This window comes from Geothrix sp., assembly GCF_049292215.1.
In the GTDB taxonomy this organism is placed as follows: domain Bacteria; phylum Acidobacteriota; class Holophagae; order Holophagales; family Holophagaceae; genus Geothrix.
In genome coordinates this window covers 1-115,343 of the sequence record NZ_JBATQW010000069.1, presented here as the reverse complement: position 1 = coordinate 115,343, position 115,343 = coordinate 1, and the positions used below count along the sequence as shown (strand labels likewise).

Below are 115,343 nucleotides of genomic sequence, written 5' to 3'. Positions count from 1 at the left end.
ACCTACGACCCTTCCCGGCGATCCGCTCCATGGAGGTGCAGGCGCCCGAGAGCTGGCGGGCCGCCATCCAGAGCGCGGTGGCCACTACGCTAAAGGTGGGGGAGCCCTTCAACCCGCAGGTGTTCGGCCGGATGATGGGCCACCTGGTCTACCGCTTCCTCATGGAAGGCGGGCCCCTCGTGGATGCCCGGGGTTCCATGTTCGAGCCTCAGACCGGGCACCTCCTGATCAGCATCGACGAACCTTTCATCACCAAGGTCGAGGCCCGCTCACCCGCCGGTCAGCCGGTGGAGGAAGTCCAGCTCCTGCGGCTGCTCGGCGAGCTGAAGGGGCGTCCCTTCCGCCCGACGGATCTGCAGAAGCGCGTGGCCCTGGCGGAGCACCGGCTCCACCTCGCGGAGCTGCGCTACCAGCTTCGGCCGAACGGTCTGGGGGGCACGGCCATCACCCTCATCCCCGTGCCCCAGCAGCGGGAGCGGCTGGACCTGTCCCTGGGCTACGAAACCACCCTGGGTGGTCAGGTGGGCCTGGCCTACCGGGCCGTGGACCTCGGTTTCAGGGGCACGGAGCTGCAGCTGAGTGCGGCCCGGAACCGGCTGCAGGAGCGGGCCACGCTGACCCTCGGCAGCCCCTTCGGTTTCTCGCCCGGCACTGGTGTCGAGGTGGTGGCGGACTACTGGCAGCAGCGGCTGGAGATGCCCCTGCCGTGGGTGGGGCCGGAGCTTCCGGGCGATGGACTGGGGGCCCGGATCAGCGCCTCCGATCTGATGCTCAAGACCTTTTTCCGCTTCAGCAACCTGGGCACCGGCAAGGTCAGCCTCGATCTCGGTCGCCGTAACGCCGCCTTCCGGGAGGACGGTCTGCGCCGCACCCAGAGCCAGGACACGGCTTTCCTCTCCGGCGAATGGGACAACTTCGACCGGCACACCATGCCGCGAGACGGCCTCCTGCTGCGGGCGCGGTTCGGCACGGGGCAGGCCCGCGCGGGCGAACTGCCTGCCGCCACCTTCCAGCAGAGCTACTTCCGGGCCCGGGGCCTCACCTCCCTTGGCGAGCACGTGGGCCTCGACCTGGACACGGAGTGGGGCCAGGGGCGCCGGCTGCCCATGGACCGGTGGTGGGTGCTGGGGGGACCCTCCTTCGTCATCGGCTCCCGCTCCCTGGGCTTCATGGCACCCCATTTCGCGGCGGTGCGCGTCGGCCTGCCCCTGAGACTCTACCTGGGCCTGGGCCTCACGGTGGAGCTGACGCCCCGCTTCGACCTGGCCTGGGTGGCCCCGGATGCCTCGGCCCTGCTCAAGCCCGAGGTCGATTACCGGGCGCAGGGCACGGGGTTGCTGCTGCGCACGACCCTGTCTAATTTCTACGTGGAGCTTTCCTACGGCTTCCTGAAGGTCCGCACCCCCCAGGACGGCGGCCGGGCCGTGGGCAGCTTCAATGTCCTGATCGGCACCCAGCCCTTCGACCTCTGGAAGCGGCATTGATGCTGTCCGGGGGTTCTCCGCTGCGCGCACACCCCCGGGCCTCGCTTTGATGCACTCCGGGAAGGCCCGCGCTCGACCTAGCGCCTCAGCCTTTAGGCAGTGAGCGGTCTGTGGTGGTAGGGCCTGTGACCCGATCCACAAGGGTTTCATCCGGGGGCGCCTGATACCCTGGAGCGTTGGTTTTCAACGCTCTTTGCCGAGGCCGCCATGCGCTACCTGCCCTCTTCCCCTGTCGAGGATCGTGCCCTCCTGGACACCATCGGCGTCCCGGACGCCGAGGCGCTGCTGGTGGGCATTCCGGAGCCGCTGCGCCTGGGGCGGGAGCTGGACCTGCCCACCCAGGGCTCCGAGCAGGAGGTGGCCTGGCAGATGATGGGCCTGGCCAACAAGAACATGCGCTTCTGCGCGCAGTTCCTGGGCGCTGGGGCCTACGACCACTTCGTGCCCTCGGCCATCGACGCCATGATCAGCCGCCAGGAGTGGTTCACGGCCTACACGCCCTACCAGCCCGAGATCAGCCAGGGCACCCTGCAGCACATCTTCGAGTACCAGACGCTCATCTGTGACCTGACCGGCCTCGAAGTCACCAATGCCAGCCTCTACGACGGCGGCACGGCCTGCGTGGAGGCAGCCCTCATGGCCGTGCGCGTGGCGAAGAAGCGCCACACGGTGCTGATCAGCCGTGGCCTGCACCCCATGTACCGCGACGTGCTCAAGACCAACTTCGACCCGCACGAGGACCTGCACCTGGTGGAAGTCGGATTGAAGGATGGCGTCACTGACCTGGCCGACCTGCAGGCGAAGCTGAATGGCGATGTGGCCGCGGTGATGGTGGGCTACCCCAACTTCCTGGGCGCGGTGGAGGACCTCTCGGCTCTGGCCGGTCCCGTCCACGCCGCCGGCGCCCTGCTGATCAGCGTCACACAGGAGGCCTTCGCCTTCGGCTGGTTCGAGGCCCCCGGCAACGTGGGTGCCGACATGGCCTGCGGCGAGGCGATGTCGCTGGGCAACAAGCCCAACTTCGGGGGACCCTTCCTGGGCTTCCTGGCCGTTAAGGACGCCCACAAGCGCGAGATCCCCGGCCGCGTGGTGGGCCAGACCAAGGACCTGAACGGCGAAACCGGCTACGTGCTGACCCTCACCGCCCGCGAGCAGCACATCCGCCGCGACAAGGCCACCAGCAACATCTGCTCGAACCAGGGCCTCGTGGCCCTGCGCGCCAACATCTTCATGCACCTAGCCGGGCCCGAAGGGCTCAAGGGCCTCGCCGAGCAGAACGCCGCCAAGGCCCAGTATCTGCGCCAGCGCCTGCTGGAGCTGCCGGACATGGAGCCGATGTTCGACCAGCCCTTCTTCAACGAGTTCGTGCTGCGCTACACCGGCGACTACGCGGCCCTGCAGGAGGCCTGCCTGAAGGAGAGCCTGCTGCCGGGCCTGGACCTGGGCCGCTTCTATCCCGAATACGCGGGCTGCATCCTCTGGTGCGCCACGGAACTCCACACCCGCCAGATGATCGAGAGCCTCGTCGAGATCCTGGCCCGCGTCCCTGCCACGGTTTGAGGAGAGAGCCATGTTCCTTCGTCAGCGCGAACCCCTCTCCTTCGAACGCTCCGTCCCCGGCAAGCGGGGCATGGACCTGCCCAGGCTCGATGTGCCCAGGGCCCAGGACACCCGCCCCGCCCACCTGAAGCGCGGCGGCTTCGCCGCCCTGCCCGAGCTGAGCGAAGTGGAGGTCATCCGCCACTTCACCCGCCTCTCCAAGTGGAACTACGGCGTGGATGACGGCATGTATCCGCTGGGCAGCTGCACCATGAAGCACAACCCGCGGCTGAATGAAAAGGTCGCCGGGCTGCCGGGCTTCACAGACAGCCACCCCATGGCGCCGGATGCCCTCGTCCAGGGCAACCTGGAGCTCCTCTACACCCTGCAGGAGTGGCTGAAGGAGATCACGGGTCTGCCAGGCGTCACCCTGCAGCCCAGCGCCGGCGCCGCCGGCGAGCTCACGGGCGTCATGCTCATTCGGGCCTACCACGTGGCCAAGGGCGCCAAGCGCCGGGTGATCCTCATCCCGGACAGCGGTCACGGCACCAACCCTGCCACCGCGGCCATGGCGGGCTACGATGTGGTGGAGCTGCCGTCCGGTCCCGATGGCACCATCAGCTTCGACGACGTGACCGATCCCGTGAACGGCAAGGTGCGCAAGGGCCTGAGAACCCTTGTGAGCGAGCTGGGCAGCGAGATCGCCGGCGCCATGATCACCAACCCCAACACCATCGGTGTCTTCGAGTACCGCTTCAAGGAGGTCAGCGACCTCCTGCACAGCGTGGATGCCCTGGTCTACATGGACGGCGCCAACATGAACGCGCTGGTCGGCGTGGCGCGGCCCGGCGACTTTGGCGTGGACGTCATGCATCTGAACCTCCACAAGACCATGTCCACGCCCCACGGCGGCGGCGGCCCCGGCGCGGGTCCTGTCTGCTGCGGTGCGAACCTCCTGCCCTTCCTGCCCGTGCCTGTGGTGGTCAGGGAGACCGTGAAGGTGGGCGAGGGCGAAGTGCCGAAGCACAGCTACCGTATGGATTGGGACCAGCCCCAGAGCATCGGCAAGGTCCACACCTTCTACGGCAACTTCGGCATCCTGGTGCGGGCCCTCACCTACTGCCTGAGCCACGGCTCCGACGGCCTGAAGGCCGCGACCCTGCGGGCCATCGTCAACGCCAACTACATCCGCACGCGGCTGAAGGGCGCCTACGCCCTGCACATCGACTCGCCCACCCTGCACGAGGTGGTCTTCAGCGACACCATCCAGGCCAAGCACGACGTGCACACGCTGGACATTGCCAAGCGCCTCATCGACCACGGCTACCACCCGCCCACGATCTACTTCCCGCTGATCGTGCCGGGTGCGCTCATGATCGAGCCCACGGAAAGCGAGGGCAAGGACGAGCTGGACGCTTTCTGCGACACCATGCTCGCCATTGCCAAGGAGGCCGAGGAGAACCCCGACGCCCTGCACCAGGCCCCGACCCTCGCGCCCCTGCGCCGTATGGACGAGACCACTGCCGCGCGCAAGCCGGTGCTGCGGTGGGTCAAAGCCTAGTCCCACCTCGAGCAGAAAAGCGGGCTTGACGGCCCGCTTTTCTGCGTCATGGAATGGCATGCTGGTGCAGGAGATCCTTCAATGCCCATCTGGCGGCGATTCCGGGAACGCATGGCGATGGCGCGCTTCGGTGCGCATGAGGCCTCAGGCTCTCTCGGGGATCTGGGCACCTTCCTCCCGCTGGTACTGGGCATGGCACGGCAGAACGGGCTCGACCTGGGTACGGCGCTCTTCTTCGCGGGCCTGCTGAACCTGCTGACGGGCCTGGCCTTCGCGATCCCCATGGCGGTGCAGCCCATGAAGGCCATCGCGGCGGTGGCCCTGACGCAGGGCCTCACGGTGCCGCAGATCCTCGCCGCAGGCATGATTGTGAGCGCCGTGGTGCTGGTGCTGGGCTGGTTGGGCTGGGCGGACCGCCTGGGCCGCCTGATCCCGGATTCCGTCGTGCGCGGCATGCAGCTGGGCCTGGGCCTGTCCCTCGCCCTGAAGGGGCTGCAGATGGCCGGGGCCCCTGGCCCGGAGCGCTGGTGGCTGGCCCTGCCGGCGGCCCTCTTCGGCTGGTGGTTCATCGGTTCGCGACGCGTCCCCGTGGCCCTGGTGATCTTCGCCGGTGGTGCCGCGCTGGCCCTGTTCAAGTCCCCCGATGCGTTCCACAGCCTCCGGATCGGCTTCCACCTCCCTCACTGGATATCCATCCCTCCGCATGACTGGTGGGTGGCCTTCACCAAGGCGGCGTTGCCCCAGATTCCCCTGACCCTGCTCAACTCCGTGGTGGCCGTATGCGCCCTGGCGCGGGACCTGCACCCGGACCGGGCGCCCTCGGAGAAGAAGGTGGCCATCAGTGTGGGGGCCATGAACCTGCTAACGGGCTGGTTCGGGGGCATGCCCATGTGCCACGGCGCCGGGGGGCTTGCCGGGCAGGAGGCCTTCGGAGCGCGCACGCAGGGCTCCATCCTCATGCTCGGGGCCGCCAAGCTGCTCGTGGCGGTGCTGTTCGGCTCCAGCCTCATGGCCCTGGCCCTGGCCTTTCCGCAGACGCTCCTGGGCGTGATGCTGGTCTTCAGCGGCATCTCCCTGGCGGAGGCCTCGCGGAAGGCCTCGGACTTCGGCATCCTGCTCCTCACGGCGGCGGGATGCATCGCCCTGGGCTACCTTGTGGGCGTCCTGCTGGGCACGGCCGCCGCTCTGCTGACGGCCCGCCGCGAAGCCTGACCTCCAGAGGCATTCCTGCTCCCCCACCATCCTGTCCGAAGTCACAATAGAACGTTTTCTGGAGCTGCCATGCGCCTCACCCCAGCCCTGATCCTCAGTGTGCCCCTGGTGGCCCAGATGGCGGCCCCGGTGCAGGACCGGGCCGACCGCTTCCTGAAGCTGGTGAACGCCGGCTACCAGTCGCTCACCTACGTGGCCCAGCAGGCCATCTGGAAGGCGGCTTCCGATGTGAAGCCGGAGCACGACGCCGCGGCGGAGTGGGCGGGGAAGGCCTATGCCGCCTTTAATGGCAACCCTGCGGTCATCACCGAGGCCCGGGAGCTGCTGCAGCACCGCAAGGAGCTGAAGGAGGTCACTGTCCGTCAGCTGGAGCGCGTGCTGCTGAACGCCGCCGAAGGGCCCATGACGAAGCCGGAGCTGGTGGCGGCGCGGGTGGCCGCGGAGACGGCCCAGACCAGCACCCTGAACGGCTTCGTCTGGAAGCTGGACGGCAAGCCGATCTCGGCAAACCAGATCGACACGATCCTGGCCAAGAGCGACAACCTGGCCGAACGGCGCAAGGTGTGGGAGGTGTCCAAGGAGAACGGTCCGGCCCTGAAGGAGGGCCTGCTGAAGCTGCGCGACCTCCGCAACGGCTGCGCCCAGGCCCTGGGCTATCCCGACTACTTCACCCTCCAGGTGGCCAAGTACGACCTGAGCGCCGACGAGATGATGGCCTTCAACCGGAAGTTCCTGGCGGAGCTGAGGCCCCTCTACCTGCAGTTGCACACCTGGGTGAAGTACGAGATGGCCAGGAAGTATGGCCAGCCCGTGCCCAAGGCCATCCCCGCCCACTGGATCAACAACCGCTGGAGCCAGAACTGGACCGGCTTCGTGACGGCCGTGGACTTCGATCCCCACTTCAAGGGCTGGCAGCCCGAGCGAATCGTGAAGACCGCGGAGGCCTTCTACACAGGGCTGGGCTTCGATCCGCTGCCCGCCTCGTTCTGGGTGAAGTCCGACCTCTATCCCGTGAAGCCCGGTGAGACGCGGAAGAAGAACAGCCACGCCTTCTGCAACCACCTGGACCTGGAGAGCGACATCCGCAGCCTCATGAGCGTGGAGGCCAACAGCCAGTGGTTCGAGACCGCCCACCACGAGCTGGGTCACGGCTACTACTTCATGTGCTACACCAACCCCAATGTGCCGCCGCTCCTGCGCGATGGCGCCAATCCCAGCTTCCACGAGGGCATCGGCGAGCTCGTGGCCCTGGCCACCCGGCAGATTCCCTACCTGAAGGCCGCCGGAGTCCTGCCCGCCGACTACAAGGTGGACCAGATGCAGGTGCTCCTGAACGACGCCCTGGAGACGGCCATTCCCTTCATGTTCTGGGCCTGTGGCACCATGCCCGAGTGGGAGGCCGACTTCTACGCCAAGGGCATGCCCGCCGGCGAGCTGAACTCGCGCTGGTGGAAGCGGGTGCACGACCTCCAGGGCGTGGAGCCCCCCAGCCCCCGCGGCGAGCAGTTCTGCGACCCCGCCACCAAGACCCACATCAACGACAACCCTGCCTACTACTACAGCTACGGCTGGGCCACGGTCTTCAAGTTCCAGCTGCACGACCACATCGCCCGCAAGATCCTCCACCAGGATCCCCGCGCCACCAACTACGCCGGCCACAAGGAGGTGGGCGCCTTCCTCAAGACCATCCTCGCCAAGGGGGCCACCGAAGACTGGCGCAAGGTGCTGAGGGACGCCACGGGCGAAGACCTCTCCACGCGGGCCATGATGGACTACTTCAAACCCCTGATGACCTGGCTGGAGCAGCAGAATCAGGGCCGCCAGATCGGCTGGGATTGAGCATGGAAGACGGGATCCACCAGGCCCGGGTCATCAAGGCCCTCACGAAGGACCGGCACATCCGCCTGTCTTCGCTGGATGCCAGTCCCCTCTGGGATGGCGTCCGCCGGGGCCACCCACACCTGGATCCCGAGGCCTGCGCCTGCCTCACGGAGCTGCTGTCTGCCACGGCCCTGCTCCAGGGCCGCACGGTCTTCGAGGAGCGCCTCCAGCTGCTGGTCAAGGGCTCGGGCCGCGCCAGGGCCGTGGTGGCGGACTGCTGGCCCGACGGCACCATCCGCGGCGTGCTGGACCTGGGCGATGCGAAGGCCGAGCGCTGGATTCAGGCGCCGGGGGTGCTGCAGGTGATGCGCTCCAATCCCGCGGGCGCGCCCTACATCGGTAACCTGGAGCTGGTGGAGGGCGGCATCCAGGTGCAGGTGGAGCACTACCTCCAGAACTCCGAGCAGATCCAGGCGAGCCTCACCCTCTGGTGCGATTCGAGTACCGGCGAGGCCGGCGGCCTGCTGGTGGAGCTGCTGCCGGACTGCCCCCCGGCCCGCGTCGCGCGGCTGGTGCAGGCCATCGAGGGCCTCGAGGTGGTGCCCCACTGGGAGCGCACGCCGGAGTTCCTGGCCTCCTGGGTCTCCCAGGGCGAGGGCACCGAGGAACTGGCCGCCATGGACCTCACCTACCGCTGCCGCTGCACCCGCGAGACCCTGCTGGAGACCCTGCGCGGGTTCTCTGCGGCGCAGAAGGCGGACCTCTTCCACGACGAGAGCCCACTGGAGGTCCGCTGCGACTACTGCGGCAGGCTGTACCCCATCACCCGCGGCGACCTGCTGCCGGGGCAGGCCTGATGGCCGTGCGGGTGGCCATCGCCGACCGCGGTCGCCCGCTGGGCTCGCCACTCTCGGTGTGGCTGAACTTCCGCGTGGTGCCCTTCCTTGTGGCCGGGCTGACCAAGCTCTGGTCCTACACCCTGCGGGTGCGGCGCGAGGGCTTCGGAGCGGTGGAGGATGTGGTTGTGCGGGACGAACGGTTCATCCTCAGCTTCTGGCACCGGCGCCTCTTCATGATGCCGCTGGCCTATCCCTTCCAGCGGAAGGGACGGGGCGTGGCCATCCTCTCCAGCGACAGCAAGGATGGCGAGCGCAGCGCCGCCACCTGGCGCTGGTTTGGCATCCACGCCGTGCGCGGCACCGCCAGCGACGATGGCGCCAAGGCCCTGGTGCGCATGATCCAGGCCGTGAAGCAGGGGTGGGACTTCGGCATCACGCCGGACGGCCCCCGGGGGCCGCTCATGACGCTGAAGCCCGGCACCATCGCCCTGGCCCGCAAGACCGGCGCCTGGATCATTCCCGTCACTCTGGCCTATGACCGGTGCTTCGAGCTGAAGACCTGGGACCGCATGGTGATCCCCTACCCGTTTGCGACCTGTTTGATCAAGTACGGCACGCCGTACAAGGTGCCGCCGAAGGCAGAGGATGGCGCTGAAGGCATGCGCCTTCAGCGAGATATGGATGAACTGGAAGCGTGGGCCGAGGGGATCAACCATGCCTGAGCTCGCCGTCGTCTCCCTCTCGGGCGGCATGGACAGCTGCGTCACCGCTGCCATCGCCAAGGACCAGGGCTACGAGCTGGCCCTCCTGCATGCGGACTACGGCCAGCGCACTCAAGAGCGCGAAAAGCAGGCCTTTCGCGATATCGCGGACTTCTACGGCGTGCCGGACCACCGCCGCCTCGTCATCGGCTTCGACACCCTGAAGGCCATCGGCGGCTCGGCCCTCACGGACGACCGCATCGCCCTGCCCGAGGGTGATCCCGAGCGGGCCGGCGTGCCCGTGAGCTACGTGCCCTTCCGCAACGCGCACCTGCTGGCCACCTGCGTGAGCTGGGCCGAGGTGCTGGGCGCCCGGGCCATCTTCGTGGGTTTCGTGGAGGAGGACAGCAGCGGCTACCCGGACTGCCGCGAGGCCTTCCTCAAGAGCTTCGAGCAGACCGCCAACCTGGGCACCAGGCCCGAGACCCAGCTCGCCTTCCACGCCCCGCTCATCCACTTCCGCAAGGCCGAGATCGTCCTCAAGGGCCGGGAGCTGGGGGCGCCGCTACACCTCAGCTGGTCCTGCTACCAGGGCGAGTTGGAAGCCTGCGGCCACTGCGACTCCTGCCACCTGCGGCTCCGCGGCTTCAGAGAGGCGGGCTTCGCCGATCCCATCCCCTACGCCTACCTTCCGCCCGGCCTCGCCCCGCGTTAGCGTGGCACTGCCCCCCATGACCGAGCCGCCCATGTCCACCACCGCCGAAACCCCCTCTACCAAGCCCCTGGCCTTCGTGCCAGAGACGCGTTTCGGCGTGTGGTTTCTGTCCACCGACGTCTGGCGGATTCATGTCATGGGCGTGGCCCTGGACAGCCTCCAGGCCCTGGCGCCGGACCTGCCCACCGGCGGCACCATCCTGGACATCGGCACCGGCCTGGGGCACTCCCTGGGGGCCCTGGCAACGCGGTTCCAGCCAGAGTGCATCCACGCCCTGGATCCCGACCCGGCGTTTCCCGCCAAGGCTCAGGCCAGCCTCGCAGCCTGCCCCGTACCAGTGACCGTCCACCGCACTCACGCCGAGGCCATGGATCTGCCGGATGCCTCTGTGGACCTGGTCTTCTGCCACCAGTCTCTGCATCACATCGTGGGCCAGGAGCGGGCCCTCGCGGAGATGTTCCGGGTCCTGAAGCCCGGCGGACACCTGCTGCTGGCGGAGTCCACCCGGCGCTACATCCGCAGCTGGATCATCCGCCCCCTCTTCCGCCATCCCATGCACGTGCAACGCACCGCCCCCCAGTACCTGGACATGCTCCGTAGGGCGGGCTTCGAGGTGCGGCCCGACCGCGTCCAGACGCCCTACCTCTGGTGGAGCCGCTGGGACCTCGGCGCCCTCGAGTGGTTCGGGATGAAGGTGCCCACGGAGCGGGAGGAGACCCTGCTCAACACGGTGGTGCGCAAGCCCTGAGGGGGTACCCTGGACGGGGCCCTCCCGCTTCGGCCCCTCACCTGGATCCACCATGCCCACCAAGAAGAGCCCCAAGGCCTCCCTGCCCAACCCCCTGCCCAAGTTCGTGGTGACACGGCCCACGGGCCATCTCGATACCTTCGAAAGCCCCCGGCCGGGACGCCCCTTCACCATCACGTTCGAGACCGAGGAGTTCACCTGCCTCTGCCCCCTGACGGGTCAGCCGGACTTCGCCAAGCTGCGCATCCTCTACCAGCCCGACCAGCTCTGCGTGGAATCGAAGTCGCTCAAGCTCTACCTCTGGAGCTTCCGCGACCAGGGCGCCTTCCATGAGGCCGTCACCAACCAGATCCTCGACGACCTGGTGAAGGCCCTCCAGCCCCAGTGGATGCGCGTCGAGGGCGACTTCCTCATCCGCGGCGGCATCCGGACCCTGGTCGTGGCCGAACACGGGAAGAAGCATTAGCCACCGATGAAACCTGTCGGAATCAAGCCAGAAGGCAAAAGATCTGGAAGCCACCGATGAACACCGATGAACACCGATCAACTGCTGATAAGAAAAGAGAGAGGGCCCCTAGGCTCCCAGAGAGCTGGTTCCTGCGGGTTGGGCCAAGCCTGTACCAAGCCAATCCTGTCCTTTTCGGTGTTCATCGGTGTTCCTCGGTGGTTCAAGTGGAAGCTTGTTCCTCGTGAAAGCGGTCATCGCCCTCGGCTCGAACCTCGGCGATCGCCGAGCGCACCTGGACTCCGGCTTGGTGGCCCTGCGCACGCTGGGTACGGTGGTGCCCTCGCCCCTGGTGATGGAGACGCCGGATGAATCCGGTCGCGGTCCCGCCTACCTCAACACGGTGGCGATCCTGGTGGTGGGGGAACCCGATCCCTGCCGCTTGCTGGAATCCCTGTTGCGTCTGGAACTGGTGGCGGGCCGAGACCGCAACGCGGGTAGGAACGCGCCCCGCACCCTGGACCTGGATCTCATCACCACGGATGGCCCGCCGGGCCGCTGGACCTGGGACGCGCCGGAGGACCTGGGCGTGCTGGGCCCCACGCTGAGCCTGGAACTGCCGCACCCCCGCGCCTTCAGCCGCCCCTTTGTGCTGGAACCCTGGCGGGCGCTGTCCGACCCGGGTGCCTGCGGCGGAGTGATTCCGCAGGGTTGAGGCAGGGTTGTGAAGCGAAGGGCGACCGAAAAATGCCCTTCGCCTTGCGAAATTTGGCTATATCAACCCCCACCCCGCCGCCACATTCTGGACCCGCGCCTCGCATGGGCAGGGGCCGAGGAGCCTCTGTGGGTTTGCGAACATCGATCCACCCCATTGCTCCCGGTTACCCTGGCTCTCGCCCGGTGCGGGCGAGGGTGCGTCACCTGGTCTGGTTCATGACGCTCCTTGCGTGGGTTGCCACTGGCCTCGCCTGCGGAGGCGGCAACAAAGATGTCACCTCATCCGCCACGGCGCCCGCCATCACCAGCCAGCCCGCCAGTCAGACCGTGGACCTGGGGCTGCCTGCGACCTTCACCGTTGTCGCCACAGGCTCGGCCCCGCTCCACTACCAGTGGAGGAAGGGCGCCACGGCCGTGGGTTCAGATGCTCCCACCTTGACCCTCCCTGCAGTCCTGACCACGGATGCCGGGACCTACTCCGTGACCGTGTCGAATGCGGCGGGCAGCCTCGTCAGTGACGCCGCCTCCCTCGGCATCCATCCCGCGAACGTGAATCTGGCCCTGGGCCGGCCCGCCACCGCCAGTTCCACCGAAAACGCTGCTCTCCCGGCCTCCCTGGCCGTGGACGGCCTGCCCGGTACCCGCTGGTCCTCCGCCTTCACGGGCGCAGAGTGGATCGCCATCGACCTGGGCTCGTTACGAACCTTCAACCGCGTGATCCTGCGCTGGGAGGCCGCCTATGGGAGGAGCTACCACCTCGAAGCCTCCACGGACGGCTCGGCTTGGACCACGGTCTTCACCCAGGCCAGTGGCCTCGGTGGCGTGGAGGACCTCAGCTTCACCCGTACGGCGGCCCGTTACATTCGGATGCGCGGCACGAGCCGGGGGACGGCCTACGGGTATTCGCTCTTCGAGTTCGAGGTCTACCACGCCGTCCCCTGCACCCTCACGGCCACCGCCGGGGCCCATGGCAGCGTCAGCCCCTCGGGGGCCGTGTCCGTCCTTCCCGGCGGCAGCCAGACCTTCACCATCACCGCCGACAGCGGCTACACCGTGGACACCGTCACGGTGGACGGCATCAGTCTCGGGGCGGTTCCCGCCTACACCTTCGCCCATGTGCAGGGTGACCACACCCTGAGCGCGACCTTCAGAGTGCCGGCGGTGTTCAATGTCACGGCCAGTGCGGGTCCCAATGGCACCATCAGCCCCGCCGGCGTGGTGCCCGTCACCCAGGGCGCCAGTCAGACCTTCACTCTGTCCCCGGCCAGCGGCTTCGCCATCACCGGCGTCACGGTGGATGGCGTGAGCGTCGGCGCGGTGGGCAGCTACACCTTCACCAATGTCCAGGCCCCCCACAGCATCAGCGCCACCTTCGGCACCACCGGCGGCCTGGTCTGGAGCGACGAGTTCACGGGCCCCGACATCGACCCATCCAAGTGGGCCTTCGACCTGGGCAACGGCCCCACCAATCCCGGTCCCCTCTACGGCTGGGGCAACGGCGAGTGGGAGTACTACACCAGCTCCAAGGACAACGCCGCCATCGAGAATGGTGCCCTGGTCATCACGGCCCGCCGCCAGGACTGGGGTGGCTGGCCCTTTACCTCCGCCCGTCTGGTGACCCGCGGCAAGTACAGCTTCAACCAGGGCCGCTTCGTGGCACGCATCAAGATGCCGGAGGGCAACCGGATGTGGCCCGCCTTCTGGCTCCTGGGGGACCGGATGGAGGCCTGGCCCATGTGCGGCGAGATCGACATCGCCGAGATGTTCTGCGGCGCCGTGGGGCGAGGGGACAATGCGGTCTTCGCCACGGCCCACTGGTGGGACGAGAGCTCCTCCCAGCACCTCATGAACGGGGTGACCTATGCCAACCCCACCAAGCTTTCCGCAGACTTCCATGACTACGAGCTGGTCTGGGACGAGCAGTATCTGCGGGGGAAGATCGACGGGGTCGAGTACTGGACCATGGACATCTCTGGTCCCAGCACATCTGAGCTGAAGCAGCACGGCTTCTACATCATCCTCAACCTCGCCGTGGGCTCGCCGGGCTTCGGCATGACCTCGCCCAGCCAGGTGGACGGCCCCATGCCGCAGAAGATGGTCGTGGACTACGTCCGCGTCTACTCGACTCCCGGCTCGACGGTGGAGGACAAGGCGGCCTCTCAGCCCCACGGGACCCTGGGCATCCTGGCGGATGGCACGCCATGCGATGTCTCCATTGATCCCACCACGGGCATGGCCCTCAACCTGTGGAACAACCTCACGACCGTGACGGGAACCCCCAGCGCCGGCGCCACGAGCCTCGCCGTGAGGACCAACGACACCTCCTGGTTCGGGTGCGGCTATGCCGTGACGAGGCGTCGCAACCTGCTCAACTACGCCGGCGGCTACCTGAACTTCTCCCTCAAGACCACCTCCAGCGACGCCTTCAAGGTGGGGCTCAACGGAGGCAACGACGGCGATGCCTGGGTGAGCTTCATCAAGGGGTCGGATCCCTATGGGTTTGTTCGCGACGGCCAGTGGCACCGGGTGGCCATCCCCATGACCCGGTTCGGGAATGCGGACTTCACGGACGTGCGGCAGTTCTTCATGGTCGCCAGCGATGACACCAACGGCCTGCTTGTCACCCCGGGTCAGGTCTACGAGTTCGACGAAATCTACTGGTCCGAGAATGCCCCCGAGAACCTCAGGCGCCCGGTGGGCAGCCGCTTCGGCATCTACACCGACCGGGTCTGCGATGCGGGCTCCTTCAACCCAGCCACCGAGGGTGGTCTGTTGCTCTGGAACAAGGCGAATGGGACCTTGACTCCGGGCACTCCTTTCGAAGGGACCACCGGCCAGGCCTTCACCGCCCCGACTGCCCAGTGGTACGGCCTGGGCTTCACCCCCACGAAGCTCCACGACCTGAGCGCCTTCGCCAAGGGGCACCTCCACATCGCCCTGAAGGTCCCCGCCAGTGTCACCTCGGACTTCAAGCTCGGCCTCAAGAGCCCCGGGGGCACGGCGGTGCGCGAGTCCTGGATCAAGTTCAAGAACGGGGCGGACCCCTATGGCCTGGTGAGGGACGGGCAGTACCACGAGCTTCTGATCCCTGCCGCGGACTTCGTCAACTCCGATCTCAGCGCCGTCGCCATCCTCTTCATGATCGCCGGGGACGGCCCGGCCACCCTTGAGTTCGATGACGTGTATTGGACGGTGGACTGAGGTCAGGTCACGTCAGGGCTTCGTCCACTTCTCGCACCAGCCCAGCACGGTCTCGTACCAGAGCTTGCTGTTCTGGGGCTTGGCGACGAAGTGGGCCTCGTCGGGGAAGTAGAGCAGCTGGCTGGGGACGCCGCGCACCTGGAGGGTGTTGTAGAGCTGGAAGGCCTCGGTGACGGGCACGCGGTAGTCCAGCTCGCCGTGGATGACGAGCATGGGCTTGGTCATCTTCGCGATGGCGCTGCTGGGGCTCTGGGCCTGCCAGCGGGCCTTGGTATCGGCGCTCTCCCAGGGCCAGCCCTTGAACTCCCAGTGGGGGAACCACAGCTCCTCGGTGCCCAACTGCATGGACTCGGTGTTGAAGATGCTGGCGTGGGTCACGAGGGCCGCAAAACGCTCGGCATGGTGACCGGCAATCCAGTTCACGGCGTAGCCGCCGTAGCTGCCCCCGGCGGCAATGACGCGCTTGGGATCGGCGTTGGGAAACTGCTTGAGGACGGCGTCCAGGGTCTTCATGAGGTCGGTCATGACGGCGCCGTTCCAGTCACCGCTGATGGCATCACAGTAGGCCTGCCCGAAGCCTGTGGAGCCGCGGGGATTGGGCAGCACGGTGAGGAAGCCGCGGCTGGCCCAGGCCTGGGCGTTCCACCGGGGATGCCAGGCATCGGCCCAGGCGCCCTGGGGGCCGCCGTGGATGACGAAGGCCACCGGGTAGGTCTTGGCGGGGTCGTAGCCCACGGGCTTGACGATGAAGGCGTGGGTCTTGGTGGCCTTGCCCTCCACGGGAACGGTGTCCACCCAGAGATCCTCGCCCTTGTTGAGGCCCAGCTCCGTGGCCAAGGCCTCGTTGTGCTTCGAGGCGCGAACGACCTTGCCGGTCTTCAGATCCAGGGTGAAGAGATCCGGCGGCGTGGTGAGGCTGGTGGACGTCACCACCGCCTGGTCCTTGGCCAGGGCAAAGCCCTCGATGTGCAGGTCGGTACTGAGACGCTGGACGGTCTTGCCATCCCAGCGGAAGAGGTCCGTGTGGCCCTGCCGCTCGGAAGTGCCCACGAGGTCGCCCTCCTGCCACTGGTAGTCGCCGAAGCTCTGGTCGAAGTCGGCCGTGGTGCGCACGACCTTGCCGGTGGCGCGGTCCATGACCCAGAGCTCCCACTTGTCGGCCTCGAAGCCCTCCCGACGCTGGGCGCGCCAGGCCAGGTGCTTCCCGTCCGGCGAGTAGCGGGGCGAGTTGTCCATGGCCGGGTTGTCCGTCAGCTTTCGCGCCGGTCCGCCGGTGAGCGCCACTTCGTAGATCTCGCCATTGGTGGTGGTGGCCTTGGGCTGGTCCGGGTGGGATTCGAAGGCCAGGGCCCGGCTGTCCGGCGCCCAGGCGTAGCCATCCCCGGCGGAGACACCGGCATAGTTGGGCACGTCCGTGGTGAAGCCCGCGGTGAGGTCCCGCGGCGCGGCGCTGCCATCGGCGGGCACCACGAAGAGGTGGCTCACCTGCTTCGCATCCTTCCACGCGTTCCAGTGGCGGTAGGTGAGGGTGGTGTAGAGGCGGCCCGAGACCTTGGAGGCCTCCTTGGCCTTCAGGTAGGCGGCGTTCTCGGCCTCGTTGCCGCTGGGGACGGTGGTGCTGAGGAAGGCGATCCACTTGCCATCGGGACTCCAGGTCTGGCCCTCGGCGCCGCCGCTGAGCTTGGTGAGCTGGTGCTTCTCCCGGGTGCCGAGGTCCACGATCCAGACCTGGCCGCCGGACTGGTAGGCGAGCTTCTTCCCGTCGGGGCTGAAGCGGGGCCGGGTCTGGCTGCCGCCGCCCAGGTCCAGCTCCTTCGCTACGGTGCCATCAGCTTTGAACCAGAGGCGGTTCACGGTCTTGTTGGCGGCGAAGTCGACGGTGCCCACCTGGTAGGCCAGGGCGCCGGCGGCGCTCAACTGGGGATCGGCGACCTTCTTCACCTTGAAGAGGTCGTCCACCTGCAGTGGGCGTGAGGCAAGCAGGGTTACGGAGGCCGTGAGGAGGAGGGCGGTGCGCATGGAATCTCCCGTCAGTATTCCGACTGCAGGTACCGGGCGATGACCATCCGCTGGATCTCGCTGGTGCCCTCGCCGATGGTGCAGAGCTTCACATCCCGGTAGTACTTCTCCACCGGGTAGTCCTTGATGTAGCCGTAGCCGCCGAGGATCTGCACGGCCTGGTCGGCGACGCGGCAGGCCACCTCGGAGCTGTAGAGCTTGGCCATGCTGGCGGCCTTGGCGTAGGGCAGGCCCGCGTCCTTGAGGCCCGCGGCGCGGTAGATGAGCAGGCGGGCGGCCTCGATCTCGGTGCCCATGTCCGCCAGCTTGAACTGGATGCCCTGGTGGTCGGCCAGGGGCCTGCCGAAGGTGTGGCGGATCTTGCTGTAGCGAACGGCCTCCTCGAAGGCGCCCTGCGCCATGCCCAGGCCCAGCGCGCCGATGCTGATGCGGCCACCGTCGAGGGTCTTCATGGCCTGCTTGAAGCCCACACCGTCGTCGCCCAGCAGGTTGGCCTCGGGGACTTTGACATCCTCCATGATCAGCTCGGAGGTGTCGCTGGCGCGGAGGCCCAGCTTGTTCTCCTGCTTACCGGCCCGGAAGCCGTTCATGCCCTTCTCCAGCACGAACGCGCTGATGCCGTCGGCGCTGCTGTGCCCGGGCTGGGGCGGACGGGTGCGGGCCATGACCACGAAGAGGTCGCCCACGGTGCCGTGGGTGATGAAGGTCTTGGTGCCGTTCAGGACGTAGTGGGAGCCCTCCTTCTTGGCCGTGGTGCGGAGTGAGCCCGCATCGCTGCCGGAGCCGGGCTCGGTGAGCCCCCAGGCGCCGATGGCCCTGCCGCTGGCCAGGGGCACCAGGTAGGCCTGCTTCTGGCGCTCGTCGCCCATGCTGTAGATGTGGTTGCTGCAGAGGCTGTTGTGGGCCGCCACGGTGATGCCGACGCTGCCATCCACGCGGGAGAGCTCCTCGACCACCACGGCGTATTCCAGGTAGCCCATGCCGGCACCGCCGTACTGCTCGGGGAAGATGACGCCCATCATGCCCATCGCGCCCAGCTGCTTCACCACGTCCAAGGGGAAGGTCTTGGCCTCGTCCCAGGCCATGACATGGGGGCGGATTTCCTTCTCGGCGAACTTGCGGACCTCCTGGCGCAGGGCTTCGACGTGCTCAGGCAGCGTGACGTCCATGGGGACCTCGGATCAGCGGAGGGTGGCGACCGTGGTGGGCTTGGCGCGCTGGAGCAGCTGCTTCTTCTGCAGCAGCGCCTCGGCCTCCGGCATCACGTCCAGGGCCTTGAGGATGACGGGATCCTTCTCGCACTGGATCTTGAAGCCCGCCTCGATGCCGAAGGCCACGTTCTGCAGCTCGATGGAAATCTGCTCCTGCATGGTGGCGAGGTTGGCGTCCCAGTCCTTGTCGCCCACCGTCAGCTTCTGCTCCAGGGCCCAGGCGCGGAACCGAGCCATGACCACGTCATCGGCGTGCTGGCCGGGTTTGACGCCGAAGTGCTCCTTCTCGTGGACCGCGAAGCGGAAGAAGGCCTGGTGGCGGAAGCGCAGGTCCACCATGAACTCGTTGAAGCGGAGGGTGGGCATGGGGTAGTCGGGGTTGATGCCGCCGCCCCCGTAAACAGTCCGGCCGAGGTCCGTCTTGAAGGCCGGGCCCTGGGGCTTGGCGTCCTTCTCGTCCTCCGGGTTGTAGTAGTCGTCCAGGCCGTGGGTGTAGTCCCGCTGGATGCTTCGTCCCGAGGGGGTGTAGTAGCGGGCGGTGGTGAGGGCGAGTCCCCGTGAGCGGCTGATGGTCAGCACGCTCTGGACCAGGCCCTTGCCCCAGCTGGTCTGGCCCACGACCAAGCCGCGGTCATGATCCTGCACGGCACCGGTGACGATCTCGCTGGCGCTGGCCGAGCCGCGGTTGATGAGGATGACCAAGGGGAAGGGGTCCAGCTGGGCGCCCTTGCTGCTGCGGGTCTGGTTCTCCTCGCGCCCGTCGCGACCCTTCTGGCTGACGATGAGCTGATCGGGTCCCAGCAGTTGCCGGCAGATGCCGATGGCCGCATCCAGCACGCCGCCGCCGTTGCCCCGCAGGTCGAGGATGAGCTGCTTCATCCCCTGCTTCTTCAGGGTGGCCACGGCCCGCTCGAACTCGTCGGCCGTGGTCTCGCCGAAGTCCTTGATGAGGATGAAGCCCGTGGTGGGGTTCAGCATGAAGCTGTAGTAGACGCTGTTGGTGGGCACCTCGGCCCGGGGGATGGAGAAGCGCAGGAACTCGGCGATGCCCGAACGGTGGACGGCGAGCTCCACGATGGTGCCCTTCTCGCCCCGCAGCTTCTGGAGGGCGGCGTTGGAGGTCATGCCCTCGGTGCTGGTGCCGTCGATCTCCTTGATGATGTCGCCGGAGCGCACGCCCAGGCGCTCGGCCGGGCCACCCTTCATGGGGCTGATGATGGCGATGCCCTGGTCGTGCTGCTGGATGATGGCGCCGATGCCGAAGAAGGAGCCCTTCTGCTCCTCGCGCAGCAGGCGGAACTCGCTCTCGTCCATGTAGTTGGAATGGGGATCCAGGGTGTTCAGCATGCCCTGGATGGTGGCGTGGGTCAGCTGCCGGGGCGCGGGGGGCTCGGGACTCTGCTTCTGGACCAGGTCCATGATCTCGGTGAGGGTGTCCAGGCTGCGCTGGCGGGCGGTCTCGCCGCTGGAGCGGGCGAGGAGGGGGCCGGCCACGGCGATGGTGGCGGTCAGGACCAGCCACATCCAGTTGCGCTTGATGAAACGGGCCATGAGGCTCCCGGGGAAACAACCTCCAGGATACGCCCGGGCCGTTCCGGGAGCGAATGGCGGTTTGTTCAGAAGCCCTGGAGGATCCGTGTCGCGATGGACATCATGCGTTCCCGACTGGCCCGGGTAGCCAGGATGATGCTCTCGAGCTGCCGGTAGCCGAGCTCAAGGTCGTCATTCATTACCAGGTAGTCGTAGGCGGGGAACTGCTCCAGTTCGTGGCGGGCGTGCTTGAGCCGGATGGCGATCTGCTCGTCCGAGTCCTTGCCTCGGCTGCGCAGGCGCTGCTCCAGGCTGGCGGCCGAGGGGGGCAGGATGAAGATCATCCGTGCATCGGGAATGGCCTCGCGCAGGTTCCGGGCGCCGGTGGTCTCGATGTCCAGCAGCACATCCCGGCCCGTGGCCAGGGTCTGCTGGAGCCAGTCCCGGCCCGTGCCGTAGCGGTGGCCGTAGACCTGCACCCACTCCACGAAGCCGTCCTCGCGGACAATGGCGTCGAAGCGGGCCTCGTCGATGAAGAAGTAGTCGCGGCCGTCCACCTCGCCGGGACGGGGTTTCCGCGTGGTGAAGGAGATGGAGAAGACGAGGTCCGGTAGCGAGGCGACCAGGCGCTGGGCGAGGGTGGACTTGCCCGCGCCCGACGGCGCGGAGACCACGAACACATTTCCCGGATGCTGGATCAAGGGCCCCTCCTCCCCCACTTTAACGGATTGGGCCCTGGCGGCGCCGCTTCCCGGGCGTAGCATGGGCGCCTGGAGGTCTTCATGCGCGCTCAGGTCCTCGCCCTCGGATGCATCCTGGCCCTTTCCGCCCAGGAAAGCCCCTTCCCCAAGCCCACCGCCCACCATCTGGCCATGAAGGACATGGTCGGGACCTGGACCGCCGTGGCCCGGATGTACATGGAACCCGGGAAGCCGCCCATGGTGTCCAAGGGGACCGAGGTGAACACCCTGGTGGCGGGTGGGCTCTGGCTCAAGACCGAGCTGAAGGCCGAGATGATGGGCCAGGTCTTCGAAGGCCACGGCCTGTTCGGCTACGATGCCCGCCAGAAGGCCCACGTGGGGAGCTGGGTGGACAGCTCAGACACCTGGATGGCCGTGACCAAGGGGACCTGCTCGCAGGACTGTCGGGAGCAGACGCTCTTCTTCGACGGCTATGACGAAGCCGGCCGGCTCACGACCCACAAAGAGGTCCACGTCCAGGTGGACCGGGACCACCGCACCATGACGATGTTCGTGAAGGCGAAGGACGGCACCTTCAAGAAGGTCATGGACATGGAGTACGTCCGGGCCAAGTAGCCGTCCTACAGGGGTTCCTCAGGATCCTGCTCCGGAGGGGGCGGGGGCACCCGCTTGAAGATCGCCGAGGCGCTGCGCCGCCCGTCCATGACGATGTGGACCGGGGCTTCGAGGGTGGTGTGGACCAGGCAGCCCGAACGCCAGGTCTCGGGCTGCTGGCGGAGCCAGTCCCAGTCGAGGACGCTGGCGCCCCGGGGGTAGGGCACCGTGAAGTAACCGATGTTCAAGGAGGTCACGTTGTGGAAGAAGTGCGAACCCAGCGAGGCGTCCGCCTGGAAGTTCTCCATGGCGTACTCCACGATCACCTGGGCGCAGGAGATCATGGACCACTGGATGGGGATGCCCAGGTGCTGATCGTTGCTGCCCCAGCGGCCGGGGCCCAGCAGCACGTACTTTCCGCCTCCGGTCCGGAACCGGTCGTTGAGGCGCTCGATCTCCGCCGCCAGAGCGGGTGTCTCGAACTTGTCGAAGCCGTCTGGATCCACCCAGACGATGTCGCGCAGGCCCTCGACCACCCCGTTGCCCACGCACCGTTCCGAGAACAGGAAGAGCCCGGAGGGATCGAGGGTCTCGGGGTCCAGGTTCACTTCGGCCGAGTCCATGAGCTGGTGCTTGATCTGCAGGAGGGTGAAGGTGGGCTTGCCGTTGACGGGGTCCTTGTCGAGGTTGACGGCAAACTCGAGCTCGACCGGGGTCTCCATGGCGTCGCGGATCACCTCCAGCAGGTGCTGGAGGATCCTGGGCAGGGGGAACTGGTCGTACTTGAGGATGTTCCGGAAGTTCACGACCCTGGGCCCCGGGTGGTCGAGACCATCCCGGATCCGGTCGTCATTCCAGTCCCAGACCGACGCGCAGTGCTGGAGGGCGCCATCCTTCTCGGCCTCGGCGATGTCCAGGCTGAGCAGGGTGGCGTCCTCGCCGCTGTAGAGGTCGATGGCCGTGCGGCTCATGTCGAGGGCGTAGAAGTGCTTCTGGGTGGTGCGGAACTGCTCCTTGGGGGGCAGCATGTCCATCTCGGGATAGGGAGGCGAGAACCGGTAGGCCTTGTCACCCTCCACGACATACTTCCCCAGGCCCACGGCGAGGTTAGCGATGCCGTCCTGGGGTTGGGTGTAGGCCACGGGGTAGTAGTTGAAGGACTGGGCCACCCCTGAGATGTGGGGGTAGAAGCGGTCCCCGAAGCGGCGCCCGGAGACCTCCTGGATGAGGATGGCCATCTGCTCCTCCTCGATCTTGTAGTCGATGGCCTGGAAGTACGAGCGCGCCGCCTTGGTGTAGACCGAGGCATAGACCAGCTTGATGGCTTCGGCCAGCTGGGCCTCCCGGACGCCGGGGTCCGGGTCGTTGTTGGGCAGGAAGAAGGTGTTGTAGAGCCCGGCGAAGGGATGCGAGAGGCTGTCCTCAAGCAGGCCCGAGGAGCGCACGGCCACGGGCCCTCGGGCGTGGTTCGCCAGGAAGATGCGCAGCTTGGCCATCAATTCGGGCGACAGGGAACCCGTGAGGAAGCGGCGCTTGATGAGGTCGTCGTCCACGTCGTTCTGCAGCATCTGGCGCAGGCCATGGCGGCTGATGAAGGAGGTGAACTCCTCGGTCCCGATGATGGCGGAGCGGGGAATTCGGATGTTGGCCTCGGGCACGAGGCCGCCCAGGTCCATGCGGGCCAGGAGGGAGTGGATGAAGGCCACGCCGCGCCCCTTGCCGCCCATGGAGCCCGGTGCAAGGCGCAGGATGTTCGGCTCGTCCTTCGGCGTGGACTCCGTCAGGGGAACGACCTTGCCGAGGGTCTTCATGCGCTGGACGTAGTCGCCGACGTTGATGAGGAAGGCGCGCATCTCCTCCGGGTCCCGGTAGTCGGAGATGCGGAACTTCCCCAACACCTTGGCCACCTGCACCTCCCCGCGGGCCATGATCCAGGCGGAGAAGTGGTTCCGCGAGGCGTGGTAGACCAGGGACTCGACGGGTACGGTGCGCAGCTTGGCCTGGAGGTCTTCCATGTTGACGGCCCGGACGAGCTCCTGGCCCTGCTCGTTGCGGAAGATGAAGTCGCCGAAGCCCAGGCTTTCGTGGAAGAAGGCCGAGAGCTCGGCGCCGAGCGTGTACGAGTTCTTGTTGAGGAAGCCACTCTGGATGGCCGTGGCCCAGGATTCCTTGAAGGGGTCCGAGGATTGCAGCAGGGTGGGCAGGTAGGGGTTCCGGTCCTTCACCGCCTTGATGAGCTTGATGCCGGCCTCCCGGTCCAGCAGCCCGTCCTTGGGATACTTCCGGTCGGTGATGACGCAGAGCAGGAAGTCCTGGTACCGCTCTGCGAGGGCAATGGCCTCCTCATAAGTGGTCGCCAGGATGACCTTGGGCCGGACCCGCATGGAGAGGGTGCGGGTCATGCCGTCCACGTTCTGGTCCTTGGCGAGCCGCGTGACCTGCTTCAGGATCTCGCTGTAGAGGATGGGCAGGTACCGCGAGTAGTAGCGGATGCTGTCCTCCACCAGCAGGATCACGCGGGTGAGCCCCACCGCCGTATCGTTCTCGAGGTTGGCCCGGTCCTCCATGTACTTGACCATGGCCATGAAGATCTCGGAGTTGCCGTTCCACACGAAGATCTGGTCGTAGTTCCGCTGCAGCTCCTGGCGGCGCCGGTCGAGGGCACCCACTTCCACGTTGTCGTTGAGCAGGAGGTAGATGGGCGTGCGGGGTGAGGCCTTCTTCAGGGCCTTCGACAGCTCCACGTGGCCGCCCTGGCCCAGCCGGCTCATGACGATGATCATGTCGAAATGGCGGTTGGAGCACTTCTCCAGGGCCTCTTCCATGGTGGAGACGTTGGTCACCCGGGGCGGATTGCTCATGTTGAGCTGGTAGTAGCCCTCGAACAGGATCTCCGTGAGCAGGCCGTCCTGTTCCAGCGTAAACGCATCGAAGGCCGGGGCCACCAGCAGGATCTCCCGGGCCCGGAGCGGCATCAGGTCGTGGAAGATCTCCTTGTCCGATGCGTACTTGCGGAAGATCTCATTGAACTCACTGCTGATCATCGGTGCCCCAGGTTCCAGGAAGTGTACCGGTCTGCACAGAAAAGGGGGCCGCGAGCGGCCCCCTTTTCTGTGACTGCGAATGGCTGGTGCTTACACGAGCCCCTGGTCGATCATCGAGTCGGCGACCTTGAGGAAGCCGGCGATGTTCGCGCCGTTCACGTAGTTGCCGGGGGTGCCGAAGCGGCCCGCGGCGTCCACGCAGGACTTGTGGATGTTGATCATGATCTGGTGCAGGCGGGCATCCACTTCCTCGGCGGTCCAGCCCAGGCGCATGGAGTTCTGGCTCATCTCGAGGCCCGAGGTGGCCACACCGCCGGCGTTGGAGGCCTTGCCGGGGGCGAACAGGATCTTGTCCGTGTTGGCCTGGAAGAACTCGACGGCCTCCAGGGTGCTGGGCATGTTGGCGCCTTCGACCACGGCCAGGCAGCCGTTGGCCAGCAGGGTCTTGGCCTCGTCCAGGTTCAGCTCGTTCTGGATGGCGCAGGGCAGGGCCACGTCCACCTTCTGCTCCCAGGGGCGCTTGCCCGCGTGGAACTGGGCGGTCTTGAACTTGGCGGCGTAGGGGGCCACGGACATGCGGTCGATGCGGAGCATCTCTTCCATGTAGGCGATCTTTTCGCCGCTGATGCCGTCGGCGTCGTAGATGTAGCCGTCAGGACCGGAGATGGTGACGACCTTGGCACCCAGCTGGGTGGCCTTGGTGACCGCGCCCCAGGCAACGTTGCCGAAGCCGGACACCGCGACCTTCTTGCCCTGCATGGTCTCGCCCTTGGTCTTCAGCATCTCTTCAGCGAAGTAGACCACGCCGTAGCCGGTGGCCTCGGGGCGCACGAGGCTGCCGCCCCAGTACTGGCCCTTGCCGGTGAGCACGCCGGTGAACTCATTGGCGAGCTTCTTGTACATGCCGAACATGTAGCCCACTTCGCGGCCGCCCACGCCGATGTCGCCCGCGGGCACGTCGGTGTTGGGCCCGATGTGGCGGAAGAGCTCCATCATGAAGGACTGGCAGAAGCGCATGACCTCGGCATCGGACTTGCCGTTGGGGTCGAAGTTGGAGCCGCCCTTGCCGCCGCCCATGGGCAGGCCGGTGAGGCTGTTCTTGAAGATCTGCTCGAAGCCCAGGAACTTCAGCGTGTCGAGGGTGACGTTGGGGTGGAAGCGGATGCCGCCCTTGTAGGGCCCGATGGCGCTGTTGAACTGCACGCGCCAGCCTGGATTGATGCGGATGATGCCCTTGTCGTCCACCCAGGGCACCCGGAAGCCGATGGCGCGCTCGGGCTCCACGAGCCGCTCGAGGATGGCGTTCTTCTTGTACTTCGGTTCCTTCTCGAGGACCGGCGCCAGGGAGTGCAGGATCTCGGTGGCCGCCTGGATGAAGAGGCTCTCCCAGGGAGCCTTCTTCTTGAGGCCCTCTAGGACTTCGTTGACGTACTGGCTCATGGTTCCTCCAGGAAGGAAGGTGTTGAGAAAGAAGGGCACGTGCCCGGGGTGGTGATCAGAAGGGGGTGTCCCGCAGGGCCCGTCCCGAGGCTGCGATGACGTGTTCCAGGGTCAGAAACAGGACGACATGACTCTAGCCTCAGGAAGGGCGGGCGGCGAGGCCAAGGAATCAAGAGGTGATGGGGAGCACTAAAAAGGGGACAATTGGGGCTCTTTTCCGACCACCGATTGACGGAATGTCAAGCAACCCGAACCTGCGCCAAGGACTCGCCGCGGGCACCACCGCCAAGGAGGGAACCCCTTTTGGGGCGTCAGGCCTGGCTTTTGCGCGTGGCGGCCCCGGGGACCTTCGCCGTGCCCACCAGGCGGTAGAGGCGGGGCAGGTGGGTGAGCGTCCGGGATTCCGGGGCCAGCCCCCGCCAGGGCGTGGCCCTGGCGTCCCTGGCCAGCACCACGGCGATCGTCTTCTTCACTTCGACCACGAGGATCTGGTGCTGCTCGAAGCGGGGATCCCGCATGGCCCAGACCTGGCCGGGAAGGACCCTGCGTGATTCCGCGGGGAGTCCCTTCCAGGTGGCGAGCTCCCGCGCCTCGCGCTGCTGGGCTAGTTCGGCCAGGCGCTCCTGCTGGGCCGCCCGCTTGGCCTTCCGCCCCTCCTGGGCCTGCAAGGCCTCGTCATGCAGCTTCTGTTGCGCCTGCCGATGCTGCTCCCGGAAGGGCTCCTCGGCCCACTTCTGAGCGGCCCCCGGCGTCCGGAACGGGCCCTTGATGCCCTCGACCCCCTGCCGGGAGGCCCACCAGCCCTTCTTGCCCTTCCAGTAGGCGGCCTTGCGGCCCCACTGGAAGATGTCGGCCCCGGCCTGGATCCACTGCGCCGCAAAGGGTGCTTTCGCCATGGCCTGCTCCTCCGTGTCCGTATCCACGGCCATTGTCTGCCGTTTCAGGAGAAGGGTCGATACCGCGGGACTGGTGGCCCCACGCTGGACAGCCCCGGAAGGATTGCTCCGGCCTAGGCTGGCAGGCCCAGGCAGACGTCAAGGCGACGAACCTCGCCTGTGCGCTGGAAGATGGTCTCGCTGGTGACGGCATCCAGGGACAGGCCTCTGAGGAAGTCCACGGCTCCTGCCGTCCGGATAATCCGGATGCTGGGAGCGCCCATCCGGTGGACCACCACGGGAACCTGGCAGAAGGTGAAGGCGAAGGATCCTGGCTCCAGGTCCAGGTGGTCGGGCTCCCCCTCGACATCCAGGAAGGAGAATCTGGCCTGCTCTCTCAGGAACTCACCATGGGGCACGAGCCAGGGCAGGAACGCGATGCGCCCCTGCGAGAGTTGGACCCCCATCTCGCCCAGGCGGCTGAGGATGTCCTCCTTGACCTGCCCCGTCATGCCCGGCTGCTGGGCGCCGGCAAACCCGGTGGTGTGGGAGTAGGGATCAATGGGGATCGCCCCGTGTAGGGCGGGGGGCTTGTGCACGCCGAGACCGGCGCGGATCGCCCGGTAATGCGCCTCGAGGCGGTTGCCGACTTCAGGGGCACCCCCGGCGGTGCGCTGCTTCGTCTCGTCCACGGCCAGGAGCAGCTTCGACACCATGTGCCAGTAGATGCAGCCCAGGCCTTCGTACTTGTAGAACGTGCCGGAGCGCCCCGTGAAGGACTGGTGGTCGAAGACCTGCTCGTAGAGTGCGAGCAGGCTGGATTCTTCCGCTTCCACTAGGCCGCGGAGGTCACCGAGCTTCAGGCCGTCGAGGGCTTCGCGGAGGTGGCCGGCATTGCGGAAGGCGGCGTTGAAGTGGACCTGCCCTTCGACATCACGGGTCACCAGGCGCTCGTCCCCGGCGGCCAGGAGGGCCGTCAGCAGGGGCGACGCATTGACGGACGGGTCCGGGAGGATGTTCTTCTCCAGGAAGTGGGGCAGTGGCCGGTCCGGGTAGAGGAGGTAGCTCGCCTGGTCGGCGCGGTAGAGCGCGCTCGATTGCAGGCCATCCAGGAGCGCCGCGGACTGTTCCCCCGAGAGGACGCCGGAGCTGAGCACGGCCACCTGGCCTTCGAGCATCTCGTAGAGCGGACGAACCGCGATCCCGTCCCCGACGACCTTCATCACGTGGTACGAGTGGTAGAGCCCATCGGGCCGCTGATTCTGCCGGATGGCGTGGTCGATGTGCTGCAGCGCCACCTCCAGGAAGCCGAGGAGGCGGTCCACTGGCACCTGGACCCTGGCTCCCGAGAACCCCCCGCCATAGACCTCGGTCCGGTAGGCCGTACCGGCCTGGCCCAGAGCATCCAGGACCTGTTTCCGTTCCTGGTCCGAGGTGGCCTCGCCGAATTTCGGCGGATGAGCGGCCAGGGCGCGATCCACGCCCTCCAGGAACCTGGAGAGCTCCTCTGCCAGCTCGAGCCTTCCCCCGGGCGCCTCCGGCAGGAGCTCCATGCAGAAGGCCAGATACCGCCGAAGGTAGTAGAGCGTCACCATGGACACGCCGTAGCCCACCAGGGCGTTGTTGGCGTCGTTCCACTCCGGTCGCTGGGTGTTCATCCAGATGCCAGCTTCCGGGACATAGTTCGCCAGCTTGGAGAGGGCCACCAGCAGGAGCTTCTCGCCGAGGCTGGCCCGGACCGGTCCGTGGGCGCCCGGAACGGCGAGCCCATCCGCGCCCAGGGTCTGCGCCCGTTTCAAGGCCTCCTCGTGGGCCGCCTCATCGAAGGCGATGGTGTCGTGCGGGTTGGCCAGCATGTCTGGGTAGGGCTTGATGCGGTAGGGGACATCGGCATAGGTGAAGATCTGCCGATCCAGCAGACCCCTCAGCAACCGCGGGTCGAAGCGGCGGGAGGCCTCCAGCAGCTTGAGCAGGTAGATCACCTGGTGGTCGCCCCAGTAGCCGATGAAGGACCAGGGATCCTGGGGATCGCTCACCTCCCAGTCGAAGCCGACCCGCATCAAGCGGTAGGGGTTGTGCCCATCCACCGTCGAGCAGTCGGCGAACTTGAAGATCATGCTCTCCAGGAAGCCGGGGAATGCATGGCCCAGGGCCTCCCAGTTCTGGAAGATGTCGCGCCAGTTGCCCTCGTAGTTGAGGATCTTCCCGCCCTGCTCATCCCTGACTTCGATCGAGAAGCTGTTCCAGGGCCGGCTGGGATCCCCATGCCGGCGGCTGAAGGTGAGGGGCAGGTATTCCTTGGTCAGACGCTCGAGGTCCAGGTCGCCCATGGCGGTCACGCGGTCGATCAGGTCGCGGTGCTGCAGGTGGTCCGGCAACTGCGCCAGGAACGGCGCATGTCGCAGCGCCACCGCCTTATTCGATTGGGCCAGGAAGGACGCCAGATCGCTCCGGGAGATGCGGTAGCCGTCGTCGGGAACGCCCCCCCGCAGCAGGTTGAACAGGGTGTTCGAGAAATGCCGCTGGGCGTTCAGCGGGTCCCCTGTGAGCTGCAGTCCGTCGGAGCTGGCCACGATCCGCTGCAGGTTGCGGGTGCCCCTCGCCACGTCCTCCAGGAGCTCGGCCTTCAGGCTGGATTCGGACTCCAGGCGGTGCTTCAGGGCGACGACCGCTGTGGCGTCTTGGTTGAGCTCGGCCACGATGAGCCAGTCCTTCTGCTCGCCGCCGCCCAGGGAGAAGCCCGAATGCAGGAGGTAGGCGCCCCGTTGCCCGCGGATGTCGCCCTCCTCGCGGAGGGCGGCTCCCAGCCGGAAGGCCTTGAGCTGGGTGGTGGAGAGCAGGCGCTGGGCAGCTTCCAGCCCGGTGGACCAGACCAGGTTGACCCGCAGCGCTTCACTCGGCTCGGGCTTGTCCACGGGCACTGAGCTCAGGCGGAACAGGGCGAGACCCGAAGGCTTGAGCAGCTCGGTGCGCTTGTACCCGTCGACGAGGGTGCTGAACTCCACCTGGAAGCGCCGCTCGACGCCCGCAGGCAGGACGTTCTGGACGCCATCGACGAGCTGGACCTGGACCTTCTCCTGCCCCTGGTTGGTGAGCAGGGCCCGCCGGACGAACCCGAAGCGTTCGCTGTTCATCCAGGCATAGCGGAAGGTCAGGCCCAGGTCGTGGTTGATCTCCTCGAACAGGATCTTGTTGCCATAGACGCTCTTGTACAGGCTGCGAGTGACCTGGTACAGGCCCTCGAGGCGCTGGCTGAAGGGCTCCCAGAGGGAGGTCCGCTCCCCGGAGCTGATGCGGAGGAGGGTCAGGCTGCCGGTCTGATCCTGGCTGTCGTGGATCCGGTCGTCGGTGTAGTACGGGAAGAGCGCGTGCTCCGCATCCTTCCGCCCGGCGGTGAGGGCACCATTGCTCGAGATGAAGAGCCAGTGGTCCGAGTCGCTCACCAGGCTCATGAAGAAGGGCGCCATCGCATCGTGGTTGGTGATGCGGTAGTAGGACTCGCCCTCGAATTCCACAATGGAACCCTCGACCGCCAAGCCGGGGTTCTTCAGGATTGCATCCGCTACATGGGTGGCTGGCATACGCTCATCTCTCCGGGAATCCATCAGGCCTCGCTTGCGGCCCCTTTTTTGCGGCTGGCCAGGTCCTTCTCGATCTGGACCATCTTCTGGTCATCCAGGGGGTAGGCCTTCATGAGGACGGCGGCCACGACCAGCATCAGGGCGGGGATGAGGCTCATGGAGAGCCGGATGCCCAGCAATGACGTGGCGGACTGCTCCTGGTTGGCGAGGTACCCGAAGCCGGTCAGGAGCAGGCCCGTCACCCAGGCGCCCAAGGCGAGCCCGATCTTCATGCCGAAGACCGCGGACGCGAACACCAGCCCCGTGTTCCTTCGACCCAGGCGCCACTCGGCGTCATCAGCCGTGTCGGCGAACATGGCCCAGACCAGGGGTGAGTTGAACCCGATGATGAAGCTGGCCAGGATCTGGAGCGCGAACATGAGCCCGATGTCCGTGGGCTTGGCCAGCCAGAAGCCGCCGATGATGAGGCCACCGATCCCGATGGCCGCGATGAAGAGAGTCTTCTTGTCGAAGTGTTTCGCGATGGTGGGCGTGATGACCACCGCCGCCAGGAAGGCGAGGGCGTTGGCCACCAGGAAGGGGCCGAGGAGGTCGTTGCGCTGGACGTAGTACTTGAAGTAATAGGCCGAGACTGAGCCCCGGAGGACGAAGGACATGATCATGATGATCAACACCCCGAGCATCACCACGAAGGCGCGGCTGGTGAGCATGCTCTTCAGGTCCTCCTTGAAGTCCGGATTCTGATCCTCGGGCGGGGTGACCCGCTCGCGCGTTGTCGCGAAGCAGAGGATCAGAAGGATGACCGCGAACGCGCCGTACAGGACCATGGTCATCTGCCACCCCTTGGCCGGGTCGGAGGGCAGGGTGAGAAAGTCCCGGGACAGGAACCAGCGCACCCATTCGATGGGGTGCGCCAGGAAGCTGTGCTGGGCGCGCAGGGCCGACGACATCCCGAACCACTGGGCCAGGCTGGGCGTGCAGTACTGGACCAGGACCGCCACGGAGAAGGCCCCGACGAACCGGAAGGAGGCCAGGGAGGTGCGCTCCTTGGAGTTGGGCGTCATCACCCCGAGCAGGGCGCTGTAGGGGATGTTCACGGCCGTGTAGAGCAGCATCAGGAGGCAGTAGGTCACATAGGCATAGAGAAGCTTGCCGCCGGGGCCGAGGTTGGGCGTCGTGAAGGTGAGGACGCCGGCCCCGGCCAGAGGGACGGCGAACCAGAGCACGTAGGGGCGGAAGTGACCCCAGCGGGTCTTGGTGCGGTCCGCGATGGTTCCCATGATCGGGTCGGCCACGGCGTCCATGACCCGGGTCACCAGCATCATGGTGCCGACGGCTCCGGCAGAGATGCCGAACACGTCCGTGTAGAAGAAGATGATGAAGAACTCGAAGGTCTTCCAGTAGAAGTTGGAGGCCGCATCGCCCAGGGAGTAGCCCACCTTCTCCCCGAAGGACAGACGGCCTTCTTCGAGCTCCGCGGCTGCGGGGACGGGATTGCCTTCGGCTGCGCTCACGGGAACCCCCACATCAGGTCATGGACAAGGAGATGGACCACCGCACGGTCTCACCGGGTGGAACCACGCGGTACTGGTGCCATGACTCCATGGCCTCCAGCAGGGAATCCGGGGCGCCCGTGCAGGGCTCCAGGGCGAGGTGATGGAAGCCGCCGTGGCCGCGGTTGATCCAGAGCCCCAGGAAGGGCACGTCGGCTGCGTCCCAGCGGAGCTCCAGCCGGTCGCCGGTCTGCTCGTTCCGGATGGCGCCGCGGCCGATCTCCAGGGGGCCGGCGAAGCCCTTCACGCAGCCCCCGGGCATGCCGGGGACCTCGCCGGCGTCCAGCCTCAGGCCGGGGAAGGGTTCCGGGTAGGCCCAGACATCGCCACGGGCGATGGCGGTCCCGAGTCCTCCGTCCAGGCGCAGACTCCGCACTTCGGCCGGAAGCTCGAGGCGGTCCCCCGGCTCCAGGGTCAGGAGGGGATGGAAGGACCACAGGTACGGCTCGGGCTGGTCGCCCCCATTGGTGAGGGCGTAGTCGAAGATGAAGGCGCCATCCTCTCCGACCCGGATGGCACGGCGGAATGTGAAGGGCGTGATCGCCAGCCGGAGGGAAGCCGCGAGCTCCTGCCTGGCCAGGGCCTCGGCCTCCAGATGCCAGGACTGAAACCAGACCTCGCCGTGATCCGGCAGCTCCCGCTCCAGCACCCGGCAGGCAGCCACGGTGGGCACGCACTCGTCGATGCCAGCCTGGGGGCTGTCCCCAAAGGTGTCGCCCGCGGCATTGCGCCAGAGCCAATCGGGGCGGGGCTGATGCCAGCACCACTCCCGCCCGGACTTCAGGCTGCGCAGGCTGATGATCCTACCCCCCAGCTCCGGGACCATGAGCAATTCGGCGGTGGCGCTGCGGAGCCCGCGCACCCTGAAACCCTGCTCGATCGACGTGGAGACGCCCACCAGGTTCATGTCAGCGCCCCAAATCTTTGGGGGGCTGGCGTCCCCGGCACGGTCAGCATCCCGGGCTCACTTCGACCAGAATACGCGGTCAATGTGGATGGGGTTCGTGGGAGTGCTGTAGGCCGGCTTGCCGGTGTTGCTGAACACGTCGGCGACCACGAAGGGGTTGGAGACCATGGTCATGTCGAGCTTCGAGAGCGACGCCAGGGGCATCCCTGAACCCATGGCACCCCACGGCGTGAGGGCGCTGATGGGGATCTTCACGTCATGCCAGGCGCCGTCGTTGTAGTAGCCGTAGTTGCCGGGCGCCAGCGGGAGGAAGACGTTGTAGAGGGTGAGGTCGACGGGGTTGCCGGTCTGGAAGCCGACCAGGAGCGAGCCGGGATACGTGGTCTTGATGCTGAAGTTGAGGTAGCCGGCCGTGGCGAAGGCGCTCAGGTCGTCGGCGTGCTTGGTGTAGGCCTGGGCCACGCCCCAGCCCCAGGGCTGGGGACCGGGCGTGATCAGCATACTGGTCGTGCCCTCCGCCGCCGTGGTCGTGGTGGGCACCGCGGAGGTGTTCCAGGTCCATCCGGCCCAAGCGAGGGGCGCGGCGGGCAGGGCTTCGCCGGCGGTGGCCGTCTCGGCGTAGAGCGTGTACCTTCCGGCCGTGACCGCGGGGTTCTGGACGGTGGGGAGGTAGTGCAGTGCGTCCGCGCTCGTATAGGTGCCGGGCTCCCAGGTGGAGGCCGGGTAGAGCCCGCGCACCACGAAGCGGGCCTGACGGCCGACGTTGAAGAGGCCCCAGCCATCGTCGCCACCCTTCCAGGGCTCGTCGAAGGCCTCGAACCAGAAGATGTTCTTGGGACCCGAACCGGAGATGCGCCAGGCGCTCAGGAGGTTGAAGAAGATCTGCTGATTGACCGGGTGGGCCCGCTCGAACTCGCCCCCCGTCGGCACGGCCTTCCAGCCGGTCTCGCCGATGACGATGGGCAGGGCGGCGTAGCCGGTCTTGTCCAGGTAGGTGCGGGCATCGTTGTAGTTCTGCTGGGCGAAGGCGAGCGCGGCACCCATCATCGCCGCAGCCCGACCCGAGGCGGGCACATCCGTCTGCTTCCAATCCCACGGCTGCCCATACAGGGTGTCGAGCAGGGCATAGGTATGGATGGAGACGAAGTCGAGGGTGTTAAGCAGGTAGGTCGGAGCCGAGGCGAAGAAGGCGTAGTTGTCGTCGGTGGTGACGGGCTGGGCGATGGCCGACCGCACCTGGGTGATGTAGGAGGCCATCTGGGCCGGGGAGACCGGATTGCCCGCCCAGCTGACCATGCACTCGTTGCCGACGCTCACCACCAGCACGAGGTCGGGGAAGGCGTTCGCCAGGGCGATGCAGCGGGCAATCTCCAACTGGTTGGCCTGCTCGATGGCGGGGACATCGGCCGGTGCGGCGTATTTCGTGCTGGAGATCCAGCAACCGAGGTGCACCTTGATGTCCAGGTGATTGTTCTTGATGATCTGCAGGGTCTGCTTGGCCACCTTGTCGGAACTGTCGAACAGCCGGATCAGGGTGAAGTTCCCCTGGGCGAGCAGGTTCAGGTCCTGGGTGATCTGGCCCACGGTGGGCGTTTCGGTCTGGATGTTCCCCGTCCGGTAGGGCGAGTAGGCCACCGCGGTGCGGGTGAGGTATTCCGTGGGCAGCGGGCGGATGGACTTGGCATCGACGGTTCCGGGCACGACACCGCCGCCGCCGCAGGAGGTCAGCGCGGCCACGAACAGGAGGCCGAGGAATGAGCGGAGGACCCGGGTGAGAGCTAGATTGGACATGGCTGGGTTCCTTTTGGGCTCAGAGGACATAGAGGAGGCCGACCAGCGCCCAGTTGCCGCTCCGGGCCACCCGGGAGTCAACCCCGGTGAAGGCGGAATTCGTCGGCATGGACATGGGCGACAAGCCCAGGCGGCCGTAGCGGACCATGCCGACGCCAGCATAGGCGGACAGGCCACGTCCGAAGTCGTACTGCACGCCAGTGGTGTTGAAGTTCGCCCAGTTGCTCTGACCCCGCTCGGAGGGGTTCGCCGTGGAAGCGGTGCCCAGAATCTGACCGGCGAGCCAGGCGGACCACTTGTCGCGGCGGTAGCGCAGGGCCGCAAAGCCGTCCGTGGAGGTGGCGGAGTAGCCGGGGTTGGCAACACCATCGCGGGTTCCACCCCAGTCCACGTTGAACATGTTGTTCCACTGGGCGGGGGGTCCGGCGACGGTGATGACGGCATCGGCACCGCTCCAGCGGTTCGACCGGAGGCCGCCGGACACCTGCCAGTGCGCGTCGATGTCGTAGCGGGCCATGACCATGGCCATGCCCTGCCCCGCGCCGCCGATCTTGGCGTCGTCCTGGGGGAAGGGCGTCAGGCCCGTGAAGGGGCCGTGACCCCAGGCCTGGGGGTTGCCGTTCCGGGTGTCCTGCACGATGAGGTCCACCACCAGGCCGGCGTTGTGATACTGCGCATAGAACTCCCAGAAGCGGGGCTTGTGGATCTTGAAGGCGGTGTTGCCCTGGTCGTAGGTGGCCTCCAGGACGAGGTCCCCGCTGAAGACATCGAAGGGGCGGGAGGTGTACCGGATGGCCTTGGTCAGCAGGCCGTAGCCGGCGCCGCTCTGGGCCCACTCGTTGGCCAGGCCCACGGAGGTGCCATAGGGGTAGTCCGCCACGCTCCAGCCCCGGGCGACCATCTTGCCCACGGCCAGCCGGCCGTAGTCCTCGTGGCTGATGGCCACATTCTCTTCGTACATAAAGCCAGGCACGTCGACGGTGCTCGGCACACCCATGCCGCCGCGCCAGCGCTGGCTGACCATGGCCGAGGCCTTGAATCCGCCGCCCAGGTCGAACTTGACCCCCAGCCAGGGCTGGAAGAGCCAGACGTTGGTGGGCTCAGTGCCGAAGCGGGTCCCGGGCACGAGCTGGTCGGCCCACTGCTGCTGCTTGGTCGCATCGTTGAAGAGCTGGAGGCGTTCGTTGAAGTTGCTGGTGCGGGCCCCCTCGTACTTGGCGAAGGCATTGAGGCTGAAGGGCCCGTACTGGAGGGCCTGGGCCTGGGCGCTCTGGCCAGCCCAGCACCCGAGGAGCAGGAGCCCGGCCATGGCTCCCCTGGGACCCGGGGCTGATCGGGAAGGAGGCGCCTGGTCACGATCCGTGGCGGTCCGGAGGGATGGGATGCGCATGGGGAGCCTTCTCAGAAAGGGTCCGGTGAAGGGAGCGGCGGGCCAGGCAGCGGGCGAATGACTGTCATGAGGCCCAGATGCTCGGTCCCTCCGCGGGTTCGCGAACGTCGACGATGGATTGAGCAAAGCTGATCAAGGGTGATTCAAAAATAGGGGAAGTAAATTATCTTTTTTCGTTTTCATGGGCAATTTTTCATCACGCTTTATCCCCTGGATTATTGGGCATTCAAGGTATAGCATTCTCGACCGAATCCCAAAAAGCTTCATGGAATGATCTAAATTACCAAGGAGTCTCCGATGAACACAGTCTGGAAGTCCCTCCAGGTGGTCCTGCTCGGGTCGTTGGTGGTCCTCCCCGCCACCGCCCAGACGGTGAAGGTCGGCGCCGGCGCCTACTGGCTGGGCACCCAGGGCAGCGACAAGGATGTGCCCCCGGCCCCGATGCGGACCGAGGCGCTGCTGAAGACCGCCGCCCAGACCAACCAGTGGTATTCCACCCTCATCTTCAACCGGACGCCCGAGGCCATCTTCGCTCAGCCGCTCACTTTCAAGGCGGTCCCTGCGGGCCTGGAGCTGTCCCTCCCCGTGAAGGCCGTCATCAGCACGGAGCGCAAGGACACGGAGATCCACTACCCGCACCTGGACCCGGTGCTCCTGGGTCCTGCGGATTTCGAGCCGGGTCCGGCCCGGCTGGCCAAGGCCGGCGACTGGTCCATCGACATCGACTTCTCCCGCGGCGCTGACCGGATGCTGGCGACCATCGCCCATGGGAGTCCCTACGCCTACCTGCGGGTGTCTCGGGGGGACGTCAAGGTCGGCCTGCCGGATGTCGGCGCCCGCCTGCCGGCCGGTGAGGATCCCAGGGTGCTGGCCCTGCGGGTCAAGGGCAAGGTGTACGCCTTCTTCGGACCAACGGGGGTGCGCTGGGAGCAGACGGCCGAGCGGCAGTGGCTGGCACGGATGCCCGCCGGCCGGGACTACCTCGCCGCGGCGGCGCTGCCGGATGACCGGGCCGAGACCCTGACCCTCTTCACCCGGCACGCCTACGCCTTCGTGGAGGACACCCGGGTGTCCTGGCACTGCGACGCCGCCTCCAGCAGCGTCGAGACTCGCTTCGAGACGACCGCGCGGGTCATGGAGGGGAGCGAGACCACCCCGCTGCTGGGACTGTATCCGCACCAGTGGTACGGTAATGCCAGCGTCCAGGGCCGGCTGGGCCCCGCCTACGACACCCTACGGGGACGCATCCACCTCCTGGCGGCCACCGGCTTCAAGACCACGCTGACCTACCCGGGCATCCTGCCCTGGTGGCCGGGCGTGAAAGGCTCCCCCCGGGCTGCGGATCTGGCGGACGTCCTCAAGTCGGACGTGCGGAAGGCCCGGCCCATGATGCTCGAGATTGGCAATGGACCCTACTGGCAGGGCAAGGGGCTGCAGCGCATCGTCCAGCTGATGAACGTCGCGGAACAGCAGGGCGATCTGGAGGCTAGGGATGGGCTGCTCAAGCTGCTGAAGGGCCGCGTCGAGCAGTGGTTCTCGGGGGCGGACCGCAAGACCTACTTCCGCTATTCCAAGACGCTGGGGACGCTGGTGGCCTACCCAGAGGAGTATTTCAGCGTCGAGCAGGTCAACGACCACCACTTCCACTACGGGTACTGGATCTTCGCCATGGCCCAGATCGCGCTCCGCGATCCCGCCTGGGCCGCCAAGGACAAGTGGGGCGGCATGGTCGACAAGCTCATCGCCGACATCGCCACGCCGACCAGGGGCGGGGCCGAGTTCCCCTTCCTCCGGAACTTCGACCCCTACGAGAGCCACTCCTGGGCTTCCGGAATCGGCCTGGGCCCCTTCGGCAACAACCAGGAGAGCTCCAGCGAGGCGGTGAATGCCTGGGCCGGCCTGATCCTCTGGGCAGAGGTCACCGGCGACCGGGCCCTGCGGGACCTGGGCATCTGGCTCTATGCCAGCGAGATCAAGGGCATCCAGACCTACTGGTTCGACCTGGACCGCCAGGTGCTGCCCGCTGAGTACCGGAACATCGAGGTGAGCATGCTGTTCGGCGGGAAGTTCGCCCACAACACCTGGTGGACCGATGAGCCGAGGCAGATCAAGGGCATCAACCTGCTGCCCCTGACCACGGCCTCGCTCTACCTGGGCCGGGACCCGGGCTTCGTGAAGCGCAGCCTGGCGGAGCTTCCCGCCCAGAGTGCCGCCTGGGCGACCCGGGGCCGCCGGCCCGATCCGCCGGACATTTGGCAGGACGTCTTCGCCGAATACATGGCCCTGGCCGATCCGGCGGCCGGGCTGGCCCAGTGGAACCGGTGGGGTGCCGTGGAGTTCGGCAACACCCGCTCCCACACACTGCACTGGCTGCTCAGCCTGCAGCGCCTGGGTCTGCCGGACTTCACCGTCACTTCGGACACCACGCTGTATTCCGTCTTCAAGAAGCCTGATGGCACGAGGACCTACCTCGCCTTCAACGCGGGGGCCTCGCCGCTCACGGTGAGGTTCAGTGACGGCACGCAGCTCGCGGTGCCCCCGCGCAGCCTCGCGGAGACGATGGTCACAGGCCGCCCCGCGGCGCCCTGATCCTGGCCCGCCGGCCCCTCAGCGCCGGGCGAACTGCGCCCGGTAGAGGGCCGGCGTGGTGCCCGCCTCGCGTTTGAAGAACCGGCAGAAATAGGTGGCCGACGTGAATCCGCATTCCCTCGCCACCTCCTCGATGGCGAGGTTCGAGTCCTCGAGCAGGCGCATGCCCCGGTTGAGGCGGATGCGAAGCATCTCCTGGGCCACGGGCCGGTCCAGGTGCTTCTTGAAGAGGTTGTCCAGGGTGGAGCGGGAGCAGTCTACGAGCTCGCAGATCTGGTCCACGGAGATCCCGTGGCAGGCGCGGTCCCGGATGATGCGGGAGGCGGCCAGGACCAGAGGATCCTGGGCCGTGGTGATGTCGGTGGACTGCCGCTCGACGATGCGCAGGGGGGCCATCCGGTGGAGGACGGGCGCGACCTGCTCGCCGTCCAGCATCCGGTTCAGCATGTCGGCGGCCATCTGGCCGATGCCCTCGATGTTCGGCGCGATGCTGGTGAGGGTGGGACGGCAGAGGCGGCAGAGGATCTCGTCGTTGTCCACGCCGATGACGGAGACGTCCGAGGGCATGGAGATGCCCAGGTCCCGACAGGCCGTGATGATCTGCTGGCCGCGGATGTCGTTGCAGGCCAGGATGGCGACTGGCTTGGGCAGCTTCGAGAGCCAGGCGGCCAGGGCCGCCTCGTATTCGAGGCCCCGCAGCTCCTGGAACTGCAGCTTGATGGTGGCGGCCACCTTGTCGGGGGGCTGGTAGCAGTGCACCTGGCGCCCCTGGGCCTCGAGGATCCGGCAGAAGGCGGCCGAGCGGCGGTCCGAGAAGAAGATGCCGGGGTAGCCGCCGAAGGCGAAGTTGATGAAGCCCGCCTGGAGGAAGAAGTCCCCCGCCAGCTGGGCCACCGCCTCGGGGTCCGTGTCGATCACCGGGGAGGCGGGGCAGTTCCCCTCGCCCTGGACATCCACCACGGGCACGCCCAGGGAGGAGATCTGACGGCCGAGTTCGGGCGTCGTGATGAACCCGATGATCCCGTCGATGTGCCCCTTTTTGAGCCAGGCAGGCAGTTTCGTGACCTCGCCCCGCTCGTAGGGGAAGATCAGCCAGTCGTCATGCTCGAGGGCATAGGTGGCCACCCCCTGGCAGACACCGCGGCTGTAGCCGCCGGAGGCGGGAACGAGCAGGGCGATGTGGCGGTTCTTGGGCATGAAAATGGATTGTAGCTTGTCTAGATTTCGCGTGGGCCCGGTTCCGAGGCTTGCCTGGTTCCAGGGGGAGCCCGGGCACATTCAGGCGGGGGGAGGGCAGGGAGAGGGGGTGGCCCGACGGAGCATCCGTGATTTTAAGAATTGATAAAAAAGATCTTAAATAACATTGAAGCTCTTCAAAGCGGCATGACCTTCATACATGACCGACGGGCCGCGTGGCGCGAAAATTCATATATAAAAACGAAAAAAGATCATATACAACCCACTTTCCAGAACCCAACCTTGACCAGCCCTACCTCAGCCCATAGTCCGTACCCTCTTCCGCACCCCGCAAATCAGGTCCATTCCCCGCTCGACCATGCATGCATCGGCTTCCAAGCCATTCCCTCCCGAGGAGACCCCATGACCCACCGTCGACTGCGCGGATTCCTGCTCCCGCTGGCGCTCCTGGCGGCACCGTTGGCCTTGATGATCAGCTGCGGCGGCAAGGCGACGCCGGCAGCACCAGTCCAGACCTTCAATCCGGCCCCGGCCGTGGTGATCGGCGGTGCCAGCAGTGCACCCGTTACCGGCCCCATGACCTGCACCTTCACCTTCAGTCAGCCTGTGAGCACGTTCCCCGTCTCGGCCGTCACCATGACGAACTGCACCGGCGCTGCCTCGACGACCAAGGTCTCGAATAACCAGTACACACTGGTCGTCACTCCCCCGGCCAATGCGGCCGGTACCATGACCATCGCGGTGGCTGCAGGAGCCTTCAAGAGCGCCGCAGGGGTCGCCAACACCGCCGCAGCCAGCGTGAGCCAGGCCTATGACACCCACCCGGTGGTGCTGACCCAGATGGACCTGCCCGTGAGCTTCGACTCGGCCACCGTGAAGTACGGTCTGCTGGGCTTCGGCGGGGCAGACGATTCCACGATCGTGGTCGACCCCGCGGGCGGCACCAACAAGGTGGCCAAGGTGGTCAAGTCGGCGGCGGCCGAGACCTGGGCCGGGACGACCCTGACCGAGGATGGCACCCTGGGCTTCGCAACGAAGATTCCCTTCAGTGCCGGGAACACGCGGATGACCGTGCGCGTCTACTCGCCCAATGCGGGGATCCCCGTGCGGCTGAAGGTGGAGGACCACACCGCCCCTGGCACCTCGGTGGAGACGGAAGCCGTCACCACCGTCTCCAACACCTGGGAGACCCTGACCTTCGACTTCGCCAGCCAGGCGGCGGGAACGGCCGCCCTGAACGTGGCCAGCACCTATGACAAGGCGACCATCTTCTTCAACTTCGGCGTGAGCGGCGCCACCGCCGGCGCCAAGACCTATTACTTCGATGATGTGACCTTCATCGGTGGCACGGGCGGGGGCGGTGGCGGCGGCGCAGCGGGCTTCAGCACCCTGACTTTTGACGATGGCGCGCTGACCTACACCCTCACCGGCTTCGGCGGAGCTGAAGACTCCTCAGTCGTGGTCGATCCAGCCGGAGGCCCCAACAAGGTGGGCAAGGTCAATCGCTCCGCCACTGCCGAGACCTGGGCCGGGACGACGGTCTCCACCGGTGCGAACCTGTCCGTCGGCAAGCTCCCCTTTGATGCGACCCACACGCGGATGTCCATGCGGGTCTATGCCCCGGCCACCGGCATCAAGGTCCGGTTGAAGGTCGAGGATGCCGCCAACAACACCATCACCTGCGAGACCGAGGCGACCACCACGGTGGCCAACGCCTGGGAGACGTTGACCTTTGACTTCAGCACTCCGGCGTCCGGCACCGCAGCCCTGGTTGTCGCCAACACCTACAACAAGGTCTCGGTCTTCTTCAACTTCGGAACCGCGGGAGCCACCGCGGGCGCCCAGACCTTCCACTTCGATGACGTGGCCATGAGCACCGGCGGCAGCGCTGTCGGCTACAGCACGCTGACTTTCGATGACGCAGCGCTCACCTACACGCTCACCGGCTTCGGCGGTGCCGAGGACGCCACCGTCGTGGTGGATCCCACCGGTGGGGCGAACAAGGTCGTGAAGATCAACCGTTCGGCCACGGCCGAGACCTGGGCTGGGACCACACTCTCCACCGGGGCGAACCAGTCCGTGGGGAAGCTCCCCTTCGATGCCGCCAACACCCGGATGTCCGTACGCGTCTATTCCCCGGCCACCGGCCTCAAGATCCGCGTAAAAGTCGAGGACGCTGCGAACAACACCATCACCTGCGAGACCGAAGCGACGACCACTGTGGCCAATGCCTGGGAGACCCTGACCTTCGACTTCGCCAGCCAGGCCACGGGCACCGCCGCCCTGGATGTCAGCAAGACCTTCAACAAGATCTCGGTCTTCTGCAACTTCGGAACGGCAGGGGCCAGCTCGGGCGCCCAGACCTTCTACCTGGATGACGTGGCCTTCATTGGTGGGACCGGCTCGGGTGGCGGCGGTGGTGGGGGCGGCCTCGCGTTCAGCACCCTGACCTTCGAGACCGGCGCGACGACCTACACGCTGACGGGCTTTGGTGGTGCCGAGGACTCCACGCTAGCGGCGGATCCAGGTGGCGCGGTCAACCAGGTGGTCAAGGTCGTGAAGTCCGCCACCGCCGAGCTCTGGGCGGGGACCACCCTCTCCACAGGGGCGAACCAGTCCGTCGGCAAGATGCCCTTCGATGCGGCCAACACCCGGATGACCGTGCGGACCTACTCCCCCGTCGTCGGCATCAAGGTCCGCCTGAAGGTGGAGGATGCTGCCAATGCCGGCATCACCTGCGAGACCGAGGCGACCACCACCGTGGCCAATGCCTGGGAGACGCTGACCTTCGACTTCGCCAGTCAGGCCACGGGCACGGCTGCCCTGGATGTCAGCAAAAACTTCAACAAGGTCACGATCTTCTTCGATTTCGGCACGACTGGCGCCGCTGCGGGCGGGGCCAGGACCTACTACTGCGACGACGTGACCTTCATCGGTGGGACCGGCAGCGGCGGCGGGGGAGGCGGCGGAGCCACCTACACCCCCATCACCTTCGACGATGCGGCCCTCACTTACACCCTGACGGGGTTCGGCGGTGCCGAGGACTCGACTGTGGTGACGGATCCCGCCGGCGGCACCAACAAGGTGGTCAAGGTCGTGAAGTCCGCCACTGCCGAGTTGTGGGCGGGAACCACAGTGTCCACGGGCGCGAACAACTCCATTCCCACGCTGCCCTTCAGTGCGACCAAGAAGCAGATCTCGGTGCGTGTGTGGTCGCCGGATGCGGGAATCCAGGTCCGGCTCAAGGTCGAGGACGCCGCCGATGTCACCCATACCTGTGAGACGGAGGCCACGGTGACCACCGCGGCGGGCTGGCAGACCCTGACCTTCAACTTCGCGAACCAGGCCACCGGCACCGCCGCCCTGAACCTGGCCTTCACCTACAACAAGGCCTCGATCTTCTTCAACTTTGGCGTCACCGGTGCCGCCGCCGGCGGGGCCAAGACCTACTACCTGGACGACATCACCTTCCTGCCCTGACCAGTGGTCGCCCCGGGCGGAGACATCCCCCCGGTGCGACGTGGAACGCCCGGCTCGCAGTAATGGTGCCGGGCGTTTCTGCAAACCCAGATCAGACAACCGGGGTGCCGCACCCATCCAGCCAGTCGAGCGTTCCCGCTTGCGTTCCCTGGCACCCCCGTTTCACTGGAGCTCCTTGATGACCAAGAAACTCAGGACCGTCCGGCAGGTCATGGAGCTGTCCATCCAGCACCATGTGCCCCCGGAGATCGATCCGTCCCGGGGAGAGGAAGCCTGGACCCTGGAAGCGTACCTGGAGACCCTGCCACCGGAGTTCGCGTCGGCTCTCCGCGCGGAGATCCTCAAGGGCACCCTCGTGGTGTCGCTGGTGCCCGGGGGGGCAGGCCGCGGAAGAACCAAGAGCAGGCCGCCCAAGGCCGCTCCCGGAACCTGACCCTCCGGGAGTCTTGCCATGTCCCAACCCAAACCGTCTCGTTCATCCGGGGAAACCCCCAGGCTTCACTCCGGCGTCGCGCACCCCGTCTGGACCGGTTCGGATCCGGGTGCCTCGGGCGAGGGGGCTGCCGGCCCGGAGGGGCTTGCATCCCTTCTGGAGGAGTACCACCAGGTGATGGAGGCCGGAGTCCATGGCCTCTGCTTCAGCCCCTACCTGGAGGGCCAGGCACCGGGGTCCATCGTCACCGAGGCGCAGATCCGGGAGCGACTGGAGATCATCCGCCCCTACACCCGCTGGATCCGCTCCTTCTCCTGCACCGAGGGGCACCAGCACACCCCGCGGATCGCCCACGGGCTGGGCCTGAACACCCTCGTGGGCGCCTGGCTCGGCACCGACCGTGCCGACAATGAGGCGGAACTCGCCGCTGCCATCGAGGTCGCCCGCGCCGGCCATGCCGACATCCTGGCCATCGGCAACGAGGTGCTGCTGCGGGAGGACCTGTCCGAGGACGAGCTGCTGGACTACCTCCACCGGGCCAAGGCGGCCTTGCCTGACGTGCCCGTGGGCTACGTGGATGCCTATTACCTCTTCGAGAAGCACCCTCGCATCACGGCGGCCTGCGACATCCTGATGACCAACTGCTACCCCTTCTGGGAAGGCTGCCCCCGGGAGGAGGCCATCGCCTACATGCAGAGCATGTACCAGCGGACCTTGGCCGTGGCCAACGGCAAGCAAGTCATCGTCAGCGAGACCGGCTGGCCGAACACAGGTCAGGCCTTCCACGGCTCGGTGCCCTCGGTGGATGGGGCCCTGCGCTACTTCATCGACACCTGCGACTGGGGGCGCAGGGACGAGGTCCAGATCTTCTACTTCGCCGCCTTCGACGAGGCCTGGAAGGTGGGGGATGAAGGGGACGTGGGGGCCTACTGGGGACTCTGGGACAAGGATGGGCGCCCGAAGTATGTGTAGCCCTGGAGCCTCTCCCACATGCTGAGCCTCCCGGCCGGCAACGCCATCTGCTACTCGGGCTACCGGCGGGGCCAGAGCCCGGGCGAGCGGATCTACCCCTCCAAGGCCGAGATCCTCGAGGATCTGCGGATCCTCGCCCAGCACTGGCAGCTGCTGCGCCTCTACGACTGCAGCCCCCATGCGGAGCGGGTCCTGGAGGTCATCCGCGAGGCGGGCCTCGGTTTCCGGGTCATGCTCGGCGCCTATGTGGGCGCGGAGATGAACAACTTCGGCTGTCCCTGGGGAACCACCTACACCGAAGCGGAGCTCGAGGCGAGCCGGGCCGAGAACGATGCCGAAATCGAGCGGCTGGTGGCTCTGGCGGAGCGCTTTGGCGACCTCGTCTTCGCCGTGGCCGTGGGCAATGAGGCGACCGTGGACTGGACCGATCACTTCGTGCCCGTCAGCCGGCTGATCGAGCTGGTCCGCCGGGTCAAGGGCCGTATTCCCCAGCCCGTGACCTTCTGCGAGAACTACGTGCCCTGGCAGCACAAGCTGCGGGACCTGGCCGAGGAACTGGACTTCATCTCGCTCCACACCTATCCGGTCTGGGAGTACAAGCGGGTTCATGAAGCCATCCACTACACCCAGGACAACTACCTGAGCGTAGCGAGGCTCTATCCTGAGAAGCCGGTGGTGATCACCGAGGCGGGGTGGGCCACGAACTCCAACGGCCGCGGCATCCACCCCGAAAATTCCTCCGAGGAGCTGCAGGCGACCTACTACGAGGACCTCATGGCCTGGACGGGCGCCGAGGGCATCCTCACCTTCGTGTTCGAGGCCTTCGACGAGCCCTGGAAGGGCTCTCCCGATCCTCTGGAGCCCGAGAAGCACTGGGGCCTCTTCACCGTGGACCGCAAGCCGAAGCTGGTCATGCGAGCGCTGTACCCCGAAGCGTCAGCTCACGAGAGGTAGGTGGCGATCGACCGCGGCGGGAGTCCGGTCCTGAGGCCGGAACCCTCCCCGGAGCACAGTTCGAAGCCCAGGCTCAATTCTGTGCGGTTCATCACCACCGTGGCGATGGCGCCATCCGGGTTGAGGAAGGCGGCGGCCTCCAGCTCCCCGACGGTGGACTCGCAGCCGAGACGGCGCGCGCCCACCTTCACGAAGCGGGTGAAGTGTCCCAGGTAGTAGTAGGAGCTCTGCCAGTCCAGGGCGTCCTTCGCGGCATCGGCGAGAACCGGCGCACTGCAGAGGTTCCCCACGTGGTTGGGGCCGCCCTGGGTGTCGAGCAGCAGGTTCCAGTCGATCCAGCCTTCCGTCCAGCGGCTGAGGTCCTGGATCATCGAGCGGGCATAGCGCTCGCCCAGCTCCCAGGAACCTGCGTGCGGCCCACCCTCCTGGCAGCCCTCTGTGAAGAGCAGGTGCTTGTGGGGCCAGGCATCGTGAACCTGCTGCACGTGGTCGAAGCAGTCCTCCCCGTACCAGTGGAAGCCGGTGCCCCAGATGAACCTGGAGGCCTCAGGGGCCGAGAACGCCACCCGGGCCCGCTCGACCATCTGGTCCCGGTTGTGGTCCCAGATGATGATCTTGACGTCACCCAGCCCGGCCGCGGCGAGCTCCGGACCCAGGAAGTCGCGCACGAAGTCCCGCTCCGCCTCCGCCGAGTACAGGCAGGAGTCCCAGGGCTGGGCCGCCATGGGTTCGTTCTGCACCGTGACGCCCCAGATCGGGATGCCCTCCTCGGCGTAGGCCTGGATGAAGCGGACGAAGCAGCGGGCCCAGGCCCGGCGGCATTCAGGCAGGAGGGTGCCGCCCCGGTTCATCTGGCCGTTGCTCTTCATCCAGGCGGGCGGGCTCCAGGGGGAGGCCAGCAGCTTGATGGGGTGGCCCGCCACCTGCTGGGCCGCCTGGATGAAGGGGATGATGGCCTGCCGGTCCCGCGCGATGGAGAACGTCGCGAGCTCCAGGTCGCCTGCCGTCTCCACATGGGCGTAGTTCCCCAGGGCGAAATCGCAGCTCCCCATGGGCACCCGGCAGAGCGTGTAGCCGTGGCCGGACTCCGGGTGGAAGTAGGCGTGCAGGAGCTCTTCCCGGCGAGCCGGGCTCAGCGCAAGCCACGTGACCGCCGCCGCCTCCGTGAAGGCGCCCCCGAAGCCCTCGATGGTCTGGAAGGTCGTTTCGGAATGGACTTGGATCCTGCGGTGATCCGGCTCATCCGTGGGCACTGAAGCCAGCGGGATTTCGGACAACCTGTATTCCACATCGCGGGCGGTGAGGAACAGGCGGATGGGGCGAGGAGGCATGGACATGAAGGACTCGTTGCACTCCATCTTCACCTGGATTCCGGGGAGGTCGTGAAGACAGGGCCTTCCGTCGGTAACAAATCCTCATCAGGGCGTGTGGCTGCTGGCTGTGACGCTGATCCTCATCGAAAGGCCCTCGCCTGGATCCCGACCCACTTGCGCGAGGTGGTGGGAGTCCCTCCGCATCACCCTGCGGGTGACGCTCCGGCCGCCGGACTGGCTGCGCACGGCGCTGATCCCATTCAACAGCCCCCCGGGCTGCCGAATCGGGCGCCTACCTGCGCGCCATTCCGGATTCGACTCCCGCTGTCTTATCTCCACCAAAAAGGGGCCCCCACAGGGGCCCGGCGTGTCGCTGCTGGCCACGGCGCTGATCCACCGGGCAGGACATTTAGTCCTGCCCGGTGGGCGCCTACTTGGCCGCAGCGGCAATTCCACCAAGTAAAAACCCCCGCTTTGCGGGGGCTTTTACTTGGTGGAGGTGGTGGGAGTCGAACATGATTTATAATGGTATAAAGAATTACTATAATTTTTGCTATATTATTGATGTATAATGAATTAACAATTTTTATGATTATGTTTATTGCACAGTATACAAAAAATCTTGGTTGATTTAGAGTGTGCTGTATGGATGGTAGTATGGACTCCATGGTTGGTTCTGGAGGACTTGTGGCCAAGCTAAATCGCAGTGGGAATGGTCCGATTTTCGACGAGCAGACCCTTGCGGCATGGCACGTTCCAGGGACCTACTGCGACCACCAAGGTGGTGGGCTCTACCTACAGGTCAGGCAGGTTCGGGTAGACGGAGCCCAGCAGTGGGAAACCCAGAAGGGCAAGCGAGTTGCCAAGGTGACAAAGTACTGGTCCTTTCGGTATTGGCAGAGAATAAGGGACGGTGGCCGCAAGCTCAGGGAATTCGGAATCGGCCCGTTTACCGATTACACCCTTGAAGAGGCGCGTGGGATCGCGACGGACCAGAGAAAGATCCTGAAGAATTTTGGTGACCCGATCCTCGAGCGCAAGAGACGGAAGCAAGAGGCTCTAGATCTGATCGCCAGCATGAAAACATTTGAGGAAGCGACGCAGGCATGCTGGGAAGCCCATAAGGCAAAGTGGACGTCTGGATATGCGGATGATTGGTTGAACTCCTTAAAGACCCACGCCTATTCAATACTGGGGACCATGGAGATCAGGTCCATTAGGACCACGCACGTCCACTCTGTGCTTCAGCCTATCTGGGAGGAAATTGCAGAAACAGCAAGTCGCGTCAGGAGCCGCATCGAGGCCGTATTCGACTTCGCTAAAGGCAAAGAGTGGTACGACGCGGACAATCCCGCAGCGTGGGAAGGGAAGCTTGAGGCCCTCCTTATCGAATCACCCAGGCTCAAAAAACTGGTAAATTACCCATCGCTTCCTTTTTCCCAAATTGGAGCATTCACAGAGGTGCTTCGGCAGGAGAAAGGCACCGCAGCACGGGCCTTGGAGTTCTTGATCCTGAATGCCTCTCGCCCGCGGGAGGTCCGTGGCGCGATGGGCGAAGAATTCGATCTCGAAAAGGCCCTTTGGACAGTGCCAGCGATGCGCATGAAGGGCAAGAAGGAACATGTGATTCCGCTGTCACCTCGCGCGGTTGAGATCATTCGGAGCATGGGCAAGCTCAAGACCGGACAGTTCGTGTTCCCTGGCGGAAAGCCTGAGACTTGCCTGTCTGACGCGGCCATGACCGCGTTGATCAAGCGCATGGATGCACATCGTGCGGAGGTGGGAAACATTGGTTGGCGCGACCCGAAGGGGAAGCGCGTCGTCCCCCATGGGTTCCGTGCGACGTTTAAAACGTGGGGGCAGGACCATACCGAATTCGACCGTCAGGTCATCGAGTTCGCCCTTGCCCATGGTCTGCCGGACAAGACTGAAGCCGCCTATTCGAGGGGCGCCATGATCAAAAAGAGGCGGCCCCTGATGGATGCATGGGCTGAGTTTTGTGCCACGAAAGGACTTGGGAATGCAGCGGAACGGAAGTTTCGACGGGTAAGGGACTACTCAGTTCCGAATCCCAAAACTGTTCTCGTGGAGGTTTTCGATGAACAGTCTTCGTAGCCGGTCAGCAACGGCGATTGAACCTCTAGACGAATCGAGGCTTCAATCATTGACTAGGAAAGAAGAGGATTCAGACCACGGGAAAAAGTAACACCCAAGAATCTTGCGGTCCAGCTAGAAGGCCTAGATCGGTCGGTGATGGCCTCTGGCATGAATCTGCATTCACGGCTTGTGCCACAGGCGCTGAGGCAGGTGAGAAGTAGAGGCGGACTTCACAATGGAGATAGCCATTCGATTCATGTCGAATGAAGACGGCCATTCCTGGAGGTTGCTTTGATCTTTCATATTCCAGAAGGAATAGCGCCTTGATGCGTTCCACGGATTCATCAGCCATCGATGCATCGCCAAGGTTCTTGGTAAACCAGTCTCTCATCCGTATTCTTCCACCCAGTGATCGGGTCCATTGGGCAAGTTACATATATGTTCAGTGCTCAGGATGACGATGCACATCCTTCCCTCGGGGGTGAGTCCGCTGGGGTGAGGATGGTGTATCAAGCTGTTGCGGCGCACCATGTCGCGTACCGAGAATAGGAGTGGCTTTGAGAAGCCTTGGTGGCCTGCTGCCTTATCCCTGGAGGCTACTCTCCATCGCAATGGCGCGAGGATGAAGGATCTGGTTCTCAAGGTAGATATGCAGGTGGATGTCCGCTTCAAGTCCTGCAAGGCCTTGGTAGAGGGCCTGGAAGGTGGCGCAGCCATCTGCGGGGGCGGTATAGCTGTTCGTCAGTTTCCGGAGTTCCGCGAGGATGGCGCCAACAGCCTCATGCTCCATCTCCATCACCCGGATGGGGCTTTGGACGGTGCCGAAACAGGCACCACCTTGTTGCCCACTCTCCATGCTCCGGATGAAGGGGTAGAGGATCTGCTCTTCCTTCATGAGGTGGGGCATGAGGTCGGCTGTCAGTGCCTGGAAAAGGTCGTAGATCCGCTCCATCTCAGGATGGCGCTCGCCATGGACCTCCAGCACCTTGGTCACCAGCTTGTCCAGCCTTGGCAGCTCGGTACGCAAGAAATCGTGATGCGTGGGGACGATGTGCGCAATGAGATCGGTCAGTGTCGCCTTCTCCCAGTCTGCGGGTGACGGGCTTCCCTCTGCTGCCTTCGGCAGGGATCCCAAAGTCTTCAGGACTGAATCACAATCCAGGCCGACTGCGTCACAGGCCTCACCGAGAGGCCGATGACCGCCACAGCAGTAGTCAATGCCGACGCTCTCGAAATACCTCATGGCTTCAGGCTGGGTCTTGATCAGATCGCCGAGGCGGGTCTGCGCGTTGAGGCTCGTCATGTTTGCTCCCTTATTGGTGTTGGTTGGTCTCTGGGATAATCACTAGCACTTCACTTCTGCATTGGTTCTTGCGTAGTAGTACCAATTCAGGACGAGGCAGAGCAGGTAGAAGAACGCAAAGCCGTAGAGGGCCACCTCCACCTTTCCGGCATCCACCTGGATCTTGAAAATGGCCGGGATAATGAAGGCGCCATAGGCGGCAGCCGCCGAGGTCCAGCCGAGGACCGGACCGGCGAGCTTGGGCTCGAAGATGAAGGGCACCATCTGGAAGGTGGAGCCGTTGCCCAGTCCCGAGGCCACGAAGAGCAACAGGAAGAGGATAAGGAAGGGCATGAAGTGGACGGCGGGATCCGGGGCGGATTGGGCCAGCTTGACGAAGTGGGCGACGCCGAGGGCGCCGAGGATCATCAGGACGGTGGCCCACTGCGTTACACGCGACCCGCGAAATTTGTCCGACAGCATGCCGCCGATGGGCCGCACGATGGACCCCACCAAGGGGCCCAGGAAGGCATAGGCCAGGGGGTTCGGGCTGTGCGGGTTGAGCACCCCCACGGGGTAGCGTCCGAACACCACCTTGATGAGCAGGGGCAGCGCGGAGCTGAAGCCGATGAAGCTGCCGAAGGTCATGAGGTAGAGCACGGTCATGATCCAGGTGTGCTTCTTGGGGAAGATCGCGAACTGAGCATCCAGGCCCGTTTTGATCTTGCCGGGCAGGAGCTTCATCAGGCCGAGGCAGACCAGGATGGTGAGCACCAGCACGCCCATCTGAGGCAGAAGTCCGAGCTTGAAGCGCAGAAGCAGGAGGACGCCCATGGCCGTGGCGGCGAACCCGATGAGGTGGAGCCCCAGGATTTTCAGCAATGCGAGGCTGGTGGGCTCGCAGTCCTGTCCCTCCCGGTTGTCCATGAGGAACCAGGCGAGGAGAGCGACCACGGCCAGGAAGGGCACCCACACCAGCGCGCCATTCTGCACCCAGAGTTGACGACCGGCCGCATTCAAATGCGGTGCCCCAGCGAGCGCGCCGAACAATGAAGTGCCCATGACCGCAGGCACCAGGATCTGCATGATGCTGACGCCCAGGTTGCCCACGCCCGCGTTCAGGCCCAAGGCCAAGCCAGCTAGGCGCTTGGGGAAGAAGCCGTTGATGTTAGCCATGGATGAGGCGAAGTTGCCCCCGCCGATGCCGCTGAGGGCCGCCAGAATCGCGAAGGTGGCGAAGGGAGTGGTCTTATCCTGGAGGGCGATACCCGCGCCTAGGGCGGGTGCCACGAGGAGTGCGGTGGTGAGGGCGATGGTGTTGCGGCCCCCCGCCAGGCCCACGAGGAAGGCGCTGGGGATGCGCAGCGTGGCTCCACTCAGTCCGGCAATGCTGATGAGGGTGAAGAGTTGGGCGGCGGTGAAGGGGAATCCGGCCTCCTTCATCCGGACAGTCAGGACGCTCCAGAACATCCAGATACAAAAGGCCGAGAGTAGGGCCGGTACGGAGACTGCGAGGTTCCGCCAGGCTGTGCGGCTGCCGCCTGCTGCCCAAGCCTGAGGGTCTTCAGGTTTCCAGTCGGTGAGCTTGGCCATGGAGGCCTCCAGTGACGGGTTCAGGCGGGTTCGACGACTTCATCAGGCGCAAGGGCAGGTGCATGGTGTTCGAAGCGGGTGTAGAGGGTCTCATTCTGCTCCCGGGTGATGCGGCGAACCACCGCATGGAGCCAAACCAGGCAGATGACCGAGAGGATCATGAGGAACATCCACATGGTCGTCCAGAGCCCTGTGGCCTTCAGGAGGTAGCCAAAGAGGATGGGACCCGCGAATCCACCCAGCCCACCGATCACACCCACGATGCCGCCGACCACCCCCACTTCATCGGGGAAGTAGTCAGGGATGTAGCGATAGACCGCGGCCTTCCCGATTCCCCAGACGATTCCCACCATGAACACCAGGAAAGTGAAGATCCACACATTGGCCTGGAAGAACACATGCGTGGTGCCTGAGGCCAGCAATTGCTTCTTCTTCACCCGGTCGCCTACTTTCACCACGGGGGTCTGCCAGAACCGGCTCTGAGGGAACACCAGCATCTGGTCGTTCCGAGTGTCCGGTTCCGCACCCTTGGTCCGCAGGGGATAGGTCGTATCGCCTACTGTGATGTGTTCAGCGCTGACTGCGGTCACCACACCGCCAATCTGAGCCAGCACGGATGGCCCCGGGCTTTCGATGGACATGCGCGGGACCATGAGCGCCGCACAGGCAAAGATGCTGAGGCCGAAGGTCCAGTACATGACCGTTCGGGCCCCGAATCGGTCCGACATCCAGCCGCCAGCGGCGCGGATGAGGCCGGAGGGCAGGCTGAACAGGGAGGCCAGGAGTCCTGCCATGACCAGGCTCATGCCGTAGACGCCCACATAGTAAGGGATCAGCCACTGGGCCAAGGCTACGAAACAGCCGAAGACCAGGAAGTAGTAGAGCCCAAAACGCCAGACACGAACGTTCCGCAACGGGGTCAACATCTGGGCGAAGGACCGGTCCTTCGCTCCTTCGGCCTTCTTCTCCTGGGTGAAGAGGAAGAAGGCCACAGCCATGACGAGCAGCACGATGGCGTAGATCTTTGGCAGCATCCGCCAGGCTTCCAGGTTCGTCCCGCCGGCGGTGAGTTTTTTCAGAAGGAGCGGTGCGCCCATGCTGGTGATCGCGGAACCGGCATTGCCTGCGCCGAAGATGCCCAGGGCCGTGCCTTGACGGGCTTTGCTGAACCAGACACTGGAATAGGCGATGCCCACCGCGAAGGCCGCGCCGGACAGACCGAAGCCCAGGGAGGCGAACAGGAAGCCCTGGTAGTCATGGACACTGCCTAGCAACCAGGTGGGCAGGGCGGCCAAGAGCAGGAGGATCGTGTAGACCTTGCGCCCGCCAAAGCGATCGGTGAGCAGGCCCACGGGCAACCGCATGACGGAGCCCGTGAGCACGGGGATCCCAATGAGCCAGCCGATCTGGGCCGTGTCCCAACGAAAAAGACCGTTCTCAACCAGGAAGGTGACGAGGACGCCGTTGAGCGTCCAGACGGCGAAACACAGAGTGAAGGCCAAGGTGCTCATGGCCAGGGCTGTGTAAGCTTGGGATCGTTCCGACATGGTGGCTCCGAGGGTTGAAAAATCGGATAGATTAATCCTAAATCAAAATGGACCCGTGGCCACTGGAAGTGATTCGGATCACGCGTTCATAAATAATTAAACAGGCACCGCATCCGGACGGTCTGGTTCATCGGAAATACTAGACAAGTCGTGAGATACCTTTAGATCCTGCAAGGTGGTTTCGGCCATAAAGGCCGTAAGCTGATTCTGAAGGACATCCCAGGCCGGGCGGATGGGGCAATGGCACCCATCCTTCCCTCCGTGGTGACCCAAGAGGCAATCCCCGAAGGGTTCGGGACCCTCCATGGCTACGACCACCTCTTTCAGGGTGATCTCTTCCGGTGCCCGGTTCAGGCGGAATCCGCCGGAGGGTCCCCGGTGTGATTCCAGAATTCCACAGTGGCCGAGGATCTGAAGGATCTTGGCCAGGTATGGGCCGGGAAGCTCCAGATCGGCAGCTAGACAGCGGGCCAGGCGATAGGTGCCATCACTGGGAAGTCGGACGAGAACCTGGAGCGCATACCGGGTCGGCGTGTGGAAGATGCTGCGCGAAGGGGCAAAGCCAAGCTCGGAATGCTGCATGGACCATCCAGATGGACATTAAGAGGATTAAGTCATCCGAATATAGTCACGACCATTACGGTGATCCAGGGCCAATTTTGCTTATTTTTCAACCCGTCTGGAGAGAACCCCACCCTGGGCGACGAATTCAGGCGGCGCAGGACTGAATCCCGAGTTTCGGGGGACAACACAGTGGATCTACTGGACAAATATAAATAATTTGAAGTATATCAGTGGTTAAAAAATAGTCACAATTCACATCTTTTCGTGGACTACCCCCTTGCGCAGTTCAACATACGCGGCACATACTTGGGCACTATTTCCGATTCCACTATCCTAAATATGCCTGTGCCAGTCGCGGGCCGCTCCGTCGAGGAGGTGTCGTGTTCCCCAGAACCGCGCCACGACTGATTTTGCTATCAGCCCTGCTGCTTCCTCTGACGGAGCCTCTGGCCGCCCAGGATGCCGAAGCCCAGTTCCGCAAGAGCTGCATGAGCTGCCACACCATAGGCGCGGGCAAGAAGGTGGGCCCGGACCTGAAGGATCTGGGCAAGCGCCGGCCCCATGACTGGTCAGCCAAATTCATCACCGGGGCGGCGGCCATGATCGATGGGGGGGATCCCACCGCCACGGCGTTGCTGCGGGAGTTCAACGGTGTGAGGATGCCTGAATTGGGCGTAACGGTTCCTGAGGCCCAGGCCCTCCTGAAACTGATCGATGACTTCAGCGCTCAGGGCAAGACCCTTGGGACTGCTGCGATCTCGCGGCCCGCCACGCCCGAGGACATCCGTCGCGGCAGGCTCTACTTCACGGGCGATCTGCGCTTTAAATCCGGAGCCCCTTCCTGCATGTCCTGCCACCGCGCTCAGGGTGTGGGCGGCTGGGGCGGCGGGTGGCTGGGACCGGACCTGACCGGTGCGACCGCCAAGTACGGGGCCGGATTGGCAGGGGTCATTGAGAACCCGTCCTTCCCGACCATGCAAGGCGTGTTCGCTAAGACCCCAGCTAGCCCGGAAGAAGCCTTCCAGGTGGCCAGCTTCCTGAAGAGCGTGGGCTCCCAGCCGCCGGATCAACGCGATGTGATCTTCCCCGTGCTCGGCGTTGTTGGCCTGGTGGGGGGAATGCTGCTGGGGGGCCACCTGGGCCGGAAGCGATTGAAGGGCGTTCGAAAAAATCTTAAGCCAAGAGCCTGATCCAGACACGAGGAGACGGAATCACCATGACCGAGCGTAAGCAGAGCCACTGGATCACCGACATCGTAGACCCAGAAACCCGCACCTGGGAGGAGTTCTACCGGAACCGCTGGGCGCACGACAAGGTGGTGCGCAGCACCCACGGCGTGAACTGCACTGGCAGTTGCGGCTGGAACATCTACGTCAAGGAAGGCATCGTCACCTGGGAGATGCAGGTGGTGGACTACCCGCTCCTGGATGAGACCGTCCCGCCCTACGAGCCACGTGGCTGCCAGCGCGGCATCAGCTTCTCCTGGTACCTCTACAGCCCCCTCCGAGTGAAGTTCCCTTACATGCGCGGGGCGCTGATGGACCTCTGGAATGAGGCCAAGGGCAAGGACCAGGATCCCGTCGCGGCCTGGGCCAGCATCCAGAACGATCCAGTCAAGCGCGCACGCTACCAGCAGGCCCGGGGGAAGGGTGGCTTCCGCCGCGCCTCGTGGGAGCAGGTGAACGAGCTCATGGCTGCGGCCAATATCCACACCATCAAGACCCATGGCCCGGACCGCATCGCGGGCTTCAGTCCCATTCCCGCCATGTCCATGCTGAGCTACGCCGCAGGCTCGCGCTTCATCCAGCTCATGGGCGGCACTAACCTGAGCTTCTACGATTGGTACTGTGACCTGCCGCCCAGCAGCCCCGAAATGTGGGGCGAGCAGACCGACGTGCAGGAGAGCGCGGATTGGTACAACGCGAAGTTCCTCGCGGTCATGGGCAGCAACCTGAACATGACGCGCACACCTGACTGCCACTTCGCGGCGGAATCGCGCCACAACGGTACCAAGATGGTGGTCTTCAGCCCTGACTTCAACCAGGTGGCCAAGTACGCCGACGAGTGGATGCCGGTACATCAGGGCCAGGATGGCGCTTTCTGGATGGCCGTGAACCACGTCATCCTCACGGAATTCCACCATCAGAAGCAGGTGCCCTTCTTCCTGGACTACCAGAAGAAATACACGGATGGTCCCTTCCTTGTTGAACTGACACCGATTGAGGGCGGCTACCGCCCCGGCCAGCTACTGCGGGCGGGTCGCCTCGAAAAGTACGCCGAGGAAGAACATGGCGAATGGAAGTTCCTCATGTGGGACCACCCCTCTGGCGCGCCCAAGATGCCCAAGGGAGCCATGGGTCAGCGCTGGAGCACGAAGCAGGGTGAGTGGAACCTGTTGCTTCAGGACGGCAAGGACGATAGCCCCATCGATCCGGCGCTGACAATGCTTGGCCGTGAGACGGAGCAGGTCCAGTTCGACGATTTTGCAGACGGGAAGACGCTCTTCCGGGGTGTTCCCGTGAGACACATCCGTCTGGCGGATGGAAGCTCGGTTCCTGTGACCACGGTCTACGACCTCCTCATGGCCCAGTTTGGCGTGGATCGTGATTTGCCTGGCGCCTACCCGAAGGACTACAACGACGCCTCCGGGGTCTACACGCCCGCCTGGCAGGAGAAGCACACGGGGCTGTCCCGCGACAACGTGCTCCGCTTCGCCCGCGAATGGGCTCACACCGCCGAGCTGACCAAGGGCAAGTGCACGGTCATCATCGGCGCCGGTATCAACCACTGGTACCACAACAACCTGATCTACCGGGCCGCCCAGCACGCCCTCGTGTTCTGCGGGTGCATCGGCACCAACGGCGGCGGCCTCGCCCACTACGTCGGCCAGGAAAAGTTGGCCCCGGTGGCCTCCTGGAGTGCCATCGCTCTGGCCAAGGACTGGGTCTCCGTGAACCGGCTCCAGAACGCTCCAAGCTGGCACTACGTGAACAGCGACCAGTGGCGCTACGAGAAGGAATTCAAGGAATACAACACGGTCCCGGATGGCAGTGAGCTGGTGGAGGGCCACTGCATGAACATGCAGACCCGCGCCGTGCGCAGTGGCTGGCTGCCCTACTTCCCCCAATACAACGAGAATCCCATGCAAGTCGTGGCCGATGCCCGCAAGGCGGGCGCCAAGGACAACTCAGCCATCATCGCCAGCACCGTGGACCGCCTGAAGAAGAAGGATCTTCGGTTCTCCATCGAGGATCCAGATGCCGCCGAGAATTGGCCCCGCGTCTGGTACATCTGGCGCGGCAATGCCATCGGTACCTCGGCCAAGGGCCACGAATTCTTCCTCAAGCACTACCTCGGGACCCACACCAATGCCATCGCCGACGAGGTGGCCGAAGGCACGCTGAAAGATGTTGTGTGGCGCCCCACGGTCACGGGAAAGATGGACCTGGTGGTGGACATCAACTTCCGAATGGACACCTCGGCCCTTTACAGCGACATCGTGCTGCCTACCGCCACTTGGTATGAGAAGACGGATCTCAATTCCACGGACATGCACAGCTTCATCAATCCCCTGTCGGCGGCAGTTCCGCCCTGCTGGGAATCCAAGAGCGATTGGGACATCTTCAAGGGGATGGCGAAGACTGTCAGCGAGCTGTCGGCCAAGCACCTGCCCAACCCCATCGAGGACATCGTCTCGAGCCCGCTGGCCCACGACAGCATCGGAGAGATCGCCCAGCCCCACATCCGGGACTGGATGGCCGGCGAATGCGAAGCCATTCCGGGTAAGACCATGCCGAGTCTGGCCGTCATCACCCGCGATTACACCAAGCTCTACGACCAATTCATCTCTCTGGGGCCGAATGTCCGGGAACAGGGTCTGGGTGCTCACGGTGTGAAGTACCCCATCAAGGACATCTACGACCGCATGCTCGAAACCCATCCCACGGTGATGATCGAGGGTCAGAAACGCCCCAGCCTCGAAGAGGACATGGAGGCTGCCAACGTGCTGCTGCATCTCTCGCCCGAGACCAACGGCGAACTGGCCTACCGGGCCTACGAGTTCATGGAAGGCCGCACGGGCCTGCCGTTGAAGGATCTCGCCGAGCCGTACCGCGGCATCAAGTACACCTTCAAGGATCTGCTATCCCAGCCCCGGCGCGTGCTGAACAGCCCCTGCTGGTCGGGCCTTGTGGATGAGAAGCGGCCCTACTCGGCCTTCACCTACAACGTGGAGCGCATGGTGCCCTGGCGGACGCTGACGGGTCGCCAGTCCTGCTACCTGGATCATGAAGGCTATCTCGCCTTTGGCGAACACCTGCCAACCTACAAGCCGACGCCTCCGGCCCAGGTGCTCGGGGATTTGCGCTGCTCCAAGCGCGAAGGCAAGACACTGGCGCTGAACTACCTGACCCCCCATGGCAAGTGGCACATTCACTCGACGTACGGGGATACGGAACGCATGACCACGCTCTCGCGGGGGTGCGATCCCCTCTGGCTCAGCGAGGAGGATGCCGCTTCCGTGGGATTGAAGGACAACGATTGGGTGGAGGTCCACAACGACAACGGCGTGGTGGTCACGCGGGCCTGTGTCAGCGCCCGCATCCCCAAGGGCGCCTGCATCCAGTACCACGCGACGGAGCGCACCTATGGCGTACCCAAGAGTCCTATCCGGGGCATGAAGCGCGCGGGTATGAACAACAGCCTGACCCGCATCCGCCTCAAGCCCAACCTCATGGTCGGCGGCTATGGGCAGTTCAGCTACCACTTCAACTATTGGGGCCCCACCGGTGTGAACCGCGAAACGGTGGTCTATGTCCGCAAGCTCGGCCAACTGGTCTGGTAGGAGGAACCCTCATGGATATTCGCTCTCAAGTCGCCATGGTGTTCCACCTGGACAAGTGCATCGGCTGCCACACCTGCTCCATCGCCTGCAAGAACGTGTGGACCGACCGCAAGGGCGCCGACTACATGTGGTGGAATAACGTCGAAACCAAGCCCGGCACCGGCTATCCCACCAAGTGGGAGGACCAGGGCGAGTACAAGGGCGGCTGGATCGTCAAGGATGGCAAGCTCGAACTGCGCCTCACAGGCAAGGGCAAGTTCCTTCAGAAGATCTTCTACCAGCCGGACCTGCCCACCATGGATGAGTATTACGAGCCATGGACCTACCGGTATGAGGATCTCTTCAACGGTCCCGAGCTGGACGACCAGCCCACGGCCATACCCATCAGCAAGGTCACTGGCGAATACATCGACGTCGAGTCCGGCCCCAACTGGGACGATGATCTTGGTGGTTCCGCGCTCTATGCCCGCAATGATCCAAATCTGGCGGCCATGACCGAGGAGCAGCGGTTGCAACTCCTCAGCATCGAGACGCTGGTGATGTTCTACCTGCCGCGCATCTGCAACCACTGTGCGAATCCCGCCTGTGTGGCCGCCTGTCCCAGCGGCGCCATCTACAAGCGGGGCGAGGATGGCATCGTCCTCGTCAACCAGAACGTCTGCCGGGGTTGGCGCTACTGCGTGTCCGCGTGCCCCTACAAGAAGGTCTTCTACAACTGGAGCACGGGGAAGTCCGAAAAGTGCCTGCTCTGCTATCCCCGCGTGGAAACCGGTCAAGCCCCGGCCTGCTTCCATTCCTGCGTGGGTCGCATCCGTTACATGGGGGTGCTGCTCTACGACGCGGACAAGATCCAGGAAGCGGGGGTAAGGCCCGATGCCGAGCTGGTGGACGCCCACCGCGACATGCTGGCGGACCCCTTCGATCCTGCCGTGATCGAGTCCGCCCGGAAGAATGGCGTCACCGAGCAGATCCTCAAGGCCGCGCAGAAGAGTCCCGTCTACAAGTTCGTCAAGGAGTGGGGACTGGCCCTGGCGCCCCACCCGGAATTCCGCACCTTCCCCAGCCTGTTCTACGTGCCCGCCCTCGGACCGGTCACGTATTCGGTGGAGAACGGCATCGCCCTGAACCCCACCTCAACGGACGAGATCTTCGCCCCGCTGGATCAGGCGCGGCTGCCCATGAGCTACTTGGCCAGCTTGTTCGGGGCCGGGCAGGAGGCGCCTGTGCGCTATGCCATGAAGAAGATGATGGCCATTCGCACTTGGAAGCGCGCGGTGACGGTGGGGGACGTAGAGATGCAGGTCGCCCTGGACGGCCTCCGCGAGGCCGATTGCACCACCGAACAGGCCGAGGCCATCTACCGCTTGACGAGTCTCTGCAACTACGAAGACCGCTTTGTGATCCCACCCAGTCACCGCGAACAGGCGGTGGAAGTGCTCACCAATCCGCTTGAAAAGAAGGGTGCAGCGGGCTTTGGTTTCCGCGAGCAGCCCCAGAGGGGGTTCTGATGCCATCCATGCGCGTTCCCACCCAGCTCATCCCCGGCATCGCGGTCTTGCTGCGCTACCCCGATGCCGATACTCCCAAACTGGCCGGGGCCCTGGCCGACGAGGCCATGAAGACCGGCCACCCCTGCCAGGAGTTCCTGGAAGCCTTCGCGCTGGTGGCCAGTACCACGAGCCAGGAGGACATGGCCGAGCTCTATACCCGCAGCTTTGATCTGAATCCGGAATGCGTGCTGGAGATCGGCTGGCACCTCTTCGGGGAATCCTACAAGCGGGGTCAGTTCCTGGCCATGATGCGCCACCACCTGCGCGAGAACGAGATCGAGGTGGGCCAGGATCTGCCCGACTACCTGCCGGCCCTACTGGATCTGACGATGAAGCTCGAAACCCAGGATGCCATCGACCTGGTGGATGACTGCATCCTGCCCGCCATGGAAAAGATCCAGTCGGCAATGAAAGATGGCGCCTATGCCCATCTGCTCCAGGCGCTGTTTCTCATCTTCACCGCCCACCGGATGCCCGCCGAGGTGAGCCATGCTTGATAAGTTCCTCTGGGTTGGCTTTCCCTATGTGGCGTTGGTTCTCGCCATCGTGGTGAGCATCCTCCGGTTCGTGTGGAAGCCCTTCAGCTATTCGAGCCTCTCCAGTCAGTTCCTGGAGAACAAGCAGCTCTTCTGGGGGTCGGGGCTCTGGCATTGGGGCATCGTCTGGGTGTTGACTGGGCATCTCGTGGCCTTTCTGATCCCTGGGCAGATCCTCGCCTGGAACTCCGCACCCTTCCGGCTCTACCTCCTCGAATTCACGGGGCTAACCGCCGCCTTGCTGGCCCTCGTGGGGATCGTGGCCCTGATGGTTCGCCGCCACACCAGCTCGCGCGTGAAGGTCGTCACCACCGCCATGGATTGGATCTTGCTCGGTTTTCTGCTCCTCCAAGTGACCACGGGCATCGACACCGCCCTGCGCTACCGCTGGGGCAGTTCCTGGTATGCCTCCAATGCCGCGCCCTACCTCTGGAGCCTCCTGAGCCTGAGCCCCAGGCCCGAGCTCATCGTTCCTTTGCCTTGGTTGCCCAAGATCCACATCCTCAGCGGCTTTTCGGTGATCCTGTTGATCCCGTTCACGCGGCTCGTGCACTTCCTGGTGGTGCCCATTTTCTATTACTGGCGTAAGCCCCAGGTGGTGATCTGGAACCGAAAGGGGCTCAGATGAGAGTCAGGACGGTCGCCCTGGGGGGCGCTGTGGCCTTCGGGGCCTCCCTGATGATCCTTGCCGTCAGCGTGGACACAAAGCTGCTGGGGGACAACTCCGGCTACAAGCCGGTCCAACCCATCGCCTATTCCCATGCCCTGCATGCGGGCGAGCTGAAGCTGGACTGTCTGTTCTGCCACACGGGCGCCGAGCAAAGCCGGCATGCGGGAATCCCCCCGGCGAGTACCTGCATGAAGTGCCATGAAACCATCCTGAACAAGGCGGGCACCAAGCCTGGCGTATCGGATCCGAGTCCTGAGATTGCCAAGCTGGCCAGGGCTGTGAAGGAAGGACGCCCGATCGAATGGGTGCGCATCCACCGGTTGCCCTCCCACGTGGATTTCCCGCACAGCCGGCACGTCAACGGTGGTGTGGCCTGCCAGAACTGCCATGGCGAGATCCAGGGCATGGAGCGCGTCGAGCAGGCCCTGGCCTTAACTATGGGCGAGTGCCTAACCTGCCACCGAACCGAGAACCAGAAGCTGCAACTGAACGGCAAAGCGCCTATGGCGCCCACCGACTGCAGCGCCTGTCATCACTGAGGAGAAGCCATGCACGTATGGAAGAGCCTCGGCGAACGGCGGGGACTCATCAAGAAAACCAAAGCGGAGTTCAGCGACGAACTTCCCGTGGGCGAGAGCGTGCGCCAGATCACCCGACGCGACTTCTTTCGGTTCTCCGGACTTGGTTTTGCGGCGGGTCTGGCCATCGGATGCAAGAGCAAGGTGGTCGAAAAGGCGATGCCCTACCTGAACGCCCAGGAAGGCCTCACGCCTGGCGTGGCGCAGTGGTACGCCACCACTTGCCAGGGCTGTTCGGCGGGCTGCGGCGTCCTGGCCCGCAGCCGCGACGGTCGCCCCGTGAAACTGGAAGGGAATCCCGACCATCCCCTGAATCGCGGCGGCCTATGCGCCATCGGCCAGGCCCAGACGCGCGGACTGTACGATCCTTCGCGTCTCAAGCAACCTCGCTTGCAGGGGCAGGACTGCGCCTGGCAGGCATTCGATGCTGATCTGGCCAAGCGGTTTGCGGAGATCAAGGGGAAGGGGGGGAAGCTCCGGATCCTGACTGGAACCCTACTCAGCCCCACGTTGAAAGCCACCATCCATGGCTTTCTCGGCGGATTCAAGGACGGCAAGCTGATCAGCTACGATGCCCTGAGCTGCGCCGCCATCTCTGCCGCCTATGAGCAGACGCATGGGCTGAAGGTACTGCCGCACTACCGTCTCGAGGAAGCTGAGTTCATTCTAGGCATCGAGGCGGATTTCCTGGGGACTTGGATCAACCCTGCAGGCTTCACACGAGCCTACGCCAGTCGCCGCGGCCCTGACAATTCACGGCCCATGTCCAAGCATGTGCAAGCCGAAGCCTGCATGTCCCTGACGGGCAGCAACGCTGATGAACGCCTCCGTCTCGCGCCTTCCGAGGTTGTTCCGTTCCTTGAAGCCCTGGCCTCGGCCCTGGGTTCTGGGAAGTCCGGCGGAGACCTGCGGAAAGAGCTCAGTACCAAGGCCAATGCTTTGGCTCACGAACTGGGCGAGCACAGGGGTTCATCATTGGTGCTTTGCGGCGCCAACGACCTGTACGCGCAACTGCTCACGGCACGCATCAACCACCTGCTGGGCAACGAGGGCCACACGGTGGATCTGTCTCATCCAAGCCTCCAGAAGCAGGGTGATGACCGGGCTCTTGCGGGGCTCATCAAGGAGATGGGCGAGGGACAAATCGATGCGGTGATCGTGGTGGGTGCCAACCCGTCCTATGACCTCCCCGAGGAGTTCTCCAGTGCCTTCGCCAAGGTGCCTATCCGAATGAGTCTCGGTCTGACGGCGGATGAAACGGCGGTGACCTGCACCCATCTCGCACCCGATCATCACTGGCTGGAAACCTGGAGTGACGCGGAACCGGTGGCTGGGACCATGAGCCTGGTCCAGCCCCTCACGAATCCCCTATTTCAAACCCGCGCGGCCCTGGAAAGTTTCCTGACCTGGGGTGGCCAATCTTCATCGGCCCTGGAGCATCTCCGAGAGCACTGGCGAAAGGAAGTCTTCTCCCGTCAGAAGGTCGTGGGGGATTTCGGCACCTTTTGGGATGGAGTGCTGCAGAAGGGAGCGGTCCAGATTGAAGGGAGCCCGACCCCACCGGCTTATCGCGAGGACCTGAATGCCTCACTCCGAGCGAGGAACGAGGCGAAACCAGGAACCTACGAGTTGCTGCTCATGGCCAAGGTAGGCATGGGGGATGGCCGTCATGCCTTCAATCCGTGGCTCCAGGAATTGCCTGATCCCATCACCAAAATGACCTGGGACAACTATGTGTCCGTGTCGCCCGCCACAGCCAAAGGGTTGGGCCTGGAGCAGGGGGATCTGGCGGCTCTGCGACCTCAAGGTCTACCTGAGCTGACCCTTCCCGTGGTGGTGCAGCCCGGACAGGACGACCGCACCCTTGCCGTGGCCCTAGGCTATGGCCGGAAGGAGGGTGCCCCCAAGGACTGGAAGACCGTGGGCACCAATGTCTATCCCTGGCGCCATCTGGCCAGCGGCTTCCTGGCTGCTTCCTCAGCGGCCCTGCAAATCAGAAGGGTCGGGGGTCGGGCCGAACTGGCTGCCACCCAGGATCACCACAGCCTCGAAGGGCGTGAACTGGTGCGCGAGATGGCCCTGGAACCCTACCTGCGGGATCCGGCCTCGGCACGCCCCCATGAACAGCCGGGACCTTCTGTCTATGGGGAGCATCCTCACGGCAAGCATCGCTGGGCCATGGTCATCGACCTGAACAAATGCACCGGTTGTTCCGGCTGCGTCATTGGCTGCCAGGTGGAGAACAACATTCCCGTCGTGGGCAAGGAAGAGGTCGCGAAGAAGCGGGAGATGCACTGGCTGCGCATCGACCGGTACTACGAAGGCAGCGAGGCTGAACCCAAGGTGTTCCACCAACCCATGATGTGTCAGCAGTGCGACAACGCGCCCTGCGAGAACGTCTGCCCCGTGCTGGCCACGGTCCACAGTGAAGAGGGTCTCAATCAGCAGGTCTACAACCGCTGCGTGGGCACACGCTACTGCGCTAACAACTGCCCCTACAAGGTCCGCCGCTTCAACTGGTGGGAGTATCCCCACAACAGCGAGGTGGAGCGGCTGGCGCTCAATCCCGATGTGACGGTACGCAGCCGGGGCGTCATGGAGAAGTGCAGTTTCTGCGTGCAGCGCCTCATGACCGCCAAGATACAGGCCAAGAATGAAGGCCGTGAACTGAAGGACGGGGAAGCCCAGCCGGCCTGCATGCAGAGCTGCCCGGCCCAGGCCATCGTCTTCGGCGACGTACAGGATCCGGATAGCCAGATCAGCCATGCCATGCGCGACCCAAAACGGTTCCTCGTGCTCGGGGAACTGGGTATCGGACCCGCTGTGAGCTACCTCACAAAAATACGCAACGCGGACTCGACCGAAGCCAAGGGAGGCCACCATGGCGCCTGAAGACCACACCTCCGCCTTGCCCGCCACTCTCCTGATCGAGGATGAACAGGAGCGTGGCTACGGTCATGTCCTGCCCCTCATCGACGGGAACAAGACCTATTCCCAAGTCACTGAGGAAGTCTTCAGCACCACGGAGCGCATGCCCCCCCTCAAGTGGTGGCTGGCTCTCTCGGTGTCCTTGTCACTGCTTCTGCTGGGGGCCTGGGCCGTGACCCAGACCGTGACCCGGGGCATCGGCACCTGGGGCCTCAACCGCACTGTGGGCTGGGCCTTCGACATCACCAATTTCGTCTTCTGGGTGGGCATCGGGCACGCCGGGACGTTGATCTCCGCCATCCTCTTCTTGTTCCGGCAAAGGTGGCGCACCAGCATCAACCGAGCAGCGGAAGCCATGACCATCTTTGCGGTCATGTGTGCCGGCACTTTCCCGATCATCCACATGGGCCGACCCTGGCTGGCTTTCTGGGCCACGCCCTATCCGAATACCCGGGGCCCGCTTTGGGTGAACTTCAAGAGTCCGTTGCTGTGGGATGTCTTTGCCATCAGCACGTACTTCATCATCTCACTCACTTTTTGGTATCTGGGTATGGTCCCTGACCTGGCCACCATGCGGGACCGGGCCAAGACCAAGGTCCGCAAAGCCATTTTCAGTATCTTCTCCCTGGGTTGGAATGGATCCAACCGGACCTGGAGCCGCTACGAGACGGTCTACATGTTGCTGGCGGGTCTTAGCACGCCGCTTGTAATCTCGGTGCACACCATCGTGTCCATGGACTTTGCTACCTCCGTGATTCCCGGCTGGCATGCGACGATCTTCCCGCCCTACTTCGTGGCTGGGGCCGTCTTCAGCGGCTTCGCCATGGTGCTCACGCTCATGATCATCGCCCGGAAGGTGATGGACCTGGAGGAGTACATCACGGTGCGTCACCTGGAAGCCATGACCAAAGTGATCATTGCCACTGGGATGATCGTGGGCATGGCCTATGGCACCGAGTTCTTCATGGCCTGGTACAGCGGCAACAACTTCGAGCGCTACGTATTCATCAACCGTGCCCTTGGCCCTTTCAAATGGGCGTACTGGTCCATGGTGAGCTGCAATGTGATCATCCCCCAGCTCTTCTGGATCCGGAAGGTGCGCACGACGCCCTGGATGATTTTCATCCTGTCCATCTTCGTGAACATTGGCATGTGGTTCGAGCGCTTCGTCATCATCGTGACGAGCCTCCACCGCGACTATCTCCCTTCCTCTTGGGCCATGTACACACCCACCTTCGTGGAAGTGGCCATCTTCCTGGGCAGCTTCGGGCTCTTCTTCACCTGCTTCCTGATCTTCACCCGGTTGCTGCCCATGATCGCGGCCAGCGAAGTGAAAGGAGTGCTGAAGCATGAGGAGCACTGACGCCATCACCCTGACCCGGTTCCGCGCCAGCTTCGCGGATCCCCACCTCCTGCTTGAAGCCGTGAAGCGCCTGAAGCAGGAGGGCTATCCGATCATCGACACCTACTCGCCCTTCCCCGTGCACGGGATGGATGAGGCCATCGGCCTGAAACCCTCCCGCCTACCCCGTGCCTGCTTGGCCTTTGGACTGCTCGGTCTGGCTACCGCGCTGGGCGTGCAGATCTGGACCTCGGCCTATGACTACCCCCTGATCGTGGGTGGCAAGCCCCTGGTGTCCCTTCCCGCTTTCATCCCTGTGTCCTTTGAACTCACGGTCCTGTTCGCGGGGCTGGGTGTGGTGGCCAGCCTGTTCGTGGCTTCAGGCATGAGGCCGAAGTTTAAGGTGCCTGATCTGCATCCGGGCGTGAATGACGATCGCTTTGTGGTAGCCGGTGAGATCCAGGCCGGCGCCAGCTTTACGGTGGTCCAATCCTTGATGGCGAGCCTTGGTGCCCTAGAAACCGAACTACTGGTGGAGGACAAGAGTCAAACGGATCACTCCCTGCTGGATCGCGAGGCGAAACCCCTTGCCTTCCTCCTGGCCGCCATTCCCGCGGTGCTGGTGCTGGCCGCTTTGCCTCTGCTGAACCGAAATTACTTGAAGCGGAACCTTGCTTGGGACGGGGGCATGATGGCCCCTGTGGCCTACCAGTCCTTCGATCCGCACCCATCATTGCCGGGCGGGCAGGTGCTCCAGACACCTCCCGCAGGCACCGTGTCGCGCAAGGGGCTGGTGCCGCTGCCTTATGGACCCGGAAAGGTGGAGGCCGAGCGTGCGGGCCTGGAATTGAAGAATCCCTTTCAGCCATCTCAGGAGAATTTCAGCCGCGGGAAGCTGGTCTACGATCGGAGCTGCGCCGCCTGCCATGGCCTGGACGGTGACAACAACAGCAGTGTGATCGTGGCGAGGGGCCTGTTGGCTCCAGCGATCCTGGTGGCACCGGTCGTGAGGGACATGCCTGATGGGCGCCTCTTCCATGTGGCGACTTTCGGGGGTCCCCAAAAGATGAAGGGGCTGGGCGATCTCATCAGTCGGGACGACCGCTGGAAAGTGGTTCTCTACATCCGGGAACTGCAGAGAGCCGCCGCGCCGAAGCCCTTACCTGCGCCGCCCCCGAGCACTGGAGCGACATCATGAAGCCCAACCAGGTGTTCTCCGTTCCTTCACGCGATCTCACCAGACCCCAGTTCCCCACCCTCGCGGAGATAGGGGAAAAATTCCGTCTCGGGGCCTGGACCCTTTCAGGCCTGGGGCTGTTGATGCTGGGCATCGGCCTCGCCACCAGTCCTCTTCATGCCTGGGCCAATGTGCTGATGACCGCCTTCAACCTGACCTGCGTGGGGCTCGGGGGCCTGTTCCTGTTGGCCATCCAGTCCACCACGGGCGCCCGCTGGAGCGATCCCATCCTGAAGGCCCACCGTGCCATGCCCGCCCTGCTGCCCATCGCGGGACTGATGATGCTGGCGCTCTGGTTCGGGGCTGACACCCTCTACCCCTGGGCCCGCCCTGAAGCCCATACGGATCACCTGCTCAAAGGGCGGCTCGTCTGGCTGAACAAGCCCTTCTTCTTTGGCCGAATCCTGCTTTTCTTCGCGCTGTGGATCCTGCTTGGGCGCCGGATGGTGCAGCGAGGCAAGGGCGCGGCGGTCTTTATCCTGGTGTTCGGGGTTTCCTTCGTCCTGGCGAATTTCGACTGGATCATGTCCCTGGAACCCGCCTGGAACAGCACCATCTTCGCCATCTACGGCTTCTCGGGGATGTTCCTCCAGGGCATCGCCATCGTCACCATCAGCGCCATCGTCCTGCGCCGCGTGGGCCTGCTGCCGGAGATCTCCAAGGCCCAGAACCATGACCTGGGTAAGCTGCTCTTCGCCTTCAGTTGCTTCTGGGCCTACATCTGGCTCAGCCAGTTCCTGCTGGTGTGGTACGCGAACATTCCTGAGGAAACCGCGCCCATCCGCCTGATGCTCAACAGCAAGTGGACGCCCTTCTTCTACCTGAACCTGGTGCTCAATTTCGGCCTGCCCTTCGTGATGCTGCTCCAGCGCAAGGCGAAGACGAATGAGCGGGTCCTGATGGTGGCCTGCTTCACGGTGCTGGCCGGGCATTGGCTGGACCTCTATCTCATGGTCTTGCCTCCCGTCCTCAAGGGGGCCGCTCCCGGCTTCGGGTTTTCAGAGGCTGGTGGGATCCTCCTGCAGTTCGGAGTTGGGCACATGGCCTGCTGGCCAGTCTTCATGAAGGATGTAAATCCGGATCAGGAACTGCCTCAGGCTGGATGATCAGTCCTTCCGCCCATGCTGAGTAGTGCTCCGAAAGGCCAGGAACAAGGCCACGGCTGTGAGGGCCAGGGAGACCCCGAAGGCGCCGGCCAGGACACCGCGCTGGCCATCAAGGACCGCGCCCAGTACGGTCTCAAACAGGTAGAGCTGGATGACCAGCAGCACGAGGATCACACCCAAGGCTGCCGGAGAGATGCGGACGCTGGGAGTGGGATTCATGCCTGCACCTCCGCTTTCTCGCGTGGGCAATCCGCCACGCGATCTAGGTTCTCGAGGGTGGGTTTGGGAAGCTCACCCACCGCCCATAGACTTCCATCGGCCCGCTGCTCAATGGCAATGGCCGAAAGGGGCCGGCTGGGCGGCCCCTGGACGGGGAAGCCCCGGTCTGTTTCGAAGAAGCCCAGGTGGCATGGGCATTCCAGGCGCCCGCCGGAAAAGCGCACGGCGCAGCCCAGGTGCGTGCAGGTCTGCCGGTAGGCTTTCAACTCACCCTTGGCGGTTCGCAGCAGGATGCAGGCATCGTGGGCATCCCGGAACTTGAAGAGCTTGCTCTCGCCGGTTTTCAGATCGGTGGCCAGGCCTAGGGCCACGGGATGCTCGGAAGGCCCGGATGCTGGGTCGGAGGCGCCCTCAAGGGGCTTCTTCCTCAGCCAGAGGTAGCCGATGCCGCCGGTGAAGCCGGCGCTGACGAGCGCCAGGAAGCGAGCAAACTCGCGACGGGAGAAATGGCCTTCTTCGGCCAGTTCGAGGGGGAAGGCGCGGCGCCACCAGGCCATCAGTAGCCTCCGTCGATGAGTAATGCTGCGTCAAGGTGCAGCGGTGTCTCAGGATCCGGCACCATGAGGGCGTTCTTCGTCTTCACGTGCACGGCACCAATGAGGAAATCGCGCAGGGGCTTGTTCTTGCGCAGGTTCGCCACCTCATCCTTGCGCACAAATAGCAGGGCCTGGCTGGGGCAGACCGTGGCGCACATGGGCTTGTGGCCCACAGAGGTCCGGTCGTAGCAGAGGTCGCACTTGAGCATCTGCTCGAGGCCCGAGAAGACGATGGGAATGCCGAAGGGGCAACTCAGCTCGCAATTCTGGCAGCCGATGCAGCGGGGTTTCTGGGCCGCGTGGACGACGCCATCCTCACTGCGCTTGATCGCGTCCGAAGGGCAGACCTGGGCACAGATGGGATCTTCGCAGTGCATGCAGACGGTGGGCACAGTCTGGGTGCTGTTGAAGCGATCCATCTCGTCGAGATGGATCATGGACCGCCCTCGGTGAGTGCCGCACTCCGCGCAGGCGCCCACGCAGGAGCGGCAGCCGATGCAGCGCTGAGGGTCGATGAAAAAGCCGTAGTCCTGGGGCACCATCAGAACACCCGCTCTGGCATGTCGGTCTGGTTGCTGCGGGCCTCGAACCCCATGCGTTGCAATTCGGCCAACTCGGGAGAGAACTGGTCCTTGGTGGTCTTCTTGAGCCGGACGGCGCTGATCTTAAACTCCGGGATTTTAGATACGGGATCGAGGTGCCGGGCTGTGAGTCGGTTGGCCGACAGGGCCCCTGGCCAGTGGTAGGGAATGAACACGGTGTCAGGTCGGATGGTCTTGACCACCTTGGCAGGCAATACCATGGAACCGCGCCGGGAAGTAATCTCTACGGCATCCCCTTCCTGGAGCCCGTATCGCTCCGCCAGGCGGGGGTGGATCTCCAGGTAGGGATGCGGGCACTGCTCGACGAGGAAGCCAATGCGGCGGGTCTGGGTGCCGCTCAGGTAGTGGAAAACCACACGGCCCGTGGTGAGCCAAATTGGGTAGTCGTCGTCCACAACTTCCATGGGTGGTCGGTAGGGTGTGGGATTGAACTTCGCCTTACCGTCCGGGTGGAAGAACTGCCCCCCTTCGAAGAGCCGCGGGGTGCCCGGATGATCCTCCGTGGGGCAGGGCCAGAAAATGCCCATGTTCTTCTCGATCTTCTCGTAGGTGATGCCCGCGTAGTCGGCGGTACCACCCTTGGAAGCCACCCGCAGCTCGTTGAAAATGTCCTCAGGTTTCTTGAAGTGGTCAAAGTACTTGCCCTGGCCCAAGCGGTGGGCGATCTCCACCATGATCTGCCAGTCGGGACGGGCATCTCCGGGGCAGTCCACCGCCTTGTTGATCTTGATGACGCGACCTTCGGCGCTGGTGGAGGTGCCCTCATCTTCTTCATGCAGGGCCGAGGGGAACACGATGTCCGCGTGCTGGGCGCTCTCGCTAAGGAAGAAGTCCAGGCAGACGAAGAACTCCAACTTGCTTAAGGCCGCACGGGTGAACTCTGTGTCAGGCAGCGACACCAGCGGATTGAAGCAAAGCAGCAGCAGGCCCTTGATCTCGCCCGCGTGAATGGCGTTCATGATCTCCTGGGCACTCTGGCCCAGGCCCGGCAGTTCTTCGTCCGTGCAGCCCCACACCGAGCAAATGTATTTCCGGTGCTCGGGATTGCTGATGTCGCGGTTGCCCGGCAATTGGTCGCACTTGTGGCCGTGCTCACGTCCGCCTTGGCCGTTGCCCTGGCCCGTGATGGTGGCGTAGCCACAGCCAGGTTTGCCGATGCGACCGGTGGCCAGCACCATGTTGATGCAGCCGAGAACGTTGTCCACGCCCTTGGTCTGGTGCTCGATGCCCCGCGCGTGAAGCAGGAAGCTAGTCCTGGCCTCACCCCAGATGCGGGCGGCCTTTTCGATGGCCTCCACCGGCAGGCCGGTGATCTGGCTGGTCCATTCAGGTGTGCAGTCTTTCACGGCTTCGAGGGTCGCGTCGAAGCCGTTGGTGTGCTCATTGACGAAGTCCCAGTCGATGAGCTTCCACTTGTGCAGCAGGTGCAGGATGCCGTTGGTGAGTGCCGAGTCCGTGCCGGGCTTCAGGGGCAATACCAGGTCTGCGGTGCGGGCCAGGGGTGTGATGCGGGGATCGACCACGATGAGGAGGGCGCCGCGGTCGCGGGCACGCCAGATGTAGTCAGTGGTGATGGGAGAGCACTCAGCCACATTGGAACCGGCCACCCAGATGACATCCGCCAGTTCGATGTCCGCCCAGGAATTGGCCGCACGATCCACGCCGAAGGCCTTCTTGTTGCCGGCGCCGGCGCTCACCATGCAGAGGCGTCCGTTGTAGTCGAGGTTCTTGGTCTGCAGTCCCAGGCGGGCGAACTTTCCGGCCAGATAGCTCTTCTCGTTGGTGAGAGACACACCGGAAAGGACGGCGAAGGCATCCTTGCCATGAACCTGTTGGATCCTCTGGATCTCAGACACGGTACGGTCCATGGCTTCATCCCAACGCATGGGCTCGAAGCCATTTTCCGTGCGTTTCATGGCCTTGGTGAGCCGGTCGGGGTGGTTGCCTTGGAGGTAGCGCTTCACGCCTTTGGGGCAGAGCTTGCCCTGGTTGAAGGGGAATTCCTCCCAGGGCTCGAAGCCGATGACCTGGTTTTCCTTCACCTTGAGCTTGATGCCGCACTGCTGGCCGCAGAAGCAGCAGTGAGTCTCCACGATCTTGTCCGGAGTGGGGTCGGAGAGCCAACCACCAGGAGGGGCGAGGTTCAGGTGGGGGCCGAACTGGGCGCGGAGCTGGTCCTGGGAAAGGGGGAGCGTGCTCATGAAAACCTCAGGACTTCATGCTGGTGGAATCAAGGATGGGCTCGGCATGCACAGGGATCGTGGCAAAGGGATCGAAGGCCCCCTGCAGACGTTCCCCCTGAGCTTTAGCGACGAGCCGCCGTTTGCAGCGGGGGCAGAGGTCCAGGTGATGAACCCCCCCACCATGTTGTGCGCCGTCCAGGTCCAGCTCCTTCCAGAGGGCGCCGAGATCGCGGCGCTGGTTGGCCCGGATGAAGGGCGTCCCGCAGCCCTTGCAGGCCAGTCGTCCCTCGGCTTCGCCCTCGGCCTTGTAGAGGGTGACACCGAGCTGGGCGGGCCGCTGGATGACGTGGAAGAGCTTGCCGAAGGGCAGCCCGAGCAGCATGAGAATCACCGTCAGTTCGTGCAGGAAGGAAAGGGTGGCGAAGTTGCGGCCCTGTAGCCACTTCTCGGAAGCGGTGAGCATCAGTCCCGTCATGCTCACGGCGATGAGCAGGACCAGGGGCAGGAGGTCCAGATCGAAACGTTGTGTGGCGGTGTCACCTTCATCCTGCTTGCGACGGATGAGGCTGAGCACGCAGCCGGCGATCACCATGAAGGCCGCCAGATCCAGAACATGGAAGCTGCAGAAGGCCATGAAGCTGTCGAGCGGGAAGGACCCCGCCGGGAAGCCGAACAACCAGGCCTGGTACCGGGCGGAGTTCAGACCTTCGCTGGTGAAGCGGATCCACCCGAACACCAGCGGAATGGTTACGGCAAAACCCAGCATGCAGCCCCAGGCGATGAGGGCGTGGGCTCCCCAGCGGCGAAGCGATCGCTTCTCGATGAAGCGCTGCAGGAACATTTGGTCCAGGGCCAAGACGGCCATGCGGGGGAGCGCCTTGAAGGCCTTGGGGGAGAGCAGTGTTCCAACCGTGTGCTGGAAATACATCCGAGTGGCCGGCCGCTCGATCCAGGTGAAATAGCGGTAGGCCACGCCGAAGCAGGCAAACAGGGTAGCCAGGAGGTAGCCCAGCAGAGCGGGATCAAGCCAACGTCCCCATCGGCTGCCCAGAGCCACGGCGCCACAAACAACCAGTGTGGTAAGGGCAGCCCGAATCAGTGGGCGTGGTTCGAGGTCAAGGCGGTCCGACAAGGACATGGCAAGGCTCCAGGAGACCCAGTCTTAATTTCAGAAACCGGAATCAAAAGGTGACGGTATCAACGAGGACAAGCAAGGCCTGTTCGTGAGTGTTTTTTGGTGGGTCCCTTCAAGTTGCGCAAGTCCATCAGTTGTAAATCTCGAATGGTGGCTTCGGTCATCGAGGAGGCTACCTGGGACTTCACGGCGCTCCAGGCATCGTGAAGTGGACAGGGATGGTCACCGCTACAGACCGGGAAACCCATGACGCAGCCATCCAGAGAATTGGGGCCTTCGATAGCTGTGACCACTTCACCCACAGTGATTCGATGAGCGGGTCTCGTGATCCGGAAGCCACCCTTGGGGCCCCGCACGGATTCAAGGATGGTGGCCTGAACAAGGGACTGGAGAATCTTGGCCAGGTAGGGAGCAGGCAGGTCGAGACGTGAAGCCAGATCCTTTGAAAAACAGTGGCTCCCGTCCTCGGGCATGGCCGCAAGGGCGCGGAGAGCATATCCAGTGGCGGTGTTGAACAGCATTTCGGAGTCCTCACTCTGAATTATAGGACCAGTGCCTGGATTGCAAAAGCCTAACCCGCGTGATGAGGGTCATACGAACGCCTTGAACCACTCTTCCGATGGGGTATTGCCTTCAATCAGTATCGAGAAAAAACGGCTGCAACGACTGTGCACAAGGCGAGGATGAGATTGACAGCGACTAGCCTACGAATTTCGTTCATGACGATTGCAGCACTTGGCCAAGCTGAAGCAAGGCAGTGCGCTCGGAGTCTTGGGAAGAGGCTTATGTAGACGTAGCCGAAGACAATCGTCATGACCATCCCGAGTGCGGCCATAACGAGCCAGCCAACAGGGGCCACCCGGATGCCTACTTGGAGGAGGAGAGCGAAACCACTGATGACAATGAGAACCACCGCGATGGTGATGTAGCGGAGGAAGTATTCGAAGGTTGCCGTCCAAAGAGGCAGGCGTTCGGGTGGATTGAGTGACTTGGCTGCAGCGGGGCGGAGGCAGAAGTATGCGAACCACATCCCACCAAACCATGTGATTGCCCCCAGGAGGTGAAGAAGCACAAAGAGTTCGCGTGCGAATGGGGTCATATCGATACATATCCTTTCAGCGGCTCGACAAGGGAAGCCGACCAAGCCCTACCTGCAGGGCGGTGCAGGGATGAGCCGAGGAAGCGTAAGGTTGAGAGAGACCGAAAGGCAATACTGGCAGGGTGCCTGTTGAGTATGGGGTTTGAGTCCATCGGGCCAATTGCGTGACGAAACATCCAGGAGGGCGACTTCCGCTTCGCACCTCGACTTGGTTAAGGCTGTTTCAGACCCGTATAGGCAAGAATGAAATCGGCGATAGCGACTGGATCGTTCAGGTCCAGTCGAGGGATCTTCAAGCCCGGCAGAGGTATATCGCTGGCGACCGCCACGATCTCAGGATCCTCGGGACAGAGCAGTGGCTTGCCCTCGGAGTCACGATGGATTTCCAGCTTGGGGTGGTGGTGGGTCTTGAAACCCTCGATGAGAAGCAGGTCTACAGGCGTCATGCGTTCGATCAGGGATTCGATGCTGGGCTCGGGCTCCTCGCGTGATTCGTGCATCAGCACCCACCGGGATGAGGTGACGACCAGGACCTCCGAGGCCCCGGCCTCTCTATGGCGGAAGGAGTCCTTGCCAGGCTTGTCTACATCAAAACGGTGATGGGCATGCTTCATGGTCGAGACCTTGAGGCCATGCTCCTTGAGGATCGGTAGAACCTCAACCAGCAGGCTCGTCTTGCCGCTTCCACTCCAGCCGACGATGCCCAGCACCTTCATTCATGCCTCCTCGCTGATTTTAGGAAAAAAGGGAAGAAACCACTAAAAGGCTGGCATGAACCCATCCCACATGACTACTTGAGGGCGGTGCTGATCCAAGACCCGATAGCCTTACTTACGACCACGACTGAGGCAGCCACCAGTAGATGTTTGACGACTTCGAGAAAGGCTCCCACTTTTCGTTCGCGGGCCACCAGGAAGGTCAGTGCGGCAAGTAGCAACATGCCCCAAGCGATGATAAGCCCGAGGGCCACCGAAACCGGCAAGAGCCAGACCAGTAGGATGAAACTGAGGCAGACCAGCAGTCGTGTGACGAAGTTTGACACCGTGCCGGCGAAGGCCTCCTTCTGGTCAAGTTGTTCGGATTCCTGGAATATGTGGATGCTCAGTGAGTCTGTAAGGTTGTCGGCGAGCGCAGCGATGAGAAGGGCGCTGGCCACCACCGGCTTCATGGCCCCCGCCGCACCCAGACCACTGACCAGGGCCATGCTTGTGGCGATGGCGGCGCTTCCCCCATAACTGATCCTGCTGGTCTTGAACATGCGGGCACTCTTTCAAATTGTGGCCGAACTGCAGGCCCCGGGAATCAAACTGGAGTTGGAGGCGGAAGAAGGCTTCAAGCGGTTTTTTCTGCCCGGCTCAGTACGCCATCCTCCATCTCGTAGATGGTGTCGAAGACATCCAGTGTCCGATGGTCGTGGGTGACCACCACCACAGCCGTGCCCTGCTCGCGGGCCACCTTTCGAAACAGTTCCATGACGGCCCGACCCCGCTGACTGTCCAGGGCCGCGGTGGGTTCGTCGGCAAGGATGAGTGGTGGCGCAGGCGCAAGGGCCCGGGCGATGGCAACCCGCTGTTGTTCACCGCCGGAGAGCTCTTCCGGAAAATGGCGGCTCCGGTTTCCGACGCCCAGATACTCGAGCAGTTCCTGCGATCGGGTGTAGGTCTCCGGGCCCATCTGGTCGTTAAGGGCCAGGATCAGGCGGACATTCTCGTGGGCCGACAAAAAGGGGATCAGGTTTGATTTCTGAAACACGAACCCGATGCGGGAGCGGCGCAGGGCCGCCAGGTCACCAAAGGCCTTACCATCCTCCAAGACTCGCTCTCCCATGAGGTCGATTGTGCCCTTCTCGGGTGGATTGAGCAGGCCCAGGCCTGTAAGCAGGGTGGATTTGCCAGAGCCACTTGGGCCCAGCAGGGCCACAACTTCTCCGGCATGGGCAACCATGGAGACTCCGAGCAGGGCCTTCACTTCCGTGGCCCCGTGCCCGTAGGTCTTAAATAGGTTTTCAGCGCGAACGGCTTCCATGGATCACCCCGCCAGAATGAGGGTGGGCGGGATTCGCAGGGCCCGCACGATCCCTGCCGCACTTGCCAGTGTCACCAGGATCAAGACCAGCATGCCGACCCCAAGGTATTCTCCGGGCCCCAGCAACACCCGCCTTGGGAACAGGGGAAATAGGAACTTGGCGATGAGAATGGCGAAGCCGTAGCCAAGGGCTCCAAGCAAAAGGCCTTGATTCAGAACCAACTTTACGACCACGGAACTTCGGGCTCCCAAGAGTTTGAGGAGCGCAATATCGTGGGTTTTCGCCACGGTCATGTTGTACAGAATCAGGGTGACCACGATGCCCGAAACGATGGCCAGCAAAGCCCGAAAGAGACCGATCTGCTTCCGGGACTTCTCCACCACACCCTTGAGCAGGAGGTCCCGCTGCTCTTGGGCGGTGTAGGCCGTCACATCGGGCCATGCCTCCAAGCCACGCTGGACTTCTTCTATGGATGCGCCTGGCCGCAGGTTCACCAGGATGGCATTCGCCGGGAATGGCGCCAGGGTGGGCGGGCTGAAGCGCTCGTCCCGAAGCCGATCCTGATTCGAGATCGAGTCCAGTTCGGTACCAGCCAAGCGAGCCAATCGGCCCTCCCGTTCGACCCGCTTGGCTTCGGGAGCCTGCCAGTTGAGGATCGCCCGGGCATCCAGTTCCGTGCTGAAGACCAGACCATCCCCACCGGAGGACAGCATGCCCTGGGTGAGCCCCACAACCCGGAAGGTTTCATCACCGAGTGGAAGGATCTCCCCCAAGGCCAGCCCCAGGCTTCGATCGGCAATGACTTCCCGATGCGGATCCCGCAGGTGCCGTCCGGACACCAGAGGGAGAGCCTGGCCCTTATCCTCGGGCCAACTGAGGCCCACGACTGTCATACGCAGGCTGCGTGCCCCAACGATTCGCTGGATGGTGGCTGTGCTGAAACTTCGGGCTGAGGCCACCCCTGCCTGAGCCCTCAACCGATCTTCCAGGGCCGGGGGCACGGTGGATCGCTCTGCGAAGGGCCCACGGGTGTCGCGTTGAACCACCCAGATATCGGCACCGAGGTGATCCACCAGCAGGGTGGCATCCTCCACCAAGCCGCGATAAATACCGCCCATGGCCAGAACGATGGCGAAGAGCAGGCCGAGGCCCAGGGCCGTGGCCGAGAAGCTGACCTTTTGGCGCCGGAGATCTTTCATCGCAAGGTTCATATGTCTGCCTTCACCTGCACGCGGCGAAGGGAGGGCAGCGCCTTCCCCTCCTCAGGTGATCGAAGCACCTGATCCCCGGCCTGGAGACCGTCTTGGATTTCCACGAAGTCACTTCCGGTGAAGCCCACCTTCACTGCCACCCGGTGGATGCGTCCCCCCTTTTGCACAGAGCAGGTGCGGGTTTTCTGATCCAGGAAGGAAGCTGGTACACGCAAGGTATTCGCCTTGCCGGCCACACTGATGCGCACGTCTGCCCGCTGGCCCACGGCGAATCCTTCGGGCAATTTGAGCAATTCCACGTCCACCAGCAGCTCATGGGTTTGCCGATCGGCCTGCCGTCCAATCCGGTCGACCCGGCCTGGGAACACCTGCCCCGGATGGGAGCGCAACGCCACTTGAGCGGGTTGTCCCAGGCGCAGATCCCCCAGGGAGGTTTCATCCACCCAGGCTCTCACCCACAGTTTGCGGGTGCTGATCACTGTGAGGACGGGGGTTCCTGAGGGAACGATGTTGCCTGGCTCCCGGAGGCGACGGGTCAGCAGGCCGTCCACGGGGCTGAGTAGGCGGCCTTCTTCGAAGGCCAGCCGCTGGAGGGCCTCCGTGCCCTTCGCCTGGGATTCGCCACTCCGGGCCTGGGTGCCCGCCGCGCCCACGGCCTGGACCACCGCCTCGGCCACCTTCAGTCGTTCCTGGGCAGCGTCCAAATCTGCGCGGCTCAGGATGCCCTCCGTCTGGAGGCGCTGCACCCGCTTGAAATCCGAGCGGGTGCGCGCTTGAGTGGCTAGGGCCTGTTCAAGATCCGCGGTGGCCTTCCCTATGCCAGCCTGTGCGGATCCCCGGGCAGCCTGGGCCACAGCCAGTTGCTCTCTTAGATCATTGGGATCCAAGCGGCCCAGCACTTGGCCCTTTGTGATGGGGCTCCCCTCGTCCAGGGGAAGTTCCAGGATGCGCCCCCCGACCTTGAAGGCCAGAGGCACCTCCTGCACGCTTTCGAGGGTGCCGGTGCCTCGGACATCCATCGAGACCGGGCCCCAGTTCACGGTGGCACCCAAGGCGTCCACGGGTACGAGGAAGCGGGCCCCCAGGACCAGCAGGAGGAGACCGGGCGGCACCATGACCAGGCGACGGAACAGGGGCTTTTGGGTGAATTCAGGCAGGTTCATATCAATGACTCCGTTCGGGGGCGAGGAGGCAGGCCAGGCTTGCGAAGACCTCGGTGGCCTTGGGCACCTTGCCGAGCTCTGACGGCAGGGCGTTCAGGAACACCAGATGCTGGAGGCTGCCCAGCACGATGGGCAGCAGTGCCTTTGGTGGCAGGTCCTTCCGGATCTCCCCACGTTCAATCCCCTCTTCCAAGGCCTTGAGCACAAAGGCCCGCGTGCCCCTCACCAGATCGAGCATCCGTTCAGCGGCCGCGGGAGGCAGGGCCAGGGCGAACTGCTCGGAGAAGATGAAACGCGCCACCCCGACCTGTTGCCCCACCGTCTGGACCCGCGCCAGGAAGAGGGCCTGAAGGCGCTCCAGAGGGGGCAGGAGGGTCTTGGGGTAGGTGTCGGCCACCATGTCCGCAACGCGCTGGGTGGCGGCTTCGAGGATCTCATCCCTGGACTCGAAGTGCCGGAAAGGCGCGCCAGAACTGACCCCCAGTTCCTGGGCCAGGGAGGCCGTGGTGAGGGCGACGATGCCCCGCTCCCCGATGATCTTCAGGGCCGCGTCGGCAATTTCAGTCTGTTTGGGGGTGAGGGGTAGGAGAGGGTCGCGCATGATTCGATTGTAAGTAAGTAGTTACTCATGTCAAGAAAATGAATAACTGCCTCATTTGATTCAAACCACAAAATAAAAATATAAGACTAATTAAAAGATGATTTACAAAATTTGTCATCGTATCGCTTGACGTAAGTATTTATTTACTTACATTGTTTCTAACGGCCGATTCGTCTGGCCCTCTCCTTGAACCGAACCCAGCCCTCCCAGGTGAATCCGCATGATCGTCTCGACTCGACAGACCACCGCCAAGCGCACGGAAATCGCGGATGCGGCGCTACGGATCATCGGGGAGCGGGGTATCACGGCGCTGACCATGGCCACCCTTGCGGCGGAGCTGGGCCTGAGCCCGGGGGCGCCGTTTCGGCATTTCGCGTCCCGGGATGAGATCCTAGAGGAGGTGGCCCACCGGGTGGTGGAATTGATCGGGGCCGCGTTCCCAGATCCGGCGCTGCCACCCCTGGAGCGGCTTTCACATCTCTTCCTGGCCAGGACGGAAGTGTTGGGGCGGAACACGGGGTGTGGCCGCCTCATCTTCTCGGACCAATTCGCCAAGGCCTTGCCGGAAAATGCTGCCGCCACGATCCGAGGGCTTGTCCGTCAAACCCGTACCTACCTGGTGAGCATTCTCAAGGAGGCCTCGGAGGCAGGACAAATCCGTAATGACCTCGCCCCTGAGGATCTCTTGATCCCGGTCATCGGTACCCTCCAGCACCTGGCCTTCCTGGCTTCCCTGCCAGCCGACGGCCCGCCGCTGCGGAGGCCCGACCCCAAACGGGCCTTGAACACCCTTCTGACGCTCTTGTCCCTTCCGGACAAGCATGCCAATTAATCCACCTTCGTTCCCTCAAGGAGAACCCCATGATTCCCATCACCAACCTGAGCGACACGCTCCCCATGCCTGAAGGCCAACGGGCCTCCCTCCCCCTCTTGGATCTCAAGAACGACACCAAGCTCGTGCTGGTGGCCCTCCCCAGTGGTGTCCAGATTCCAGCGCACGCGGCGCCCTATCCGGCCTCGGTCCTTCTCCTTTCCGGCGCCATCGAAGTGATGCTGGGCGAGACCTGGAAGCAGGTCGGCCCCGGCGAATTGGTGCCCATCGCGGAGGAGCTGCTTCATTCCGTCCGGGCCAGCGAGCCCTCGTACTTCCTGGTCTCCCATCTGCGGGGACTGGGTTCCAAGTCCAAGGCCTCCAATTAACCCTCTTTCCCCCAAGGAGACCCCATGCGATTACATTCCACCCTACGATCCTTCGGCCTCGTCCTTCTCCTTGCTCCCTTCCCGGCCATGGCACACTGCGACAGCCTGGATGGCCCTGTGATCAAGGCTGCAAGGGCCGCCTTCACGACTGGGGACGTGAACCATGTGCTGGTCTGGGTTCACCCCAAGGACGAGGGCGAGATCCGTGGGGCTTTCCGCCGCGCTCAGGAAGTCCGAAAACTCGGCGCCGAAGCCCAGAAGCTGGCGGACCAGTACTTCTTTGAAACGCTGGTCCGGGTGCACCGGACTGGCGAAGGCGCTCCCTTCACGGGCTTGAAACCAGCGGGGGAGGACTTCGGTCCAGCCATTCCCGCCGGTGACAAGGCACTGGAGAGCGGTGATCTGAAACCCCTCTGGAAACTCGTGAACGACAACATCCACACCACCCTGCACCAGCGCTTCGAGGCGGCGGTGAAGGCCAAAGCCTACAAGCCTGGCGACCTCAAGGCCGGCCGAGAATACGTGTCCTCCTACGTCGGATTCATCCACTACGTCGAGGCCGTCTACGGGGCCGGTGCCGCTTCCGAACATGGAGAAGGCCACGAGGGGCATTCAGGTCACGAAGGCCACTAGTCTGCAACCTATTCAAGCGATGGGCCGGAGCCTTCCATGCCCAGTGACACTCTTCCCGCCGCTGTTGCCATGCCACTGAGAGGTCGACCCCATGTCGTCATCTTGGGGGGTGGCTTCGGGGGTCTGGCCGCAGCCAAGGCCCTTCGTAGGGCTCCGGTCGATGTCACCCTGATCGACCAGCGGAACCACCACCTCTTCCAGCCCCTGCTCTATCAGGTAGCCACCGCCGCCCTCAACCCCAGCGATATCGCGGTGCCCATTCGCCAGATCCTCCGCAGGCAGCGGAACGCCTCGGTCCTGCTTGCAGAGGCCGTGGCGGTGGATCCTATCGGGAAGCGGGTCCTTCTATCCGATGGGGTCAATCCCGAGGGGGCCGTTCCTTACGACTTCCTCATCCTCGCCACAGGCGTGACCCATTCCTACTTCGGCCACCCGGAATGGGCCGGGGCCGCCCCGGGGCTTAAGACCATCGAGGATGCCCTCGAAATCCGAAAACGCATCCTCCTGGCTTTCGAATCTGCCGAATGGGAAACGGATCCCGCCCGCCAGAGGGCCTGGCTAACCTTCATCCTCGTGGGGGGCGGTCCTACTGGGGTGGAACTGGCGGGGGCCATCGCCGAAATCGCCAGGCATGTCATGACCCGGGACTTCCGGCGGATTGATCCCGCCAAGGCGCGGGTGCTGCTCATCGAAGCCGGGCCCCGCATCCTTCCGGGGTTCGCCCCAGAGCTCTCCCAGTGGGCCACCGAGGCGATCTCCCGGCTGGGAGTGGAGGTATTCACAGGAAATCCCGTGACGGCCCTGGATAATGGGGGCGTCACGGTTCACGGTGAGAAGATCGAAGCCCGCACCATCCTTTGGGCAGCGGGAGTGGAGGGTTCGCCCCTGGCCAGTTCGCTGGGAGCCCCCCTGGCTTCCGGAGGCCGCATTCCCGTCCAACCCGACCTCAGCCTGACGGAGGCCCCAGGTGTTTTTGTCATCGGAGATCTGGCCTCCCTGCACCAGGATGGCCAACCCCTGCCTGCCCTGGCCCCGGTGGCCGTCCAGGAAGGTCGTCATGCCGCCAGGAACATCCTGCGAGCGCTCCAAGGGTTGCCCGGCCTTCCGTTCACGTACCACTCCCGGGGGATGCTCGCCACCATCGGGCGGGCGGCTGCGGTGGGAGAAGTGGCCCGCCTGAGATTCACTGGATTCGCGGCCTGGCTTTTCTGGCTCCTGGTCCATATCGCTTGGCTCATCGGCTTTCGCAACCGTTTCCTCGTCCTGACGGAATGGGCCTGGACCTACCTCCGCTACGAACGCGGGGCACGGCTGATCACCGGCCCCAAACAAGGGGGATTGCCAGATCGTCCGTCTGGCACGAAAGGATGACTGACCTCTATCTCCTCCCGAATCGGACCCCCCCCGATTCCTTCAGCCGTCTGGTGGGAAGGCGTATGCTGATCCCCCCGACCCGTTCTCGAGGCCAGAATCGCTTCCTCAAAGGAATCTGCCATGAGCACCGCAATATCCGATTCAACCCCTCTGTCTCCCCGTTGGCGCCAGGCTGTCATCCTCGTGATGATCTTCGGCTTCAGCCTGCTGATCTGGATCACCGCAAAGACCTACACGGGTGCACCTCCCATCCCGGCCAGAGTCATCGGGAGTGCGGGCCAGGTGCTCTTCACGGGGGAGGAGGTCAAGGATGGCCAGGAGGTCTTCCTGAAGTATGGCCTCATGGAACACGGAACCCTGTGGGGCCATGGCGCCTACCTCGGGCCCGACTACACCGCTGAGTATCTGCACCGCCTTGCCGAGATTGGACGGGACTCCCTGGCTCAGGCCCACTACGGCAAGGCGTTCAAAGAGCTGGGAGAGGGCCAGGCTCTGGAGATCGGGGCTCGGCTGAAAACCCTGATCAAGCAGAATCGCTACGACGCGGGCGCGAATACCCTCCGATTCACAGATGTCGAGGCCGACTCCTACCGCATCCAGACCGGGGAGTGGACGACTTACTTTTCGGGCGAGAAGGCCGCGGTGGGACTGCCCACCAAGTTCATCCAGGACGAGCAGGAACTGAAACACCTCACGGCCTACTTCGCCTGGGCCACCTGGGCCACGGTGGCGCCACGCCCGGAGAAGGACTACTCCTACACCAACAACTGGCCCTACGAGCCCCTGGTGGGCAATGGACCCACGGCCTCGACCTATCTGTGGAGTGCGATGAGTCTAATCACCCTGCTGGGTGGCCTGGGTCTGATCCTTTTCATCTTCGGAAAGTTCAACTACCTGGGATGGGGCGGCGCGGCTGGCTGGAAGCACGCGCAAGAAGGCCGGCTCCAAGCCTGGACACTCACACCCAGCCAGAAGGCCGTGGGCCTCTTCTTTGCCGTGGTGGCCCTCCTCTTCCTGGGGCAGGCTGCCCTTGGCGGCGTCCTGGCGCACTACCGGGTCGAGCCAGGTGGCTTCTACGGTTTCGATCTGGCCCGGTTCCTGCCCTACAATCTGGCGCGGACCTGGCATCTGCAGCTGGCGATTTTCTGGATCGCCACGGCCTGGGTGGGGGGAGGGCTCTTCCTGGCCCCCCTCGTGGGTGGTGGGGAGCCCAAGGGTCAGAAGGCCGGAGTGCTCGTTCTTCTGGGCGCCCTGGCGATCGTGGTCTTCGGCAGCCTGTTTGGAGAAATGGCCGGGATCAACAACAAGCTGGGCAGTCTGTGGTTCTGGCTGGGGCACCAGGGGAGCGAATACCTCGACCTGGGCCGGTTCTGGCAGATCCTCCTGGCCGCAGGGCTGGTGTTCTGGCTCTTCCTCATGTTCCGGGCTCTCCGCCCGGCCATGAAGGGCACAGAGCAGGGAGAACTGCCCTCGCTGTTCTTCTACGCGGCCATCGCCATCCCGCTCTTCTATGTCCCGGCCCTGTTCTACGGGCCCCGAACCAATTTCGCCGTCATCGACAACTGGCGTTTCTGGATTATCCACCTCTGGGTCGAGGGATTCTTCGAACTCTTCGCCACGGTGCTGGTGGCGGTGATGTTCTACCAACTGGGCCTGGTCACTTCCAAGTCGGCGACGCGGCTTGTCTATCTCGACGCGATCCTCTACCTGGGTGGGGGCATCGTGGGCATCGGGCACCACTGGTATTTCACCGGCCAGGGCACCCTGAACATGGGCCTCGCGGCCAGTTTCTCTGCCATGGAAGTCATCCCGCTCACTCTCTTGACTCTGGATGCCTGGGACTTTATCCGCCTGCAGGACCGGAACTGCGCAGAATGCGACCGCCCCTTGGCTGCCAAACAGCGCTGGGCCATCAAATTCCTCATCGCAGTAGGTGTATGGAACTTCGTCGGCGCGGGCGTCTTCGGGTTTCTCATCAACTTGCCCATCGTCTCCTACTTCGAGGTTGGCACGACCTTGACGGCCAACCACGGGCATGCGGCAATGTTCGGCGTCTTCGGGATGCTGGCTCTGGCCGTCCTGGTCTTCTGCCTGCGGGAGATCAAAGGTGACCTAGCCTGGGGCAAGGTGGAGAAATTCATCCGCCTCGGCTTCTGGGGCCTCAACATCGGCCTTGGCCTGATGGTCGTGTTGGATCTCTTCCCAGGAGGCGTCATCCAACTGTGGGATGTCCTCTCCAACGGGTACTGGCATGCCCGGCGCCTCGCCTTCCTCATGGGTGGCACTTTCCACACACTGGAGTGGGTCCGCATCGCCGCGGACATGATCTTCCTCTTGCTCGGCGCCGTACCCATCGCCTACGCGACCCTGAGGCTGGTCTTCAGCCGCGAAGGGGGGGACACCACCTAATTTCGGTACAGCACGGGTCTACTGTTATCAACTCACCCAGGCCGAATGGCAGGGAGACTGCCTCAGGATGGGTTCACCGCCCGTGGCGTATCGGAAGGAAGGCCAGTTCTCGGGACACGTCTTCCAGAACCTGCAGCCGCTGCTCCCGTGGAAGCTCATCCGCGGCTGGATAGATGGTTTCCTCCTCGATGGCGTTGTGGGAATCCAACCGGAGCCCCACCGCCTCTAGCGCTGCCCTTATCAACGCCACCTCTGGCGACGGGCCCTTCATGGCCTTCACCGCCCCCGCCAAAGCGCTCATGAAATAGTCATGATCTTCATGAAGGGCCTGGAGCACCGATTGGAGATCGGGTCGGACCTCCACCAGAGCCGGGAAAACCACCTTGTGTTCGGCGCGGATATGGACCGCTAGGCGCATCCAGATCCGATCGACCACGGTGTGGGCCTCGGCCTGCAGGTCACGTTCCAGGGCCATCCGGGCATCCCGGAAGAGTCCCTCGATCTCCCCATGATCGGCTGTCAGACGGGCGTTGAGGGTTCTGGAATTGGGGGCGTCCGCCGAAGGTATCTGGGGAGGGGGCGTCAACGGAAGGCCTCTTCTGGGTGAACTTCGCCCTCAGGAGTGGACAGAAACATAGACCACCACCAGTTCGGAACCCGGAGAGCTCCTGATCTCGTGCTGTTCTCCCGGCTCCACAAGGAAGGATACGCCGGGCCGAAGTGGATGGGGCACGCCATCGACGATAAGGGTGCCTTCTCCTGATTCGATGTAGAACAGTTCAGTCATGTCTGGATGGGCGTGTGCGGGGGCCACCTGGCTCGGCTGGAAACAGGCCCGAACAAATTGCATGACATGCGGAACCTCACCCGGGCCCACGAGCATGTGCTTTTGAATGGCCGCGCCTGAACCTAGGGTCATGACGGGGACTTCCTGGAGGGAATGGATGCGCATGGCTCTATGATAGGGCCCCTGTTCGCCAAGGGGAGGATAGGTCAAGTCCAGGTGATCAAGAACCGAGTGCCATGTTGAGCCTAGCGTCGCCTGTGTGGACCTTCTCGAACACACACAAACCAAGCCGGTTGTAGGCTTGGTGTGCGAAGGCAATCGGTTCCGCAAAGCAGGAGCAACCCATGGAAATCGGCATGATCGGATTAGGTCGGATGGGCGCCAGCATGGCGCAGCGCCTGGTCAGTGGTGGGCATCGCGTGGTGGGCTTTGATTCGAATGAGATGACACGCGCAGGCATGGCGGGCCAAGGCGTTGGTTGCGTGGATTCCCTGGAGGCGCTAGTCGGGAAACTGCAAGCGCCGCGGGCAATCTGGTTGATGGTTCCGGCTGGCGAAGCCGTGGACAGGACGATCGCCGCCCTGCTGCCTTTGCTCACGGCAGGTGATGCGATCATCGACGGTGGCAACTCCAACTACAAGGACACCCTACGCCGCGGGACAGATCTCCTTGAGCCTCAAATCCACTTTGTGGACTGCGGCACCAGCGGCGGCATCTGGGGACTCACCGAAGGCTACAGTCTGATGATCGGCGGAGAATCGACGGTGGTCGAGCGTCTGCGTCCGATCTTCGAGACCCTGGCGCCCGCACAGGACCAAGGTTGGGGCCGGGTGGGGCCAAGCGGCGCCGGCCACTTCACCAAGATGATTCACAACGGCATCGAATATGGCCTGATGCAGGCCTACGCCGAAGGCTTCTCCATCATGCAGCACAAGCCCGAATTCGGGCTAGACCTTCACCAGGTGGCCGAAATCTGGCGCCACGGAAGCGTGGTGCGCTCTTGGTTGCTGGATCTGACTGCCCATGCGTTGGAACAGAACCCGAACATGGCTGGCATCGCCCCGTACGTGGTCGATTCCGGGGAGGGGCGTTGGACTGTGAATGAAGCCCTCGAGCTGAACGTGCCAGTCCCCGTGATCACCCAATCGGTGATCCAGCGATTGCGTTCACGCGATTCTGAATCATTCTCAGATCGTCTGTTGGCCTCGATGCGGAATGAATTCGGTGGCCACTCTGTTCAGAAGCCATAAGCACTAGACTGATGGGTCCCAAGGCAGGAATATACTCGGCGGTTCGAACCGATACGGCCAGGCGGGAGTGGCCTATCGAGCTACAGATTGGATTTTGCTATATGACCATGAGGAGATTGGCAGATGATTCCAGACAAAATGTTGCAGGTTCTTAAATGCGAGGGTGTAGTTGCAGTCGTGACCATGGGTGACAACAGTCCTCATGTTGTAAACACATGGAATAGCTACCTGTCTATCACCCAAGACGATCAACTTCTGATTCCCGTTGGAGGAATGATTCAAACTGAGGCCAATGTGGAAAAAAATCCTGACATCCAAATAACCGTGGGGAGCCGTGAAGTTGACGGCTTTCATGGTCCAGGTACTGGATTCCTAATTAAAGGCTCAGCGACCTTCTTGAGATCCGGCGACCTATTCGACCTCGTAAAGGCGCGGTTTCCATGGATAAGAGCGACTTTGAATATCAAAGTGAACTCAGCCACCCAGACCTTATGAGCACCAGGAATCCTGGTAATCGGGAAGGTCGTTCACCAAGAACCCAGTTGGGTGTCAGGGTCACATTGACTTGAGTACAAACGTTAGGTTGGCCGTTCTGGCACGATTCAGGAGGGGCGACCGGTCTCGATTACGCCGTCATTCTGCCGAGGGTCATTCGCACCTTCCGGCCGAAATCCCACACGGGGAGATCCGGTCAGTGTCCACAGGCTCTGCTTGATTGCCAGCATAGAAATGCCTCGAGGCGCAGCTTTTCGATAGAACTTACTGCTGGTCCGAGGTGGTGTCGACCTCAGGGGTCAGCGCCGTGATCGGGATCGAGAAGCCCTGCAGGGCAAGTGCCAGATAGGGCTCGGGATCGACTACATCGTCGAGCTGGATGCAGGTGGGAACGAGATTCTGGTTCATTGTCATCCTCCGTGGAATGGAATTAGTTTTCCTGCCATTCGTCGTTGATGCGGGCCGAAAAATATGACCGCTCCGAGACGATCAAGACATCGAGAATGCTCAGGCTGATCACGGTAGCGCTGATACGTAAACGATCCATGAGGGTCCGGTCAGTTGCGGTTGGGATGGCCTCAGGACAAGGCTGGTACCGGTAAACGACCAGTGCATCAGCGCCCACGCGAAGGGCTTCACGGAAAATCTCCCTCAAGTCGATGGAGCCGAAATCATGCATGCCCTGGAAGAGGATGCGATCCACCAGGATGCGGTCGTGGGAATCGACAGCAATGAGACCGATGCTCGGAAGCTGGTGCTTTTCACCGCAGATCCGGATAATCCGAACGGTGTCTTCAAGTGAGGCGAGGCGGATCGTCCGCCGCTGCTGGATCACACGGGTGGTGAGTTCCAGCACGACCATGAGGCGAGTGATCTCGTTCTCGTGAAAGCCGAGGGCTTTCAGCTCCACTGGCCCTGCGTGGATGAGCGTATTGAGATTACCTGATCGGAGGGCCTCCTCGGCACGTTGGAGATCCTGCTGCCGGAGCAGGGTCGAGAGGAGCTGGGCGTCGGAGAGGTGTTCCGTGCCACGCAGGACTGTGGCCAGTAGCAGGTTGTCCGGCTCTTGTTCGGTCCAGGGATGCTGTGCGTTGGGTTGGGTCATGGTTGAACCTTTCTGGAGGACCGGTGGATGGTCACGAAAGGCAGAATGGCCAAAGCTTCTTCCGGAATTTATTTGTCTCGAACCGAGTAGCGGGCAGGGGCAAAAAAATTTGCAAAGACGCGTCCCGGCCTGATGCAGTGAACATCCACTGGAACTCCGAGAAGTTCATCCAGATCAATAAGCACGCAGGAGGATGGACGGTGTAGGTAACGTCATGCTTGGGCCAAGACTTCTCAGGTACAGCGCGAGGGGCTCTTGGCATTTGACCCAGTAGAAGCAGGATCAGCCTGCGTCAGGATCGCCAGGATGTCGGACCGATGCAGGGTCTCGGCTGTGATCAGGTGTTGGACGAGGATTCCCAGGCTGGCCTTGTGACGGGTGAGCTCCTCCAGGGCTCGGGCTTCCGCATCTTGCAGCCACACTTGGATGCGCTCCAGTAGCCTGGGTGCAAGCGCCTGCTGCAGGCTAGGTGACAAGCCGTCCAGGGACACCATGGGGAATTCGGGATCGAGACCCCACGTCCCCACGGCAAGCTGGGCCATGGTAGTGGCTTCCTTGATGTCGTTTTCAGCGCCACAGGAAGGGCCGCCATCGGGGTAGCTCAAGGCCTCTGCGACCCGGCCACCCAGGAGCACGGCCAGGCGCCGCTTGATGAAATCCGCATCCGGGAGGTCGAGGGATTCTGACTGATGGATGTATGCCGCACCCAGGGCGCCAGAGGCGGTAGGGATCACGGACAGGTGCTCCACACTGCATGGGCCCAGGAGGTGATAGGCCAACAAGGCATGACCAGCTTCGTGGCAGGCTAGGCGCTGCTTCGTGTCGGGGCTCAAAGGTCGGCTGAAGTCCACCTCACCCCGCCGCAGGTTGAACAGGGCTGACGTGAGGTTCTGTGAGGAAATGCCATGAACATCGCCTGCGGTAGCCTGCTTGATGCGGTCGACCAACTGGACCAGATCAGCAGGGCTCAAGCCGGTTGTCATGGTGACGGCTTCGTTGATGGTCGCGTCGTCAGCCGACCCTTTGAGCAGGCCGTGGAGGATGGCGTGCCGGTCCTTGGTGGTAGGCAAGCCCATGTAGATGTGCTCGCCCATGCGCATGCTGCGGACGATGGCCGGATCGATGCGCTCGTACTGGTTGGTGGTGGCGAGAAGCAGCACACGGCCAGGCCCTTTGCGCAAGAGATCGATGCTGCGAAGCATGGTACCGACGATGGAGGACTGGTTGGCGGCGGACCACTCGTTGCTCTGCCCGCGCGCCCAGGCAATGGCATCGAACTCGTCGACCACCAACACGGCGGCATCGTACGACTGAAGGGACGCAAACGTTTCACGGATGATGCGTTCAGAGTCCCCGTACCACTGGCTGAGAAACTGGGAGCCGCCCATCAGGATGCACGGAACGCCGGCCTCTCCGGCCGTGGCCTCGCAGGCATGAGTCTTACCCGTCCCCGGTGGGCCGGACAGGACACAAGCACGAAGGCCGGGTTCGCCGCAGGGGTCCTTCAGCCAATCCAGGTAACCCTGAAGCCTAGTCTTGGTGGAATCCTGGCCCAGGACGTCCCTGAACCGGGCCGAGGGGATGGCTCCCCATGGAATGTCCCGTTTGAGATCCTGGGCTTGAAGCACGCGCTCCTCCCCTTCGTAAAAGAGGATCGCCGTCACATGAGGATCGCGAGGGTGGAAGCACAAACGTAGGCTTGTGCGCCATCGCAGGTGGGAAGCCTGACATCGGGCAAAGTATCTGGAGAAAAGCGCTGCCTCCATGGCCTTATCAAGAAGATTCCTGGCGGCAGTCTGTCGCGTAGTGATGCCAGCCTTGGCCTGACATTTGATCGGGATGATTAGGTCCTGAAGCCAGGGCTCCGCCATCAGAGAGCGGCGGGAGTCGACGAGAAATCGCACCACCAGATGATCCAGGCCTTCAAGGGAGGGCAAAGAATCCTTCCCGTCGTGATTGAACGCGTCAATCAGAACCAGTCCGCCAGGAGGCAGTTGGTGCAGGCCTTCAAGCGTTTTGACAACCTGCAAGTTCATTTGTTTGTAGGGAAGAAGGCGTCGCACCAAGGCCTCGATCCCAGGGATACTGCTGACCAGATAGGTCCAGCAAGTCACCTCGCTCAATGCTTCTTTCAAGCGTAAGGAAAGTAAACCGTCGGCCTGCACGACGAATTCCGGGGGTTCCTGCATCTGCTGAAACCTGGCGCCAAACGTGCTTTGGGCCATCATCAGCAGGTCCAGGAAGAATCGGTCCAGGAGCCGGTCGGCCGTGCGGAGGTCTTTCCCGGGCAAGTGAGACAAGGCGAGGGCTGGAAGCACGCCACTCTCCACCTGGAAGGTGAAGCCGGAGTGAACGAAGGATTTGGTTTCCATTAGGACACCTCTTTCTTCGCAACGCCGCTCTGTTGTGCCTTCTGCAGCATGTGATGGCCATGGTGTCGTCGGAACAGCACCATGGCCCCCTTGCTCAGCCTGCTGAGCAGTTCCTTGGGCACGGGCGTCTTATGCCAGTCGGATTTCTCTTCGATCTTCTCAGCCAGACTCAGCAAGTCCATGAGGTCAACTTCGAGCGTGCCCTCCTCGGGCGAAGCCGGACGGTTCCACAGTTCCGAACCCAAATTGGTCGTGAAGATAAACACCGCGTTTCGGAAGTCCACCTTACCCGTCGGCGACGGCAGGAAGCCCTGGTCGAGGACTGGCAGGATGCTCTCCAGTACCTTGCGGTGGGCCTTCTCAAATTCATTGCAGATGACCAAGGCATGCGGGTTCTTGGCGACAAACTGGGTGATGGAGCCCTGCCGGGAACCGTCACCGAACAGGTCCACGCCACTGGCCCACTGCACGTGCTGAGTCATCTCCACCTCAAGGACGGCGAGTCGGCGCGACTTGTGTTTCGCGAGAGAAGAAAGGCCAAGCGCCTCCGCGAACAGCCGGGCCGCAAGGGATTTGCCCGACCCGGGCGGCCCCAGGAACAGTGCCGTGGCTGGCGAGGAGCCAACCCCGCGCCGAAGTTCACGTTGGAAGGCCAGACGCTTGAGGGCCGCCACCGCCTCGGACTGGCCGACCAGGTTCTGCCGAAGTTCCGATTCGACGGCCACCGCACAATCATGAGCGGCCTTGAGGGCCAGCCTCGGATCATGGCTCAGGCCGGGTTCGGCTGCTGACCCATAGAGGCGAAGAAAGACTTCTTCCTTCGCGTCGAGGAACGTTTGGAAGCAAGCCTTAAGGGGACGGCGCTGAGTAAGCATGACCACCACCTCGCTGGGGAGATGGTAGTCAAAGGGAAGAACCTTTGAGGGCCGATCGTCGAGTTGGATGTTCTCCTGCGCACAGGTGCTTAGCATGGAGCCGTACCAGTCGGGGGGATCCGCTGGACCTTGCCGGCCGAGGGGTTCCAGCAGGTCCGCCCATTCGAGCGCGACAGCCAGTTCGTCGGAGGAGACGTAGGTGCCATCGAGAGCCAAGGCCAAGGACGTGGCCGTCAGCACCCAGCGATCGGTGAGGGGGTCCGCATTGGACTGTGGGGCGTTTGGCGGCGCAGAGCCCTGGCGCCGATGGCTGGCCTGAGCCAGGAGTTCGTCGGACATGATGTGTCCTGATCCCGCCAGTGAAGCAAAGGTTCATGCCGGCCTGGGCTCACAGGTCAGTTCCGCAGTCCGTGCGATGTGGACTAGGGAGAACGTTCGACTTCGCTGAGGGGAAAGGGGGGTGCCGGGGCCACCCGAATTGTTTGAGTCACCGACGGTATTACCGGAAAGCCATCCGTTGGGCGCGGTTTGCTAGTCCCCGTTGGATTACCAGGCATCTCACGGAGAGACCCCAGATGTTGTTGTCGGTGAGAGAAACGTAATCCAAAAAGTTCAGGATGGCAATCCGGAAAAATGAATTCCGACACCATTGATTCCAAGCACGCTCTTGTGATCTATGAGCAAATATCCAGATCACGCGTTCGCTGGAATTCGTTGGATTGATTTGAGGAACTCAAAGGGATCGTCCAGTGGTTCAGACCGGAGGGCCCCGTGTGACCAGGCCCTTGAGGGCGGAAGGATGCTGTATGGAAGTCATTCTCCTAGGCCTCCAGGGAGGGCTCGTCTTCAGGCATGGCCTCTCCCTCAAGCACCAGGTCCCAGAGATCCTGGGGGTCGGCCACGTCGTCGAGCGCGAGGCAGGTGGGGATATGCGGGGTTGTCTGGCTCATATACTCCTCCGGGGGTGCCAGCGCAGTGCCGGCAAAAACGGAACGGTGCTGCGCTGGTGCCGCTGGAGGAGTAGCCAGACAACCCGCCCCACCCAGTTCTCACGAGGTGCAAGTAGATCCTGATAAGAGCCATGTCTTGGTGAGAGGAGCTCCACCACTGGAGTTAAGGACGCCGCAGGGCTTATCACATGGGCCAACACTGCTCGGCGAAGCCAGCGCATCAGAATCGAAGCCACATCACACTGCTGACCTCTGGCATCGACGGCATAGCTGCAATGCTATTGGGCCCCCATGGCCTGAGGCCAGAGCCATTCCTTGATTGTGAAATCGTGTGTTCCCATCGACCATCTGCCAGGGTTCGGGAGAAGACCCTCCTTCTTGGCTGGTATCGAAAAGAGGTCGCCTCTTTTCAAATCATCATTCCTGCCGTGTGTCCCGGTCATGAGCCCCCCGCGAATCGAGGGGCTCATGACCGGGCGCAAGCGATACGCTGGTTCCTGGAAGCAGTGATGACGGGATTGGTCAGCACCTTGCACGGCGCCCCGCCATCCGAAAGCGTGCCAGGTGGCATTCCTGGCGCGATTCCGGAGGGGCGGCCGCGGGAATCCTGTATGCGATACTATCGAGATTCCAAATATGGACTGGCATCACCAAGGAGAACGGATATGCCAAACATTGCATCCATCTTGAAAGATGAAATAGTCCGATTGGCTCGAAAGGAAATGCGCAAAGAACTTGAAGGCCTTCGGAAGGCTTCCGCACAGTATCGTTCTGATATTGCAGGTTTGAAGCGCCGAGTTGCGGATCTCGAGAAACAGGTATCACGGGCGGTGAAGAAGGCCCCAGGAACCGCAACAGCTAAGACCACGGATGAGTCATCTACCAAGTTCAGATACCGCGCGAAGGGCTTGGCCACGCACCGGCAGCGGCTTGGACTATCAGCCGCTGAAGCTGGGGTCATCCTTGGAGTGTCGGCCCAGACGGTCTACAACTGGGAGGCAGAGAAATCCAGGCCAAGACAGTCGCAGTTGGCCGCCATTGCAGCGTTCAGAAAGATGGGGAAGCGGCACGCCAAAGGCGAATTGGCGAAGACGGAGGGCTGACGCCTAGGGTCGGTCCGGTTCAGACACAAGGGTCGGGCCCGGCCCAGCTCCGTACGCCGTACTGTCCCTTGTTGTGAGCCTGACGAACGCCTCGGGCCTTGAGCATCAAACCCATGCTTAAAGGGAGAGGGCGGCCTCAACCATGGGCTTGGCCCAGTCGGGAGTTTGCGCCAGTGCGGTTCGACTGGGCCCTATCACCCGCCCTTTCCGAAGATGGAGCAGGAGAAGGGGCTGGGGGGTCTGTCCCTGGTGGGGATCAGCCTCAGCGGAGTTGTCGAACACTTTCAGTTCGGCCAGCCGTCCCATGAGCCGGATCAGGTTCAGGCGGCTATCGTTGAATCGTTGGCGAATGGTACCCGGAGGAATGGCATGCCCGCCCTTGGCGACCCGAGCTTGGACGCGGGCGATGTGAAGTTCGGGACTCATCAACCCCACGTACCAGATGCGAACATCCAGACCCGCATCCAGGGCCTCCTCGAGGGTGGCCGTGACGGTGTTACCACCAAGGGTGGTCTCGAAGATGAAGTCCTTCCGGAGGCGGATCGCTTCTTTCAGTTGGCGCATGCCTTCTTGCCAGGCCAAGCCGTTGGCCTCGCTTGACGATAGGCCCGGGTTCTTCGCGAGGACTTCACGGGCCATCGCATCGGGATCGAAGTGGGGCGCACCGTTCTGGCGCAGGTACTCACCGGCGATGCTGCTTTTTCCGGCTCCGTTCGTTCCAGCCAGGACGGTGATGGTCGCTTTAGCCACGTTTCTTGGCGCCCTTCACCGCCGCGCCTCCGAGGTCCTCAGGGGACGCCCCGAAGAGGGCGAGAGCCCCTGCTTTCGACTTGGAAGTCTGCATCGCGGCAGATCGAAGATCAAACCGCTTCTGCAGGTCGGCCAAGGGATCGGTGTGTTCGTGGAGGAGGGCCTGATAGGTCTCGGGTGACAGGAGGACGGCGCTCACTTCCTCATGGCGGGTAATGCTGACCACCGCCCCGCGCTGAACCCTTCCCAGCAGCTTGCCGAAGTAGTTCTGTGCATCAGTGGAAGTCACGGTCTCCATGGGATGTCCTGGGACCGCAGTGAGCGTCTGAGTAGGCATGGGCATTCCCTCGTTCCCTATTATAGCCATTTTACCTATTATCGCCAATTCAATGAGTTATCCGGGTGGTCGCGCTGGCAGGGCATGACTGGCCGCGATAGGGGGCCAAGCCAGCAGCTGCTCTGGGAAGGGCCTCGGGTTCCAGGAACTCGTGGCCTGGGGCCCGAGGTAGGAACGGGTCATTGCCGGTAGGCGCTGGACGGCTCTGATGATGGCCGGGGTGGGCCAGGTGGTGTTCCTGCTGACAGCGAACCAGCTCATCCAGGGCGACACTGGGGCGCCCAGCGCGACCGGACAAGGGCAAGGCGACCGACCGAACCAGATCTCTTCCTCGGTGAACAGTCCGCGCAAGGGGCCCAGGGATGCGTCTTTTGGCGGCGACCTCAGGCCCGTTGCACATCGACCACAAGTGGACAGCAGCTGTATTGGAGTGTGTCAGCCAACCGGGGGGAAGGGCCGATCCGGCGCGGAGGTCGCCAGAAGGTCTGAAAGAGAGGGGAACGAAGGCCTGCTTTGGGCCCAGTTCGAACGGTCAAAAGCTGGCTGATCGATGAACGGAAGCCAAGCCTTGGGCAGGGTTCAGACTGCACGGTCGGGCCCAGTCCAGCCCCAGGGACCAGGGGGGTGGGAAGGCTGGGCGACAGAGGGCAGGATGCGGTGCGGGGCACCGTTTTCAGGCCCCAGATCGCCACGTGAACCAGGCCATCCAGAAGGGGCGTTCAGGTGGTCATCGAGTTGGGGATTTGCCCTGCAGGATTGCCTTCAGGGAGGGTGGGCGGGATACAGCTTCGGGCCCCCAGCCCGTCAGGTCTTGGCCCCAGGACGGCAGCGCCTGGTGAGTCGCTTCTTGGGGTCAGGCTGGACAGTTCCCGGACTCGGTCGGGGCCCAGAATTCACCATTTCGGTGTGCTCGGTGGTGGCGTCCATCCTGCGGGAAAGGGTACTTCGGTGGGCACCCCTGGGGGTGTTACATACTGGTCCGGGAAGCACCACGACTGGCCTGCGAAATTGACAGCCTTCCGGCCACCTTTTTCCGCGCTTGCCGGTCCTCCGACTGGCCTCACGGCCCTTCCCGGAAGGAGAAATTTCCAAAATGGAAAAGGGGCGCAAAAGGGGGGGTTCGGAACGGGTGAAATTCAGAAACGGGCAAAAATTACCTGCAATTTCAGTGCAAATAGTGATGCAAAGTCCATAGGTGTAGTCGGGGCCCTTGGAATGATGGGTCTTGGTGCATAAGCTGACTGGTGTCTATACCAAGATTTCGCTTGGTGCAAACTAGCCGGGAGCCCATTCATGCAATTTGACCCTAGTATCAGATTAGTTGATCTAATTAGTTATTTAATCAACTGCAAACTTTGATGCCAACTATTTTTATTTTAACATTCTTATTATCAACAAATGATGTCATAAAACTTGAGATTTCGGGGAAAATCGGTCTACTCAAAAGTCCTTTCTGGCAGATTTCATGGCAGGAAGCAGCACAGCGCGTTCGACCGCGATCGCATGCATAAAAATAGCGCTAAACATATTGATTGCAGAATCCAGTGAATATTTATATGGATGCAGGCGAAGTTGTTTCATTGGCGCTGGAACATCTCTTAGAAGATGGCTGGTCAGATGCAGAACGAATCAGGTAGTTCGGCGCTGGTCGCGGCAGGGGGACATGAATAAGCCTATTATGTCCAAGTATTGGTGGGGCGTGCGCAGCACCACTGTTGATATTGCGGCAATATCAATTGTGCCACTAATACTGACCTGCCGCGGTCAGTGCCCGGCACCTGCATATATTCGCCTCCTTTCCGCCAGCCCAACACTATGCGCCCGGGGGCGCGTTGGGCGGGGGCGTTGGCGCAGGTCTAAGACAGCAGCGGCGGTACATGATCTGGCTGAACGGTCGAGGTCAGCATTGGTTGGAACTCGGGCCACGCATCCCGGACACCACCCAACGTTGCTTGTGATCGGTGCTCCCGCGCCGCGTTACGTAGGCCTAGTTGGTGTGCTGAAGGCATGCCAAATGCATGTACACCCTGCCAGAACGCGGTTTGCAGGTCGATTTTAAGCTAACAGTTGTTGATGAAAGAACATACGTGCTTGAAACCCTCGAAGGCGCGGCGAATATAACCCGTCTTTCGGCCCATGGCGACTTTCGGGCACTTGAAATCCCAGGGATCGCGCCCGAGCCAGGCCCTAGTCCAGTAGGCGTGCGGCCGGTGGCCCCCGGCTGTCATGGGCGATCTCCGCGTCAACATCGGCCTCGGGCCCAACGGCATTCAGGGACTACAGCCATGTTGGTGGCATGTCAGCCATGATCTACTGACAGGTGATATGGATATCGGAAATTCCCAGACCGTGAAAGGCCACCGAAAATAGGAATCATGATGGTGGAAGGCGGGACTGTCAGAATTGCCCAACCCCTGAACTCTGGACCCCATGACCGACCTCGCCCCCGAGCAACGTGCCCGCCAGCAGATCGACGCGCAACTGGCCGCGTCGGGTTGGGTGCTGCAGGACTACAAGCAGTACAACCCTGGCCTGGGGCGCGGCATCGCCCTACGGGAAGTGCCGCTGAAGTCCGGCACCTGCGACTACCTGCTGCTGGTGGACCGGGCAGCCGTGGGGGTAGTCGAAGCCAAGAAGGTCGGCACCCTACTTTCGGGCGTGGCGGAACAGTCTGACCACTACGCTGCGAACCTGCCGGACTTCTTCCAGACACTGACCGCGGGCTCACTGCCCTTCCGGTACGAATCCACGGGGGTGGAGACCTTCTTCCACGACCACCGCGATCCTTCCCCAAGGACTCGCCGCGTCTTCTCCTTCCACCGGCCGGAAACCCTGGCCGCGTGGCTTTCTGAACCAGACACCCTTCGCGCCCGGCTGGCGGCCCTGCCCACGGCCCATCCGCTGCCGGCCCAGAACCTCCGGGCCTGCCAGCTTGAAGGCATCGCCAACCTGGAAGGCTCCTTCGCCGCCGACCATCCACGCGCCCTCATCCAGATGGCCACGGGCGCTGGCAAGACCTACACCGCCTGCAGCTTCACCTATCGGCTCATCAAGTACGCCGGGGCTAGGCGCGTGCTGTTCCTGGTGGACCGCGCCAACCTGGGCCGTCAGGCCATGGCCGAGTTCCAGCAGTTCGTGGCCCCGGACACCGGTAGGAAGTTCACCGAGGTCTACAACGTCCAGCACCTCACGTCCAACAACCTGGATCCCGTGGCCCGGGTCACCATCTGCACCATCCAGCGCCTCTATGCGATGCTGCGCGGCGAAGAGCTGGACGAGGACCTGGACGAGACCTCCGGCTACGAAGTGGCCAGCGCCGATGACCGCCCCCGTGACGTGGCCTACACGGAGCGCGTGCCCATCGAGACCTTCGATTTCATCGTCACCGACGAGTGCCACCGCTCCATCTACGGCCTCTGGCGGCAGGTGCTCGAGTACTTCGACGCCCACCTGGTGGGCCTCACGGCCACGCCATCGAACCAAACCATCGGCTTCTTCAGGCAGAATCTGGTCATGGAGTACAACCACGAGCGGGCCGTGGCCGATGGCGTCAACGTGGGCTACGAGGTCTACCGCATCAAGACCGAAGTCACCGAAGGGGGCGGCAAAGTCGAGAAGGGTTTCTTCGTGGACCGACGCAGCAAGGAGACCCGCGCCGTCCGCTGGGAACGACTGGACGAGGACCTAGCCTACGATGCCAGGGACCTGGACCGCTCCGTGGTGGTGCCCTCCCAGATCCGCACCGTGCTCCAGGCCTTCAAGGAGGCCCTGGCCACCGAGCTGTTCCCCGGCCGCGCCCTGGTGCCCAAGACCCTCATCTTCTGCAAGGACGACTCCCACGCGGAAGACACCGTGCACCTGGTGCGCGAAGTCTTCGGCAAGGGCAACGACTTCGCCAAGAAGATCACCTATAAGACCTACAACCCTGAGACCAAGCGCTACGAAAAGTCTGAGACCCTCATCCAGGAATTCCGCACCTCGCCCACCCTGCGCATTGCCGTCACCGTGGACATGATCGCCACAGGCACGGACATCAAGCCCCTGGAGTGCCTGCTCTTCCTGCGGGACACCCGCAGCCGTACCTACTTCGAGCAGATGAAGGGCCGGGGCACCCGCGTGCTCACCCCCACGGATCTGCAGGCCGTGAGCGGCGCCGACGCCCGCGCCAAGACCCACTTCGTCATCGTGGATGCCGTGGGCGTCTGCGAAAGCGACAAGACCGACTCCCGCCCCCTGGAGCGCCAGCGCACCGTGTCCATGGATGCCCTGCTGCTGGGCGTGGCCCTGGGCAAGCGGGACGAGGACACCCTCACCACCCTGGCCGGCCGCCTGGCCCGCCTGGACCGCCAGATCACCCGGGACCAGGCGAAGGCCTTCGTGGAGCTCTCCGGCGGCCATTCCCTCTCCCAGCTCTCCGGCACCCTGCTGAAGGCCATTGATCCCGACGCCATCGCCGAACGGGCCACGGGTCGGGCCGGCGCCGCGCTTTCGGAAGTGGCCCCGGAGGCCATGGCCACTGCGGCCAAGGCCGTGGCCGACGAGGCCTGCGCCCCCTTCGACGTGCCCGCCCTGCGCGAGGCCCTGGTGAAGGCCAAGAAGGATGCGGAGCAGACCATCGACACCGTCACGGTGGACGCGGTGCTGAGCCAGGGCTTCGACGCCGCCGCCAAGGAGAAGGCCACGACCCTGCTGCGGTCCTTCCGCGAGTACATCGACGAACACCAGGCCGAGATCGCGGCCTTGCAGATCCTCTACAGCCGCCCCCACAAGCAGCGCCTCACCGAACCCATGCTGAAGGCCCTGGAACAGGCCCTCCGGGATCACCACGTCGCCTGGACGGAGGATCGCCTCTGGGATGCCTGCGCCGTGGCCGAGCCCGGCAAGGTCAAGGGTCGCAGCCAGGCCGGGCGCTTCGCCGACTTGGTGGCCCTGGTGCGCTTCGCCCTGGCCCAGCAGCCGGTGTTGGCCCCCTTCGCCGAATCCGTGGCCCAGCGCTTCGATGCCTGGTTGAAGGCCAAGGTCCAGGCGGGCGCGGCCTTCACAGATGAACAGGTGGCCTGGCTCACCCTCATCCGCGACCACATCGCCACCAGCCTCAGCATCGAGGCCGAGGACCTGGAACTGTCACCCTTCAACCAGCGGGGCGGGTTGGGGAAGGCCCACCAGCTCTTCGGGGAGCAACTGCCCAAGCTGCTCGATGAATTGAATGAGGTGTTGGCGGCATGAGTGCGAAAGGGGCGGCGGTAAAAGAAAAAGGCGATTTGCCGTCTGGATGGAAGCTTATGCGTCTTGGAGACCTTGCCAAGACATCTAGCGGAGGCACGCCCCGTCGAGATAAACCGCAATACTACGGTGGAACGATTCCATGGGTGAAGTCCGGCGAACTCGGTGACCGGGTGATTTTTGAGACCAGCGAAGCCTTGACCGAGGCCGGACTGGCATCGTCCAACGCGAAAATCTTCCCGAAAGGCACACTCTGTATCGCGCTATATGGCGCGACTGTCGGGAAGCTAGGCATTCTTGGAATTGATGCAGCCACAAATCAGGCAGTCTGTGCTGTATTTCCGCCTAGTGAAATCGACACTCGCTTTCTCTATCGATTCTTTGAGGGCAAACGGCGTGAACTGATCGAGCAAGGGAAGGGTGGGGCGCAATCAAACATCAGTCAGGGAATTATTCGGGACACTATCATCCCTGTCCCACCTCTAGATGAACAGCGGCAGGTCGTGGCGGAGATCGAAAAGCAATTCACGCGACTGGAGGTCGGGGTGGCCGCCTTGCGGCGGGTGCAGGCCAACCTCAAGCGCTATCGCGCCGCCGTCCTCAAAGCCGCCTGCGAAGGTCGTCTCGTCCCCACCGAAGCCGAACTCGCTCGAACCGGAAAAGGGAATGGAGGCTTTGAATCTGGTGACGCTCTGCTAACCCGCATCCTCACCGAGCGCCATTTCAACTGGAACGGTCGCGGTAAGTGCAATGTGGCTGCCATGCCAGACGCCACGAATCCCCCTAAACTGCCGAGTGGCTGGACGTGGGCCAGCGTTGAGCAACTTGGTGACGTGAAGCTTGGCCGTCAGCGTTCACCCAAGAATGTCTCGAAAAACTATCCGACCAAATACATTCGCGCAGCCAACATCACGGAGCGCGGCATTGATGTATCGGATGTCCTTGAAATGGAATTCTCTCCAGCAGAACGTGAACGCTTCGTATTGAAGGACGGCGATATCGTTCTTTCAGAAGCGTCGGGAAGTCCTTCCCAAGTTGGAAAGCCAGCGATCTGGCGAGATGAGCTGCCCCTCTGTTGCTTCCAGAACACGGTCATTCGCCTTCGCCCTGTGATCGTGGAATCAAAATATGTACTCGTAGTATTTCAGCATTTCTACGCGAATAGCGTCTTCGCGACTGTTGCTGGCGGGGTTGGCATTAATCATCTCGGCGCTGAGAAATTCTCGGCCATACAATTTCCACTTCCGCCTCTCGCCGAGCAGACTCGAATTGTGGCAGAGGTAGAGCGACGGTTGAGCGTGATGGAGGAATTGGAATCGATGGTATCTGCTAACCTCCAACGTGCCGCCGGTCTCCGCCAGTCCATCCTCCATAAGGCCTTTAGCGGACAATTGATTTGTGCGGCGGTTCGCCCATGAGTAAACAGGCACTCGAGAGTCTTCGTGCGCTTTCCTTACTGAGTAAGAACAACTCCGTTGCGAATCTGAAACGGATTCCGCAAGGACATTTGAGGGAGCTACTCAATACCTATTATGAATCGAGGGTCAAAAATGCTAACAAAGCGGTGGCCTCTCTCATTGATTTAAAGCCTCGGCATGCCGCGCTAGTCAGTAGCCTTTCCGCTGCTAACGCGGTGATCCCACTTTGTACGAAACTTCTCATCCAAGAGATGCTCGTTGTGGATGATCCACTACTTGGGATTGCGGCTCCGACACATGCGCATTCAATAGTTGAAAATCAGGCAATGGGAATCGAGCACGCTGATTCTGTAGATCTGGTTCAACTTCGTAATAAGTTGCAATATTTCTCCATCCTCGCTCCATTTATCGAGGCCGGATTTCTTCACATACTGCCACTGGGGGTTCTACACGAAGCCCCAAAAGAGATCCCATTCTATGCGCCCAAGAACTTGTTCCGGGAGCTCGTTCCCGCAGACACGGTGGACTTCGTTCGCAACTCAGCAATTGTACGACCAGTGGAGCGAACCCCAAGTGGATTAATTATCCTAAGCCAGCCAAACAGTGGTAGGAAAAGGCAGGTCAGTATTACGTTCAAAGACGACGACGCCTGCAATCACGGCGCTTTCTATATGTTTCGTGAAATCCAGAAGCAAGCGGCGCGGCCTGGAGGTATTCTTGAGTTCTCTTACGAACCGTGGAATGATAAACCGTTAGACCAAGCCAAGTACGACATCTGGATTGAGCAATCAATCAACAAAGTGATTGGTAACAGGCTTGAAGGCATTTCAAAAGAGATGCGAATCGCCGAGGCGATTGGGGCACCCTACCTGACAGAATCGACGTTCGAAGCAAATCTCCTCGCCCGAAGTGGTCAGCCATCTCTTTCGAGGAATGCCAATGCAATCAATTTCCTGCAGACCAATGCTCATTTATTAAATTTGGACGACCCTCAAAAAATTTATCGTCTTCTCGATGAACAAGCGGATCTTTTGAATCGTTTTCGCCTTTCTCTATCAGAAGTCTCTGCCGAGTTAACGGGTATCGACGATTCTGAGTTCGAAGAAAAATCAAGGCGCCTATTCGAAAAGCACATCCAGCCGCAAATTGCGGAAGTGAATACTGCAATTGGGCGATTGCACAGTTCCGCAGCGAAGGGTCTACTTCAGACAGGGGCGGCTTTAGTCGTGGGATTGTTGACGGGGTCCGTGATTCCAGTAGGTGCTTTACTCACTTTCGCTACCGCTGGGGCGGCCGCAGAAGCCCTTCCAAACATTGGCGACCTCATGCGCCTTCGTAAGCAACCTCAGTTCATTTGGCACAAACTCAGGAAATAAATGTCGAATCCCGCTGCCCTCGTCCAAAAGCTCTGGAACTACTGCAACATCCTTCGGGATGACGGGCTGTCCTACGGGGACTATGTCGAGCAGCTCACCTTTCTGCTCTTCCTGAAGATGGCGGACGAGCAGACGAAGCCGCCCTTTAGCAAGATTTCGCCCATCCCCAAGGGCAAGGACTGGCCCTCGCTGCTGGCAAAGGACGGAGACGCCCTGGAGATCCACTACCGGCATGTGCTGGAGGATCTGGGGCAGCGGCCTGGGATGTTGGGTGTCATCTTCCGCAAGGCGCAGAACAAGATCCAGGACCCGGCCAAGCTGCGCCGCCTCATCGTGGACCTCATCGACAAGGAATCCTGGTCCAGCCTCTCTGCCGATGTGAAGGGCGACGCCTACGAGGGCCTGCTTCAGAAGAACGCCGAGGACGTGAAGGGGGGTGCGGGTCAGTACTTCACGCCCCGGGCCCTCATCGCCGCCATGGTGGACGCCGTGGCCCCCCGGCCTGGTGAGGCCATCTGCGATCCGGCCTGCGGCACCGGCGGCTTTCTGCTGGCCGCCCACGACTACCTTTCAAAGCACCACGCCCTGGACCGGGCCCAGAAGAAGCAGCTCAAGAGTGGCACCTTCTACGGCATCGAGCTGGTGGACAGCGTCACGCGTCTCTGCGCCATGAACCTGCTGCTGCATGGCATCGGCGGGGACCTGGAGGAGGACCTGCCTGTCGTCACCAAGGACGCACTGGCAGGGAAGCACGGCGAATACGAGATCGTGCTGGCCAATCCGCCCTTCGGCAAGAAGAGCAGCGTCACCATCGTCAATGAGGCAGGCGAGTCCTCCAAGGAATCGCTCATCATCAACCGCGACGATTTCTGGGCCACCACCAGCAACAAGCAGCTCAACTTCCTTCAGCACATCTTCACCATCCTCAAGCAGCACGGCCGCGCGGCAGTGGTGCTGCCGGATAATGTGCTTTTCGAGGGCGGCGCGGGGGAGACCATCCGCCGGGAGCTGCTCAAGCAGGCGGACGTGCACACCCTCCTGCGCCTACCCACCGGCATCTTCTACGCCCAGGGTGTGAAGGCCAACGTTCTTTTCTTCGATCGCAAACCCGCCCAGGAGAAGCCCTGGACTAAGAAGCTCTGGATCTTCGATCTGCGCACCAACCTGCACTTCACCCTGAAGGAGAACACCCTCAAGCGCAGCGACCTGGACGACTTCGTCGCCTGCTACAACCCCAAGAGCCCTACCGAGCGCAAGGTGAGCGAGCGATTCAAGGCCTTCACCTATGACGAGCTCATCAAGCGCGACAAGGCCAACCTCGACATTTTCTGGCTCAAGGATGACGCCCTCGAAGAATCCGCCAACCTGCCCGCCCCCGGCATCATCGCCCAGGAAATCATGGATGACCTGGCGGCCGCCTTGGAGCAGTTCGCGGCAATAGCGGACGATTTGAAATAGGCAACAAAAGGAGCACCAGAACCGTCGTCGAGTGTTCTGAATCGCATTAAGCACTGATTAGGGGTTGCAATATGAAGCCCGATCCAAAAATTCGAGCCGTCGCACGTCCAATTCGTATTGCCTTCCTCATCGAGGATGGACCCGATTCACATAAGTGGCTCGATTCGATTTTTGGTTCCTGCTTCAGTCGGCACGGAGGAAGGCAGTCCTTGGTCATTCCCGTGGAAGGTGGAGTGATCCAGGACCGATATGCAAATTGGCTTCGAGTCCTCGATCCTGATTTGGTTATCACCTTGACATACGACAACCCCGCATATACAGGGCCACTCACAAACCTATTGGCTGATTCTAAAATCATTTCACAGGATCGGAACCGAGATGTGCCGGAGGCGCATCCACGGGTTTTTCACGACCCACAAGGGCTAACCGCCCTTTCTTGGCTTCCATTTCTGAAGGCCAGTGCGGGAGGCTTCCGAAGAAGGCCAGAATTAATCCTGGATTCATACCTGCCTTGGATCGACGACGGTTTCATGAGGGACAACTTTGGGTCATTGGCTACAAGTCTTCAGCAGTTTCCCGTCCACCAAGAATTGATAGATTTTGTTCGACCTTTACTGTTAACACCTCATGACGCACCCGAAGATCGGTGGCGCTTCGGAATTACAGGCCAAGAAGAGATTATTGACCCGTATGAAATTCTTCCTAGATTGCGCGGGAATGGGGGGCTACTGACGCTTGGGTACCTTTCGAATCTCTACTCACAATCACTGAGGGTAGAACACTCTTGGAATAGAAGTTTTTGCATTGTAGTGGGCGATAGTTTTCTTGACAGAGTCACTTGTTGGAATGCCGCTTTGCTTTATGACGATGCTCAGCATCAGGGATTTAAAACATTGCGGATACCAACCCTTGCAATTCGGAATGAGGAAGTGATCCGACGGCTCGGGGAATTTCTTGGAACTTCAAATTGGATCGGTCAAAACAATTGTCCTGCCAGAGTGACTGTTCGCTCGCATTCTTTGATCCAATCAGAACTCAATACAATCGCGACCCAATTGAATGAATCGTCTCGACAAATGGTTGATGCTGTTGTGATCCAATCACCTGAGGATTGCTGTCCAGTTCGGGATGCAGATATGCATAAGACGCGCTCAAATGAACTTGGTACTACCCAAGTCGTGTCGAGCGAAGGATGCACAGTGGTTGCGGTTCCACTACCGATGCAGGTTAAACATTGCGTAGGTGTTCATCCATTGTTTTCTAAGGGTGAATGGTATGTGGATCTGGATATTGATCGTATTAACGACAACAGAGAAGCTGAGAATATTAGAGAGTCGTGGGTGCTTCCAAACGATCCTCAACTCGTATCCGCATTCCATACCCAACGGCCTGCAAGGATTTTGAGCTCCGGGCAAATTGGGGTGAGAGTTAATTGTGAAACTTCAACCTTGGAGATCAACCAACCGGATGATGAGAGGATCTTTAGAAGTATCCTCCACGAATCTGCTCACTTTGATGCAAATGATTTACGACGAGGAACCCAACCTGAGCCCGTCTACAAATATTCTGCACCATCCGACAAGGGCAGGTACTTGCAAGGTGTAATCGGAATGTTTGGAACACTGGAGAGTGCCGAAAAAATTCTTGGTGGGCACTTTTGGCGAACGCAGTTCGAGAACCTGGCGGTACCAGCGAAAGACCAACAGGACTGGGTAATTACATTTCTCCAGCGGCGTCTCAATGCAAGAAGCGGTTCACACATAATCTCAGATGAGGCTGGATGGCACCAACTCGCCGAAAAGGTAATTCAATCGACACAGCAACTCAAACAGCCCCGCATCACGGTGCGTTACGGTTCTCTTCTCAAGGCTTGGGAAGTAGAACTGAAGGCTGCCGTCGATGAGGATCAACAATTAAGGCAAGGACAAGAAGAGGACCCGCAAGAGGTGAGAGCTGAGTTAAATCGATCCCTTGAGTCTCTTTGCCGAAGGGGCGTATTCCATCGTGGACATGAATGGGTGTGTCACAAATGTTCACACACAAATTGGGCTTCTATTGATTCCCTGCGAAATACCCTTCCATGTGAAATCTGCCAGAACACGCACCAGTTACCCGTAGATCTTACTCTTTGCTTTCGGTTGAACGAGTTCCTGGCAGCTTGTATTCGTGAACATGACACACTGACTGTGATATGGGCACTGACGGCATTGAGGGAACGCGCTAGAAGATCATTTGTGTATTCGCCACAAATGTCCCTGTACTGCGACTTTCCAGAAAATCAGGGGATGAAGGTTGATCGCGAACTAGATGTCCTTTGTATTGTAGACGGGCAATTTGTCATTGGTGAAGCCAAGCAGAGAGCCGATCAGATCACAAATCTCGAAATTGAGGGACTTGCTAAAGCTGCAATAGACCTAAATGCAAACATAGCAGTCTTGGCCGTTCTATTCGATGACTCCAGGTGTCTCGATGTAAAGGTCGCACGGCTTCGCGACCTGCTTCCCACTGGGATTGAGGCTAGGGGAATATTGTCAGATTGGAATGTAGGTCATTCATATTACTTATGAGGGTTTATTGAATTTCCGTTTGGTTATATTTGAGTGTCCCCTGAAGTTCAAAGAGATTAGGTTCCATCTTGGCCTTTTGAGGAGCCCGCGGGTTTTGATATTCAACAGGCTTTTCAAGACTGCCAGCCCGGATCCCGAGAAGTCTCAGCTTTTGATTGAAGGTAACGCGCTTGAGACAAGTGCGGGCAGCCTCCCGCAGGGAAGCGGCATCAGCTATGGGTAATGATAGGGTTTGGTCACGGGTAATGGTCGTGAAGTCCTCGAAGCGAAGCTTGATGCCCATGCACTGAGCCAGATAGCCCTTGCGGGCCAAGTCTTGCGCCAGCCGTTCGCAGAGGTCGAGGAGAATCAGGGACAGCGCTTCCCGATCCGACTTCACGTGCAGATCCCGCTCGAAGGTTGTCTCCCGGCTGATGGATTTGGGTTCCCGGGAGAGTGTCAGAGGCCGGTCATCCCGGCCATGGGCGGCCTCATGCAGCCAGGCGCCATAGCTCTGCCCGAAGTGTTCCAGCAGCCAGGCCGTATCGGCCTTTGCCAGCTCTCCGATTGTGCGGATGTGGAAGCTTTCCAGTTTTGCTGTGGCCTTGGGTCCGATGCCGTTGACGGCGCGGCAGGGCAGGGGCCAGATTCGGGTGGGAATGTCGTCGAGGCTCAGGATCGTTATGCCATCCGGCTTCTCGAGTTCAGATGCCATTTTTGAAAGCAACTTATTCGGTGTGATGCCAACGGAACAAGACAGGCCTGTTGCTGCGCGAACGGCTCCCTTGAGCTGCCGAGCAAGGTCCAAGGATCCTCCCGGAATCTCCGTCAGGTCGATGTAGATCTCGTCGATGCCACGGTCCTCGACCAATGGCGCCACCTCGGCCACAGCGGCCTTGAAGGCCCTCGACACCCGCGCATAGGCCTCGAAGTGGGCGGGCAAGAGGATTGCCTCTGGCACCAGCGCCGCAGCCTTCATGAGTCCCATCCCACTGTGCACGCCGAAGGCGCGGGCTTCGTAGGTCGCCGTGGTGGCCACCCCGCGACCGGCGTAGTCCTTCAGGCGTGGGTAGGGCTGGCCGGCCACGGCAGCCACCGGGCGCCGGCCGCCCACCACGACCGGAAACCCCTTCAGTTCGGGATGCTCCAGCAGCTCCACCGATGCGAAGAAGGCATCCATGTCCAGGTGCGCAATGCGCCGGGGAGCGCCGGACCCGCCTTGGTCGCTCATCGAGGAGCGTCCTTGGCAGCGATGCGTGGGGACAGGAAGGCCTGCAGTCGCTGCGCCTCGTCGCCGTCCGCTGGAAGATGGATGGATACCCGCTGGAGCAGATCTAGGGCTGCTTCCAGCTCGTCCAGCGCCACGGTGGCCACGACCAGTGGCTGCAGGTGGCGATAGCGCAGCAGGTAGCCCCGCAGCTCGAGGCGGAGGCCGGGGTGGGTAGCTTGGAGGAGGTCCATCGGATTCCTGCGGGGATTGATGATAGCGAAAAATAGTCGAAATTTTGAATCCTGGAGGGCGAAATGATGACCGAAGTCTGTATGGATGGAAGTATGGAATTTATATGGATAAAAAAATAAGCCACTGATTTATCAGTGGCTTACGTGCACTACTGGTGGAGGTGGTGGGAGTCGAACCCACGTCCAAGACATGCCGGATGGCGGTTCTTCCACAGGCTTGGTCCGTTCTTGAAACCTTCCGGCGGGGAACGGACGAGCCGCTCGGAACGTTTGCTCCCTGATCTCGGCCACCGTCAGGGTGCGTCGCGGCGGCCTATCTGGTATCCCTGTCCGGCAGGCCGAAGCCACCCTTTCAGGGGTTTAACGAGCCCGGTACCCAGAGATCCCGGGGACTCGCTCGGAGCCTAGGTTGCCCTAGGCAGCGAGAGCCAGTTCGAAGTTATCGTTGGCAGTTTGATGTGGGCGGATTGATAAGGGGGCCATCCGTCCAACCCCCGCCTGCACCGTGCACCTGGATCACGACCTGTCGAAACCGGTCACCCCCATGTGTGGTGGTCACCAAACGTGGTTGCGATTGACCCCGGCATGATTCCCTCCCTGTGGGGCCCCGCTTCACAAAGCCCACCGGGCTTTGTTCCGCGACCCACATGGTCGGGACCTGTCGAAACCGGTCACCCCCGTGTGTGGTGTCCCGCCTTCTCGTCCCCCGCGAGGGCGCGAATCGAGCGGAGGTTGAGTATGTGGGCCGGCGACTGGAACCGCAAGGGCCGAGCCTATCTGCCCTGCTGCCGCCGCGCGGTGACGGTCTCGCCGCCGATGCCCCAGTTGTCGGTATCCACCTCGTCGATGACCACCACCGTGGTCTGTGGGTTCTTGTTCAGCACGTCCACCAGGAGCTGGGTGGCGCCTTTGATGAGGGCGGCCTTCTGCTCGGCGGTGGCGCCGTCACGGGTGATCTTGATGTTCACGAAGGGCATGAGCGCTCCTCTTCATCGCTCCCAGGGTGCCAGCTCTCGCCGCTTCAGGATTGCGGAACTGCCGCCATCGGCGAAGCGCCAGGGACGCGCCTGGTCCTCTGGAGTCGCGAAGCCGATGCCCAGGCGCGGACCCGCGAGGATCGTGGCCGGGGGATCCCCGGGGCGCAGCTCCAGGCCGCCCGGCACCAGCAGGTCATGGCCATCGAAGGCCTTGTCGAGGCCCAGGGCCTGGGCCACCTTGCCCGGGCCGGCGCACAGCGCCGACGTGACCTGGGCGGCGTTCCGGCGGGCCAGCACGGTATCCAGACCTGCGACCACCTCGGCAGCCCGGATGAGGACAGCGGCAGCATCCCCTTCGGGTCCCGTCACCACGTTCAGCATCCAGTGCATGCCGTAGCAGAGGTAGAGGTAGGCCCGACCAGGTGGCCCCCACATGGGGGCGTTGCGGGGGGTGCGGCCGTGTCGGGCGTGGCTGGCGCTGTCCTCGGGGCCGCCATAGGCCTCCACCTCGGTGATGCGCAGCGTGACCTCCCCGTGCACCAGCCACTGTCCCAGCAGGGCGCGGGCAGCGGCATCGACGGGGCCCCCGAGCTTCATCCCCGGAACAGCTTCCGCTCCCGCAGGAACGCCACCAGTTCGGGAACGGCGGCCTCGTCCAGGGCCCGCTCCGGTACGAGCACGGCCTGGGAGCGGCTGACGCGGAAGATCCAGAAGCCGCTGTGACGCTGGATTTCCGCGAAGGAGTCCCAGGGCAGGCTGCCTTCGCTGGCCTCGGTGCGGAGCGTCAGGCCTTCGTCGTCCAGGGTCACCTCCATGGGCGGGTAGGCCTGGGTCCCTCGGCGCAGGCGGGCCCAGCGGAGGACCGCCTCGGGCAGCACGAGGAAGAGCAGGCCGTTGACGACCATGATCAGGGGCAGGCCGCGGTTGTCCGGGGCGGCCTGGAGGGCGGTGTAGCCGATGAGCAGCATCAGGGCACCCGAGCCCACCGAGAGGCCGTACCAGAGGCGCTTGAAGGCCCGGGTGCCGCGCAGGGCCTCGTCGGGGGTCAGGGCGTAGTGGGCGGTGATGTGCATGGGAGATCCTGCGGGGCTCGGGCCGCGTGCGCGGCCCGAGTGAAGGAAAAGCATTTCACGAAAAGGGCCCGCGTCGCGGGCCCTTTTCCACGCGGAGCGCTGCGCTCCGGGCCGTCCGGGTGTCAGTCCTGCTTCAGGCTCTTGGGGTTGATCTCCCAGCGGATCAGGGTGACGCCGAAGGTGCCATCGGGCTTCTTGAGGCAGCTGACGGTCATGACCTTCTTGCCGTCGAAGCCCAGGGCCATGTCCTTGATGACGGCCTGGGAGCCGTACTGCCGGCCGGCGGAGTTGTCGGAGATGCCCATGTGGCGCATCCTGCCCCAGGTCTTGGCCGTCAGGGCCTTGGTCATGCGGTAAATGCCGGAGTTGAAGGCGAGGCGGGCATCCTTCACCGGGTAGTCATCGGTGGGGCCGCCGGTCAGGGTGTCGAGCTTGCCGGCCAGGTGCTCGATGCCCAGGCCCTTGATCTCCTCGGGAGTCAGGGTGAGGCCCAGGGCCTTGGCATCCAGGTGGAGCTGGCGGGCCGAGGGATAGACCACATCCGGCGTGATGGGGGCGATGAGGGCCACGTGCTTGTAGTCCTTGCGCACGGCCACGTACTGCAGGTGGTAGAGGATGTCCGCGGGCTCCTTGGCGGCTTCGGGCGCGGTGGTGGGGATTTCATCACCGCCGCAGCTGATGAAGGCGGGCACGAGGAGGAGGCTGGCGAGGGAGAGCATCAGGGATCGGCGCATGGGGAAACCTCCGGAAGGGCCTGTTTGTAAGGATGTTGGAGCCTTCCCGCTGCGCTGCCAAGGGAAATTCATCACAATAGGATCATGTATCCAATCTCCGTCCTCGCCTTTGGCAAGCTTCGTCTGGAACCCTGCCAGAAGCTGCAGGAGCATTACCTCGGCATGCTCAGGACCTACGCCCGGATGGAGGTGGTGGAGCTGCCCGAGGGCAAGGGGGATCCCGTCCGGCAGCTGCGGGAGGAGGCCGAGCGGCTGCGGCCGAAGCTGGCGGCGGTGAAGTGCCCCGTGCTCCTGACGCCGGAGGGCAAGGCACGGGACAGCGAGGGCCTGGCCCGGTGGCTGGTGGAGCGCATGAACCGTGGCGAGAGCCTGGCCTTCGCCCTGGGTAGCAGCCATGGGTTTGATCCCGCGCTGAAGACCGAGGTCCCGGAGCAGATGAGTCTGTCGCCCATGACCTTCCCCCACGAGCTCAGCCGGGTGATGTTCCTGGAGCAGCTCTACCGCGCCTTCACGATCCTGCGGGGCAAGGAGTATCACAAGTAATTCGCTCTTTTTCCGCCCATCCGCGACACTGGATGGATGGCGCACCCCATGGACCGCTACTTCGCCCCGCCCGAGGGACGGATCTTCGCCTGCTTCCCGGGGGCGGAGGATCGGCCCGGCCAGCGGCGCATGGCGGAGCTGGTGCACAACACCGTGCTGGAGGGCGCTGCCCAGTTCCAGGCGTGGCGGGACGCCGGCAGCGATCCCGAGGCCCGGCCCGAGGCCGTGATCCAGGCGGTGGAGGCGGGCACGGGCACGGGCAAGAGCCTGGGCTACCTGGTGCCCGCCCTGGCCGCCGGGCGCCACCCCATCCTGGTGGCCACGCGCACCAAGCAGCTCCAGCGCCAGCTGCTGGAGGAGGACGTGCCCCGGGCCGCGGGCATCCTCGGGCGGCCCATCAAGGCCGTGCTCGCCAAGGGCCGCGCCAACTACCTCTGCCGCACCGCCTGGGAGGCCGTGTCCCACGATCCGCACCTGGAGTTCACCCGCGCCGACCAGCAGCTCTGGCTGGCCCTCCAGCGCTGGACTCTGGAGACCCAGGACGGCGACCGCGAGGGCCTGGGCCGCTTCGGTGAGGGCGAGTCGCCCCTCTGGGACAAGGTCAACGCCCGGGCCGAGCGCTGCACGGGCCGCCAGTGCCCCCGCTACGAGGACTGCTACCTCACCAAGTTGCGGGCCGAGGTGGCCGAGGCCGACCTCATCATCGTCAACCATGCCCTGCTGCTGGCCGACCGCGTCCTGAGGGAATCGGCCTTCGGTCAGGTGCTGCCGGACGCGCCGGTGCTGATTCTCGACGAGGCCCACGACCTGGAGGAGCAGCTCACCGAGAGCTGTGCGGAGGCCTGGTCCAGCCGTGCCATGAACCTCCTCTTCACGGACCTGCGCGACGGGGCCCGGGGCCAGGGTGCGGCCCTGGCGGGGCTGCTGGAGGCCTGGGAGCGGGCCTGGACCGACGTGCTGGCCTGGGTGCCCCTGGAGGGCGGGGTGCTGCCCCTGCTGAGCCCTGGTCCCGAGATGCGGGCCCTCGCCGACGCCGTGGGCGCCTGGGTGGAGGCGGGCCATCCCCTCTGGGCGGAGGCGCGTCGCCTGGCCGCCGCCGATCCCGAGAATCCGCTCTGGCTGCGGCTCGCCGAGCGGGTGGGCACGGCCTTCTCCCGCATGGAGCAGATCTTCGCGCAGCCCGAGGGCTGGGTCTCCACGGTGAACCGCGAAGGCCCGAACCTCGTGCATTTCAAGTCGAACCCCGTGGATGTGCGGCCCTTCTTCCACCAGCACGTGCGGCGCGGCTTCGAGTCGGTGGTGCTCACCAGCGCCACCCTGCGCGATGGCCGCGGCTTCAACGGCCTGGGCCTGCGCCTGGGCTTCACGAAGCCCGAGGTGGAGGCCGCGGAGAACGTGGAGAGCCCCTTCGACTTCGAGGCCCAGGGCCTGCTCTTCGTGCCGCCGGACCTGCCGGAGCGCCGGCCCGGCGCCGGTGGCGGCGTGGGCGATCCCGCTTGGGTGGAAGCCTCGCTCGACGCCATGGAGCGCATGCTGCGGGCCAGCCGGGGCCGGGCCCTGGTGCTCTTCACCAGCCGCAAGATGCTGGCGGCCTTCCGCCCCCGCCTGGAAGCCGCGCTGCCGGAGCTGACCTTCTTCGTTCAGGGGGATGGCCTCTCGCGCACCCAGCTGCTGGACCGCTTCCGCGCCACCCCCTCGGCGGCCCTCCTGGGCCTCGCCAGCTTCTGGCAGGGCGTGGACCTGCCCGGCGAGGCGCTCAGCCTCGTCATCGTCTCCGCGCTGCCCTTCGCGCCGCCGGACGATCCGGTGCTGCAGGCCCGCATCCGCGAGGCGGACGCCCAGCGCGAGGGCCTGGGCTTCATCGGCATCCAGGTGCCCCAGATGACGCTGAAGCTCAAGCAGGGCATCGGCCGTCTCATCCGTACCCGCTCCGACCGCGGCGTGGTGGCGATCATGGACCCGCGGCTCATGCTGCCCAGCGAAGATCGGTTCGGGAAGCGCTACGCCGCCCAGGTGCGCGCGGCTCTGCCACCCTTCCCCCTGACCCGGGACTGGGAGCGGGTGGAGGCATTTCTGCAGTCGCTTTGAGGGGAAGGCACTCAGGCCGATTTCCCTAAGTGACTGGGCCTGGAGTTGCGGACCTGCGCCGCCAGGTGAAGTACAGCACCAGACCCGTCAGCGAAGCGAGGACAGCCAGGGCGAGCAGGCCCTTGGCATACCCAGGAAGGCGCGAGGACCGCACCTTGAACGGGGCGTCGAAGCGGCTGTTTGGCTTGAAATAGGCCTGATTGCGCGGGTAGTCCAGGATGAGGTTGAAGCGGCTCAGGACGTCCAGGAAGAGGGCACCGCCGGGTGGGGCAGCCTCCCCTTGTCCCGGAAGCTCCACGCTGATGGGCACATTCCGGAGGGTGTGACCCGCGATGGTCAGTTCCGGCAGCTTCACCAGGTCAGCCCGGATGGTGTTGGGGCCCACGCCGCGCAGCTCGCTCGTCCCGATGTTCTGCAGAGGGCCGGGAAGCCCGTGGTCGCTGGCGAAGGCCGAATTGACGGTCAAGGTGCCATTGCCGCCGGTGTCCAGGAGTAGTGGACCCACCTCCTGCCGTCCGCCCAGGCCAAAGCCAGTCAGCACCGCCGTGAGGGTCCCGGAATAGGGCATGGCCGTCCGGGCGAACCCAGAGGCGTGCAGGGGCAAGGACTCGTGGATGGTCATGACCATCTGATCGAAGTCGAGTTCCACCACCTTGTCCTGGAATAACGTGAAACCGATGATCCCATCGGCCTGATCCGCCTGCTTCTCGATGAATAGAACGGGTTCGTGCTCCCAGCGGAGCCCGCTGATGTCCACGCGGTTGTCGCTGCTGGTCTGACGCATGGTTTGTCCGCCCGAGCCGAGGTTGTTCTGGGAGCCATCGAGCTGGAGCCTCACGCCTTTCTTCAGTGCGGATGGGTAGAGCACCTGGATGTCCGCTCCGGTGTCGAAGAGGAGATCTAGCACATCTGAATCATTGAACCTTCCCTTCAAGTGCAATTTGCCTCGGTTGACCGTGAGCGGAACCGTCACGGGTCCGGTGGCCGGGGCCTTTTCTGTGCGTTGAAACGGCTGCGTTCGCGTCGAGATCCGAGTGCGGCAGGCCTCCTTCCCGTCCAGCTGGATGATGAAGTCGTAGGTCCGGCCCGGCTGTACGTCGAAGGACATCGACTCCAGGTCCGTGATGAAGGTGACCTTTCTGGGCTCCGCAGAGCGCTGGGCCTCGTACACATCGAGGGGCACCCTCGGGTCGACGGTCCAGACGCCCTTCATCAGGTGTCCACCATCCTGGACGTCCACCAGCCGGGAGTGGGCCCTAAGGATCGGCAGGGGCACTTCTCCCATGAGCGTGCTTGGCGAGAGGGTGGCCACGCATAGGAGGGTGGCCCATAGGGTCGACGCGAGGCGGGTGGCTGTCATCGTCTAGGCTCCATGGATTGGGGACTCCCCGCCCTGCCACTCTGATCGAGGAAGCTTCGCCAAGCATCCCCAACAAAGAAGGGTCGGAATGACCGACCCTTCAGGGTTTCTGGTCGCTTCCTAGCGCGAAGGGGCTGGAGGCGCCGGGGGTGCTGGCGGCGCCGGAGGAGCAGCCGGTGGT

General features: G+C 63.3%; 91 protein-coding genes and 1 other RNA gene (1 of these 92 running past the window's edge). 44 read left to right on the top strand and 48 right to left on the bottom strand.

The annotated features are described in order from the left end of the window. From WAS25_RS11790 to WAS25_RS11735, 12 genes are all read left to right on the top strand, one after another. Window positions 1-1,484, top strand: partial view of a patatin-like phospholipase family protein gene (locus WAS25_RS11790; protein WP_422312301.1) — the 3' portion only. Its footprint begins 1,240 nt before the window's first position; the window shows 1,484 of its 2,724 coding nt (coding positions 1,241-2,724); its start codon lies beyond the left edge, outside the window; it ends in the stop codon at window positions 1,482-1,484. A 207-nt stretch (window positions 1,485-1,691) separates the two neighbouring features. Then, window positions 1,692-3,044, top strand: coding sequence for an aminomethyl-transferring glycine dehydrogenase subunit GcvPA (gene gcvPA, locus WAS25_RS11785; protein ID WP_422312299.1), 1,353 nt, complete (start codon window positions 1,692-1,694; stop codon window positions 3,042-3,044). A gap of 10 nt (window positions 3,045-3,054) precedes the next feature. Next, a complete protein-coding gene (gcvPB, locus tag WAS25_RS11780) occupies window positions 3,055-4,584 on the top strand; it encodes an aminomethyl-transferring glycine dehydrogenase subunit GcvPB (protein WP_422312297.1) in 1,530 nt (509 codons plus the stop codon). 81 nt (window positions 4,585-4,665) lie between these two features. Beyond that, the gene (locus WAS25_RS11775; RefSeq protein ID WP_422312295.1) at window positions 4,666-5,796 is read left to right on the top strand and encodes a putative sulfate/molybdate transporter; all 1,131 of its coding nucleotides are present in this window, start codon (window positions 4,666-4,668) and stop codon (window positions 5,794-5,796) included. A 69-nt stretch (window positions 5,797-5,865) separates the two neighbouring features. Continuing rightward, entirely contained in the window at window positions 5,866-7,635 is a 1,770-nt protein-coding gene (locus tag WAS25_RS11770; RefSeq protein ID WP_422312293.1) for a M2 family metallopeptidase, read from the top strand. A gap of 2 nt (window positions 7,636-7,637) precedes the next feature. Next, window positions 7,638-8,474: an Hsp33 family molecular chaperone HslO gene (locus tag WAS25_RS11765; protein ID WP_422312291.1), complete on the top strand. Its 837-nt coding sequence runs from the start codon at window positions 7,638-7,640 to the stop codon at window positions 8,472-8,474. Beyond that, window positions 8,474-9,178, top strand: a complete 705-nt coding sequence (locus tag WAS25_RS11760; protein ID WP_422312289.1) for a lysophospholipid acyltransferase family protein — start codon at window positions 8,474-8,476, stop codon at window positions 9,176-9,178. Before WAS25_RS11765 ends, WAS25_RS11760 begins: the two co-directional genes overlap by 1 nt. Then, window positions 9,171-9,872: a 7-cyano-7-deazaguanine synthase QueC gene (gene queC / locus WAS25_RS11755; RefSeq protein WP_422312287.1), complete on the top strand. Its 702-nt coding sequence runs from the start codon at window positions 9,171-9,173 to the stop codon at window positions 9,870-9,872. The genes WAS25_RS11760 and queC overlap by 8 nt, the downstream gene beginning before the upstream one ends. Window positions 9,873-9,903: 31 nt before the next feature. Continuing rightward, a complete protein-coding gene (locus WAS25_RS11750; protein WP_422312285.1) occupies window positions 9,904-10,620 on the top strand; it encodes a class I SAM-dependent methyltransferase in 717 nt (238 codons plus the stop codon). 106 nt (window positions 10,621-10,726) lie between these two features. Then, entirely contained in the window at window positions 10,727-11,086 is a 360-nt protein-coding gene (gene queF, locus WAS25_RS11745) for a preQ(1) synthase (RefSeq protein ID WP_422312305.1), read from the top strand. 223 nt (window positions 11,087-11,309) lie between these two features. After that, window positions 11,310-11,780 (top strand): 2-amino-4-hydroxy-6-hydroxymethyldihydropteridine diphosphokinase, encoded by a 471-nt coding sequence (gene folK / locus WAS25_RS11740; protein ID WP_422312303.1) that lies wholly within the window; start codon window positions 11,310-11,312, stop codon window positions 11,778-11,780. Between the two features lie 218 nt (window positions 11,781-11,998). Continuing rightward, complete coding sequence (locus tag WAS25_RS11735) at window positions 11,999-14,983, top strand: discoidin domain-containing protein (RefSeq protein ID WP_422312284.1); 2,985 nt, start codon at window positions 11,999-12,001, stop codon at window positions 14,981-14,983. Between the two features lie 12 nt (window positions 14,984-14,995). Here WAS25_RS11735 and WAS25_RS11730 read toward each other — a convergent pair whose 3' ends face one another. From WAS25_RS11730 to gmk, 4 genes are all read right to left on the bottom strand, one after another. Continuing rightward, window positions 14,996-17,002: a prolyl oligopeptidase family serine peptidase gene (locus WAS25_RS11730; protein WP_422312282.1), complete on the bottom strand. Its 2,007-nt coding sequence runs from the start codon at window positions 17,000-17,002 to the stop codon at window positions 14,996-14,998. 11 nt (window positions 17,003-17,013) lie between these two features. After that, window positions 17,014-18,171: an acyl-CoA dehydrogenase family protein gene (locus tag WAS25_RS11725; protein WP_422312280.1), complete on the bottom strand. Its 1,158-nt coding sequence runs from the start codon at window positions 18,169-18,171 to the stop codon at window positions 17,014-17,016. Between the two features lie 12 nt (window positions 18,172-18,183). Next, window positions 18,184-19,764, bottom strand: a complete 1,581-nt coding sequence (locus WAS25_RS11720; protein ID WP_422312278.1) for a S41 family peptidase — start codon at window positions 19,762-19,764, stop codon at window positions 18,184-18,186. 65 nt (window positions 19,765-19,829) lie between these two features. Beyond that, window positions 19,830-20,444 carry a guanylate kinase gene (gmk, locus tag WAS25_RS11715; RefSeq protein ID WP_422312276.1) on the bottom strand — a complete coding sequence of 205 codons (615 nt, stop codon included), beginning with the start codon at window positions 20,442-20,444 and terminating at the stop codon, window positions 19,830-19,832. A gap of 81 nt (window positions 20,445-20,525) precedes the next feature. Between gmk and WAS25_RS11710 the strand changes: the two genes are divergently transcribed. Next, window positions 20,526-21,059 (top strand): DUF1579 domain-containing protein, encoded by a 534-nt coding sequence (locus tag WAS25_RS11710; RefSeq protein WP_422312274.1) that lies wholly within the window; start codon window positions 20,526-20,528, stop codon window positions 21,057-21,059. Between the two features lie 5 nt (window positions 21,060-21,064). Here WAS25_RS11710 and WAS25_RS11705 read toward each other — a convergent pair whose 3' ends face one another. The 8 genes from WAS25_RS11705 to WAS25_RS11670 all read right to left on the bottom strand — a co-directional run bounded on the left by WAS25_RS11705 (window position 21,065) and on the right by WAS25_RS11670 (window position 35,538). Then, complete coding sequence (locus tag WAS25_RS11705) at window positions 21,065-24,082, bottom strand: PEP/pyruvate-binding domain-containing protein (protein WP_422312272.1); 3,018 nt, start codon at window positions 24,080-24,082, stop codon at window positions 21,065-21,067. 90 nt (window positions 24,083-24,172) lie between these two features. Beyond that, window positions 24,173-25,522, bottom strand: a complete 1,350-nt coding sequence (gene gdhA / locus WAS25_RS11700; RefSeq protein ID WP_422312270.1) for an NADP-specific glutamate dehydrogenase — start codon at window positions 25,520-25,522, stop codon at window positions 24,173-24,175. 311 nt (window positions 25,523-25,833) lie between these two features. Then, a complete protein-coding gene (locus tag WAS25_RS11695) occupies window positions 25,834-26,418 on the bottom strand; it encodes a hypothetical protein (protein ID WP_422312268.1) in 585 nt (194 codons plus the stop codon). A gap of 113 nt (window positions 26,419-26,531) precedes the next feature. Then, on the bottom strand, window positions 26,532-29,978 hold the full coding sequence (locus WAS25_RS11690; protein WP_422312266.1) for a hypothetical protein: 3,447 nt from the start codon (window positions 29,976-29,978) through the stop codon (window positions 26,532-26,534). 23 nt (window positions 29,979-30,001) lie between these two features. Then, on the bottom strand, window positions 30,002-31,492 hold the full coding sequence (locus tag WAS25_RS11685; protein ID WP_422312264.1) for an MFS transporter: 1,491 nt from the start codon (window positions 31,490-31,492) through the stop codon (window positions 30,002-30,004). 13 nt (window positions 31,493-31,505) lie between these two features. Then, window positions 31,506-32,438, bottom strand: coding sequence for a hypothetical protein (locus WAS25_RS11680; protein ID WP_422312262.1), 933 nt, complete (start codon window positions 32,436-32,438; stop codon window positions 31,506-31,508). 57 nt (window positions 32,439-32,495) lie between these two features. Then, window positions 32,496-34,229: a hypothetical protein gene (locus WAS25_RS11675; RefSeq protein WP_422312260.1), complete on the bottom strand. Its 1,734-nt coding sequence runs from the start codon at window positions 34,227-34,229 to the stop codon at window positions 32,496-32,498. 19 nt (window positions 34,230-34,248) lie between these two features. Beyond that, window positions 34,249-35,538, bottom strand: a complete 1,290-nt coding sequence (locus WAS25_RS11670; RefSeq protein WP_422312258.1) for a hypothetical protein — start codon at window positions 35,536-35,538, stop codon at window positions 34,249-34,251. Window positions 35,539-35,916: 378 nt separating this feature from the next. Here WAS25_RS11670 and WAS25_RS11665 point away from each other — a divergent pair, with 378 nt between their 5' ends. Then, the gene (locus tag WAS25_RS11665; RefSeq protein WP_422312256.1) at window positions 35,917-38,208 is read left to right on the top strand and encodes a glycosyl hydrolase; all 2,292 of its coding nucleotides are present in this window, start codon (window positions 35,917-35,919) and stop codon (window positions 38,206-38,208) included. Between the two features lie 18 nt (window positions 38,209-38,226). Here the strand turns inward: WAS25_RS11665 and WAS25_RS11660 are convergent, their stop codons facing one another. After that, complete coding sequence (locus WAS25_RS11660; protein WP_422312254.1) at window positions 38,227-39,405, bottom strand: substrate-binding domain-containing protein; 1,179 nt, start codon at window positions 39,403-39,405, stop codon at window positions 38,227-38,229. A 402-nt stretch (window positions 39,406-39,807) separates the two neighbouring features. Here WAS25_RS11660 and WAS25_RS11655 point away from each other — a divergent pair, with 402 nt between their 5' ends. The 4 genes from WAS25_RS11655 (at window position 39,808) to WAS25_RS11640 (ending at window position 45,244) form a co-directional block, all read left to right on the top strand. Beyond that, window positions 39,808-42,885, top strand: coding sequence for an Ig-like domain-containing protein (locus tag WAS25_RS11655; RefSeq protein WP_422312252.1), 3,078 nt, complete (start codon window positions 39,808-39,810; stop codon window positions 42,883-42,885). Window positions 42,886-43,063: 178 nt separating this feature from the next. Then, window positions 43,064-43,318, top strand: a complete 255-nt coding sequence (locus tag WAS25_RS11650; RefSeq protein WP_422312250.1) for a hypothetical protein — start codon at window positions 43,064-43,066, stop codon at window positions 43,316-43,318. 18 nt (window positions 43,319-43,336) lie between these two features. Continuing rightward, window positions 43,337-44,290 carry a glycosyl hydrolase family 17 protein gene (locus WAS25_RS11645; protein ID WP_422312248.1) on the top strand — a complete coding sequence of 318 codons (954 nt, stop codon included), beginning with the start codon at window positions 43,337-43,339 and terminating at the stop codon, window positions 44,288-44,290. An 18-nt stretch (window positions 44,291-44,308) separates the two neighbouring features. Further along, on the top strand, window positions 44,309-45,244 hold the full coding sequence (locus tag WAS25_RS11640) for a glycosyl hydrolase family 17 protein (protein ID WP_422312246.1): 936 nt from the start codon (window positions 44,309-44,311) through the stop codon (window positions 45,242-45,244). Here WAS25_RS11640 and WAS25_RS11635 read toward each other — a convergent pair. Continuing rightward, window positions 45,232-46,581 (bottom strand): glycoside hydrolase family 30 protein, encoded by a 1,350-nt coding sequence (locus WAS25_RS11635; protein WP_422312244.1) that lies wholly within the window; start codon window positions 46,579-46,581, stop codon window positions 45,232-45,234. The genes WAS25_RS11640 and WAS25_RS11635 overlap by 13 nt on opposite strands. Before the next feature lie 633 nt (window positions 46,582-47,214). Between WAS25_RS11635 and WAS25_RS11630 the strand changes: the two genes are divergently transcribed. Continuing rightward, window positions 47,215-48,672: a tyrosine-type recombinase/integrase gene (locus WAS25_RS11630; protein WP_422312242.1), complete on the top strand. Its 1,458-nt coding sequence runs from the start codon at window positions 47,215-47,217 to the stop codon at window positions 48,670-48,672. 565 nt (window positions 48,673-49,237) lie between these two features. On the opposite strand, the gene ric is transcribed toward WAS25_RS11630, so the two are convergent. From ric to WAS25_RS11610, 4 genes are all read right to left on the bottom strand, one after another. Beyond that, complete coding sequence (ric, locus tag WAS25_RS11625; RefSeq protein WP_422312240.1) at window positions 49,238-49,957, bottom strand: iron-sulfur cluster repair di-iron protein; 720 nt, start codon at window positions 49,955-49,957, stop codon at window positions 49,238-49,240. Window positions 49,958-49,999: 42 nt separating this feature from the next. Next, complete coding sequence (locus WAS25_RS11620; RefSeq protein ID WP_422312238.1) at window positions 50,000-51,529, bottom strand: MFS transporter; 1,530 nt, start codon at window positions 51,527-51,529, stop codon at window positions 50,000-50,002. A gap of 20 nt (window positions 51,530-51,549) precedes the next feature. Further along, window positions 51,550-53,076, bottom strand: coding sequence for an MFS transporter (locus WAS25_RS11615; protein WP_422312236.1), 1,527 nt, complete (start codon window positions 53,074-53,076; stop codon window positions 51,550-51,552). A 96-nt stretch (window positions 53,077-53,172) separates the two neighbouring features. Beyond that, window positions 53,173-53,658 (bottom strand): RrF2 family transcriptional regulator, encoded by a 486-nt coding sequence (locus tag WAS25_RS11610; RefSeq protein WP_422312234.1) that lies wholly within the window; start codon window positions 53,656-53,658, stop codon window positions 53,173-53,175. Between the two features lie 362 nt (window positions 53,659-54,020). Between WAS25_RS11610 and WAS25_RS11605 the strand changes: the two genes are divergently transcribed. From WAS25_RS11605 to WAS25_RS11560, 10 genes are read left to right on the top strand one after another with little or no spacing between them, the layout of a single operon-like run. After that, entirely contained in the window at window positions 54,021-54,830 is an 810-nt protein-coding gene (locus WAS25_RS11605; protein ID WP_422312232.1) for a c-type cytochrome, read from the top strand. Between the two features lie 26 nt (window positions 54,831-54,856). Continuing rightward, a complete protein-coding gene (locus WAS25_RS11600; RefSeq protein WP_422312230.1) occupies window positions 54,857-58,483 on the top strand; it encodes a nitrate reductase subunit alpha in 3,627 nt (1,208 codons plus the stop codon). Between the two features lie 11 nt (window positions 58,484-58,494). Further along, window positions 58,495-59,991, top strand: a complete 1,497-nt coding sequence (gene narH, locus WAS25_RS11595) for a nitrate reductase subunit beta (RefSeq protein WP_422312228.1) — start codon at window positions 58,495-58,497, stop codon at window positions 59,989-59,991. 8 nt (window positions 59,992-59,999) lie between these two features. Continuing rightward, a complete protein-coding gene (locus tag WAS25_RS11590; RefSeq protein WP_422312226.1) occupies window positions 60,000-60,530 on the top strand; it encodes a nitrate reductase molybdenum cofactor assembly chaperone in 531 nt (176 codons plus the stop codon). Beyond that, window positions 60,523-61,197 carry a respiratory nitrate reductase subunit gamma gene (narI, locus tag WAS25_RS11585; RefSeq protein WP_422312224.1) on the top strand — a complete coding sequence of 225 codons (675 nt, stop codon included), beginning with the start codon at window positions 60,523-60,525 and terminating at the stop codon, window positions 61,195-61,197. The genes WAS25_RS11590 and narI overlap by 8 nt, the downstream gene beginning before the upstream one ends. Further along, entirely contained in the window at window positions 61,194-61,778 is a 585-nt protein-coding gene (locus WAS25_RS11580; protein ID WP_422312222.1) for a cytochrome c3 family protein, read from the top strand. Before narI ends, WAS25_RS11580 begins: the two co-directional genes overlap by 4 nt. A gap of 9 nt (window positions 61,779-61,787) precedes the next feature. Next, on the top strand, window positions 61,788-64,709 hold the full coding sequence (locus WAS25_RS11575) for a 4Fe-4S dicluster domain-containing protein (protein ID WP_422312220.1): 2,922 nt from the start codon (window positions 61,788-61,790) through the stop codon (window positions 64,707-64,709). Beyond that, a complete protein-coding gene (gene nrfD, locus WAS25_RS11570) occupies window positions 64,699-66,108 on the top strand; it encodes an NrfD/PsrC family molybdoenzyme membrane anchor subunit (protein ID WP_422312218.1) in 1,410 nt (469 codons plus the stop codon). Before WAS25_RS11575 ends, nrfD begins: the two co-directional genes overlap by 11 nt. Beyond that, window positions 66,095-67,285, top strand: coding sequence for a quinol:electron acceptor oxidoreductase subunit ActD (locus WAS25_RS11565; protein ID WP_422312216.1), 1,191 nt, complete (start codon window positions 66,095-66,097; stop codon window positions 67,283-67,285). The genes nrfD and WAS25_RS11565 overlap by 14 nt, the downstream gene beginning before the upstream one ends. After that, window positions 67,282-68,430: a hypothetical protein gene (locus WAS25_RS11560; RefSeq protein ID WP_422312214.1), complete on the top strand. Its 1,149-nt coding sequence runs from the start codon at window positions 67,282-67,284 to the stop codon at window positions 68,428-68,430. Before WAS25_RS11565 ends, WAS25_RS11560 begins: the two co-directional genes overlap by 4 nt. On the opposite strand, the gene WAS25_RS11555 is transcribed toward WAS25_RS11560, so the two are convergent. The 13 genes from WAS25_RS11555 to WAS25_RS11495 form a co-directional block, all read right to left on the bottom strand. Continuing rightward, window positions 68,431-68,649 (bottom strand): DUF6755 family protein, encoded by a 219-nt coding sequence (locus WAS25_RS11555; protein ID WP_422312212.1) that lies wholly within the window; start codon window positions 68,647-68,649, stop codon window positions 68,431-68,433. It abuts the gene before it with no gap. Further along, window positions 68,646-69,206 carry a ubiquinol-cytochrome c reductase iron-sulfur subunit gene (locus WAS25_RS11550; RefSeq protein WP_422312210.1) on the bottom strand — a complete coding sequence of 187 codons (561 nt, stop codon included), beginning with the start codon at window positions 69,204-69,206 and terminating at the stop codon, window positions 68,646-68,648. The genes WAS25_RS11555 and WAS25_RS11550 overlap by 4 nt, the downstream gene beginning before the upstream one ends. Beyond that, on the bottom strand, window positions 69,206-69,787 hold the full coding sequence (locus tag WAS25_RS11545) for a 4Fe-4S dicluster domain-containing protein (protein WP_422312208.1): 582 nt from the start codon (window positions 69,785-69,787) through the stop codon (window positions 69,206-69,208). Before WAS25_RS11545 ends, WAS25_RS11550 begins: the two co-directional genes overlap by 1 nt. Next, entirely contained in the window at window positions 69,787-72,048 is a 2,262-nt protein-coding gene (locus WAS25_RS11540; RefSeq protein ID WP_422312206.1) for a molybdopterin oxidoreductase family protein, read from the bottom strand. The genes WAS25_RS11545 and WAS25_RS11540 overlap by 1 nt, the downstream gene beginning before the upstream one ends. Window positions 72,049-72,055: 7 nt before the next feature. Further along, window positions 72,056-73,168 (bottom strand): MFS transporter, encoded by a 1,113-nt coding sequence (locus tag WAS25_RS11535; RefSeq protein WP_422312204.1) that lies wholly within the window; start codon window positions 73,166-73,168, stop codon window positions 72,056-72,058. Between the two features lie 59 nt (window positions 73,169-73,227). Beyond that, on the bottom strand, window positions 73,228-73,686 hold the full coding sequence (locus WAS25_RS11530) for an RrF2 family transcriptional regulator (RefSeq protein ID WP_422312202.1): 459 nt from the start codon (window positions 73,684-73,686) through the stop codon (window positions 73,228-73,230). A gap of 116 nt (window positions 73,687-73,802) precedes the next feature. Then, window positions 73,803-74,264 carry a CopD family protein gene (locus WAS25_RS11525; RefSeq protein WP_422312200.1) on the bottom strand — a complete coding sequence of 154 codons (462 nt, stop codon included), beginning with the start codon at window positions 74,262-74,264 and terminating at the stop codon, window positions 73,803-73,805. A gap of 212 nt (window positions 74,265-74,476) precedes the next feature. Further along, window positions 74,477-74,980 carry a molybdopterin-guanine dinucleotide biosynthesis protein B gene (gene mobB, locus WAS25_RS11520; RefSeq protein WP_422312198.1) on the bottom strand — a complete coding sequence of 168 codons (504 nt, stop codon included), beginning with the start codon at window positions 74,978-74,980 and terminating at the stop codon, window positions 74,477-74,479. Between the two features lie 74 nt (window positions 74,981-75,054). After that, a complete protein-coding gene (locus WAS25_RS11515; protein WP_422312196.1) occupies window positions 75,055-75,522 on the bottom strand; it encodes a hypothetical protein in 468 nt (155 codons plus the stop codon). 74 nt (window positions 75,523-75,596) lie between these two features. After that, the gene (locus tag WAS25_RS11510) at window positions 75,597-76,289 is read right to left on the bottom strand and encodes an ABC transporter ATP-binding protein (protein ID WP_422312194.1); all 693 of its coding nucleotides are present in this window, start codon (window positions 76,287-76,289) and stop codon (window positions 75,597-75,599) included. Between the two features lie 3 nt (window positions 76,290-76,292). Then, window positions 76,293-77,489 (bottom strand): ABC transporter permease, encoded by a 1,197-nt coding sequence (locus WAS25_RS11505; protein ID WP_422312192.1) that lies wholly within the window; start codon window positions 77,487-77,489, stop codon window positions 76,293-76,295. 8 nt (window positions 77,490-77,497) lie between these two features. Beyond that, on the bottom strand, window positions 77,498-78,664 hold the full coding sequence (locus tag WAS25_RS11500; protein ID WP_422312190.1) for an efflux RND transporter periplasmic adaptor subunit: 1,167 nt from the start codon (window positions 78,662-78,664) through the stop codon (window positions 77,498-77,500). Window position 78,665: 1 nt separating this feature from the next. Continuing rightward, window positions 78,666-79,265 (bottom strand): TetR/AcrR family transcriptional regulator, encoded by a 600-nt coding sequence (locus tag WAS25_RS11495; protein ID WP_422312188.1) that lies wholly within the window; start codon window positions 79,263-79,265, stop codon window positions 78,666-78,668. Window positions 79,266-79,485: 220 nt separating this feature from the next. Here WAS25_RS11495 and WAS25_RS11490 point away from each other — a divergent pair, with 220 nt between their 5' ends. The 5 genes from WAS25_RS11490 to WAS25_RS11470 all read left to right on the top strand — a co-directional run bounded on the left by WAS25_RS11490 (window position 79,486) and on the right by WAS25_RS11470 (window position 84,881). Beyond that, entirely contained in the window at window positions 79,486-80,097 is a 612-nt protein-coding gene (locus tag WAS25_RS11490) for a TetR/AcrR family transcriptional regulator (RefSeq protein WP_422312186.1), read from the top strand. A 29-nt stretch (window positions 80,098-80,126) separates the two neighbouring features. After that, entirely contained in the window at window positions 80,127-80,465 is a 339-nt protein-coding gene (locus tag WAS25_RS11485) for a hypothetical protein (protein WP_422312184.1), read from the top strand. Window positions 80,466-80,489: 24 nt separating this feature from the next. Beyond that, window positions 80,490-81,098: a DUF6448 family protein gene (locus WAS25_RS11480; protein ID WP_422312182.1), complete on the top strand. Its 609-nt coding sequence runs from the start codon at window positions 80,490-80,492 to the stop codon at window positions 81,096-81,098. A gap of 36 nt (window positions 81,099-81,134) precedes the next feature. Continuing rightward, a complete protein-coding gene (locus tag WAS25_RS11475) occupies window positions 81,135-82,469 on the top strand; it encodes an NAD(P)/FAD-dependent oxidoreductase (protein ID WP_422312180.1) in 1,335 nt (444 codons plus the stop codon). A 123-nt stretch (window positions 82,470-82,592) separates the two neighbouring features. Then, complete coding sequence (locus tag WAS25_RS11470) at window positions 82,593-84,881, top strand: nitric-oxide reductase large subunit (RefSeq protein WP_422312178.1); 2,289 nt, start codon at window positions 82,593-82,595, stop codon at window positions 84,879-84,881. Window positions 84,882-84,954: 73 nt separating this feature from the next. Here WAS25_RS11470 and WAS25_RS11465 read toward each other — a convergent pair whose 3' ends face one another. Together WAS25_RS11465 and WAS25_RS11460 are read right to left on the bottom strand one after the other, a co-directional pair. Further along, on the bottom strand, window positions 84,955-85,467 hold the full coding sequence (locus WAS25_RS11465; RefSeq protein WP_422312176.1) for a hemerythrin domain-containing protein: 513 nt from the start codon (window positions 85,465-85,467) through the stop codon (window positions 84,955-84,957). Between the two features lie 30 nt (window positions 85,468-85,497). Further along, a complete protein-coding gene (locus WAS25_RS11460; RefSeq protein WP_422312174.1) occupies window positions 85,498-85,833 on the bottom strand; it encodes a cupin domain-containing protein in 336 nt (111 codons plus the stop codon). Between the two features lie 179 nt (window positions 85,834-86,012). Here WAS25_RS11460 and gnd point away from each other — a divergent pair, with 179 nt between their 5' ends. Together gnd and WAS25_RS11450 are read left to right on the top strand one after the other, a co-directional pair. Further along, a complete protein-coding gene (gnd, locus tag WAS25_RS11455) occupies window positions 86,013-86,918 on the top strand; it encodes a phosphogluconate dehydrogenase (NAD(+)-dependent, decarboxylating) (protein ID WP_422312172.1) in 906 nt (301 codons plus the stop codon). Between the two features lie 123 nt (window positions 86,919-87,041). Beyond that, window positions 87,042-87,413, top strand: coding sequence for a pyridoxamine 5'-phosphate oxidase family protein (locus WAS25_RS11450; protein WP_422312170.1), 372 nt, complete (start codon window positions 87,042-87,044; stop codon window positions 87,411-87,413). Window positions 87,414-87,677: 264 nt separating this feature from the next. On the opposite strand, the gene WAS25_RS11445 is transcribed toward WAS25_RS11450, so the two are convergent. The 5 genes from WAS25_RS11445 to WAS25_RS11425 all read right to left on the bottom strand — a co-directional run bounded on the left by WAS25_RS11445 (window position 87,678) and on the right by WAS25_RS11425 (window position 92,715). Beyond that, the gene (locus WAS25_RS11445; RefSeq protein WP_422312168.1) at window positions 87,678-87,821 is read right to left on the bottom strand and encodes a hypothetical protein; all 144 of its coding nucleotides are present in this window, start codon (window positions 87,819-87,821) and stop codon (window positions 87,678-87,680) included. A 22-nt stretch (window positions 87,822-87,843) separates the two neighbouring features. Beyond that, window positions 87,844-88,518 (bottom strand): JAB domain-containing protein, encoded by a 675-nt coding sequence (locus WAS25_RS11440; RefSeq protein ID WP_422312166.1) that lies wholly within the window; start codon window positions 88,516-88,518, stop codon window positions 87,844-87,846. A gap of 233 nt (window positions 88,519-88,751) precedes the next feature. After that, window positions 88,752-90,890: an AAA family ATPase gene (locus tag WAS25_RS11435; RefSeq protein ID WP_422312164.1), complete on the bottom strand. Its 2,139-nt coding sequence runs from the start codon at window positions 90,888-90,890 to the stop codon at window positions 88,752-88,754. Further along, complete coding sequence (locus WAS25_RS11430; protein WP_422312162.1) at window positions 90,890-92,104, bottom strand: AAA family ATPase; 1,215 nt, start codon at window positions 92,102-92,104, stop codon at window positions 90,890-90,892. The genes WAS25_RS11435 and WAS25_RS11430 overlap by 1 nt, the downstream gene beginning before the upstream one ends. Window positions 92,105-92,586: 482 nt before the next feature. Next, entirely contained in the window at window positions 92,587-92,715 is a 129-nt protein-coding gene (locus tag WAS25_RS11425) for a hypothetical protein (RefSeq protein ID WP_422312160.1), read from the bottom strand. 665 nt (window positions 92,716-93,380) lie between these two features. On the opposite strand from WAS25_RS11425, the gene WAS25_RS11420 reads away from it, so the two are divergent. Next, on the top strand, window positions 93,381-93,818 hold the full coding sequence (locus tag WAS25_RS11420; protein ID WP_422312158.1) for a helix-turn-helix domain-containing protein: 438 nt from the start codon (window positions 93,381-93,383) through the stop codon (window positions 93,816-93,818). A 117-nt stretch (window positions 93,819-93,935) separates the two neighbouring features. On the opposite strand, the gene WAS25_RS11415 is transcribed toward WAS25_RS11420, so the two are convergent. Next, window positions 93,936-94,568, bottom strand: coding sequence for a zeta toxin family protein (locus WAS25_RS11415; protein ID WP_422312156.1), 633 nt, complete (start codon window positions 94,566-94,568; stop codon window positions 93,936-93,938). Next, a complete protein-coding gene (locus WAS25_RS11410) occupies window positions 94,561-94,905 on the bottom strand; it encodes a type II toxin-antitoxin system Phd/YefM family antitoxin (protein ID WP_422312154.1) in 345 nt (114 codons plus the stop codon). The genes WAS25_RS11415 and WAS25_RS11410 overlap by 8 nt, the downstream gene beginning before the upstream one ends. Before the next feature lie 2,430 nt (window positions 94,906-97,335). On the opposite strand from WAS25_RS11410, the gene WAS25_RS11405 reads away from it, so the two are divergent. The 5 genes from WAS25_RS11405 to WAS25_RS11385 all read left to right on the top strand — a co-directional run bounded on the left by WAS25_RS11405 (window position 97,336) and on the right by WAS25_RS11385 (window position 106,947). Then, on the top strand, window positions 97,336-100,131 hold the full coding sequence (locus tag WAS25_RS11405; protein WP_422312152.1) for a type I restriction-modification enzyme R subunit C-terminal domain-containing protein: 2,796 nt from the start codon (window positions 97,336-97,338) through the stop codon (window positions 100,129-100,131). Further along, entirely contained in the window at window positions 100,128-101,546 is a 1,419-nt protein-coding gene (locus WAS25_RS11400; RefSeq protein WP_422312150.1) for a restriction endonuclease subunit S, read from the top strand. The genes WAS25_RS11405 and WAS25_RS11400 overlap by 4 nt, the downstream gene beginning before the upstream one ends. Continuing rightward, on the top strand, window positions 101,543-102,922 hold the full coding sequence (locus WAS25_RS11395) for a hypothetical protein (protein ID WP_422312148.1): 1,380 nt from the start codon (window positions 101,543-101,545) through the stop codon (window positions 102,920-102,922). Before WAS25_RS11400 ends, WAS25_RS11395 begins: the two co-directional genes overlap by 4 nt. After that, window positions 102,923-104,380, top strand: a complete 1,458-nt coding sequence (locus WAS25_RS11390; RefSeq protein ID WP_422312146.1) for an N-6 DNA methylase — start codon at window positions 102,923-102,925, stop codon at window positions 104,378-104,380. 71 nt (window positions 104,381-104,451) lie between these two features. Further along, complete coding sequence (locus WAS25_RS11385; protein WP_422312144.1) at window positions 104,452-106,947, top strand: hypothetical protein; 2,496 nt, start codon at window positions 104,452-104,454, stop codon at window positions 106,945-106,947. Window positions 106,948-106,951: 4 nt separating this feature from the next. Here WAS25_RS11385 and dinB read toward each other — a convergent pair whose 3' ends face one another. The 7 genes from dinB to WAS25_RS11350 all read right to left on the bottom strand — a co-directional run bounded on the left by dinB (window position 106,952) and on the right by WAS25_RS11350 (window position 111,171). After that, window positions 106,952-108,157, bottom strand: a complete 1,206-nt coding sequence (gene dinB / locus WAS25_RS11380; protein ID WP_422312142.1) for a DNA polymerase IV — start codon at window positions 108,155-108,157, stop codon at window positions 106,952-106,954. Then, a complete protein-coding gene (locus WAS25_RS11375; protein WP_422312140.1) occupies window positions 108,154-108,387 on the bottom strand; it encodes a hypothetical protein in 234 nt (77 codons plus the stop codon). The genes dinB and WAS25_RS11375 overlap by 4 nt, the downstream gene beginning before the upstream one ends. A gap of 153 nt (window positions 108,388-108,540) precedes the next feature. Continuing rightward, window positions 108,541-108,931: a transfer-messenger RNA gene (ssrA, locus tag WAS25_RS11370) on the bottom strand. 229 nt (window positions 108,932-109,160) lie between these two features. Continuing rightward, entirely contained in the window at window positions 109,161-109,364 is a 204-nt protein-coding gene (locus tag WAS25_RS11365) for a tautomerase family protein (RefSeq protein ID WP_422312138.1), read from the bottom strand. Between the two features lie 12 nt (window positions 109,365-109,376). Continuing rightward, a complete protein-coding gene (locus WAS25_RS11360) occupies window positions 109,377-109,961 on the bottom strand; it encodes a DNA-3-methyladenine glycosylase (RefSeq protein WP_422312136.1) in 585 nt (194 codons plus the stop codon). Next, complete coding sequence (locus tag WAS25_RS11355; protein ID WP_422312134.1) at window positions 109,958-110,437, bottom strand: YcxB family protein; 480 nt, start codon at window positions 110,435-110,437, stop codon at window positions 109,958-109,960. Before WAS25_RS11355 ends, WAS25_RS11360 begins: the two co-directional genes overlap by 4 nt. A gap of 122 nt (window positions 110,438-110,559) precedes the next feature. Further along, the gene (locus WAS25_RS11350; protein WP_422312132.1) at window positions 110,560-111,171 is read right to left on the bottom strand and encodes a hypothetical protein; all 612 of its coding nucleotides are present in this window, start codon (window positions 111,169-111,171) and stop codon (window positions 110,560-110,562) included. 84 nt (window positions 111,172-111,255) lie between these two features. Between WAS25_RS11350 and WAS25_RS11345 the strand changes: the two genes are divergently transcribed. Continuing rightward, a complete protein-coding gene (locus tag WAS25_RS11345) occupies window positions 111,256-111,714 on the top strand; it encodes a 23S rRNA (pseudouridine(1915)-N(3))-methyltransferase RlmH (protein ID WP_422312130.1) in 459 nt (152 codons plus the stop codon). A 36-nt stretch (window positions 111,715-111,750) separates the two neighbouring features. Continuing rightward, window positions 111,751-113,802 carry an ATP-dependent DNA helicase gene (locus WAS25_RS11340; protein WP_422312128.1) on the top strand — a complete coding sequence of 684 codons (2,052 nt, stop codon included), beginning with the start codon at window positions 111,751-111,753 and terminating at the stop codon, window positions 113,800-113,802. Window positions 113,803-113,827: 25 nt separating this feature from the next. Here WAS25_RS11340 and WAS25_RS11335 read toward each other — a convergent pair whose 3' ends face one another. After that, window positions 113,828-115,162, bottom strand: a complete 1,335-nt coding sequence (locus WAS25_RS11335; protein WP_422312126.1) for a pepsin/retropepsin-like aspartic protease family protein — start codon at window positions 115,160-115,162, stop codon at window positions 113,828-113,830. Window positions 115,163-115,343 lie beyond the last annotated feature (181 nt).

Excerpts from the sequence above, each read along its gene's own strand:
- gcvPA (WP_422312299.1), top strand. The coding sequence starts at position 1,692 with ATGCGCTACCTGCCCTCTTCCCCTGTCGAGGATCGTGCCCTCCTGGAC.
- gcvPB (WP_422312297.1), top strand. The coding sequence starts at position 3,055 with ATGTTCCTTCGTCAGCGCGAACCCCTCTCCTTCGAACGCTCCGTCCCC.
- WAS25_RS11775 (WP_422312295.1), top strand. The coding sequence starts at position 4,666 with ATGCCCATCTGGCGGCGATTCCGGGAACGCATGGCGATGGCGCGCTTC.
- WAS25_RS11770 (WP_422312293.1), top strand. The coding sequence starts at position 5,866 with ATGCGCCTCACCCCAGCCCTGATCCTCAGTGTGCCCCTGGTGGCCCAG.
- WAS25_RS11765 (WP_422312291.1), top strand. The coding sequence starts at position 7,638 with ATGGAAGACGGGATCCACCAGGCCCGGGTCATCAAGGCCCTCACGAAG.
- WAS25_RS11760 (WP_422312289.1), top strand. The coding sequence starts at position 8,474 with ATGGCCGTGCGGGTGGCCATCGCCGACCGCGGTCGCCCGCTGGGCTCG.
- queC (WP_422312287.1), top strand. The coding sequence starts at position 9,171 with ATGCCTGAGCTCGCCGTCGTCTCCCTCTCGGGCGGCATGGACAGCTGC.
- WAS25_RS11750 (WP_422312285.1), top strand. The coding sequence starts at position 9,904 with ATGTCCACCACCGCCGAAACCCCCTCTACCAAGCCCCTGGCCTTCGTG.
- WAS25_RS11735 (WP_422312284.1), top strand. The coding sequence starts at position 11,999 with ATGACGCTCCTTGCGTGGGTTGCCACTGGCCTCGCCTGCGGAGGCGGC.
- WAS25_RS11730 (WP_422312282.1), bottom strand. The coding sequence starts at position 17,002 with ATGCGCACCGCCCTCCTCCTCACGGCCTCCGTAACCCTGCTTGCCTCA.
- WAS25_RS11725 (WP_422312280.1), bottom strand. The coding sequence starts at position 18,171 with ATGGACGTCACGCTGCCTGAGCACGTCGAAGCCCTGCGCCAGGAGGTC.
- WAS25_RS11720 (WP_422312278.1), bottom strand. The coding sequence starts at position 19,764 with ATGGCCCGTTTCATCAAGCGCAACTGGATGTGGCTGGTCCTGACCGCC.
- WAS25_RS11710 (WP_422312274.1), top strand. The coding sequence starts at position 20,526 with ATGCGCGCTCAGGTCCTCGCCCTCGGATGCATCCTGGCCCTTTCCGCC.
- WAS25_RS11705 (WP_422312272.1), bottom strand. The coding sequence starts at position 24,082 with ATGATCAGCAGTGAGTTCAATGAGATCTTCCGCAAGTACGCATCGGAC.
- gdhA (WP_422312270.1), bottom strand. The coding sequence starts at position 25,522 with ATGAGCCAGTACGTCAACGAAGTCCTAGAGGGCCTCAAGAAGAAGGCT.
- WAS25_RS11695 (WP_422312268.1), bottom strand. The coding sequence starts at position 26,418 with ATGGCGAAAGCACCCTTTGCGGCGCAGTGGATCCAGGCCGGGGCCGAC.
- WAS25_RS11690 (WP_422312266.1), bottom strand. The coding sequence starts at position 29,978 with ATGCCAGCCACCCATGTAGCGGATGCAATCCTGAAGAACCCCGGCTTG.
- WAS25_RS11680 (WP_422312262.1), bottom strand. The coding sequence starts at position 32,438 with ATGAACCTGGTGGGCGTCTCCACGTCGATCGAGCAGGGTTTCAGGGTG.
- WAS25_RS11675 (WP_422312260.1), bottom strand. The coding sequence starts at position 34,229 with ATGTCCAATCTAGCTCTCACCCGGGTCCTCCGCTCATTCCTCGGCCTC.
- WAS25_RS11670 (WP_422312258.1), bottom strand. The coding sequence starts at position 35,538 with ATGGCCGGGCTCCTGCTCCTCGGGTGCTGGGCTGGCCAGAGCGCCCAG.
- WAS25_RS11665 (WP_422312256.1), top strand. The coding sequence starts at position 35,917 with ATGAACACAGTCTGGAAGTCCCTCCAGGTGGTCCTGCTCGGGTCGTTG.
- WAS25_RS11660 (WP_422312254.1), bottom strand. The coding sequence starts at position 39,405 with ATGCCCAAGAACCGCCACATCGCCCTGCTCGTTCCCGCCTCCGGCGGC.
- WAS25_RS11655 (WP_422312252.1), top strand. The coding sequence starts at position 39,808 with ATGACCCACCGTCGACTGCGCGGATTCCTGCTCCCGCTGGCGCTCCTG.
- WAS25_RS11650 (WP_422312250.1), top strand. The coding sequence starts at position 43,064 with ATGACCAAGAAACTCAGGACCGTCCGGCAGGTCATGGAGCTGTCCATC.
- WAS25_RS11645 (WP_422312248.1), top strand. The coding sequence starts at position 43,337 with ATGTCCCAACCCAAACCGTCTCGTTCATCCGGGGAAACCCCCAGGCTT.
- WAS25_RS11640 (WP_422312246.1), top strand. The coding sequence starts at position 44,309 with ATGCTGAGCCTCCCGGCCGGCAACGCCATCTGCTACTCGGGCTACCGG.
- WAS25_RS11635 (WP_422312244.1), bottom strand. The coding sequence starts at position 46,581 with ATGTCCATGCCTCCTCGCCCCATCCGCCTGTTCCTCACCGCCCGCGAT.
- WAS25_RS11630 (WP_422312242.1), top strand. The coding sequence starts at position 47,215 with ATGGACTCCATGGTTGGTTCTGGAGGACTTGTGGCCAAGCTAAATCGC.
- ric (WP_422312240.1), bottom strand. The coding sequence starts at position 49,957 with ATGACGAGCCTCAACGCGCAGACCCGCCTCGGCGATCTGATCAAGACC.
- WAS25_RS11620 (WP_422312238.1), bottom strand. The coding sequence starts at position 51,529 with ATGGCCAAGCTCACCGACTGGAAACCTGAAGACCCTCAGGCTTGGGCA.
- WAS25_RS11615 (WP_422312236.1), bottom strand. The coding sequence starts at position 53,076 with ATGTCGGAACGATCCCAAGCTTACACAGCCCTGGCCATGAGCACCTTG.
- WAS25_RS11610 (WP_422312234.1), bottom strand. The coding sequence starts at position 53,658 with ATGCAGCATTCCGAGCTTGGCTTTGCCCCTTCGCGCAGCATCTTCCAC.
- WAS25_RS11600 (WP_422312230.1), top strand. The coding sequence starts at position 54,857 with ATGACCGAGCGTAAGCAGAGCCACTGGATCACCGACATCGTAGACCCA.
- narH (WP_422312228.1), top strand. The coding sequence starts at position 58,495 with ATGGATATTCGCTCTCAAGTCGCCATGGTGTTCCACCTGGACAAGTGC.
- WAS25_RS11590 (WP_422312226.1), top strand. The coding sequence starts at position 60,000 with ATGCGCGTTCCCACCCAGCTCATCCCCGGCATCGCGGTCTTGCTGCGC.
- narI (WP_422312224.1), top strand. The coding sequence starts at position 60,523 with ATGCTTGATAAGTTCCTCTGGGTTGGCTTTCCCTATGTGGCGTTGGTT.
- WAS25_RS11580 (WP_422312222.1), top strand. The coding sequence starts at position 61,194 with ATGAGAGTCAGGACGGTCGCCCTGGGGGGCGCTGTGGCCTTCGGGGCC.
- WAS25_RS11575 (WP_422312220.1), top strand. The coding sequence starts at position 61,788 with ATGCACGTATGGAAGAGCCTCGGCGAACGGCGGGGACTCATCAAGAAA.
- nrfD (WP_422312218.1), top strand. The coding sequence starts at position 64,699 with ATGGCGCCTGAAGACCACACCTCCGCCTTGCCCGCCACTCTCCTGATC.
- WAS25_RS11565 (WP_422312216.1), top strand. The coding sequence starts at position 66,095 with ATGAGGAGCACTGACGCCATCACCCTGACCCGGTTCCGCGCCAGCTTC.
- WAS25_RS11560 (WP_422312214.1), top strand. The coding sequence starts at position 67,282 with ATGAAGCCCAACCAGGTGTTCTCCGTTCCTTCACGCGATCTCACCAGA.
- WAS25_RS11555 (WP_422312212.1), bottom strand. The coding sequence starts at position 68,649 with ATGAATCCCACTCCCAGCGTCCGCATCTCTCCGGCAGCCTTGGGTGTG.
- WAS25_RS11550 (WP_422312210.1), bottom strand. The coding sequence starts at position 69,206 with ATGGCCTGGTGGCGCCGCGCCTTCCCCCTCGAACTGGCCGAAGAAGGC.
- WAS25_RS11545 (WP_422312208.1), bottom strand. The coding sequence starts at position 69,787 with ATGGTGCCCCAGGACTACGGCTTTTTCATCGACCCTCAGCGCTGCATC.
- WAS25_RS11540 (WP_422312206.1), bottom strand. The coding sequence starts at position 72,048 with ATGAGCACGCTCCCCCTTTCCCAGGACCAGCTCCGCGCCCAGTTCGGC.
- WAS25_RS11535 (WP_422312204.1), bottom strand. The coding sequence starts at position 73,168 with ATGTCCTTGTCGGACCGCCTTGACCTCGAACCACGCCCACTGATTCGG.
- WAS25_RS11530 (WP_422312202.1), bottom strand. The coding sequence starts at position 73,686 with ATGCTGTTCAACACCGCCACTGGATATGCTCTCCGCGCCCTTGCGGCC.
- WAS25_RS11525 (WP_422312200.1), bottom strand. The coding sequence starts at position 74,264 with ATGACCCCATTCGCACGCGAACTCTTTGTGCTTCTTCACCTCCTGGGG.
- mobB (WP_422312198.1), bottom strand. The coding sequence starts at position 74,980 with ATGAAGGTGCTGGGCATCGTCGGCTGGAGTGGAAGCGGCAAGACGAGC.
- WAS25_RS11515 (WP_422312196.1), bottom strand. The coding sequence starts at position 75,522 with ATGTTCAAGACCAGCAGGATCAGTTATGGGGGAAGCGCCGCCATCGCC.
- WAS25_RS11510 (WP_422312194.1), bottom strand. The coding sequence starts at position 76,289 with ATGGAAGCCGTTCGCGCTGAAAACCTATTTAAGACCTACGGGCACGGG.
- WAS25_RS11505 (WP_422312192.1), bottom strand. The coding sequence starts at position 77,489 with ATGAAAGATCTCCGGCGCCAAAAGGTCAGCTTCTCGGCCACGGCCCTG.
- WAS25_RS11500 (WP_422312190.1), bottom strand. The coding sequence starts at position 78,664 with ATGAACCTGCCTGAATTCACCCAAAAGCCCCTGTTCCGTCGCCTGGTC.
- WAS25_RS11495 (WP_422312188.1), bottom strand. The coding sequence starts at position 79,265 with ATGCGCGACCCTCTCCTACCCCTCACCCCCAAACAGACTGAAATTGCC.
- WAS25_RS11490 (WP_422312186.1), top strand. The coding sequence starts at position 79,486 with ATGATCGTCTCGACTCGACAGACCACCGCCAAGCGCACGGAAATCGCG.
- WAS25_RS11485 (WP_422312184.1), top strand. The coding sequence starts at position 80,127 with ATGATTCCCATCACCAACCTGAGCGACACGCTCCCCATGCCTGAAGGC.
- WAS25_RS11480 (WP_422312182.1), top strand. The coding sequence starts at position 80,490 with ATGCGATTACATTCCACCCTACGATCCTTCGGCCTCGTCCTTCTCCTT.
- WAS25_RS11475 (WP_422312180.1), top strand. The coding sequence starts at position 81,135 with ATGCCCAGTGACACTCTTCCCGCCGCTGTTGCCATGCCACTGAGAGGT.
- WAS25_RS11470 (WP_422312178.1), top strand. The coding sequence starts at position 82,593 with ATGAGCACCGCAATATCCGATTCAACCCCTCTGTCTCCCCGTTGGCGC.
- WAS25_RS11460 (WP_422312174.1), bottom strand. The coding sequence starts at position 85,833 with ATGCGCATCCATTCCCTCCAGGAAGTCCCCGTCATGACCCTAGGTTCA.
- gnd (WP_422312172.1), top strand. The coding sequence starts at position 86,013 with ATGGAAATCGGCATGATCGGATTAGGTCGGATGGGCGCCAGCATGGCG.
- WAS25_RS11450 (WP_422312170.1), top strand. The coding sequence starts at position 87,042 with ATGATTCCAGACAAAATGTTGCAGGTTCTTAAATGCGAGGGTGTAGTT.
- WAS25_RS11445 (WP_422312168.1), bottom strand. The coding sequence starts at position 87,821 with ATGAACCAGAATCTCGTTCCCACCTGCATCCAGCTCGACGATGTAGTC.
- WAS25_RS11440 (WP_422312166.1), bottom strand. The coding sequence starts at position 88,518 with ATGACCCAACCCAACGCACAGCATCCCTGGACCGAACAAGAGCCGGAC.
- WAS25_RS11435 (WP_422312164.1), bottom strand. The coding sequence starts at position 90,890 with ATGGAAACCAAATCCTTCGTTCACTCCGGCTTCACCTTCCAGGTGGAG.
- WAS25_RS11430 (WP_422312162.1), bottom strand. The coding sequence starts at position 92,104 with ATGTCCGACGAACTCCTGGCTCAGGCCAGCCATCGGCGCCAGGGCTCT.
- WAS25_RS11425 (WP_422312160.1), bottom strand. The coding sequence starts at position 92,715 with ATGAGCCAGACAACCCCGCATATCCCCACCTGCCTCGCGCTCGACGAC.
- WAS25_RS11420 (WP_422312158.1), top strand. The coding sequence starts at position 93,381 with ATGCCAAACATTGCATCCATCTTGAAAGATGAAATAGTCCGATTGGCT.
- WAS25_RS11410 (WP_422312154.1), bottom strand. The coding sequence starts at position 94,905 with ATGCCTACTCAGACGCTCACTGCGGTCCCAGGACATCCCATGGAGACC.
- WAS25_RS11405 (WP_422312152.1), top strand. The coding sequence starts at position 97,336 with ATGACCGACCTCGCCCCCGAGCAACGTGCCCGCCAGCAGATCGACGCG.
- WAS25_RS11400 (WP_422312150.1), top strand. The coding sequence starts at position 100,128 with ATGAGTGCGAAAGGGGCGGCGGTAAAAGAAAAAGGCGATTTGCCGTCT.
- WAS25_RS11395 (WP_422312148.1), top strand. The coding sequence starts at position 101,543 with ATGAGTAAACAGGCACTCGAGAGTCTTCGTGCGCTTTCCTTACTGAGT.
- WAS25_RS11390 (WP_422312146.1), top strand. The coding sequence starts at position 102,923 with ATGTCGAATCCCGCTGCCCTCGTCCAAAAGCTCTGGAACTACTGCAAC.
- WAS25_RS11385 (WP_422312144.1), top strand. The coding sequence starts at position 104,452 with ATGAAGCCCGATCCAAAAATTCGAGCCGTCGCACGTCCAATTCGTATT.
- dinB (WP_422312142.1), bottom strand. The coding sequence starts at position 108,157 with ATGAGCGACCAAGGCGGGTCCGGCGCTCCCCGGCGCATTGCGCACCTG.
- WAS25_RS11375 (WP_422312140.1), bottom strand. The coding sequence starts at position 108,387 with ATGGACCTCCTCCAAGCTACCCACCCCGGCCTCCGCCTCGAGCTGCGG.
- WAS25_RS11365 (WP_422312138.1), bottom strand. The coding sequence starts at position 109,364 with ATGCCCTTCGTGAACATCAAGATCACCCGTGACGGCGCCACCGCCGAG.
- WAS25_RS11360 (WP_422312136.1), bottom strand. The coding sequence starts at position 109,961 with ATGAAGCTCGGGGGCCCCGTCGATGCCGCTGCCCGCGCCCTGCTGGGA.
- WAS25_RS11355 (WP_422312134.1), bottom strand. The coding sequence starts at position 110,437 with ATGCACATCACCGCCCACTACGCCCTGACCCCCGACGAGGCCCTGCGC.
- WAS25_RS11350 (WP_422312132.1), bottom strand. The coding sequence starts at position 111,171 with ATGCGCCGATCCCTGATGCTCTCCCTCGCCAGCCTCCTCCTCGTGCCC.
- WAS25_RS11345 (WP_422312130.1), top strand. The coding sequence starts at position 111,256 with ATGTATCCAATCTCCGTCCTCGCCTTTGGCAAGCTTCGTCTGGAACCC.
- WAS25_RS11340 (WP_422312128.1), top strand. The coding sequence starts at position 111,751 with ATGGCGCACCCCATGGACCGCTACTTCGCCCCGCCCGAGGGACGGATC.
- WAS25_RS11335 (WP_422312126.1), bottom strand. The coding sequence starts at position 115,162 with ATGACAGCCACCCGCCTCGCGTCGACCCTATGGGCCACCCTCCTATGC.